Genomic DNA, 90336 nt, shown 5'->3' with positions numbered 1-90336 from the left:
ACTCGTTTGGTGCGTTTCGCTACGGTCATCGTTGCTCCTAGATGCTGGCAGTCTCCTGCCAAATGACCGTTTACACAAAACTAATTACACCCTCTGACGCCACGCACAGTGGCTAATAGTGATGAAGAGAAAATCCGACTCATGCAGACCGCTAACGCCGAAAGCAGCAACCCGGCACTGACTCCGACCACCAACCCCGGAACCTGGCACCCCGGGCCCACCCCCGACCACCAACCCCGGAACCGACCAACCCCCGCCCCCGAACAACCCCAAGTGCGAACGGCCGCTCCCCTGCCGTTTTATAATACCTGTCCCACCGGAAAACTCCCCCATGCCCGATCTGCTCGCCAATCTCAACCCTGAACAACTAGCCGCCGTTACGCTGCCGAACGAGCCGGCGCTTATCCTCGCGGGTGCGGGCAGCGGCAAGACGCGCGTACTCATCACACGTATCGCGTGGCTGATCCAACAGGGACTCGCGTCGCCCACGACCATTCTCGCCGTCACCTTCACGAACAAGGCAGCCAAGGAAATGATGGCGCGCCTGACCGCGATGATGCCTATTGACACCCGCGGCATGTGGATCGGTACGTTCCACGGCCTGTGCAACCGCATGCTGCGCGCGCATTTCCGCGACGCGGGCCTGCCGCAGACGTTCCAGATCCTCGACACATCTGACCAGTTGTCAGCCATCAAACGGCTGATGAAGGGCCTGAATATCGACGACGAGAAATATCCGGCTAAAAATCTCCAGTACTTCATCAACAACGCGAAGGAACAAGGGCTGCGCCCGAAAGACGTCGACGCGACCGATTCCTTCAACATGAAGTTCGTCGAGTTGTACGCGGCCTATGAGCAGCAATGCCAGCGCGAGGGTGTCGTCGATTTTCCCGAGCTGCTGCTGCGCTGCTACGAATTGCTCGCGCACAATCCACCGCTGCGCGCGCATTATCAGGCGCGCTTTCGCAACATCCTCGTCGACGAGTTCCAGGACACGAACAAGCTGCAGTACGCGTGGCTGAAGATGCTGGCGGGCGAGCACAACGCGATCTTCGCGGTCGGCGACGACGATCAGTCCATCTACGCCTTTCGCGGCGCGAACGTGGGCAACATGCACGACTTCGAGCGCGAGTACCACGTGCGCAACATGATCAAGCTCGAGCAGAACTATCGTTCGCACGGTCATATTCTCGATACCGCCAACTTCCTGATTGCCAAGAACTCGCGGCGGCTCGGCAAGAATCTCCGGACCGACGCCGGCCACGGCGAACCCGTGCGCGTCTATGAAGCCGCGACCGATACGCAGGAGGCGGGATGGATTGTCGAGGAGATCAAGACGATGATCCATGCGGGCGCCGCGCGCGGCGAGATCGCCATCCTGTACAGAAGCAACGCGCAGTCGCGAACCATCGAACACACGCTGGTGAACGCGGGCATTGCGTATCGCGTGTATGGCGGCTTGCGGTTCTTCGAACGCCAGGAAGTGAAGCACGCGCTGGCGTATCTGCGCCTGATCGACAACCCGAACGACGACACCGCATTTGCCCGCGTCGTGAATTTTCCGACGCGCGGGATAGGGGCAAGGTCGATCGAGCAACTGGCCGACGCCGCCCGCCTGTACAACTGCTCGATGGCCGCTGCCGTTCCCTATGTGACGGGCAAGGCGGGTTCGAGCATTGGCGCGTTTGCGCAACTGATCGCCAGGATGCGCGCTGAAACCCAGCACATGAGCCTGCCGGAAACCGTGGAATACGTGGTTCGCGCAAGCGGTCTCGCCACGCATTACGAGAACGAGCGCGAAGGTCAGGACCGGCTGGAGAACTTGCAGGAAGTGGTGAACGCCGCAGCGGCGTTCGTGCAGGAGGAGGGCTACGGGCTCGATACCCCCGCGCGTTCCATCCCACTTCGCCCGGGCGCGACGAACGCGCCGGAAATCGGCTTGGCGACCGACGATCCATCCGTCGACGTGCTCGACCGGCCAAGCCTCGCCGACCCCGCGCAAAATCCCGACACCATGACGCCGCTGGCCGGGTTCCTGTCTCACGCATCGCTTGAAGCAGGAGACAACCAGGCGCAAGCCGGTCAGGACGCGGTGCAACTGATGACGGTGCATGCGGCCAAGGGCCTTGAATTCATGGCGGTGTTCATCACGGGCCTGGAGGAAGGCCTGTTCCCGCACGAGAACAGCGCGCAGGAAAGCGATGGGCTCGAAGAGGAGCGGCGGCTGGCCTACGTGGCGATCACGCGGGCGAAGGAGCGGCTGTATCTTTCGTTCGCGCAGAGCCGGATGTTGCATGGCCAGACGCGCTACAACATTCGCTCCCGTTTCTTCGATGAACTCCCCGAAGGCTCGCTCAAGTGGCTCACGCCGAAGGTGGAGGCGGGCGCACGCTGGGGCGGCCGGTCGGATAACGCCGGCTGGGGCCGCGACTGGTTTGCCCGGCCCGACAAGGAACGCGCCGCGTACGCCGATCCCGATGCCGGCAAGCCACTGCCGGCGTTCGCCAACAATCAGCGCGCCGCCGACACCGGTTTCAAAGTCGGTCAGCCCGTATTTCACAACAAGTTTGGCGAAGGTACGGTAATTGGACTCGAAGGGGCGGGCGCGGATGCCCGCGCACAAGTTCGTTTCAAACGCCACGGCGAGAAGTGGCTGGCGCTGGCGGTGGCCAAGTTGCAGGCGGTGGAATGAACGCGGGCGTGAAGCGTCTCGGCATCATGGCCGCGTTGCCGCAGGAACTGGGCGATCTGATCGAATCGATGCACGCGGGCGGTGAGGTGCGCACCGAAACCATCGGCCGGCGTGAGTACCACGTCGGCATCGCGCACGGGGTGCCGTGCGTGGTGACGCTGGCCCGTGTCGGGAAGGTGGCTGCTGCTGCAACGGCGAGCGCGTTGATCCATCTGTTCGGTGTTGACGCCATCGTGTTCACAGGCGTGGCCGGCGGTGTTCGCCCGGATGTGCGTGTAGGCGATATCGTGATCGGTGAAACGCTGATGCAGCACGATCTCGACGCATCGCCGTTGTTTCCGCGCTTTGAAGTGCCGTTGTTGAACATCGCGCGTTTCCAAGGCGACACCACGTTGAATGCCGCGCTGGCGGATGCATGCAGCGCCTTTCTCGCCGATGAACATGCTGCGTTGGAAACGCGTTTCGGCGTGCATCCGCCGCAATTGCATCGCGGATTGATCGTGAGCGGTGACCGGTTTGTATCGAGTCATGACGAGGTCAATGCGCTGCGTGCAGCGTTGCCCGATGCGCTGGCGGTCGAGATGGAAGGCGCTGCGCTCGCGCAAGTGTGTTTCGAGCACGGTGTCCGGTGCGCGATCGTGCGCACGGTGTCGGATACCGCCGACGCCGATGCGCACGAATCCTTCCTCGAGTTCCTGCATGCGCTGGGCGGCACCTATTCGTCGGGCATCCTGCGGCGGTTTTTAGCTGCGTGGGCTTCTTCCGGCAACGACCCCCTGCCTTCCTGAACGCGTGACCGTTCGCCTCTGAGCACGGCGCGTCCTTACGCGTCTTGCTGCCGCAGCGGGGCAGACGAGCCCCATCCATCTTCTCCCTGCCACCGCCTTCAGCGCCGTGGCCCATCCCGTTATTCCCTTCGTTTTTCCCCTGACTTGCTCCCCAAAATTCTCTCTTGTAAGTGAGAATGATTCGCAATTACAATGCTCGGGACGACAGGAGGTCCACATGACCGAAACGACGCCCGACTCCAGCCGGGCACAGCGCGCAATCTCCGCGAATGCCGCACGGGTGATCGAGACGACGCGCCAGGCATGGCTCGCCGCAGCCGCGCAGCCCGTTAGCAATATCGCCACGCAGCCCCGGCCACCCCGGTTTTCACGTCGTCCGATAGTCGCAAATCTTGCGTTAGCCATGAATTTCTGGAGTACGAGACCGCTGTGATTGCCATCCAATCTTCCTTGGCGAAGTCCGTCAGCCCGTCGGTTGTCGTTATCGATGCGTCCGATGTACCCGATCAACGCATGCACGACGCCAGCCGTTTTCCGCTCGTGCGCTTGCGCCGGCGTGCAGTGCAGCCGGGCTATGCGTTCGGCTGGGGCGCCGAGATGCAGCGGTTGTTATCGCTGAAGACGCCGTTTGTCATTGTGTCCGACCATGACGCCGACGAAACCGCCGACGACACGCGCCTTCGCAACGCCTGGCTGAGGTCGCACCGGGAAACGCTTGCCCTCTTTTGCCGCGGGTTTATTGTGATCGAGCCGAGAATAGAAGCACGGGCGTCGACGCGCGAAGCCGTGCGTGCCGCAATGCACGGCAGCGGTGTGCGTCTGGTCGTCGTGTCCAGTATGCGGGTGGCAGGCGAACTTGCGCCCGTGCTGCTCAAGCATTCCGCCGGCGATCTCGAGAAACCCCGGCCGACGGGCAAGCCGCGTTTGCAAATGCCGTAACGGCGTATTGCGCCTGTCGCGGCGTGGTTTGAAACGATGTCCGGAGCCGGTTGTGCACTCGTCGACTCAGGGCCGTCCCTCTCTAGCAGCGCCCCACGGCCTGAACTATGCTCAGGAGCAATTCGCCCGCGCCCGAGCGTGATTCAGGCGTGGCGTTCCGCTACCAGACAGGGGTTCGAATGCCGACTTATCGTGAAGCTCATCGCCGTTCCATCGAAGATCCGGAATCGTTCTGGGGCGAACAGGCGAAGCGCATCCATTGGGAAACGCCGTTCGGGCAGGTGCTCGATCGCAGCAATCCACCGTTTGCCCGCTGGTTCGTCGGCGGCAAGACCAACCTCTGCTACAACGCCGTCGACCGGCATCTCGCAGCGCGTGCCCAGCAGAACGCGCTCGTGTATGTATCGACGGAAACGGGTATCGAGCGGCGCTACACCTATGCCGAGCTGCATGCCGAAGTGAACCGCATGGCTGCCGTGATGCGCTCGCTCGGCGTGGCGCAGGGCGAGCGCGTGCTGATCTATCTGCCGATGATCCCCGAAGCCCTGTTCGCGATGCTCGCCTGTGCGCGGCTCGGCGCGATCCATTCGGTCGTGTTCGGTGGCTTCGCGGCGCCGAGCCTGGCAGCGCGTATTGATGACGCCACGCCCGTGCTGATCGTCACCGCCGACGCCGGTGCGCGTGCGGGCAAGGTGATCGATTACACGCCGCTCGTGGACGAGGCGCTGGCGCGCGCCACGCACAAGGTGGCAAAGGTGTTGCTGATCGACCGCCAGCTTGCGCCGGAAAGGTTGCAGGCGCCGTATCTGGTTTCCTACGAGCCGTTGCGTGAACAGTTCTTCGATGCCCGCATTCCTTGCGTCTGGCTCGAATCGAATGAACCGTCGTACGTGCTTTATACGTCGGGGACGACCGGCAAGCCGAAGGGCGTGCAGCGCGACGTGGGGGGATACGCGGTCGCGCTGGCGGCATCGATGGAACACATCTTCCAGGGCAATCCCGGCGACACCATGTGGACCGCGTCGGACGTGGGCTGGGTGGTCGGGCACAGCTACATCATCTACGCACCGCTGATTGCCGGCCTGACGACGGTCATGTACGAAGGCACGCCGATCCGCCCCGATGGCGGCATCTGGTGGCGGATCATCGAGCAGCACAAGATCAACCTGATGTTCACCGCGCCAACCGCGTTACGCGTGCTCAAGAAGCAGGACCCGAAGCTGATGGAGCAGGCGAATCTATCGAGTTTGCGCACGCTGTTCCTGGCCGGCGAACCGCTGGATGAACCGACGGCGCAGTGGATTCAGGGCGCATTGAAAAAGCCCGTCGTCGATAACTACTGGCAGACCGAAACCGGCTGGCCGATGATCGCGATTCCGCGGGGGATTGAAGCGTTGCCGCCGAAGCTTGGCTCGCCCGGCATGCCTTCGATGGGTTTCGCGTTGACCGTACGCAACGAGGAGACTGGCGAGATCTGTGCGCCGGGCGAGAAGGGCGTGATCGCGCTCGACTATCCGTTGCCGCCGGGCTGCATGCAGACGGTGTGGGGCGACGATTCACGTTTCATCAAGACCTACTGGCAGAGTATTCCGGGGCGGCAGTTGTATTCGACCTTCGACTGGGGCGTGACCGATGAAGAGGGTTACGTCTCCATCCTGGGACGTACCGACGACGTGATCAACGTCGCAGGACATAGGCTCGGGACGCGTGAAATCGAGGAGGCGTTAAGCAGCCATCGGGCCGTGGCCGAAGTGGCGGTGGTAGGCGTGGCCGATTCGGTGAAAGGACAAGTTGCGCTGGCCTTCGTCGTGTTACGCGATGCCCAGGCGTTGGACGCAGCCGGCGCGCGTGAGGCGCTTGAAGCCGAACTTTCTCGCAGCGTGGATGCGCATTTGGGAGCGATCGCTCGTCCCGCCCGAGTCCATTTTCTGGCGATGTTGCCGAAGACCCGGTCGGGCAAGTTGTTGCGGCGGGCGATTGCTGCGTTGGCCGAAGGGCGTGATCCCGGCGATCTGCCTATGATCGAGGATGCCGGGGCGCTGGTGCAGGTGAAGGAAGCTTTGGCGCGGTAGTCGCTTCTTCTGCTTACTTCACCAGAGCGCGCGACTCACGCTCCGCTCGGGGCGTGAGTCGCTGCGCTTCTTTCGTGAGATTGACTTGCATGGTTGTCTCGGCAATGTCGTGAACCGCTTGCTCAAGCTGGTACGTGCCCTTCGCCTTAAGCCAGTCCATGACCTCCGCCAGATGCCAGATGGCGGTGCTGCCTTCGTGCACCGGCGATGGAAATGTATCCGGGTTCGTGAGCATTAACTTGCGCATGTTCTGACGCGTTACGCCGATTGCGTCGGCGACGTCGGTCAGGCCGACAAAATCCGGTGACGCTTCCACGAGTGCCGCTGACGGAATGGCTGACTTGACGTCTTTCAAGGCGCTCATTAATGCCGCGTGCGCGCTGTCCGCTTCCCGCGTAAATGCCAGCGCAACCCGGCCCGGCTGACCCACGCCGATCAACGCTTCGTGATCGAAGTCGCTGTCCGATAACCGGTACTTCAATGTGAACGTGTATTCCATGGTGTTGCCTTGATTGAGACCGTTGATTGTCCGGAAACCTTGTTTGCCTGAAACATGCAGTTGTTGATCACGCGCTTGATGGCCCGCGCATGATTCACCGCATTCTTCGGCGTACTCCACACACTGGTAATACAAAATTCGCGCAGCGGCACTCGGCCGCGTTGTATGGGCAATAGATCCGCCCCCACGCGTGACTTCCTCCTTGTTCGACGCGCCAGCCATGCGTTTCCGCGTGCCGCAATGCTTCTTCAATTTCCTTCTTCTGATGCTGTGATCGAGTCATCGTTAGCCCCATAGTAGAGGCGCCTCACAAGGTTGTCACTTGACAACCTTGTGAGGCGCCTGGAACGTCGAAACAAAAACTCGTTTTAGAGTTGTGCGTTCGTCGGTCGTTTGTGTCCTGCTCACATGACCGTGATCGTCACGCTTTTGCCGTTACCGTTTTTTCCTTGGCATCCCGTGTGTTGGGCAACAGGATCGTCAGGACTCCGATCAGCGGCAGGAACGAACAAACCTTATAGACATAGTCGATGCTCGTCGCGTCAGCCAGATGGCCGAGGACTGCTGCGCCAATGCCGCCCATGCCGAACGCAAACCCAAAGAAAAGTCCTGCCACCATGCCGACCTTGCCGGGAATCAGCTCGGTGGCATAAACCAGGATGGCCGAGAACGCCGACGCCAGGATCAGCCCGATCACCACTGACAGCACGCCAGTCCAGAACAGGTTCGCATACGGCAGCATCAGGGTGAATGGCGCAACGCCCAGGATGGATACCCAGATCACGACCTTGCGGCCGATCCTGTCGCCCACGGGACCGCCCACGATCGTGCCCACCGCCACTGCCGCGAGGAACCAGAACAAATGCACCTGCGCGGTTTCCACCGCCAGATGAAACTTGCTGATCAGGTAAAACGTGAAGTAACTGCTGATGCTCGCCAGATAGAAGTACTTCGAAAATACGAGCAGCATCAGGACGGTCATCGCGATCATGACTTTACTGCGCGGCAATGCCGACACCGCGACCGATGCACGCGCCTTCTTCACTGCCGGGTGGCGCTGGTACCAGCGGCCAATGTTTGCCAGCACGAAGATGGCGAGCAGCGCGGCAGCCGAGAACCACGCAATGCTGCGTTGTCCATGCGGCATCACGACCAGCGCTGCCAGCAAGGGCCCGAGGGAGCTGCCCGCATTGCCGCCGACCTGGAACACCGACTGCGCAAGACCGTGACGTCCGCCCGATGCCATGCGCGCCACCCGCGAGGATTCAGGATGAAATATCGACGATCCGCATCCAACCAGCGCTGCGGCGATCAGCAATACCGGGAAGCTCCCGGCCATCGACATCAGCAGCAAGCCGCACAACGTAAAGCCCATGCCGACCGGCAGTGAATACGGCTTCGGGTGTTTGTCGGTATACAAGCCGACCAGCGGCTGCAGCAGTGACGCCGTGATCTGGTAGGTCAGCGTGATCAAGCCAATCTGCCCGAACGACAGCGAAAACTCGCTTTTGAACATGGGGTAGATGGCGAGGATCAGCGACTGGATCATGTCGTTGAGCAAATGCGCAAAACTGATCGCGCCCAGTACGGAGAACGCCGTGCGCGGAACGACAGGGCTCAGGGCGGGTGCGGCGCCGAGCGCGCTTTTATCGATACTTGTCTGCATGGTGGTGGCTGGAAGTAGTGTCTCGTCGTGTTTCGTTATATGTCAGAAGCGCTCCGGACGCGCCGTTTGCTGACAATTTTAATGTGTCCTCTATGCATTGTCCGGCCAAAGTTTGTCGCGAAGCGGACAAGAGCTTGCCCATGCCTGGCGCGTGCACGCCCGCTTTTGGTGAAGCCGCTGCAACTTTGTAACATGTGAAGAAAACACCTATAAAGAACCGCCGTTTCCCGCCGTAGACCATTGATGTAGCCGTGTGTCCGGCCCAAGAAGCAGGTCTCGCGGCGCCAATCAAAATTGGGGAATTCAATAGATGAAACCGTTTTCGCTACGGGGTAATCCCGGCGCTGGATTTATTCCCGGAGGCGGTGCCAAGGCCGCTGCCCGGGCGGTGGCCAAGATCGCCGGCACAGGCGGCCGTTCGTTGTCAGTCAAGGCTTCGCTGCGGCTGGCGTTCGCGTTTTTGCTGGTGGGCGCGCTCGCGATCGGTGTGATCGCGCTGACGCAGATCAGCCGTCTCAACGGTTCAACGGAATCCATCTATCGTGAAGGGTATGTCGCCAGCCGTGCTGTTGAAGAACTGCGCAGCGCCGTGCTGCGCGGGAGCCGCTCGCAAAAGATGCTGCTGACGGCGACGACCGCCAAGGAGCGCGATGAACTCGGCGCTGACATCGAGCATGCGCTCGCGGATATCGGCAGTGCGCAACGTAACCTGCAAAACTACGTGGACCCGACCGGCGACCAGAAGCGCCTGGCGACGGCCGTTGGCGCGTGGAGCACCGACCTGCGCACTTTCGTCAAGCTGGTGAAGGAACAACCGCTCGATCTGTCGCAGATGAACTGGCAGGTCGGGATGCAGGACGTCTCGCTGCTGGTGGCAACGGGCAAGCTGGAAAAGCTCGTGAACGCACTCATTGAACAGCGCGGCGCGGCGGCCAAGGCGACTATCGAATCGGCGGCCACCATTTATCACGAGTCGTTCGTGATGGTGGCGCTGCTGACGCTCGTGCTGATCGTGCTGGCGTTCGTGGTGAGCGAATGGGTCGTGCGGCGCCTCGCAAAACAGCTCGGCGGCGAGCCGGTCTACGCCATGGAAATCGCCCGCCGGATCGCGGTGGGCGACTTGTCGAACCGCATCGCGATCTCCAAACGCGATAACGCCAGCATGCTCTACGCACTCTCAGGCATGCAAAAGGATTTGTCGACGACGGTCGGGGAAATTGCGGCCAGCGCGGAAGCAATCGCGTCGGCGTCCAGCGAAATCTCGCAGGGCAACGTGGACTTGTCGCAGCGCACGGAGCAACAGGCCGTCGCGCTGGAAAAGACGGCATCGAGCATGGAGGAGTTGACGTCCACGGTGCGCCAGAACGCGGAGAACGCGAAGCAGGCGAGTTCGCTCGCCTACAACGCATCGGAGATTGCGGAGAAGGGCGGCGTGGTGGTCGGCCGCGTGGTCTCGACCATGGAGCAGATCAATGCGAGCGCGAAGAGCATTGGCGACATCATCGGGGTGATCGAGGGCATTGCGTTCCAGACGAATATTCTCGCGCTCAATGCAGCCGTCGAAGCGGCGCGGGCGGGCGAAGAGGGGCGTGGGTTCGCGGTCGTCGCGGGGGAAGTGCGCAACCTCGCGCAGCGTTCGTCGGCAGCGGCGAAAGAGATCAAGGGTTTGATCCACACGTCGGTGGCGCGTGTGTCCGATGGTTCGACTTTCGCGCACGAAGCCGGTGCGACCATGGCCGAGGTCGTGAAGGCGGTCAAGCGCGTGACTGACATCATGGGCGAGATCTCGGCGGCGTCGGCGGAGCAGAGCAGCGGAATCGAGGAAATCAATCTCGCCGTGACGCAAATGGACGCGGGCACGCAGCAGAATGCGGCACTGGTCGAGCAGGCCGCCGCTGCTGCGCAGTCGTTGGACGATCAGGCACATGCATTGAAACAACTGGTCGGGAAGTTTCAACTCGCGTGATGTAACGCTGTGTGCACGCTGATCGACGAATGCAGGCTTGCCCAACCGCGAGCCTTTGTTCTAGAATTCGCGATGGGCGCGGCAGGGCGCCCGGTCTCGCGAAAGTGAAAACACCTGTCACGCGTTATCGCTTCATCTGGATAAACCGCAACGTTGAACCTTTAGCCGCAGCGAGAACGGCGCAACAAGGAGAAACGTCATGTGGTCAACATCCTGTCCCCGCACTGCCAATTCCGATCTCACCAACACCGAATTTCTTCGACGCCACGCGCGCCGGCTGCTTCGTCGCGCTCACGCGGACAGCACAAGCACGGCGATGCCTGTCGTGCGCCGCTTGCTCGCTGCGGGCGTAACCCGCGCCGAGACGCTCGCACAGCTTCACGAAACCCGCGCTGACGTTCAGCTCAAGCACATATTGAACATGCTGGCGGTCGAGCTGGGTCATTTCGGCTGGGACGCCTGCAAGCCGGTGCTCGATACGCGTGAGTCCGCCGTCATCGATCGATACCGCTTCGATTTGGGCGCTTTTGGCGACCATGAGAAGGTGTGGTTTGCCGGTGCCGACATTGCGCGTGAATGGCAGCGCGAGCACGGGGGGTACATCGTGGAGTACGGCGACCAGGCGGTGGCGATACTCTGGCGCGAGTAACAACGAAGTTGAGGACGAGGGTGAGGACGAGCGACTTACCCTCGCGCTGCCGGTGCGTGCTGATGAAGCGGCGCGGATGAAGCAGCGCGAGGCTGAAGTTCAAAAGCGTTAAAGCAACTCCATTTCCTTCCAGTCCGCGTTGGAGAAGAACCGGCTCAATTCACGCATCAACTCATTCATCGCGGCCATTTCCGGCTGCGTGATCTTGCGCACGTGCTCCGGTTGTATCCAGTCGCCGTAAAGCATGGCGACGGTCGAGCCGTGCGCCTTCACCGGCAGCAGGACGAACGCGTGGGCGTTGCCGAATGACGGTTTGAACCAGCGCGGCAAGCGGGCTTCAATCCGCGGATCGCGAGCATTCTCGATAAAAATTCCGACCGGATTCGAGATCGCGAGATGGAACACGTCAGGCTCGAACGCCGCGGGAAACGTCAGCGACGGCAGCAGCTTGTCCACGCCCGCGCCAAGTCCGAGCCGCGCCTGGAACTCATTGCTGGCCTGGCGTACGAACACCACCGTACGCGAAAATGCGAGCCCGGCCAGCACCGCTTCCGATGCCAGCGCAAGCACGGCGCCCAGCGCGTTCTTCGACGGCAGCGAGCGCAAGTCCTCAAGACCCTCGGCAATCCGCGCTTCCGCCGACAAACCCGCGCGCGCGATGGCATCGGCGTCTGCCCGCAGTTCCACGATCTCCCGCATCACGCCGTCGTTCGAGTCCTCGGTCGCGAGCGCGAGACTCATCGCGGCGAGCGTGGATGCGTCGGTCAGCAGCGCGCGGCTGTAGCGGTGCGCGATCTCCACCAGCGACGTTTCGCGATCGGTCTCGTCGACATGCTGCGCCGTGAGCGCATCGGCGACTTCGGTGGAATAGTTGGTGACCGCCTGCAGCCAGCGCACATGGCGCGGCGTTTTTTCATCGATCGGGGCAAGCGGGTCGCGGGTCAGCATGCCGGTGCGGATGGTCTCCGGCAGGCGCCAGCGGTCCGCGGCTTCCATGCCGATTTCCTCGAAGGTGACGCCGAGCAGCGTGCTGCACGCGAGGCTGTCGCTGATGTGCTCGGCCGTGGCCTTGCGGCGCAACTGGTCCCACTCGGTCTCCAGATAAAACGCCACCAGCAGCTTGCCGATCTGACGCATCAGCGTGCAGACCACCGCCTCTTCCGACGCCCGGAACTCGCTGCGCTCGGTGACTTGCCGCGCGACCGCACCGGAAAGCAGCGTGCGATTCAGTTCGAGCTTGGCGTCGATGCGCCGCGGCACGCTCTGATGGAAGTGATCGACCAGTTTCAGCCCGACCACGAGGTGGCCGACCGCATCCATGCCGAGCACCATCAACGCGCGCGTCACGGTGGTGATGTTGCCGCCGAACGAGATGTACATCGCGGAATTGGCGAGCCGCAACACCTTCTGCGTGAGGCCGAAGTCGGACAGCACGACCTGGACCAGAGCGGTGAAGTCCAGGTCGTCGTCGCTCATTGCGGACACGGTGGTGCGCAGGGCCTGCGAGAGCATTGGAAAGTCTCCGCGCTCGTTCATGCGGCCCCACAGCTTGTCCAGTAATTCGGCTTTGGAATTGCTTGCCATGCGTTTGGTGTCAATGCCTTACACGTTCCGGACCGGGCACCCGGAACGGCTTGAATCGTCGACCTGAGTCGAAGTGTAATGCGCGGAAAAAAGCCTGCATAAATTGTTTAACGGCGCTCTCACACGGAAGCTTTACCGCAGATCGTTAATGAAACGCTGCAATAGCACCCGTTTTGGGCCGTGCCGACGCAAAAATGTGACGGTATCTTATAAAGGCGCCCGGAGAAAGAGCGTTTTATCCTGAAAGCAACGCATCAGTTCGCCTGCGGGGAGGGCCTTGCTGATCAGCCAGCCCTGGATCTGGTCGCAGCCCATCTCGATCAGCAGCTCGCGCTGCGCCTCTGTCTCCACGCCTTCCGCCACGAGTTCGAGCCCCAGCGATTTAGCCAGGCCCACGACCGCCGCCACGATCGCCTGGTTATTGCGCGAGCTCAGGAGGTTTTCGATGAAGCTTCGATCGATCTTCAGCTTCGACAGCGGGAAGCGCTGCAGGTAGGCCAGGCTGGAATAGCCGGTGCCGAAGTCATCGACGGCGAACGCAATGCCAAGTGCCGTCAGTGTTTCGAGCAGCGGCGTGGCTTCTTTCGGATCGTGCATCAACAGGCTTTCCGTGATTTCGAACACGAGCCGGCGCGGATCGAGGCCCGTCAGCTGGAGTGCATCTTTCACGTTCTGCGTAAAACGCTTGTCGCGGAATTGCTGCGGCGAGACGTTCACCGAGACGTAGTCCAGCACGAAACCTTCGCTGTCCCACTGCGCCAATTGCATGCACGCAGCCTTGAGCACCCAGTTGCCAAGATAGTTGATCAGGCCAATCGACTCCGCGAGCGGAATGAAAGCGCCCGGGGGGACGAGGCCGTGGACCGGATGCTGCCAGCGGATCAATGCTTCCACGCCGATCACGCCGCCACTGCGGCTTTCGGTGATGGGCTGGAAGTGCAGCGAAAACTCGCCGTTGCGCACACCTTCGTAAAGGTCGGCTTCCAGGTTCAGGCGCTGGGCGTTGCGGGGGTCGTCGTCGGGAACATGGAATACGACGACATTGCCGCCCGACCTCTTTGCCTGCGCGAGGGCATGGTCGGCCATGCGCAGCAGGCTGCTGCTGGCCTGCTCGACTTCATCGGGGAAGATGGCGGCGCCAATGCTCGCCGACAAATGCGTGTGTTGCCCGCGATACCGGTAGGGCTGCGCAATCGCGCTCAGCACTCGCCGCGACACGTCTTCGGCCGTCGCGGCCGCTTCGGCCGAGGAGCCGGCCGAGAACAGCACGGCGAATTCGTCGCTGGCGACCCGCGCCACGCGTTCGCCGGCACGTGCGGCGTGCTGGATGCGGCGCCCCGTCTCGCGCAGCATGTCGTCGCCGGCGTCGTAGCCGAGTGCACGGTTGATGCGCTGGAAATCGTCGATATCCACCAGTAGCAGCGCCGCATGCGTGTGGGTTTGAACAGCGTCCGCCTGGGCGGCATCGAGCGCGCTTTTCAGCGCCGTCAGGTTGTCGAGGCCGGTCAGCCGATCGTGGTGCAGCTCATGCCGCAGGGCAGCTTCGCGGTCGCGCCAGTGCGAAACCTCGAACGCGGCGAGCGCAAAGCCGGGCAGGCCTTGCGTGTGCGTCGCGAGGACCCGCAGTTCGACGAAAATCGGCGTAGTCAGGGATTTCAGCAGATGCAGCGTGGCGCTCTCGAGCTTGCCGCTTTGCTGGGCGCGCGCGACGAGCGCATCGAGTTCATCGATTTCAGTCGAGGGCACCAGTTCGTGCAAGGTGAGCGAGCTCAGGTAATCGCGGTGGTAACCCAGGAAGTCGATGCTCCTCGGCGATACATAGCAAAACCGCAGCGACGCATCCACTTGCGCGAGGAAGTCGACGGCGGCGAGCGTTGCGTCAGAAGCGATGCTCGCGGACGCTTCAGCTTCATTCTCCGCGGCCGGGTGCAGCACGTGAAGCGTCGCAGGCGAAGCTTGCGCCCGTGACAAACCCGTAGCGGGGCGTCCCGTTTTTGTCTCCCGTGGGCCATGCGGCGTTGATCCAGGGAGCGTGAGCGGCAGAGGTTCGCGGCTGCCCGTGGCCAGCGCGGTGGCGGGTGTTGCTTCCGCCATGGCGAACCTGGCGATGCTGCCGGGCAACGTTGTCGCGGTCAGCGCCCGGGCGCTCGTGCGCAAGGCGATGCCGATTTGGCGGGCTAGGGCGAGCCATGCATTCAAGCGCTGGGCGGTGATCCGTTTTACTGGCATGTTTCGGTTATAGCCTGTCTGATTGCACGCCGGCCGGTAGGGGCGCGGCGCACGCTGTCCGGCCAAGCGCGCTGCATCGGCCACCGGCTATTGATGGGCCGGCGATGCGGGCGTGAGCCATCCGATGATCTGGTAACCGCGAGTCGGACGCGTTCTTTGCAAGTTAACGGTTGTGTCCCGAAATTCTTTAGAGGAATAGCGGCGCGCCCGCAAGCCATGGCCGCGGCGGGTTTGACGCAATTTGTCGACATTGCGATTTGGGGTAGAGTAAGGCTTGGTAGTGGTCAAGTCCTGAACCGGTCAGTTGCGCCTCGGAGGGTTGTTTCGAGCTATCGTCTGGCCGCTCTCCAACCGCTCCTTGCGCGTTTGCGTTGCTCTTTCGTATTTGTAAGTTAACTCCTTAAGCCAGCCCTCAAGCCAAGCTCTCAAGCTAACCGTTTGAGATAACCGCTGTGTGGTCGCCATTCAGTCAACACTGTTCCATTGCCGCACGCCATGATTGCGTCCCCAAGCCGATTGCCGGAGCCGGCCACCAAGCCAGGCGTATTGAACGCGCCGAGCGCACGCATCGTGCCGCCCGAGGTTGCGGCGAAGGCTGTCCATTGCATCGAGCACGCGGTATCGCCGGTATCGCATGAACGCAGCGGGTCCATTCATGCCGCCGGTTGACCGGGACCCCAATCACCGCGCGCCGCGCAACGCCGCGGCGAAGACCGCCGCGAAGCCTGAGCCGTCGGTTCTCCGTGAACCGGAAAGCGTTTATCTCGGCCGTCAGCCGATCATCGATCGCAAAGGCGCGCTGCATGCTTACGAACTGCTGTTTCGCGATAGTCCGGACAATCGCGCACGCATTTTCGACGACGTGCAGGCCACCGCCCATGTGGTCGCCCGAACGGTTGGCGAGATCGGGCTGTCGGCGGTGCTGGGGGATCATCGCGGCTACGTGAACATGAACCGCGACCTGCTGTTCGACGACATCGTCCATATCATGCCGCCCGAGCGTTTCGTGCTCGAGATCCTGGAAACCGTCACCTTCGACGCCAAGCTTTTCAAACGCTGCGCCCAGTTGCGTGCAGCGGGCTTCCAGTTCGCCCTTGACGACGTCGTGTCGCTCACCGAACCCCTGCACGAGGCGTTGCCTTACGTGGATTACGTAAAGGTCGACTTTCTTGCCACGCAGCGCGCCGATCTGCCTGGACTCGCGGCAACGCTCAAGCAACATGGCAAGACGCTGATCGCAGAAAAGATCGAAACGCATCAGGACTTCGAAGAAGCCAGCAAGCTCGGCTTCGACCTCTTCCAGGGTTACTTCTTTGCCCGTCCGCAAGTGCTGGTCACGCGCCGCTCGAATCCGTCGCGCACTGCATTGCTGCGTCTGCTCGGTGTACTGTCGGGTGAGCCCGATATCAGCGAACTCGAGGCCGAGCTGAAGCTCAATCCGAACGTGGTCGTGCAGTTGCTGCGGCTGGCCAATTCGAGCGCGTTCAAACTGAGCCGGCCGGTGTCGTCGTTGCGCGAGGCGATTGTCGCGACGGGCACCCGGCAGATCTCGCGCTGGACCCAGTTGCTGCTCTATGCCGATGGCCGCCACTTGCCGTGGCGCTCGGACCCGCTGGTGCAACTGGTCGGCACACGCGCCCGTTTCATGGAGCTGGCGGCGCGTATCATGCGGCCGTCGAGCGAGGAGTTCGCCGATGCCGCCTTCATGACCGGCATCTTTTCGCTTGTGCATGTGGTGGTGGACTTGCCCCCGGTCGAGATCATGGATTTGCTGAAGTTGTCGAAAGAAATGTGTGCTGCGATTGTCGATGGCGAAGGTCCGCTCGGTGCGCTCTTGCGACTCTCGCAGGCGGCCGAAAGGGGCGATGCACCGGAGCTCGATTCGAGCATCAGTTCAAGCGTGAATTTTGGAGTGTTGACGCCGGCTGTGCTTGCCGATCTTCAGGTCGAGGCGGCCGCGTGGTTCGGTGCGCATCGGGTGGAGTAGCCTTCGCGTTTGCTGTGTCAATGGGTTATGCCGTTGTTTGTCCGGTTGTTGTTCCGGTTGTTCGCCCGGACGTACGCGGGTCACGAAACTAGAGGAGTCTCATGAAGCGAAAGTTTGCTGGGAGAATGCTGGGAGTGTCGCTGGGCGCCGCGCTTGCGGCTTACGCGCTGGTGGCTTATGCAACCCTGAAACCGGGCGATCATGCGCCGATGTTCACGGCGCAGGCCTCGCTTGGAGGCAATGTCTATGACTACTCGCTCGCGAGCGAGTTGAAGAAGGGGCCTGTGGTCCTGTACTTCTATCCGGCCGCGTTCACGAAGGGCTGCACGATCGAGGCGCACGAATTTGCCGATGCGGTGGATGAATACAAGGCCCTGGGGGCGACGGTGATCGGCGTGTCACACGACAACATTGACACGCTGAAGAAGTTTTCAGTGAGCGAGTGCCGGAGTAAATTCCCGGTTGCCGCGGACGGTGATGCGACGATCATCAAGCAATACGATGCGACCATGCCGCTGGTCAGTACCATGGCCAACCGCGTGTCATACGTGATCGCACCGGACGGTACGGTGATCTATGAATATACGAGCCTGTCGCCGGACAAGCATGTGGCGAACACGCTGCAGGCGTTGAAAGACTGGAACGAGAAGCACAAGACCCAATAACGTAACCAGCCTTGCAAGGTGTTTGACCGATGCCGATTATTGTTGCACTTGTTGTCCTGGTTGCCGTGATCTACGGTGCGTTCTGGTCGTTTCACGCCATATCGGCGGCGTTCGGTTTGAGTGTTGCGATTGGCGCGGCGGTGATCGCGGGGTTGGCGCTGGTGAGCATTGCCGTGTACTTCTGGCTGCGGTGGAAGGAAGTCGCACCGAACGTTCACGATGGCGACTGGACCCACGAACTCAAGCGGGATTGGGGCGGCGTGCGGCTCGCCGCGGCCAAGCGGTTGTGCGAGGTGCGAGTGGGCGGTCAGGTCGGCATGTTTATTTTTGCCGATCTGCGCGGAGCGCGGATGGAGCCGGGCGCATCGGGAGCATCAGGCGCCTGGCAAGTTGCGCTTGATGTGAAGGATACGACGCAGTCGCGCTGGAATCTTCCGATGCGGGACCGGCGCGAGGCGCACAAGTGGTGCCGGATCCTGGAGAAGGCCGCCGCCCAGACGTTGTGACGGGTTTTTCGTTCGCGCGAGCCCGCAGCGAGAGCGGGGACAGAGCTACATGTGATAGCCCATGTCACCGCGCACCTTGCCTCGAAATACCCAATACGACCACACCACGTAAAGCACGATAACGGGTAGCAGGAACATCGTCCCGATCAGCAAGAACTGCTGCGAAAGAGGTTGAGTGGCCGCATCCCACAACGTCACCGACGGCGGCGCGATAAATGGCCAAAGGCTGATCACCAGACCGGTGAAGGCCAGGAAGAACAACCCGATCGAACACATGAACGGGACCACTTCCTTGCGTTTCTCGAGCGCCGACCATAACGTCCAGACCAGCAGCACCGTCAGTACCGGTACCGGCGCGAACACGAAGCTGTTCGGAAAGCTGAACCAGCGCTCCGAAATGCGCGCGTCCTTCAGCGGTGTCCAGATACTGATCAGCAAGATAAACGCGATCACGCCGAACAGCACTTTCTTCGCCATGCCGCGTGCCCATTCCTGCAGCTCGCCCTCCGTTTTGAGCACAAGCCATGTGGTGCCCTGCAGCGCGTAGCCAAAAATCAGCCCAACACCCGTCAGCAAAGGAAACGGCGCAAACCAGTCCCAGCTCGTGCCGGTAAACACGCGTCCGTGAATCGGAAAGCCCTGCATGAACATGCCGAGCACAACCCCCTGCGAGAACGTCGCGACCAGCGATCCATAACCGAATGCTCCGTCCCAAATCCACTTGCGGGCGCCCACCACTTCGCGGAATTCAAACGCCACGCCGCGAAAGATCAGGCCAAGCAGCATCAGCAGGATCGGAAAATAAACCGCGGGCACGATGATCGCGAACGCCAGCGGAAAGACCGCGAGCAAGCCGCCGCCGCCAAGGATCAGCCAGGTTTCATTGAAGTCCCAGACGGGGGCGACGGAGTTGATCATCAACTGGCGTTCGACGGGGTCGCGCCGCATCAGGAATACCATGCCCACGCCGAGATCGAAGCCGTCGAGCAGCACGTACATGAATACGGCGAGCGCCAGGATGGCGGCCCACAGCGGTACGAGGTCGAGCATCATGATCTCCTGGAAGGGGGAACGACGTCGTCCGGGCCAACGGGTTTGACCGCGCTTGCGCCGCCCGATGCACTGGCGGACGCCGCGGACAACGGCCGCGCCGCGCGCGTTTCCGGTTGCAGGAGGTCGTTGTCGGTATCCACATGTTCCTCGGCGGGGCCGATCCGCACGAGCCGTCGCAGCAGGATGAATCCCGAGCCGAAGATGACGATATACGCGAGCACATAGAGCAGCCACGAGAGCCCGACATCGCCGGCTGTCAGCGACGGCGTGACCGAGTCGCTGGTGCGCATCAGGCCATACACGGTCCACGGCTGGCGGCCGGCTTCGGTCGTCGTCCATCCCGCCAGCACGGCGATAAACCCGAGCGGCATGCCATACGTGGCGCAACGCAGCCAGCGTGGACTTGTCTCGAGCTTGCCGCGTGCGAACAGCACGATGCCGGAGAGCACCAGCGCAAACATCAGCAACGCGATGCCGACCATGATCCGGAACGCGAAGAACACTACGGACACGTTCGGCCGGTCTTCGCGCGGGAAGTCCTTCAGGCCGCGCACCGTGCCGTTCGGATCATGCGTGAGGTAGATGCTGCCGAGTACGGGTATCGAGATTTCGAAATCGTTGCGCTCGTTGGCCTGGTCGGGGATCGCGAAGAGATTGGCGGGCACGCGCGAACCGGTGTTCCACAGGCCTTCCATCGCGGCGATCTTGGCCGGCTGATGTTCGAGCGTGTTGAGACCGTGCATATCGCCGATAACCATCTGCACCGGCACCATGATCACGAGAAAGATCAGCGCCATCTTGGTCATCACGCGGCTTTCCTCGAGCGCGCGCCGCTGCCGTAAATAAAGCGCGCCGACGCCGAGAATCACGAACGCTGCGGTCACCAGGAACGCGCTGACTGTATGACCGAGGCGGTAGGGGAAGGAGGGCGTGAAGATGGCGTCGAAGAAACTCGTCACTTCGAAGCGGCCGTCGGGAAGGAGCTTGTAGCCCGCCGGCGTCTGCATCCAGCTATTCACCGCGAGAATCCAGAACGACGAAATCACCGTTCCTGACGCGACAAAAATCGCTGCCAGCACATGCGCCCATTGCGGCACGAGCTTGCGCCCGAACAGCAGCACGCCGAGGAACGCCGCTTCGAGAAAGAACGCAGTCAGCACCTCGTAACCCATCAGCGGGCCGATCACGGCGGAAGTGGCGTCGGTGAAACGGCTCCAGTTGGTGCCGAACTGGAACGGCATCACGATTCCCGACACCACGCCCATGCCGAATGAAACCGCGAATATTTTCAGCCAGAACGCAGAAAGCCGCCTGTACACATCCCGTGCACTGATCCACCAGAGTAATTCGAGCGTCGCGATGAAACACGATAATCCGACCGTGAAGGCCGGTAACAGGATATGAAACGCAATCACCCAGGCAAACTGGAAACGGGATAGCAAAACGGCATCGAACTCCATGAACACTCCGTGCGAGAAGTTTCAAATGGGTTGATTCACGGCGCGCCAGCCACGTCCAGACGCCCAATACGGCGTTGTGTTGTGTCCGTCACGACGGTGTTTCATGCATCGACCGCTGCGTACTGGTTTAGATTAACGCAGGTTTTCGTGAAAGGACGTTTTTATTTCGCGTCGTCATTCGAGGATACGTTCAATGCTCGAACGGATTAACGCAGCGTATAAAGGCGTTGTCAGCAACCCGGCTGCGGGTTATTTCAGCTTTTGGTATTTCTTGTAACCCGGCGCGAATTCCCCCTGAAGCGTCGTCGTCGGCGAGCGATCCAGATGCAGTATCGTTATAATTACGCCTCTATTACATGCCGCATGGACGACCTTGCGCGCTTCTAGTCACACAGGGGACGGCCCCGTTTTTCGACGGGAGTTCTCATGTCTTGGTTTCTATTGCTGATCGCCGGCCTGCTAGAAGTGGCGTGGGCTGCGGGTCTCAAAACCTCCGAAGGTTTCACACGGCTCTGGCCGTCGGTATTCACGCTGGTCACGGCCGTCGGCAGCTTCGTACTGTTGGCAATGGCAATGCGCCAGTTGCCCCTGGGTACCGCCTACGCCGTATGGACCGGTATCGGCGCGGTCGGGGCGTTTGTGTTCGGGATTGTCATGCTGGGTGAAGCGGTAACGGTTGCGCGGATCGCGAGTGCCGCGTTGATCGTGGTCGGGCTGATCGGACTGAAACTGTCGTCGGGACATTAAAAATGACGGTTTAGCGCATTGCAGCGGCCTTTTGTCGCGGACCGTCAAGGGATCGCTAAGGGACGCCTAAAGGGATCGTAAAAACGACCGTTAAAGGGTACAGGGTGGAGTTCCGGCCGCGTGCGCTGTGGTTTTTCGATTAAGGGCGGAATCAGGAACGTTGGATGCTGAACACGCTGACGTATGGCGCGATGCATCAACGGGCAACGCGTGGCTATAATGACTTTCAGCTGTCTTGAAAAATTCACCGGGTTCGGCAGCTGAATTTGCCATATGAATCCGGCACAGCGCCAGAATAAGGTGGGCCGGGCCAATCGAATACCGGGCCGCATCCATTTATCCCCAGCCCGTCGCCGGGCAGCTTGAGCGGCGGGTCAGGCATTCGCAGCCAGATGTGCCGGAATTTGCCCGGCGCTCGGGCGCGGGGCGAGCAGCGCGCAAGGAGACGGTCATGCTTGAAGCACTTTCGCTGGCAGCGGGTCTTTCGTGGGCCAGCGGGCTACGACTGTACCTGACGGTGTTCGTCGCGGGGCTGTTCGAGCGTTTGGGTCTGGTGCATCTACCCGACACCCTGGCGGTGCTGGGTTCGCCGTGGGTGATCGGCGTGGCGGCGGCGCTCGCCGTGGTCGAGTTTTTCGCCGATAAAATCCCCGCCTTCGACTCCCTCTGGGATGCCATCCACACCTTCATTCGCATTCCGGCCGGCGCGGTGCTGGCCGTGGGTGCGTTCGGCCACGCCGATCCGGCGCTGCTGACCGTGGCCGCGCTCGCCGGCGGTACGCTCGCGGGCGCCGCGCATCTGGCGAAAGCCGGTACGCGTGCGCTCATCAATTTATCGCCGGAACCGGTGTCGAACTGGGTGGCATCGGCGACCGAGGATTTCGGCGCGTTGCTGGGCATCACGCTCGCGTTGTTCGTGCCGCTGCTGTGCCTCGTCCTGATCATCGCGTTCCTGTTGTGTGCCGGCTGGCTGCTGCCACGGCTCGTGAGAGGCGTGCGCGGCGGCTTTGGGCGCATGGCCAAGCACATGGTGCCCAGCGTCAGCGCACGCGTGAATCCGGGTGTCGGCCGCTTCGGGAGCAAGCACGATTGAGTACTAGTGGCGTGGGCGGCGAGCAGAAGCAGACTTCGGAGCAGGTTTCGAAGCAGGATTCCAGGCAGGAGTCGAAGCAGCAAGGACTGGGTTTTGTGCAGATTGCGCGCCAGTCGCTGCGAATGACGGCGCGGGACTGGCGGGCAGGCGAATTGACCATGCTCATTCTTGCGCTCGTACTGGCGGTTGCGGCTCTCGCGAGCGTAGGGTTTCTCGGGGACCGCATGCGCCAGGGGCTGGAGCGTGATGCGCGCCAGATGATCGCCGCGGATTTTGTCGTGCGCGCCGACCATCCGGTCGATCCCGCGTTCGCCGCAGAAGCGTCGCAACTCAAACTCGAGACGGCCACCACCGCAATCTTCCCCAGCATGATCAGTGCGGGTGTTTCGGGCAACGCATCCACCCCGCCTGTTGCACGCCTCGCGGCGTTGAAAGCCGTTTCCCCCGGGTATCCGCTGCGCGGTGCGGTGCGCATCTCGACGGCCGTCGATCAACCGGGCACGCCCGCCACCTCCATTCCCGCGCCCGGCACCGTTTGGGTCGACCCCGCGTTACTCGATGCGCTGAAAGTGCCCGTCGGCGGCACCGTCCGCGTCGGTACGCGCGCGTTCAAGGTGGCGGCGGTCATTACTCGCGAACTCGACCGCGGTTTTTCGTTCGTCAGCTTTTCGCCGCGCCTGATGATGCGTGAGGACGAACTCGCGTCCACCGGCCTCGTCACGTTCGGCAGCCGCGTGACCTATCGGCTGCTGGTGGCCGGACCGGATGCTCAGGTCAAGCAGTTCGCCACCTTCGCCCGCGCGAAGGTGGACGACGGCAAGCTGCGCGGCGTCGCTCTGGAATCGCTGCAGGACGGCCAGCCGCAAGTGCGTCAGACCATCGACCGCGCCAGTCATTTCCTCACGCTCGTCTCGCTGCTGACCGCGCTGCTCGCGGCGGTTGCAATCGCCATGGCCTCGCACCGCTTCGCGCGCCGGCATCTGGACGGCTGTGCCGCGATGCGCTGCCTCGGCGTAAGCCAGGGGACGTTGCGGTCTTTGTTTATCGGTGAGTTCTTGCTGGTTGGGCTGCTTGGCAGTGCGGTGGGGGTCGTGCTCGGCTTCGGCGGACACCTGGTGCTGCTGGACTGGCTGGGAACACTCGTCGATGTCGAATTGCCGCCGCCCAGCGCCTGGCCGGCGTTGCAGGGCATTGCGACCGGACTGGTGTTGCTGCTGGGTTTTGCCGTGCCACCGTTGTTGCCGCTTACGCGCGTGCCGCCGGTTCACGTGATTCGCCGGGAGCTTGGCGATGCCGGCCGGGTAGCGTGGATCGCTTACGGCGTGGGCGTGCTGCTGTTCGCCGGTCTGCTTGTGCTCGCGGCGGGCGAGTGGAAACTAGGCGGGATTGTGGCGGGCGGATTCGCGGGCGGCCTGGTGGTGTTTGGCGGCATTGCGCGTGTGGCGCTCTGGGCCGCCGCGCGGTTTGTTCGCAGCGAACGCGTGGGCGCGGGCGTGGGCTGGCGGTACGCACTGGCGTCGCTTGAACGGCGCAGCGGCGCGAGCGCGCTGCAGATCACGGCGCTCGGCATCGGCCTCATGTGCCTGCTTCTTATCGCGATGACACGTAGCGACCTGATCGCGGGCTGGCGGCAATCCACGCCGCCGGATGCGCCGAACCAGTTTCTCATCGATATCCAGCCCGACCAGCGCGCCGGCGTAACCGATTACCTCAAGCAGCATGGCCAGGCCGACGCGGCGTTATCGCCCATGGTGCGCGGTCGCCTGATCGCCGTGAACGGCAAGCCGGTCAGCCCCGACAACTATAAGAAGGCCGACGCAAAGCGCCTGGTCGACCGCGAGTTCAATCTCTCGTACACCACCGAACTGCCCAGCGATAACCGCGTGGTCGGCGGCGACTGGTACGGCACGGACGCGAAGCCGCAGGTATCGATAGAAGAGGGGCTCGCGAAGACCATCCACGTGAAGCTTGGCGATACGATGCGTTTCGACGTAGCCGGCATGCAGGTGGAAGGACCCGTTACAAGCCTGCGCAAGGTCGACTGGAATTCGTTCAAGGTCAACTTCTTTGTGCTGATGCCACCGCCGTCCATCAGTGATTTACCCGCCACGTTCATTACGAGTTTCCATTTACCGCTGGGGCAGCAGAATTTGATCGACGGCTTGATCAACAAATATCCGAGTGTGACCGCCATTGATATCGCGCCGATTCTCGCGCAGATCCAGCGCGTGCTGGAGCAGGTAATCGGCGCGGTGCAGTTCCTCTTTGTCTTCACGCTCGCGGCGGGTGTGCTCGTGTTGTACGCGGCGCTGGCCGGTACGCGCGACGAGCGTGTACACGAGTCCGCGTTGCTTCGCGCGCTCGGGGCGTCGCACAAGCAGGTGCGCGCGGTCCAGACCGCGGAATTCGTGGCGGTGGGCGCATTGAGCGGGCTGATGGCGGCGCTTGGCGCGCAGGGAATCGGCTGGGTGCTGGCGTCGCGCGTGTTCGAATTTCACATCGATTTCAACCCGTGGCTCGTGCCTGCGGGCATCGTGGCGGGTGTCGTGTGTTCGGGCGTGGGCGGCTGGATGAGCCTGCGCCGCGTGCTCTCGCGGCCAGCGCTGCAATCGTTGCGGGATGCCTGATCGAGTGGCATAAGACGGGATAAAGCATGGCCGGGCGCTCCCGGCTACACTCAAGACGAACTTCGCAGCTTGCCGCAGCATTCATTGCTGCCTGTCCCGACAACCCTGAAGAAAACGCATGACCGAAGCAAATATTGAACAAGCGCCGCAACCTACGGCGTTTGAACTCGTTGGTGGCGAGGAGCGCGTGCGTGCACTCGTCGACCGGTTTTACGACCTGATGGATCTCGAGCCGGAATTCACGGCCTTACGCGCATTGCATCCCCCCACGCTCGAGAATTCCCGCGATAAATTCTTCTGGTTCCTGTGCGGCTGGATGGGCGGCCCGGATCATTACATCAGCCGCTTTGGGCATCCGCGTTTGCGGGCTCGTCACATGAACTTCGCGATTGCATCGCCGGAACGGGATCAATGGCTGCGTTGCATGGCGTGGGCCATGGAAGACATCGGCCTCGACGCCCCCTTGCGCGAGCGCCTCCTCACGTCCTTCTTCGATACCGCCGACTGGATGCGCAATCGCCCGGGCTAAGGAGGCTTGGCGGGCCGCCCGCATAATACGGGTTCATTTTCAGCCGGCGACAGACCAGGAGACTCACCATGAGCACACGCGCGCTATTTCGCGAAGACGCCTATTTGACGCGTTGCGAGGCGTCGATCACGGCTATTGACGAGCTCGGTATCCATCTCGATCAAACAGTGTTTTATCCGTTGGGCGGCGGTCAGGCCGGCGACGCCGGATCGCTGACGCTGGCGGACGGCACGCGTATTGAAATAGCCGATACCCGCAAGGCCCGGTTCGAAGGTGCGACACCCGACGACGCCGTCCACGTGCCCGCGCCGGATCAGGAAGCGCTGCTGGCAAAGCTGAACGTGGGCGATCGGGTGACAGCCGAGATCGATTGGGAACGGCGCTACCGGCACATGCGATTGCACACGGCAACGCATCTGCTGTGTGCGGCATTGCCCTATCCCGTCGATGGCTGCAGTATCACCAGCGCTTACGCCCGCATGGACTTCGCGACCGTCGAACCAATCGAGCGCGAGGAACTGGAAGCACGCTTGCGTGAGCTGATTGGCGGCGCGCACCCGGTGGCGACCCAATGGATCACCGATCAGGAAATGGAAGAGCGTCCCGAGCTTGTGCGCACAATGAGCGTGAAGCCGCCGGTCGGCATGGGGCGTGTGCGCTTGCTTCTTATCGAGGGTATCGACTTGCAGCCGTGCGGCGGTACGCATGTGCGCAATACGAGCGAGATCGGCGAGCTGCGCATAGCGAAGGTGGAGAAGAAAAGCGCGCGCACGCGGCGTCTTGTGATCGAGTTTGCGTGATGCTCGACGCACGCGCTCAAGCGGTGCTCGATGCATGGTTCGGCGCGCCGGATTCAGAGGAGTTCGACCACCCGCGCAAGGTCTGGTTCAAGAAGGACTCAAGCTTCGACGCCATGCTTCACGAGCGCTTCGGCACTGTGCTCGACGATGCATTGGAAGGCCGGTTTGCCGGGTGGTCCGCCACGCCGCTCAGCGCGCTGGCGTTGATCGTGTTGCTCGACCAGTTCACCCGCAACTGTTTTCGCAACACGCCGCGTGCCTTCGCCGGTGACGCCGAAGCGTTAAAGCTGGCTCGTATGCTGGTCGATACACGCGAAGAACTCACATTGCCGACGCTTCGTCATCGCGTGTTCGTGTACATGCCGTTCGAGCACGACGAGACGCTGGCAAGCCAGCATGAATCCGTGCGTCTGCACCAGGCGCTCTTCGATGAAACCGGCGACAAGGACATCGAAGACCGGCTGAACTATGCCCTGCGTCATGCTGAAGTGATCGAGCGGTTTGGCCGCTTTCCGCATCGCAACGTGATCCTCGGCCGCGAGACAACAGCCGAAGAACGCACGTGGCTCAAGCAGAAGGGCGGCTTCTGACGTCCTACCGTCCGCCCGCCACGTCGAGCAATGCGCCGGTCACATACGCCGACGCATCCGACAACAACCACACAATCGATTCCGCGACTTCTTCCGCCGTTCCGGGACGCCCCAGCGGCGCGAGCGCACCCAGCTGTGCCGCGCGATCGGGCTTGCCGCCGCTCGCGTGAATCTCGGTATCGATCAGGCCCGGGCGGACAGCATTCACGCGCACGCCTTCAGGGCCGAGTTCTTTTGCGAGTCCGATCGTCAGGGTATCGACGGCGCCTTTCGACCCCGCGTAATCCACGTATTCGTTCGGTGACCCGAGCCGCGCTGCCGCCGACGACACATTGACGATCGACCCGCCCCGTCCCCCGCGTTTCGTCGACATGCGTCGCGCCGCTTCACGCGCGCCGAGATACGCGCCAAGCACGTTGGTATCGAAGACGCGTTTCATGCGCGCGACGTCCATGTCGGCGAGTGCGGAACCGGGCGCGACAATGCCCGCGTTGTTCACGAAGCCATCGATAGGGCCGAACGCACGCACGGTTGCATCGAACAGGGCAATCACGTCGGCTTCTTCGCAGACATCGCCCTGGATCGCGATTGCGCGCCCACCGGCGGCCTCCACACGGGCAACGGTTTCATCGGCGGCGCCGCGGTTGGTCGCGTAATTCACGCCGATCGACCAGCCACGAGCCGCGCACAGCAAGGCGGCGGCACGGCCGATTCCGCGGCTGCCGCCCGTGATCAACACTACTTTCGACATCGCGAGATTCCCCGTTTAAACAGCGTCGCGTTTCTCTGGCCAGCGGTCGACCAGCGGCGGTTTATACGCGGTGAGCGCCTCGATCAGCTTCACGGGATCGGCGTTGACTTGCAGCATGTCGAGGAACGGCGCGCGCATGAAACCTTCTTCCACCGTATGGCGCAGCATCGCGAGCAGCGGATCGTAATACCCGTCCACGTTCAGCAGCGCGACCGGCTTCTCGTGATACCGGAGTTGCGCCCACGTGTAGGCCTCGAACAGCTCTTCGAACGTACCGACACCGCCGGGCATCGATACAAACGCATCGGAGAGATCGGCCATTTTCTTCTTGCGCTGATGCATGTCGGGCACGACGTACAGATCCGTCAGACCTTTATGGCCGACTTCCTTGGTCATCAGCAATTCGGGGATCACGCCGATGGCGCGGCCACCAAGCGAGAGCACTTCGTCGGCGATGGTGCCCATCAACCCCACGCTCCCGCCGCCGTAGACCAGCGCGAGATCCGCTTCCACCAAGGCGCGGCCGAACGCTTTTGCCGCTTCGGCATAGACCGGTCTGGCCCCATTGGCGGAGCCGCAATATACGCAGACAGCTTTCATTAAGTAGGTTCCTTAGGTGCGCCGTCTTCCTTCGGCGCGCGGTAATCGGCAAAGACGCGTTCCGGCATTTTCCCCGACACGAGGTCGTCGAAAATCTGCCGTGATCGCCCGCGTAGATACGGCGCCATCACCGAGATGATATGCAGGCTCGCTTGATGCAATTCCGCGCGGATCGTTGCCTGCTCGTTGTATTTGCGCGGGTTCATGACGAACTGGTACGACAGCCAGTACGTTGCGATCACCCCCATGTTGGTCGCGATCACCTGGATTTCCGCGGGTGTCGCGACCATTTCCTGATCGGCTACGAGTGCCTCGCACAGCTGCTGCGCGAAGTTGACCTTGTGCGTGATGATCTGTTTGAAATGCGTTTCCAGCGTGCGGTTGCGGGCAAGCAGATCGTTCAGGTCACGATACAGAAAGCGGTATTGCCACAGGAAATCCGCCATGTACTGCAGGTACGACCACATCTCGTCAATCGTCGGACGATGGTCTTCGGGAAAGCGCAGCCGCTTTTCGATCTGCTGTTCGAACTGCGCGAAGATGCTGTTGATGATGTCGTCTTTGTTGCGGAAATGGTAGTACAGGTTACCTGGACTGATCTCCATCTCTTCGGCAATGGTCGTCGTCGTGACGTTCGGTTCCCCGATATCGTTGAACAGCTTCAGCGATAGTTCGAGAATCCGTTCACGGGTGCGGCGGGGAGGTTTTGCTTCCATGTCGTCCGGACCTGGTTGACCGGTTCCGGGTGAGGGCGGCCGGGTGCGGCCTGCGTGACAATCTGGGCGACAGTGTCACGATCCCGGAAAACGGTGGGTATCTTGGATATCGGACGATTATAAACGGCTGAGTAGGGGCCGAGTCTGCGCGAGGGGTGTCGGCGGGGCGCCGCGGTGCGTTAAATCTCGCTCAGGCACGTTCAGGCGCGTTTAAAACAGCATCAGGGCCCAGCGCCACAGCAGCGGGCCGACAATCAGGCCCCATGTGAGCACGCACACCAGCAGGGCGACCATGACCGCCGCGCTGCCGAAATCCTTGGCTCGTTTGGAGAGTTCGTGCCGCTCCAGCGAAATCCGGTCAATGGCCGCTTCCACGCTCGAGTTCAGCAATTCCACCATTAGCACCAGCAGTACCGATGCCAGCAGCGCCGCGCGTTCAACCGGCGAGACCGGCACGAAGATGCCGCACGGCACCAGGATTGCCGCGAGCGTCAGCTCCTGGCGGAACGCGCTTTCTTCGCGGATCGCCACGCGAAAGCCGTTCAGCGAATTTTTCATCGCGTGCCAGGCACGGGTCAGACCGCGGTTGCCCTTGTAGGGATTGAACGGCAACGGAGCGAGCGGATCGTCGGCGCTCAAGGGTTCGCTGGGATGCGGCGTGGCCTCGATGTCGTCGTCTTCGTTGCTGAAGGGTTCCCGGTGGATCAAGAGCAGGGATTTCGCTTGCACTGAAGGTTTGGCTTTCACATTGCGCTTCTTTGAAACTTGCTGTGGTTGTGCTGACGCACGCTTCGAGTCACGCTCAAAGCCGCTCCGCGGGGCGGGGATGACTCGCGGATGACTTCTCGAGCGACCGCTGTGCAGAAGTACCAGGGACGAGTCCGCCGGCGGCTTGTTGCAGCTGCGGGCGGACACATCGCCTTGTTGCTTTCGGTGGCCGGCGGGTCTCGAACCGTACAGCGCGCTCCGACACCCGCCACATTGCGCCGGGAGCCACGCGGCATTCAATCATGCCGCTGTCCCGGCTAAAGCCAGATTAAAGCCAGATTACGCCGTTGCTTGCTTCTGCGTCGCACCGCGAGTCGCAAGCGGCTTGAGATTCGACGCGAATTGCTCCGATGCCGCCCGCCACGAGAATTTCTCCGCCCACGCACGGGCATCGGCGCGTTCAATCTTGAGTGCCCGCAAACACGCTTCGCGCAGGTCTTCGTCGAGCGCACCCGGGCCATCTGTACCGAGCACATCGATCGGACCCGTCACCGGGTACGCTGCCACCGGCGTGCCGCATGCCATTGCTTCGAGAAGCACGAGACCGAAAGTGTCCGTGCGGCTCGGGAACACGAATACGTCAGCCGCCGCGTAGACTTTCGCCAGCTCCGCCTGCGACAGCACGCCAAGATAATTCGCGTTCGGATAGCGCGATTTCAGTTCGGCCAACGCTGGACCTTCACCTGCCACCCACTTCGATCCCGGCAGATCGAGCTTCAGGAAAGCCTCGACGTTCTTCTCGACCGCAACACGCCCGACATACAGAAAAATGGGCCGCGTCGTGTTCAGGACCTTCGAGTCCATCGGTTGAAAGATATCCAGATCCACGCCGCGTGTCCACAGCACCACGTTCGTAAAACCGAACTTTTCCAGGTCGTTCTTGACCACGGGCGTGGGCGCCATCACCGCTTGCGAGGGCTTGTGGAACCAGTGCAGGAACTTGTAGGTCGCGGCTAGCGGAATGTGAAACCGCGCCTGAACGTATTCAGGAAAGCGTGTGTGATACGCGGTCGTAAATGGCAGTTTATTGCGCACCGCGAACGAGCGCGCCGCCATGCCGAGCGGACCTTCCGTCGCAATGTGCAGTGCGTCCGGCGCGAATTCCTCTATGCGCTGGGCGACGCGGCGGCGCGGCAGCAGCGACAGGCGAATCTCGGGATAAGTCGGGCACGCGATGGTCCTGAATTCAAGCGGCGTCAGCAATTCCACGCGATGTCCCAGCGCAGTCAGTTCGCGGCTGGTGCTTTTCAACGTGCGCACGACGCCATTGACTTGCGGCTCCCATGCGTCGGTAACGATCATGATTTTCATTCGATGGCCTCGATAAGTGAAAGCGCGCAGACGGTTGATCAGGCAGTTGCTCCGGCCTTTTGCGAATGGTGTTCGGGGGAGCGCAGGACGGTCCAGTAAATGATCTTCAGCTCGCCTTCGAACGTCTCGACAAGCGCTGACAGGCTCTCGACCCAGTCGCCGTCGTTGCAGTACAGAACACCGTCGATATCGCGGATTTCAGCTTTGTGGATGTGGCCGCAGACAACGCCGTCGCAGCCGCGGCGGCGCGCTTCGTCGGTCATCACGTGTTCGAACTTCGAGATGAAGTTCACCGCGTTCTTGACCTGATGCTTGAGGTACTGCGAGAGCGACCAGTAGTTCAGGCCGAAGCGGCTGCGCACCCGGTTGAACCAGCGGTTGAGCAGCAGGATCAGCGTGTAGAGCGTGTCGCCGAGATAAGCGAGCCACTTCGCATGCTGGATGACACCGTCGAAAAGATCGCCGTGCACGATCCACAGGCGCTTGCCTGCGAGCGTGGTGTGGAAGGCCTCGCTGCGCACGTGGATGTCGCCGAAAGCGAGGTCGCAGAACTGACGCGCGGCTTCGTCGTGATTGCCGGGAATGTAGACCACCTGCGTGCCTTTGCGGGCTTTGCGCAGCACTTTCTGGATCACGTCGTTGTGCGCTTGCGGCCAGAACCAGCCTTTGCGAAGCTGCCATCCGTCGATGATGTCGCCAACCAGGTACAGGTACTCGGAATCGTTGTGGCGGAGAAAATCGAGGAGATAGCGCGCCTGGCAGCCGCCGGAGCCGAGATGGATATCGGACAGCCAGATGGTGCGGTAGCGATGATCGGCGGGGCCGTCGTCGGAACGGGAGGGCGGCTCGGAAATCGTCTGGGGAGCGTGGCTGGCGCCGGTGGATCCAGGAGGAGGGGGTGGCGCGACGTCGGTGCGGAACGCGATGGCTTCGGCATCGCGGAGGGTAGTGCCTAGGAGGTGACTCGCAGACGATTTAGTGGCCATGGGCACGCGCAACGGGTTGCAGTGCGGCCATTGCGCCATGCGCACGTGACGGAGCCATGACAGTCACGAAAACTTCTTATTACTAAGTGTTGCGATACGGGTACAGCGGCTGCGAAGAACGAGAAAAACCGGGGGGTATGGCGGCACCTTTGATGCGCTTTTCGGAACGCATCCAAAGCCGATGCAATGAGTCTCTCCGACACTCGCGTGCCATGAGATCACGCGAGGCTGACAAGCCGCTATCTTGTGCGCGATCCGACGTGTTGCGTCTTGCATGTCGAGGTTGGCGTGGACAAAGGCACATGCACACAGCGAAGCCACGACCGAGGCGACCCGCGGTCATCTCCGAGGTAGATCGGTCATGCATGGATCGCTGTTACCCGGATGTGTTTCATCGCGGAAAAGGCACGTTGTCTGGTGAACGCGTACGGGCCGTTTGTCGTGTTGGCATCGCCTATACTCCGTATTTACGTTGGAATCCTATGCAAACAGATAGTGGAACAGTAGGGCCTGTCATTCGAATGTCGATGTGCAAAATATGCAACGAACCTGCGCCTCTCTACGGCGTCACCGACTTCAACAAGAGTTGCGAAGAGCGTCGTGGACGCTATCTGCCGCTCACCGGCGTGCCGGTCTATTACAACCGGTGCGATGCCTGCGGCCTCATCTTCACCCGCGCGTTCGACCACTGGAGCAAAGCCGAGTATCTGCAACACATTTATAACGATGACTACGTGCTGGTCGACCCGGACTACATTGATTCACGGCCTGCGGGCAATGCCGCTTTCATTCTCGATTTCATCAAGAAAGGTCACCGGTTGAGATGTCTCGACTATGGCGGCGGCAATGGCACGCTTACGTCGTTATTGCGCGAGGGCGGGGTGGACGGACATAGTTGGGACCCGATGGATGAAGAGGGCGTATCGCCGTCCGGCACATTCGATTTCATCAGCGCGTTCGAGGTTCTGGAGCACACGCCCGAACCGCTGGCGACGGTTCAGGAAGCGCTTGGACTGCTGAACGGGCGTGGGGTGTTGCTGTTCTCCACGTTGACGATCGATCATGTATCGCCACGGGGAATGGACAACTGGTACATCGCGCCTCGCAACGGTCATATCACGCTTTACACGCGACGCTCATTGCAGACCATGTTTGCGGGATTGGGTTATCGGATTCATCACTTCAATGACAACCTGCATATGGCGCTGAAGGAAGATCCGGAGTGGCTGCTTTAAGCCCCGGGAGGTCATGGCGAATGGTCCGGCGGACCTGCATGACGATTCGGATGCCTGAGGTATTCCTGCGCCGCTGCCATGAGCGGCGGCGTTGACCTGACGTAAGCCGGAGAACGCCGGCCTAAGCCGCCGGTGGTACCACACTCACGATGCGCGTTCCGGCCAGCCGGTCATGCAGAAACTGTCGCGCCGGGTCGAGCCAGACCGCAGCGGCCCAGAGCACGATCCATACGGTGGTCACCACAAGCGTGGTCGGAACGGAAAGCTTGAGCAGCGGGTGCAATGCCAGCGGCGGCAAGAACCACAACCACGCAAACACATAGCGCGCGATGGCGCGCGCAGTCGAAACCGGCGCTCCGTGCGCATCGACTACTTTCAGCCGCCAGGTTTTCATGGGCAGGGTTTGCCCGCCATGGGTCCAGAAGTAGACGAAATAAGCCGCGAGCACGAACCCGATCCACGCCATCAAAATATTATGGTGGGTGAGCCCGTTGCGTTGCTGGGTGAGCGTACTGAACAAATACCCGGCGATAAAAACGATCCCGAACAGGATCACGCCTTCGTAGAGCATCGTAGCCAGCCGGCGCCGTAGCCGGGGCGCGGTCAATCCGGAAGACTCGACAGATTCCAAAGAGGAGGCGCTCACGGTTTGGCTATGACCCGTTGAAAACGGATGGCGCCTGTTGCGGCGAAACGGGAATTGGCGTGGCCGGCACAAAGCTGGCGGCACTGGGAATAGCCGGCGCGGCAGGCGCTCCGGCGGAACCCGACGCCCCGATTTCACCCACCGCCTCGGAAGCGCGGGCATGTTCCCGGTCGGTCATCAGCCGGTCGATATCCTTGACTTCCGTTTTGCCGGAAGGCGGCGCGCTGACAACGGTCGGGCGGCGGGGGCGTTCGGTGGCGGCGAGCTTTTTCTTCTGATCTTCCGGGAGCTTTTGATACGCGTCCCAGGCGCGTTCCCGCTTCTCAACGGGGACGGACTTTGAGACCTGATAGTTTTCGCGGGCGACCTTACGCTGATCCGGGGTCATATGGATCCATTCGGTCATGCGTTCATGAAGGCGTTTTTGCGCATCGGGCGACATCTTCTTGTATCGCGACGCGATCTTGATCCAATTTCGCTTACGTTCCTCGCTGAATTGATCCCATTCCGAGGCAAACGGCGCCAGCGCGACCCGTTGAACGTCGGTGAGTCGCGCCCAGGCCATGGGGCTTGGCGGAGAGGCGAGCGAAGAAAGCGGAGACAGGACTTCTCCCGCGCTCGCCCCGAGTGGGGCGGCGGCAGCGGGTACCGCCGAAGCGGACGAGTAAAAACGCGGATAGGTGGCGGCAAACGCGACAAGTCCCGCAATTGCGCATCCAAAGACAATCGCGAGGCCGCGCTTGTAACTCACCCGATGACTCCTGCAGTCTTAATGATTGCGCGTCAGGTACGCGTTGAAACCGTGGTCGAGATAGGCGTCGAGCGGGAGATTGTCGCTGAGCATGGCCGCGTCGATATCGGCGAGTTCCGCGGTGCGCTGCTGGTCCTCCCAATAAGCGATGCCGGCCAATCCGATCACAAGTGCGAGCAGCGGCCACGCCAGCGCGAGGCGCGAGAAGCGGCCGCGTTTACCCGCGTGGCCCGGCCCGGCGGCGCCCAGGGAGCCGGCCGCACCCGCGCCGGCGAGCGAAGGCGCGAAAACCGGCGCCGCGACAGCGACTTTTTCCGGTTTCTTGCGTGCGATCGCCATCCGGCGAGCCGCCGCCAGCTTGTCGAGCGAGGCGGCGGGCAGCGAATTGATGTTTTCGTCGAGTGCGCGGCGTACCTTCAGCGCGAACTCGGTTTCCTTTTGATCGAGAGCGTTGCTCATAGCGTGATTCCTTTCGCCTTCAGCGCGTGTGCCAGCGCGTGCGTGGCCCGCGAGCAATGTGTTTTTACGCTGCCTTCGGAGCAGCCCATTGCAGCGGCGGTTTCGGCGACGTCCATATCCTCCCAGTAACGCATGAGAAACGCTTCCCGTTGACGTGCTGGTAGTTTCTGGATCTCCGCGTCGATCAGGTTGAGCACCTGTTCACGCTCGAGCCGGCTTTCGCTGCTTTCCGCCCCGACCGTGCCGTCCTGTGATTCGAAGGTCTCGAGAGGGTCGAATTCGTCGTCGTCAGCGTTGCCGAACGAGGAAAACAGGCTTACCCACGTATTTCGGACCTTCTGCCGGCGAAAGTAGTCGTGCGTTGCATTTTGCAGGATACGCTGAAACAAAAGGGGCAACTCGGGCTGAGGCCGGTCGCCGTATTTTTCGGCGAGCTTGATCATCGCATCCTGAACGATGTCGAGCGCCGCATCGTCGTCGCGTACGGTGTACACCGTCTGCTTAAACGCGCGTCTTTCGACGCCCGCCAGAAAATCGGCGAGTTCCTTGTCTGATGCCATCCGTGAGGCCCGGCGCAACGAGCGTGCGTCGATAAGGGTTGGTGAGAGGTTTAAAACCTGCGGATGCTAGCAAACTTTTGAGTGAACAGCGAGGAAATGCGCCGCTGTTACAGGCTGAAACACGGAGTTTTCTTCAGAATTTCGGATAAATCCGAGCCTTTAGAGCGCGATTTTGACGTGCTTCCGGGGAATATCGTGCAATTTTTCCTTGACGAGCTTTATGGCCTCGGGCTATCGTTTCCGACTCGCATCATAAAGTGAACTGTCTCTTTGAGGCGAGCCCAAGAAGCCCGCTTCCCATTTAGACGCGCCGCTTGAACCCGAGCCATAAGCCCGGCAGAGAGCACCCAATCAATTTTTTGCCGAAAATTCGAAAGGTGAATGTATGAATATGCCCAGCGCGGAATTCTCCACGTCGGATACGACTCCCCCCCTCGAAGCTGAATCCATTGGCGGCACCGTGCTCATGCGCGCGCTCGCTGACGAAAAAGTCGAGTTCATTTGGGGCTATCCCGGCGGCTCGGTACTCTATATCTACGACGAGTTGTACAAGCAGGACGAGATCCAGCACATTCTCGTGCGCCACGAACAGGCCGCGGTTCATGCCGCCGACGCCTACGCGCGCTCCACGGGTAATGTCGGCGTGTGCCTCGTGACCTCCGGCCCCGGCGTCACCAATGCGGTGACCGGTATTGCCACCGCCTACATGGATTCCATCCCGCTCGTCATTATCAGCGGTCAGGTTCCTACCGCGGCAATCGGCCAGGATGCGTTCCAGGAGTGCGACACGGTCGGCATCACGCGTCCCTGCGTCAAACACAATTTCCTCGTCAAAGACGTGCGCGACCTCGCCGCGACCGTCAAGAAAGCGTTTTATATCGCCCGTACGGGACGTCCTGGCCCGGTGCTGATTGACATTCCGAAAGACGTGTCGAAGACGCCTTGCAAGTACGAACCGCTCAAGACGGTGTCGCTGCGCTCGTACAATCCGGTGACCAAAGGCCATTCCGGCCAGATCCGCAAGGCCGTGCAGTTGCTGCTCTCGGCGAAGCGTCCGTACATTTATACGGGTGGCGGAATCATTTTGGCGAATGCGGCGCGTGAGTTGAACCAGTTCGCCGACCTGCTCGGTTATCCGGTGACGAACACACTGATGGGCCTGGGCGGTTATCGCGCGGACAACAAGAAATTCCTCGGCATGCTCGGCATGCACGGCACGTACGAAGCCAACATGGCCATGCAGCACTGCGACGTGCTGATCGCGATCGGCGCGCGTTTCGACGACCGCGTGATCGGTGATCCGGAGCATTTCGCGTCGCATGCGAAGAAGATCATTCACATCGACATCGATCCGTCGTCCATTTCCAAGCGCGTGAAGGTCGATATCCCCATTGTCGGCGACGTGAAGGAAGTGCTGAAGGAGTTGATCGAACAGCTGCAGACGGCCGAACACGGTCCGGACACCGTGGCGCTGGCCGACTGGTGGAAGGACATTGAAGCGTGGCGCTCGAAGGACTGCCTCAAGTTCGACCGCGAAAGCCAGATCATCAAGCCGCAATACGTGGTCGAAAAGGCGTGGGAGCTGACCGACGGCGAAGCGTTCGTCTGTTCGGACGTTGGCCAGCATCAAATGTGGGCGGCGCAGTTCTACCGCTTCAACAAGCCGCGCCGCTGGATCAATTCGGGTGGTCTCGGCACCATGGGCTTCGGCCTGCCGGCGGCCATGGGCGTGAAGATGGCGCACCCGGACGACGAGGTCTTGTGCATCACGGGCGAAGGCTCGATCCAGATGTGCATCCAGGAATTGTCGACGTGCAAGCAATACAACACGCCGATCAAGATCATCTCGCTCAACAACCGCTATCTCGGCATGGTTCGCCAATGGCAGCAGATCGAATACAAGAAGCGTTATTCCAGTTCGTATATGGACGCGCTGCCTGACTTCGTGAAGCTGGCTGAGGCTTATGGCCACGTGGGCATGCGTATCGAACATACGCGTGATGTTGAACCGGCACTGAAGGAAGCACTGCGCCTGAAAGATCGCACGGTGTTCCTCGACTTCCAGACAGATCCCACCGAAAACGTATTTCCGATGGTCCAGGCAGGCAAGGGCATCACGGAAATGCTGCTCGGATCGGAAGATCTATAACGGCTGTTTTCCCTAGCGCGGCTCACGCGCGCCCGTCTCCACAAAAGACGATCGTGGCGCGTGAGTTTTGCGGGAACACGCTTATTCACTGGATAAATCAGGAACGTGAATCATGAGACATATCATTTCCGTGCTGCTGGAAAACGAACCGGGCGCGTTATCGCGCGTCGTCGGCCTCTTTTCCGCACGTGGCTACAACATTGAAACCTTGACGGTGGCGCCGACCGAAGACAGTTCGCTGTCGCGGCTGACCATCGTTTCCATTGGCTCGGATGACGTGATCGAACAGATCACAAAGCACCTGAACCGCCTGATCGAGGTGGTGAAAGTGGTCGACCTGACAGAGGGCGCCCACATCGAGCGCGAGCTGATGCTGATCAAGGTGAGAGCGGTCGGTAAGGAACGGGAAGAGATGAAACGGATGGCGGACATCTTCCGCGGCCGCATTATCGACGTCACCGAAAAAAGCTACACGATGGAACTGACGGGCGCGAGCGACAAACTTGACGCATTTATTCAGGGGCTGGACGCAACGGCGATTCTCGAGACCGTGCGCACAGGCAGTTCCGGCATTGGCCGGGGCGAGCGAATCCTGAAGGTCTGAGAGCGGCTGAACAACGCGAACGTTGAACGTTATTTTCGCACCCAATTTCACAAATTAAATTCAAGTAAAGGAACCACCATGAAAGTTTTCTACGACAAAGACGCCGATCTCTCCCTCATCAAGGGCAAGCAAGTCACGATCATCGGCTATGGCTCGCAAGGCCATGCACACGCGCTGAACCTGAAGGACAGCGGTGTGAACGTGACGGTCGGCCTGCGCAAGAACGGCGCATCGTGGAGCAAGGCTGAAAAGGCCGGACTGAAGGTCAAGGAAGTGGCCGAAGCCGTAAAGGGCGCGGACGTGGTCATGATGCTGCTGCCGGACGAGCAGATCGCCGAAGTCTACAAGAACGAGGTGCACGACAACGCCAAGGAAGGCGCTGCGCTGGCATTCGCGCACGGTTTCAACGTGCACTACGGCCAGGTCATCCCGCGTGCCGACCTTGACGTGATCATGATCGCGCCGAAGGCGCCGGGTCACACGGTGCGTGGCACGTATGCCCAAGGCGGCGGCGTTCCCCACCTGATCGCAGTGGCGCAGGACAAGTCGGGCTCGGCACGCGACGTGGCGTTGTCGTACGCGGTCGCTAACGGCGGCGGCCGTGCCGGCATTATCGAAACGAACTTCCGTGAAGAAACGGAAACTGACTTGTTCGGCGAGCAAGCTGTGCTGTGCGGCGGTACGGTCGACCTGATCAAGGCCGGCTTCGAAACGCTGGTGGAAGCAGGCTACGCGCCGGAAATGGCTTACTTCGAATGCCTGCACGAACTGAAGCTGATCGTCGACCTGATCTATGAAGGCGGTATCGCCAACATGAACTACTCGATCTCGAACAACGCTGAATACGGCGAATATGTGACGGGTCCGAAGATCGTGACGTCGGAAACGAAGAAGGCAATGAAGCAAGTGCTGACGGACATCCAGACCGGCGAGTACGCAAAGAGCTTCATCATCGAAAACAAGGCTGGCGCGCCGACGCTGCAATCGCGTCGCCGCCTGACGGCTGAGCACCAGATCGAAACGGTCGGCGCCAAGCTGCGTGCGATGATGCCGTGGATTGCGGCAAACAAGCTGGTTGATCAGTCGAAGAACTAAGCAGCCTCAGAACTAAAAAAGCTGAACGACCGGCCATGCGCGCCGGTCCTAGTGAAGACCGCAAGCCGTCCGGTGTCGCTTGGCGCCGGACGGCTTTTGCTATCCTACGGTTTTACTAAAAATATAGAACTCGTTCATGAACTATCCACATCCGATCATCGCGCGTGAAGGCTGGCCGTTTATTGCCATTGCGGCTGTCATTGCCGTGTTGATCCAGGCCATCGGCGGCTTTGGTTTTGCCTGGCCGTTCTGGCTGTTGACGATCTTCGTCGTCCAGTTTTTCCGTGACCCGGCCCGGCCGATTCCCGTTCAGGCGAACGCCGTGTTGTGTCCCGCCGACGGCCGTATCGTCGCGGTGGAAACCGCTCACGATCCCTACGCGGGCCGCGAAGCGCTGAAGATCAGCGTGTTCATGAACGTGTTCAATGTCCATTCGCAGCGCTCGCCGGTAGATGGCGCCATCAGCAAGGTGGAGTACTTTCCGGGTTCGTATCTCAACGCTGCCGTCGACAAGGCTTCGACCGAGAACGAACGCAATGCGATCGTGATCCAGACCGCGGCGGGGCATACGGTGACCTCGGTGCAGATCGCCGGACTGATTGCGCGGCGCATCCTGTGCTATGTCCACGTGGGCGAGCCGCTTAACCGCGGCCAGCGTTATGGTTTCATCCGCTTCGGGTCGCGCGTCGATGTGTATTTGCCGGTGGGCAGCCATCCGCGGGTGGCGATTGGCGAGAAGGTGTCGGCCTCGTCTACCATCCTTGCCGAGTTTGCAGAGTAATCAGCACAAGTAAAGCGGTAAAACCAGGCTGCACAACGGAGGACTCGATGGCGGCACTCAAACCGCGCCGGACGCGAAGCACGACAACACCCCCGCGGGCTTTTCGCCGCAACAAGGCGGCGCAGGACATCGGCGTGCTGGAAACGCGGCGTGCGAAGCGGCAACAGTTTTTGAGGAAGCGCGGCATTTACCTGCTGCCCAACGCGTTCACCACGGCCGCGTTGTTCTGCGGCTTTTTCGCGGTCGTGCAGGCCATGAACGTGCGCTTCGAGATCGCGGCCATAGCAATCTTCGTGGCAATGGTGCTGGACGGCATGGATGGCCGTGTCGCGCGCATGACGCATACGCAGAGCGCGTTCGGCGAGCAGTTCGACAGCCTTTCCGACATGGTCTCTTTCGGCGTCGCGCCGGCGCTGGTGATGTACGAGTGGATCCTGAAAGACCTGGGTCGATGGGGCTGGCTCGCAGCGTTCGTCTATTGCTCGGGGGCGGCGTTGCGTCTTGCGCGCTTCAATACGAACGTAGGCGTAGTGGACAAACGCTATTTCCAGGGCCTGCCGAGTCCGGCAGCGGCGGCGTTGATCGCAGGTTTTGTATGGCTCGCCACGGATAACCGCGTGCCGCTGAAGCTGGTCTGGTTGCCGTGGGTGGCGTTTGCGCTGACCATCTATGCCGGTGTCACTATGGTGTCAAACGCGCCGTTCTACAGCGGCAAGGCGCTCGACGTGCGGTTCCGCGTCCCGTTCGCAGGCGTGTTGCTGGTGGTGGTGGCGTTCGTGCTGGTATCGTCGGATCCGCCTTTGATGTTGTTCGGCTTGTTCGTGTTGTACGGTTTCTCCGGTTACGCGTGGTGGGGGTACATGGCCATGCGCGGCCGGCCGAATCCGGCCAGGTCGTCTGAAAAACCGCATTGAAAGCACAGCGCGCATTGGCTTGAATCCGGTGCGCGCTGTTTGCTTTTGGGCGTCTTATGGCCCCAAACCCGGCGGATGACACCAATCGGATCGATCGGAAAGCCCAATTGCACGCTCTCAAAAATCTCGTTATAGTCTCCAAATGATTTTTTTCGCCCATCCCCTCTCGTCTTTCCTAGCTGGTGCGCCGCTACGCGCGCTACCGCTACTAGCGCGCCTGCCGCGCTAAGCTTCCCGCCTCCCGTCTGCTCGTTCGTGGTTTTCGACGCCAGCGGTGGCGCGAACACCCGGATTCCGTATTGTTTTTCCCCACCGTTTTCAAAACTCTAAAACTCCCCACTGGAGCCCGACATGGCAGACAAACTGATCATTTTCGACACGACCTTGCGCGATGGCGAGCAATCCCCCGGCGCGTCGATGACAAAGGAAGAGAAGATCCGGATCGCGAAGGCGCTCGAGCGGATGAAGGTCGATGTGATCGAAGCAGGTTTCGCTGCCAGCTCGAACGGCGACTTTGACGCGATCCACACCATTGCCGGCCTGGTCAAGGACAGCACGATCTGCTCGCTCGCCCGCGCCAACGATAAAGACATCCAGCGCGCTGCCGACGCCCTGAAGCCCGCCGATCACTTCCGCATCCATACGTTCATTGCCACGTCGGCGCTGCATATGGAAAAGAAGCTGCGCATGAGCGCGGATCAGGTCTACGAACAGGCGCGTCTCGCCGTGCGTTTCGCGCGCAAGTTCACCGATGACGTTGAATTCTCGCCGGAAGACGGCAGCCGTTCGGATCTCGATTTCCTGTGCAGGGTGCTGGAAGCGGTGATCGCGGAAGGCGCGACCATCATCAATATCCCCGATACCGTCGGCTACGCCGTGCCGGAAGGCTACGGCAACCTGATCAGGACGATCCGCGAACGCGTGCCGAATTCGGACAAGGCGGTCTGGTCCGTGCATTGCCACGATGACCTCGGCATGGCGGTGGCGAATTCGCTGGCCGGCGTGCACATCGGCGGCGCGCGTCAGATTGAATGCACTATCAACGGCCTGGGCGAGCGCGCCGGTAACACGGCGCTGGAAGAAGTCGTGATGGCGATGAAAACGCGCAAGGATTACTACGGGCTGGAACTGGGTATCGATACAACGCATATCGTGCCGACCTCGAAGCTCGTCTCGCAGATCACCGGTTTTGTCGTGCAGCCCAACAAGGCTGTTGTGGGTGCGAACGCGTTTGCGCATGCGTCCGGCATTCACCAGGATGGCGTGCTCAAAGCGCGCGATACCTACGAAATCATGCGCGCCGAAGACGTGGGCTGGTCGACCAACAAGATCGTGCTCGGCAAGCTGTCCGGCCGCAATGCGTTCAAGCAACGCCTGGAAGACCTGGGCGTGACGCTGGAATCGGAAACGGATGTGAACGCCGCGTTCGTGCGCTTCAAGGAACTCGCCGATCGTAAATCCGAGATCTTCGATGAAGACATCATGGCGATCGTCTCCGAAGAATCAGCGGAAATGCAGGCCAAGGAAACGTTCCGTTTCGTGTCGCTGGCCCAGCATTCGGAAACGGGCGAGCAGCCGCATGCACGCGTGGTATTTGCCGTCGACGGTATTGAAGTGCAGGGTGAATCGCGTGGCAATGGCCCGGTCGATGCCACGCTGCACGCGATCGAATCGAAGGTGACGAGCGGCGCCGAGCTGGTGCTGTATTCGGTGAACGCAATTACCACCGGTACGCAGGCTCAGGGCGAAGTGACCGTGCGTCTGTCGAAGAGCGGCCGGATTGTGAACGGCGTGGGCACGGACCCGGACATTGTGGCGGCGTCGGCGAAGGCTTATCTTGCGGCGCTCAACAAGCTGCATTCGAAGGTCGAGAAGCTGAATCCGCAGCTTTCCTGAATTGATTCGATTGATGAAGCGCGTACCTGGCGCTTCATCGGTTTAAAAACGGCTTTCGCCACAAGCGAGGGCCGTTTTTCATGGCACTCTCACTTGACAGATGCCCGTCTGAAGAACGCCAGGCGTTGCTGCAAACCCGGCCGTTCCCGCGCCACGCGCTCAAGCTGGCGGCATTCCACATGAATGCCGCGTTCGGGCGCATCGGCGACGAATTTATCGATTAGTTCGCGCACGTCCGGATCGACGAAATCGGCACGGCTTGCGTCCACGATTACCGTCGCGTTGTCCGGAATTTGTCTCAGGTGATGCTTGAGCGACACCTTGCCGAGAAACGAAACGTCCTTGCGAAACGACAGCAGGAAGTGGTCGCCATGCTGCGCGATGGTGATAGGCCGTTGCAGATTCGCGTGAATCGCGAGTCCGATACTGCACGCAATACCCAACAGGATGCCAATCAGCAGATCGGTCGTGAGTACGCCCACGATCGTCACGATGAACGGCGCAAAGCGCTCGAATCCCTGCTTCGCAACCGCCGCGAACAATGAAGGTTTCGCCAGCTTGAGTCCGGTAAAAATCAGGATGGCGGCGAGACAGGCCAGTGGAATCAGGTTGATCACGGCGGTCAGCGCGAACACACTCGCGAGCAGCAGGGCTCCATGCACGACAGCCGACCAGCGGCTCTGCGCACCCGCGTGGACATTGGCGGAGCTACGGACGATAACCGAGGTAATCGGCAACGCGCCGATCGCGCCCGCCATCATGTTGCCGATACCCTGCGCCTTGAGTTCCCGATCCGGGTGAGCAGAACGCTTCTTCGGGTCGATCTGCTCAACGGCTTCGAGGCTCAGCAAGGTCTCCAGGCTCGCGACGATGGCAAGCGTCATCGCGAGCCGCCAGACATCGGGATTGATGAGTTGCCCGAAGTCAGGCCAGTCGAACGCGGCGTTCAATGCAGCAAGCGAAGCGAGCGACGGCAGCAACACGCGATGCTCCGCTGGCGGCGCGAAGCCTGGCGCGGCGAAGTCCAGCGCCAGCGTAATTGCAATGCCGAGCAAGACCACCGCCAGCGGCGCGGGCAACGCGCGCACCAGTGTAAAGCGCCGCATCGCTTTCGTTTCCCAGGCCGCCAGTATCGCGAGGGAAAGCACGGCGACGGCGCACGCAGCGAGCGACATCGCGCCGAACGGCGTATCGAACGTGCCCGGGGTTTGCGCGGCAACATGAGCGCCGCCGTTGGCAAAACCGGCCGCAAGCGGTATCTGCTTGATGATCAGCAACAAGCCGATAGCCGCGAGCATGCCCTTGATGACCGATGAGGGTACATAAGCGGCGAAGCGCCCGGCCTTCAGCATGCCAAAGCCGAACTGGATCACGCCCGCGAGCATGACCGCCATCAGGAAGGTCGAAAAACTCCCGAGCTTGGCAATGCCGTCCACAACGATGACGACCAGCCCGGCCGCCGGCCCGCTTACGCTCAGGTGCGAGCCGCTCAGCAGCGCGACGACCAGCCCGCCGATGATGCCGGACAGCAAGCCGGCAAACGGCTCGACGCCGGACGCGTTGGCGATGCCGAGACACAGCGGCATGGCGACAAGGAAGACGACGGTGCCCGCGAACAGATCACGCGGGAAAGTTGCAAACGTTTCACGTAGGGTCATGGGCTTTTTCGGGCGTGAGTTAGTCCATGCGATGCCCGGGAGGCATCGCACGGTGAAGGGTTGAAACGTGGGATTGAACGGCTAGTTGCGGGAGCCTTCGATCACGCGCTGGACCGCGCTAGGCGCCGGCACGGGTTCTGCCGGTTTTGCGGGTTTTACTATTCCCGCCGCCACAATTGATGGGGTGGCAGGCTCGCCCCCGGTATCGGCATCGGTGGGATCTCCGGACGAAAGCACCTTGATGCGGCCATCGCGCAAACCGAAGACCCAGCCGTGAACGCGCGGCGGGCGTTCGGCGTCACGCACGATGGGTGTATCGCGTAGCGCACGCACTTGTTGCAGCACGCTCAGTTCCGCCAGCCGGTCGATGCGTGAATCCAACGTACCGATCGCGTCGAGTTCGCCGCTGTGCTCACGCGCCAGCGCGCACAGCGGGGCAATGCGCCGGTTCACGTGGGGCAGGGCGTCGGACAACGGCAGCAACGACGCTCGTACGCCGCCGCATCCGTAGTGTCCGCACACGATCACGTCGTCCACCTTCAGCACGCTCACCGCATATTCGAGGACGCTCATGGTGTTGTCGTCGTCGGGTGAAAAGAGGTTCGCGATGTTGCGATGGACGAATAAATCTCCGGGCTTCGAGTGTGTGATGGTTTCGGCTGGCACGCGGCTGTCCGAGCATCCCAGCCAGAGTACGGTCGGACTTTGGCCTTGGGCCAAGGTTCTGAAGAAATCCGGGTCACTGGCGGCAATTTCGGCCGCCCAGCCGACGTTTTCAACCAGCATGCGTTTGGGTCGATTCATAGGTATCAGCTCCAAAAGCGTAATGAGAGGCACAACACTGCAACGGCCAAATTATCGCCGGGAATGTATTTCTGGCGTCATCGCGGCGCCGCGATAAACCTTACGAATAACTTTCTATTAAAAGGTTCCGCCCGTCCAGGCATAAAAAAAGCCGCTTTTTCGAGCGGCATTTTTTTTCGTCGACAAAAAATTTCTTCGGTGCTTGATCAAGTGAAATCAGGCGAAAGGCGAAATCAGAAGAAATTCCGCTGATCGGGATCGTGAAGCGGGTCGGGCGTTTTTTGTGTCAGGCGCAGCGTGCCCTGATCGTCGAAGTAAAAGCTGTACATCATGTACCAGACGTTTGCCTCCATGTACCGGTAGGTCCACACCTCGCGTTTCATCAACGGGAAGTAGGACGTCTCCACCGGTCGCCCGAAGTTGATCAGCACGTCCTTGCGTGTCCAGGTGCCGATCTGCGCTTTGAAGAACTCGTTTTCATCGAGGACCTGGCGCACACTCACGATCTTTCCCGATGCATCGATATCCGCCGCCGTGGTCACTTCGCCCAGCGGCTGGGTCGGCCACATCAGGCGCTTGCCGCCGTTCGGCAAGTCATATACCTCTCTCGGCGGTCCCAGCTTTGCCGTGATGGTGGACGAGTCCGCGCCTGCCTGGTAGTTCTGCCACGGCTGTGCGCACGCCGTCAGCAGAAGGGCGAGTGCCATTGCCGCCGCGGGTTTTCGTATTGCCTTGCTCAACATCGAAGCCTCCTTCGTATTCGTATCCAGACCGTATCCACGATCGGCCGTGGGTTTTTATGCTGTCGTGCACCGCTTCGCTTATTTTGACATGCGGGGTAGGCGCGCGGTTTTGATCGCGGCCGTCAGGGCGCGCTTGTTGCATGTAGATGGAACGTGCGGGGCCGGGCGGCTATTCCATTTCCGTTCGCATTTCCGAGGCGGTTGCATGCGGCATGGCGAACGACCTATGATCCGCGATTCGCTTTGCTGTCATCTTCGCTGTCATTTATCCATGGATGGACTGTAATGGACTGTATGGGTCTCGGCCTCGGCCTCGGTTTGCGTCGCGTGGTTTCTCTCAGGGCCAGTGAGCGGCGCCTGCCGACACGGCGGTCCCGCCTTCTTGTCCGCGCATCGCATGCGGGCAAGCGCCTGAGCGGTTTGTTGCTGGCGGCGTCATGTGTTGTCAGCGCGCTCGCTGCTCCCGCGCGTGCGGCGGACGTCGCGCCCGGTTTGCCCCCCATTCGCATCGCGATGATCGAGGGCATGTCCGGTCCGTTCGCCAACGCGGGCGCGGCCGTCGAGCGGAATCTTCGCTTTGGTGTGGAGCGCGTGAACGCGAATGGCGGTGTCGCGTTGCCCGACGGCAAACATCCGCTCCAGTTGGTGGTCCTCGACGGCAAGGGCAGCAGCGAAGCCAGTCTCGTCCAGTTGCGTGCGGCTATCGACCAGAATATTGGCTTTGTCATGCAGGGCAACAGCTCGGCGGTCGCGGCTGCGCTTGTCGACGCGATCAATAAGCAAAATTCCCGCGATCCGGAACATCGCGTGGTTTTCCTCAATTATTCCGCCGACGACCCCGCGCTCACCAACGCCGATTGCAGTTTCTGGCATTTCCGCTTCGATGCCCACGCGGGCATGCGCATGAATGCGCTCGCCGATGTCATCCAGCACGATCAATCGGTGAAGAAGGTCTATTTGTTCAACCAGGACTACAGCTTTGGCCACGACGTCAGCCATGAAGCCCAGCGTGCGCTGAAAGAGCGTCGCCCGGACATCGCAATCGTCGCCGATGAATTCATCCCCGCCGGCCGGGTGAAGGACTTCGCGCCGTACGTGGCCAAGATCCGCGCGAGCGGCGCCGACGCGGTGATCACCGGCAACTGGGGCAACGACCTGACGCTGCTTGTCAAAGCTGCCCGCGAACAGGGGCTCGACACGCATTTCTATACGTTCTACGGCAACAGCCTGGGTGCGCCCGCCGCTCTGGGCGACGCGGGCGTAAAACATGTCGTGGCGGTGGCCGACTGGCATCCGAACGTAGGCGGCAGCGCGTCGGATGCTTACTACGCGGCTTTTCGCACCCGTTTTCCGGCTGCGGCCGACGATTACCTCTTCCTGCGCATGCCGCTCATGATCGAGATGCTGGCGCAGGCCATGGAGAAAGCGCACAGCGCCGACCCGACCGCGGTCGCCCGCGCATTGGAAGGCGTGACGCTGGACAAGGGATTCCAGACGACGGAAATGCGTGTCGCCGATCATCAATTGATCCAGCCCCTTTATGTGATGGAGATGGACAAGGTGGGCACGCCGGGCGTGAATTTTGACAACGAAGGCTCCGGTTTTGGCTTTCGAACGCTGCTCAAGATCCCGGCCGCGCAGACGGCCATGCCCACCACCTGCCAGATGAAGCGCCCCGCGCCGTAAAAACAACCCAACCTGGGCGCAGGACTATTGCATCATTTCGCCCGTCGTCCGTAACCGGGTCGACGGCAAAAACCGGTGTGCTATAATCCGCGACTTGCCGTACTTGGGGAGGGTTGTAGAGCCCCGTCCGGCAAGCGAATCAAAGGTTGATTCAAGTAACGTAGAAAACCCACGGCACGGCCTTTCTTCCGTGACCGCCTGTCCGTTTCAAAGGAAAATCAAATGTCTACCGTAGTTGCTGCTCATGCAAAGAAGTCCGACGTTGTCGCAGAATATGCGCGCGCCGCTAATGACACCGGATCGCCAGAAGTGCAAGTTGCACTGCTGACCACCCGTATCAACGAACTGACCGTTCACTTCAAGGCTCACACGAAGGATCACCACAGCCGCCGCGGCCTGCTGCGCATGGTGAGCCGCCGTCGCAAGCTGCTCGATTACCTCAAGGGCAAAGACGCTGACCGTTATCGCTCGCTGATCGAGAAGCTGGGTCTGCGCAAGTAAGCGGCTAGCGTTCACAACGAAATGCCTGTGTCAGTTTGCTGATACAGGCATTTTGTTTTTGAACGGCGCGCTCTTCATGGGCGTAGAAAGGAAAGTGGCGGGAAATATCGAAGGCTTGCATTAAGGCCAACCCCGGATCGGAAACCGATTCGACTACAGGCCGGGCCTCGCGGCGGAGCTTTGTGTCATTCCAGCGCGTCATGCGCATCGCGTGTCGTGTTGCGTTGGAATGACATACACCCCTCTTTCGTGCGGTTCCGGTCATCGCTTGGCTTCGCCGTTTCTTTACCGTGTGCACGGGCTCCGGATGCTCCGGAGTCCACGACAACACGTCAGGAACATGCGAGGCATAACGAAGAAGGAGTGAGAATGTTTAAAAAGATCGTCAAGGAATTCAAGTGGGGACAACACAACGTTCGCCTGGAAACAGGTGAAATCGCGCGCCAGGCAAGCGGCGCCGTGATCGTCGATGTGGAAGATACCGTGGTGCTCGCGACGGTTGTCGGCGCGAAGACGGCAAAGCCGGGCCAGGATTTCTTCCCGCTGACCGTCGACTATCTGGAAAAAACCTACGCAGCCGGCAAGATCCCGGGTGGTTTCTTCCGTCGCGAAGGCCGGCCGTCGGAAGGTGAAACGCTGATCTCGCGCCTGATCGACCGTCCGTTGCGTCCGCTGTTCCCGGAAGGTTTTTATAACGAAGTGCAGGTAGTAATCCATGTGCTGTCGTTGAACCCCGACGTACCCGCTGACATCCCCGCGCTGATCGGCGCCTCGGCAGCGCTGGCTATCTCCGGCCTGCCGTTCAACGGCCCGGTGGGTGCAGCGCGCGTGGCCTATATCAACAACGAATACGTGTTGAACCCGACCCGTCCGCAAATGAAGGAATCGGCGCTCGACCTGATCGTCGCCGGTACGGAACGCGCGGTGTTGATGGTGGAATCGGAAGCGCAGCAACTGACTGAAGAAGTCATGCTCGGCGCCGTGGTGTTTGGTCACGACCAGATGCAGGTCGCTATCGACGCGATCCACGAACTCGTCGCCGAAGGTGGCAAGCCTGAGTGGGATTGGGCGCCGGCACCGAAGAACGAACCGCTGATCGCACGCGTGTCGGAACTGGCGCAGGCCGACCTGAACGCCGTGTACCAGATCCGCGACAAATCGGCTCGCACTGCCAAGCTGAAGGAAGTCTACGCAGCAACGACCGCGAAGCTGACCGAAGACGCAGTTGCAGCGGGCGAAACGCCTGCTGACAAGGCGACCATCGGCAACGTGCTGTTCGACATCGAAGCGAAGATCGTCCGTACGCAGATCCTGAACGGCGAACCGCGTATTGACGGCCGCGACACCCGCACCGTCCGCCCCATCGAAATCCGTACCGGCGTGCTGCCGCGTACGCACGGTTCGGCTCTGTTCACGCGCGGCGAAACGCAAGCACTCGTGATCGCCACGCTGGGCACGAAGGGCGACGAACAGAACATCGACGCGCTCGAAGGCGAGTATCGCGAACGCTTCATGCTTCACTACAACATGCCTCCGTTCGCGACCGGCGAAACGGGTCGCGTCGGTTCGCCGAAACGCCGTGAAATCGGTCACGGCCGTCTGGCCAAGCGCGCGTTGGCGGCTTGCCTGCCGAGCGCCGACGAATTCGGTTACTCCATCCGCGTGGTGTCGGAAATCACGGAATCGAACGGTTCTTCGTCCATGGCTTCGGTCTGCGGCGGCTGTCTCGCGCTGATGGACGCTGGTGTGCCCATGAAGGCGCACGTCGCGGGTATTGCGATGGGCCTGATCCTCGAAGGCAACAAGTTCGCGGTGCTGACGGACATCCTGGGCGACGAAGATCACCTCGGCGACATGGACTTCAAGGTTGCGGGCACGGCGCAAGGCGTGACGGCACTGCAGATGGACATCAAGATCCAGGGCATCACGAAGGAAATCATGCAGGTCGCGCTCGCGCAGGCGAAGGAAGGCCGCATGCATATCCTGGGCAAGATGACGACCGCTGTTCCGGGTACGAACACGAACCTGTCGGACTACGCGCCGCGCATGATCACCATGAAGATCAATCCGGAGAAGATCCGCGACGTGATCGGCAAGGGCGGTTCGGTGATCCGTGCGTTGACCGAAGAAACCAACACGACCATCGACATTTCGGACGACGGCGTGGTGACCATCGCGAGCACGAGCAGCGAAGGCATGGCGGAAGCGAAGAAGCGCATCGAGAACATCACGGCCGAAGTGGAAGTGGGTCAGGTCTACGAAGGCCCGGTGCTCAAATTGCTGGACTTCGGCGCGATCGTGAATATTCTTCCGGGTAAGGATGGTCTGCTGCACATCTCGGAAATCGTGAACGAGCGCATCAAGGACATCAACGACTACCTGAAGGAAGGCCAGATCGTGAAGGTCAAGGTCATCCAGACAGACGAAAAGGGTCGTGTCCGTTTGTCGGCGAAGGCTTTGCTGAACGAAGGCGGCGCGCCTATCGAACCGATCCAGCCGACACAGCAGTAATGCGGTAAGTTCGGGATGGCCGGCGCGTGAGTCCCGCGCGCCGGCCGTTTTTGAATGTGACGGTTCAAACGTGATTCGATGTTATTGCGGGTTTCGGCTGAGTGAGCCTGCAATGCCATGGGGTTATGCATCGGTGTCAGGCGAGTGTGACTTGAAGGGAATAAGCAGATGAAAGCCATCGAAATCACCCAGTTCGGTTCGCCCGACGTATTGAAGCTGGGCGAGCGTCCAATGCCGGAGCCAAAGGCCGGCGAAGTGCTGATCAAGGTCGCGGCGTCGGGAGTGAATCGCCCGGACGTGTTCCAGCGCAAGGGCGGTTATGCGCCGCCGCCGGGCGCCTCGGATCTGCCGGGACTGGAAGTGGCAGGCGAGATCGTGCGCGGCGACTTCGATCCGAAGCACAATCCGTTCGGTTTGAAAGCAGGGGATCGCGTGTGTGCGCTGCTCGCGGGCGGCGGTTACGCTGAATACGCGTGCGCACCGCTTGACCAATGCCTGCCGGTGCCGAAGGGGTTGACGGATATCGAGGCGGCGTCGTTGCCGGAAACGTTCTTCACGGTCTGGAGCAACGTGTTCGAACGTGCGCACCTGGGCAAGGGCGAGAACGGTGCCGAAGAAACGCTGCTGATCCAGGGCGGGTCGAGCGGTATCGGCGTGACGGCTATCCAGATTGCGAAGGCGCTGGGGCATCGTGTGTTCGTGACGGCTGGGAGCGACGAAAAGTGCCAGGCGTGCGAAAAGCTGGGCGCGGAACGCGCGATCAACTACAACACGGAAGATTTCGTCGATGTCGTGAAGTCGCTGACGAACGACCGCGGCGTGGACGTGATCCTCGACATGGTCGCGGGCGACTATCTTCCGCGTGAGCTGAAGACGCTGGCCGACGGCGGCCGGGTGGTAGTGATCGCAACGCTGGGCGGCTCGAAAGCCGAGATCAACCTCAACGAAGTGCTGCGCCGCCGTCTGGTGATCACCGGATCCACACTGCGGCCGCGCTCGGTCGCGTTCAAGGGCAGGGTCGCGGTGCAACTGAAGACGCACGTATGGCCGGAGATCGAGGCCGGACGGATCAAACCTGTCATTCATCAGGTTTTCCCCGCCGATCAGGCCGCCGCCGCTCATGCATTGATGGAAGGCAGTACGCACATCGGCAAGATCATGCTGGACTGGGGTCAGGTCGCCTGATTGCCGGTCCGGGACTTGAACTGACCGGGCTCAGGGTTCGTTGTTTGACCGATTTCCGCCAGGCACAGTAAAATCGCATGTTGTGCTGGCGCGTTGCGTCCGAAAGTTCCATTTTTCTATTTCAATGATCGGCAGCCTCGCTGCTACGACGAGACAAATGCCGAAAGAACAAGCCAAGCGCGCAAAACTGGTAGTCGGAAACTGGAAGATGCATGGCCGTCTGGCTGAGAACGCGGTCTTGATGCAGGCGGTGGCCGCCGGTGCCGCGACGCTGCAGAAGGGCGTGCGCACCGCGGTTTGCGTGCCCACGCCGTATGTTGCGCAGGCGCAGGCGCTACTGGGCGGATCGGTGGTCGCGTGGGGTGTCCAGGACGTCTCGGCCCACACGCAGGGCGCTTATACCGGTGAAGTCGCCGCAGGCATGGCGGCGGATTTTGATGCAACATTCGCGATTGTTGGTCACTCGGAGCGGCGCGCCTATCATGGCGAGCATTCGGACCTGGTCGCGGTGAAGGCGCAGCGAGCGCTGGAAGCCGGGCTGACGCCCATCGTGTGCGTGGGCGAGACGCTGGAACAGCGTGACAACGGTTTGACAGAACAAGTGGTCGGCACGCAACTGGAAGCCGTGTTGCTGGTGCTGAGCGAGCACCAGGCGGCGCAGATTGTCGTGGCGTACGAGCCGGTCTGGGCGATCGGCACGGGAAAAAGTGCGACGACGGAGCAGGCGCAACAGGTTCATGCATTTCTGCGCGCGCAACTGGCGGGCAAGGGCACAGCAGTGGCGGACGTGCCGATCTTGTACGGCGGCAGTGTCAAGCCGGAGAACGCGGAAGAATTATTCGCCCAGCGAGACATTGATGGCGGATTGATTGGCGGCGCATCGCTGAAGTCGAACGATTTTCTTGCGATTTGCCAGGCGGCACAAAACGTTTCGGTTTAATAACCGAGTTTAAGCTTTCGAAAATGTAAGTATCAAAAGCGTGACGCAACAGTGTCACGTGAACATTAAAGAGTCGGGTGAACGGAATGCTGTATTTAAAGACTTTGATTATCGTCGTCCAGTTGTTGTCGGCGTTTGGTGTTATCGGGCTGGTATTGTTGCAGCACGGCAAGGGCGCCGACATGGGCGCAGCGTTCGGTAGTGGCGCGTCGGGAAGCCTGTTTGGCGCAACCGGCTCCGCCAACTTCCTGTCGCGTACAACTGCTGTCCTCGCCGCGGTGTTTTTCATCTCGACGCTGGCCCTGACGTACCTCGGCAGCTATAAGCCGGCGGCCTCCGCAGGCTTGCTGGGCGGGGCGGCAGTAACCGCACCTGCGGCACATCCGGCGGTTGCCGGGTCGGTTCCGGCCGCGGCTTCGGCGCCTGTCGCGTCGTCGGGTCCGGGCTCGGACGTGCCGAAATAATTTTTCGCCTGGAGCGCTTTTTGTGCGTTGAACAAACTGGTTAACCCGGTTATAATTTTGTTCTTGAAGCGATTCCCGGCAATTAGAAGTTGTTTTTCCGGATTGCAAGACAGTGCCGACGTGGTGAAATTGGTAGACACGCTATCTTGAGGGGGTAGTGGCGAAAGCTGTGCGAGTTCGAGTCTCGCCGTCGGCACCAAAAGTTATCCAATGCCAGCCGCATGCATTGCTTCGGCTGGCATTGTCACTTCTGGCGAGTGAATTTGCTCAAGATCTCTTGTGCATGTTTCTCGGCTTTAGTTGAAAATCGGTGGGGCAGTCGTCCCGGCCGGCACACCAGATCAAACCGATTTGAGGATAGTCGTGAATCTCTCAGCCTATTATCCCGTCTTGCTGTTCCTTGTCGTGGGCACCGGTTTAGGTATCGCGCTCGTCAGCATCGGTAAGATCCTCGGTCCCAATAAGCCTGACACTGAAAAGAACGCACCTTACGAGTGTGGCTTCGAAGCATTCGAAGACGCCCGTATGAAGTTCGATGTGCGTTACTATCTCGTCGCTATTCTGTTCATTATTTTCGACCTCGAAACCGCGTTCCTGTTTCCGTGGGGCGTTGCCCTGCGCGACATCGGCTGGCCCGGTTTCCTGTCAATGATGGTTTTTCTGCTCGAGTTTCTGCTTGGTTTCGCCTACATCTGGAGAAAGGGTGGGCTGGACTGGGAGTAAGGAAGTATCGGGCGGGTTGAAGATCACCGGATTGCTGGGCGGCTATGGCTGGCTGCTCATCTGGAGTGAAAGCAAATGAGTATCGAAGGGGTCTTGAAGGAAGGGTTTGTCACCACCACGGCTGACAAGCTGATCAACTGGACGCGCACGGGTTCACTGTGGCCCATGACGTTCGGTCTGGCGTGTTGTGCGGTCGAGATGATGCACGCGGGCGCTGCCCGCTACGATCTGGACCGTTTTGGCGTGGTGTTTCGTCCGAGTCCGCGGCAGTCGGACGTGATGATCGTCGCCGGCACGCTATGCAACAAGATGGCGCCGGCGCTGCGCAAGGTCTACGACCAGATGGCGGAGCCGCGCTGGGTCATCTCCATGGGTTCGTGCGCCAACGGCGGTGGCTACTACCACTATTCGTATTCGGTTGTGCGCGGATGCGACCGGATCGTACCGGTCGACGTCTACGTGCCCGGATGCCCGCCGACGGCTGAAGCGCTGGTGTATGGCGTGATCCAGTTGCAGGCGAAAATTCGCCGTACCAGCACGATCGCTCGTCAGTAATTGCCGTCAGCCAAGTGCGCCGGCAAGTCGTGGCGCACGTAAGCACGCCAGTAGCGCTGTTGAAGTCCCTGAAGTCCCATTAAGCGTCACCAAGGCCAGAGCCTCCCCAATATGGCAAGCAAACTCGAGACCCTGAAAGCGAACCTCGAGGCGGCGTTCGGCGACCGCCTGCAAAGCATCACCGAGTCGCTCGGGCAACTGACCATTGTTGTCAAGGCAGCGAACTACGCTGATGTGGTGCTCAAGCTGCGCGACGACCGTTCGCTCGGCTTCGAGCAACTCGTCGACCTGTGCGGCGTGGACTACTCCACGTACGGCGACGGCGCCTACGAAGGCCCGCGTTTCGCGGCCGTCCTCCATCTTCTTTCGATCGTGAACAACTGGCGCCTGCGCGTGCGCGTGTTCGCACCGGACGACGAAGTGCCGATCGTGCCTTCCGCTGTTGACGTCTGGTCGTCGGCGAACTGGTACGAACGGGAAGCATTCGACCTGTTCGGTATCGTCTTCGAAGGCCACCCCGACCTGCGCCGCATTCTCACCGACTACGGTTTTATCGGCCATCCGTTCCGCAAGGACTTCCCGGTGTCGGGTTATGTCGAAATGCGTTACGACCCGGAAGAGAAGCGCGTCGTGTACCAGCCAGTGACGATCGAGCCGCGCGAAATCACGCCGCGCGTGATCCGCGAGGACCGCTATGGCGGTCTGAAACACTAAGAGAACGCCATGGCAGAGATCAAGAACTACACGCTCAATTTCGGCCCGCAGCACCCGGCCGCGCACGGTGTGCTGCGCCTCGTGCTGGAACTGGACGGTGAAGTGATTCAGCGCGCCGATCCGCATATCGGGCTGCTGCACCGCGCGACTGAAAAGCTCGCGGAATCGAAGACCTTCATCCAGTCCGTACCGTACATGGACCGTCTCGACTACGTGTCGATGATGGTCAACGAGCACGGCTACGTGATGGCGATCGAGAAGCTGCTCGGTATCGACATTCCGGTTCGCGCGAAATACATCCGCGTGCTGTTCGACGAAATTACGCGCGTGCTGAACCACCTGATGTGGATCGGCTCGCACGCGCTCGACGTCGGCGCAATGGCGGTGTTTCTGTATGCGTTCCGTGAACGCGAAGACCTGATGGACGTGTACGAAGCGGTATCCGGCGCGCGCATGCACGCGGCGTACTACCGTCCGGGCGGTGTGTATCGCGATCTGCCTGACGCAATGCCGCAATACAAGGCGTCGAAAATCCGCAATGCGAAAGCGTTGTCGCGGATGAACGAAACGCGTCAAGGTTCGTTGCTCGATTTCATCGACGACTTCTTTACCCGCTTTCCGAAGTGCGTAGACGAGTACGAGACGCTGCTGACCGATAACCGCATCTGGAAGCAGCGGCTGGTGGGTATCGGCGTGGTCAGTCCTGAGCGCGCGTTGCAGCTCGGCATGACCGGCGCGATGCTGCGCGGCTCGGGCATTGAATGGGATTTGCGCAAGAAGCAGCCGTATGAAGTCTACGATCAGCTCGACTTTGACATTCCGGTCGGCGTGAACGGCGACTGCTACGACCGCTATCTCGTGCGCGTGGAAGAAATGCGTCAGTCCACCCGCATCGCGAAACAATGTATTGACTGGCTTCGTAAGAATCCAGGCCCGGTGATGGTCGACAATCACAAGATTGCACCGCCTTCGCGCATGGGTATGAAGACCAACATGGAAGAGCTGATTCACCACTTCAAGCTCTTCACGGAAGGTTTTCATGTTCCCGAAGGCGAGACGTATGCGGCGGTCGAGCACCCGAAGGGCGAGTTCGGCATCTATCTGATCTCGGATGGCGCGAACAAGCCATATCGCCTGAAGATTCGTGCGCCGGGTTATGCGCATCTTGCGTCACTCGACGAAATGGCTCGTGGTCACATGATTGCGGATGCGGTAACGATCATCGGCACGCAGGACATCGTGTTCGGTGAGATCGATCGCTGAGATGCAGTCGCGAGGAATCTGCGCCGCACCTCGCCGGCAAGCACGCGCAGTAGCGCTGAGCATGCCGGCGAACCAACAACAGCAGGACGCCAGGTCTGCCGCAAAAGAAAAACGCGGCGGGTGTTCGTTCGGTAGGAACTGAAAGAGTCGTGTCTGAAATGATCTCAGCTGAAGGCCTGAAAGAAATCGATCGCGCGATCGCGAAATATCCCGTGGACCAGAAACAGTCCGCGGTGATGTCGGCGTTGACCGTGGCTCAGGAAGAGCACGGCTGGCTATCGCCGGAACTGATGCAGTTCGTGGCCGACTACCTCAGCATGCCCGCCGTGGCCGTGCAGGAAGTGGCGACGTTCTACACCATGTACGAGACCTCGCCGGTCGGCAAACACAAGATCACGCTCTGTACGAACCTGCCGTGCCAGCTCGGGCCGGACGGCGGCTCGGAAAGCGCTGCTGAATACCTGAAGCAAAAGCTCGGCATCGGCTTTGGCGAAACCACCGCTGACGGCAAATTCACCTTGAAAGAAGGCGAATGTTTCGGCGCGTGCGGCGATGCCCCCGTGTTGCTCGTGAACAATCACCGTATGTGCAGTTTCATGAGTCGCGAGCGGATCGACACGCTCCTCGAGGAACTATCGAAATGACGTCTCTTCACGACCGCCACATCCAGCCCCTGATTCTCGCCGGTCTTAACGGCGACAACTGGCACCTTGAAGATTATGTGGCGCGCGGCGGTTACGCCCAGCTGCGCCGCATCCTCGAAGAAAAGATCCCGCAAGAGCAGGTCATTGCCGACGTCAAGGCGTCGGGCCTGCGCGGCCGCGGCGGTGCGGGTTTCCCGACCGGTCTCAAGTGGAGCTTCATGCCGCGTCAGTTCCCGGGGCAGAAGTACCTCGTCTGCAACTCGGACGAAGGCGAACCGGGCACGTTCAAGGACCGCGACATCCTGCGCTGGAATCCGCATGCCCTGATCGAAGGCATGGCCATCGGCGCGTATGCCATGGGCATCACGGTCGGCTACAACTATATTCACGGCGAGATTTTCGAGGTCTACCGGATCTTCGAACAGGCGCTTGAAGAAGCGCGTGCGGCTGGGTATCTCGGTGCGAACATCCTGGGTTCGGGCTTTTCGTTCGAACTGCATGCGCACCATGGTTACGGCGCGTATATCTGCGGCGAAGAAACCGCGCTGCTCGAGTCGCTGGAAGGCAAGAAAGGCCAGCCGCGCTTCAAGCCGCCGTTCCCGGCGAGCTTCGGCGTGTACGGCAAGCCGACCACGATCAACAACACCGAAACCTTCGCGGCCGTGCCGTTCCTGCTGGCTATCGGCCCGCAGAAATATCTCGAGATCGGCAAGCCGAACAACGGCGGCACGAAGATTTTCTCGGTGGCCGGCGACGTCAATTTCCCCGGCAACTTTGAAGTGCCGCTTGGTACGTCGTTCGAAACCTTGCTGGATCTGGCTGGCGGCGTACGCGGCAAGTCGGTGAAAGCAGTGATCCCGGGTGGATCGTCGGCTCCGGTGATTCCGGGCGACATCATGTTGAAGACCGACATGGACTACGACTCCATCGCGAAAGCCGGCTCCATGCTCGGTTCGGGCGCCGTGATCGTGATGAACGAAACGCGCTGCATGGTGCGCTCGCTGCTGCGCTTGTCCTATTTCTACTACGAAGAGTCGTGCGGTCAATGCACGCCTTGCCGTGAAGGTACGGGCTGGCTGTATCGCGTGGTCCATCGGATCGAACATGGACTCGGGCGCAAGGAAGACCTGGATCTGCTGAACTCGGTCGCAGAAAACATCATGGGTCGCACCATCTGTGCTCTCGGCGACGCAGCGGCCATGCCGGTGCGCGGCATGCTGAAGCACTTCTGGGACGAATTTGAATATCACGTCGAGCATAAACATTGTCTCGTCGACGGACACGCGCATCATGCGCACACGTCCGAAGCGCTTACCGCGTGATCAGTGATCAGGCCAAGGACCATTCCCCATCATGGTTGAACTAGAAATCGACGGCAAAAGTGTAGAAGTGCCTGAAGGCAGCATGGTGATCCAGGCTGCGCATAAGGTAGACACATACATTCCGCATTTTTGCTATCACAAGAAACTGTCGATCGCGGCGAACTGCCGGATGTGCCTGGTCGAAGTCGAAAAAATGCCGAAGGCGGTTCCCGCCTGCGCCACGCCGGTGTCGGCGGGCATGATCGTGCGCACGAAATCGGACAAGGCTGTCAAGGCGCAGCAATCCGTGATGGAATTCCTGCTGATCAATCACCCGCTCGATTGCCCGATTTGCGATCAGGGCGGCGAATGCCAGTTGCAAGACCTAGCGGTCGGTTACGGCAAGTCCCAATCGCGTTACAACGAAGAAAAGCGCGTCGTGTTCCACAAGAACGTCGGACCGCTGATCTCGATGGAAGAGATGACGCGCTGTATCCATTGCACGCGTTGTGTCCGTTTCGGTCAGGAAGTGGCCGGCGTGATGGAACTCGGCATGCTGGGCCGCGGCGAGCACTCGGAAATCACGTCGTTCGTCGGCAAGACGGTGGACTCGGAACTGTCGGGCAACATGATCGACCTGTGCCCGGTTGGCGCGTTGACGAGCAAGCCGTTCCGCTACAGCGCCCGTACGTGGGAGTTGTCGCGCCGCAAGTCGATCAGCCCGCACGATTCCGTCGGCGCGAACCTGGTCGTGCAAGTGAAGAACAACCGCGTGATGCGCGTTCTGCCGATGGAAAACGAAGCCATCAACGAATGCTGGATCTCGGACAAGGATCGCTTCTCGTATGAAGCGCTGAACAGCGACGAACGTCTCACGCAGCCTATGTTGAAGCAGGGCGGCAAGTGGATCGAGACTGACTGGCAGACGGCGCTGGAATACGTGGCGAAGGGTATCAAGGGCATTACGGCCGATCACGGCGCGAATCAGATCGCTGCCCTGGCTACGCCGCATAGCACCGTCGAAGAACTGTATCTGCTGAAGCAATTCGCTGAAGGTGTGGGCACGCCGAACGTCGACTTTCGTCTGCGTCAGAGTGACTTCTCGGCGCCGGTGTCGGACAGCGCGCCGTGGCTTGGCGTGAAGATCGCGGAGCTGACGAATATCGACACGGCGTTTGTGGTCGGTTCGTTCCTGCGTCGCGATCATCCGCTGTTCGCGGCACGCCTGCGTCAAGCCGCCAAGGGCGGTGCGAAGCTCACGTTCCTGAACGCGACGAATGACGACTCGCTGATCCCGGCTGCGCACCGCGTGGTCGCGGCGCCGTCGGAATGGCTCGACCGCCTCGGCAGTCTGGCTGCAGCGGTGGCCGAAGCACGGGGCGTCGCAGTGCCGGAAGCGTTCGCCGGACATGAAGTGTCGGCTGCTGCAAAAGACATCGCGGCGTCGTTGTCGGCGGGTGACCAGCGTCTGGTGCTGCTCGGCAACAGCGCGGTTCAGCATCCCCAGTTTGCGCAGATCCAGGCTGTATGCCAGTGGATCGCCGACAACACGGGCGCAACCCTCGGTTACCTGACGGAAGCGGCCAATACGGTTGGCGCCCATCTCGTCGACGCACTGCCGGGCGAGGGCGGACTGAACGCACGTGAAGTATTCGAGCAGCCGCGCAAGGGTTATGTGCTGTTCAACGTGGAACCCGCATTCGATACCGCCAACCCCGCCCAGGCGTTCGCCGCATTGAAGCAGGCAGAAATGGTTGTTGCGTTGTCCGCATTCAAGCATGGTGCCGATTACGCCGACGTTCTGCTGCCGATCGCGCCGTTCACGGAAACGGCGGGCACGTTCGTCAACGCCGAAGGTACCGCGCAGACGTTCAATGGCGTAGTGCGTCCGCTGGGCGAAACGCGTCCGGGCTGGAAGGTGCTGCGCGTGCTGGGCAGCATCCTCGGCCTGAAGGGTTTCGAATTCGATACCGCCGAAGAAGTCCGCGACGCCGCATTGGGCACGGGCGATCTGACGGCGCGTCTGTCGAACAAGACGACCGTGGCGATCAACGCTGTGGCGAAAGCGGCCACGCCCAAGGAAGGCAGCTACGAACGCCTCGCCGACACGCCGATCTATCACGCCGACGCATTGTCGCGCCGTGCTGAATCGCTGCATCTGACGGCTGCTGCGCGCGACGCGAACGTGGTCGGGTTGCCGACGTCGCTGTTCGAGAAACTCGGTCTGAAAAACGGTGACGCAGTGCGTGTCGCTCAAGGTGATCTCGCGGTGGTCCTGCCGGCAGTTCGCGACGCGAATCTGGCGGAAAGCGTGGTGCGTGTGTCGAGCGGAACGTCGGCCGGTGCAGCGCTCGGGGCTCTGTTCGGTGAACTGGTAGTGGAGAAGGCGTAAATGGGCTTGTTCGATACGATCAACGCAGGCGGGACGCAGCTTCTCGGCGTCGCCTGGCCGACGGTGTGGGCGTTAGTCCGCATTCTCGTGGTCTCGGTAGTGATCCTGCTGTGCGTGGCGTACCTGATTCTGTGGGAACGCAAGCTCATCGGCTGGATGCACGTTCGTCTCGGGCCGAATCGCGTCGGTCCGCTTGGGCTGTTGCAGCCGATCGCCGACGTGCTGAAGCTGTTGCTGAAAGAGGTGATTCAGCCGACGCAAGCCAGCCGCTGGATCTACCTGATCGCGCCGATCATGACCGTGGTGCCAGCATTCGCGGTGTGGGCGGTGATTCCGTTCCAGGCGAAAGCCGTGCTCGGCGACGTCAACGCGGGCCTGCTCTACGTGATGGCGATTTCGTCCGTCGGCGTGTACGGCGTGATTCTCGCCGGCTGGGCATCGAACTCGAAGTACGCGTTCCTTGGCGCGATGCGCGCGGCAGCCCAGATGGTGTCGTACGAAATCTCGATGGGTTTCGCGCTCGTGGTCGTGCTGATGGTGACCGGCAGCCTAAACATGTCGGCCATCGTGGTGTCGCAGGAACAGGGCATCTTCGCGAGCTGGGGCATCAACTTCCTCTCGTGGAACTGGCTGCCGCTGCTGCCCATGTTCGTTGTGTACTTCGTCTCGGGCATTGCTGAAACGAACCGTCACCCGTTCGACGTGGTGGAAGGCGAGTCGGAGATTGTCGCGGGCCACATGATCGATTATTCGGGCATGGCGTTCGCGCTGTTCTTCCTGGCTGAATACATCAACATGATCGTGATTTCGGCGATCGCAACCACGCTGTTCCTTGGCGGCTGGAGTGCACCGTTCGGTTTCCTGTCCTTCATCCCGGGCATTTTCTGGTTCGTGCTGAAGATCTTCTTCCTGCTGTCGGTGTTCATCTGGGCCCGTGCGACGTTCCCGCGTTATCGCTACGACCAGATCATGCGTCTCGGCTGGAAAATCTTTCTGCCGGTGTCGGTGGTGTGGGTGGTCGTGGTCGGGTTCTGGATCATGTCGCCGCTGAACATCTGGAAATAATGGGCGGATGAAATAACCATGAACGCATTACAGAATTTCTTCAAAACGTTTTTCCTGACCGAGTTGTTGAAGGGTCTGGCGCTGACAGGCGGTTATCTGTTCCAGCGCAAGGTGACCGTTCAGTTCCCGGAAGAGAAGACGCCTATTTCCCCGCGTTTCCGTGGCCTGCATGCTTTGCGCCGATACGAAAATGGCGAAGAGCGCTGCATCGCGTGCAAGCTGTGCGAGGCCGTGTGCCCCGCGCTCGCCATCACGATCGAATCGGAAACACGCGCTGACAACACACGTCGCACCACGCGCTACGACATCGACCTGACCAAGTGCATCTTCTGCGGTTTCTGCGAAGAAAGCTGCCCGGTGGATTCGATCGTCGAAACGCACATCCTCGAGTATCACGGCGAGAAGCGCGGCGACCTGTATTTCACGAAAGAGATGCTGCTCGCAGTGGGCGACCGTTATGAAACAGAGATTGCCGCTGCGAAGGCGGCTGATGCTCCTTATCGGTAAAACGCAGTAAACGCGGTAAAGCGAAGCGGGGCAGAGCAGGCAGAATATCGCCGCGCCCCTTGCTGTTCCTGCATTTGAATTGACCTGCTGTTCCGGCCCGCGCGCCAAGGTTGTAGGTTGCGTTCTTGAAAAAACGCGACGCGGCGCGCTTGTGTCAAAACACAAAGCCTAACGATGAACCGGTAATCATGGAATTCACGACCGTACTGTTTTACATCTTCGCGCTGCTGCTGGTTGTGTCGGCGCTGAAGGTGATCACTTCGCGCAATCCGGTGGCGTCCGCCTTGTTCCTCGTGCTCGCGTTCTTCAACGCGGCCGCGATCTGGATGCTGCTTGAAGCCGAATTCCTCGCCATTCTGCTGGTTCTCGTCTACGTCGGCGCGGTGATGGTGCTGTTCCTGTTCGTGGTGATGATGCTGGACATCAACCTCGACGTGCTGCATGGCGACTTCAAGAAGTTCGTGCCCATAGCCAGCATCGTGGGCGCGATCATCATCATTGAAACCGCGCTGATCCTGTGGCACGGCTACGGTGCGACCATCACGCCGGTGCGCGACCCGATGCTCGGCAACGTGGCGGCGGGCAGTGCGGTGATGTCGAATTCGCACCTGATCGGCAAGGTCATCTACACCGACTACATCTTCGCGTTTGAAATTGCCGGCCTGATCCTGCTGGTGGCAATCATTGCGGCCATCTCGCTGACGGTTCGCGAGAAGAAGGACAGCAAGCGCCAGCGCATCAGCGACCAGGTCAAGGTGCGTGCGCAAGATCGCGTGCGGATCGTCAAGATGAAGTCCGAGACAGAAGCCCCGGACGCCACGGCCAATCCGCCCGTGACCGGCAATGCCGGCGCCGGCACGGTCGACAACAAAGGCTGAGGAGATAAATAACCATGTTGAGTCTTGCCCATTACCTTGTGCTTGGCGCGATCCTGTTCGCGATCAGCATCGTCGGCATTTTTCTGAACCGACGTAACGTGATCATCATCCTGATGGCAATCGAACTGATGCTGTTGGCGGTCAACACGAACTTCGTCGCCTTCTCGCACTATCTCGGCGATATCCACGGACAGATCTTCGTGTTCTTCGTGCTGACGGTCGCGGCGGCTGAAGCAGCAATCGGCCTCGCCATCCTGGTCACGTTGTTCCGCAGTCTCGACACGATCAACGTCGAAGACCTCGATCAGCTCAAAGGTTAATTTCAGGCAAGACAGCTATGTCCACGACACTTAATGAAAACCTTCTGCTCGCGATTCCGCTGGCGCCGCTTGCCGGCTCGCTGATCGCGGGGCTGTTCGGCTGGAAGATCGGGCGCAAGAGCTCGCACCGCATCACGATCCTCGGCGTGATGATCTCGTTCGTGCTCTCCTGCATCGTCTTCCTCGACGTGGTGCAGGGCGCGAGCTTCAACGCGACCATCTACGAATGGCTGACGGTCGGTCCGCTCAAGATGGAGATCGGCTTCCTGGTCGACTCGCTCACCGCCATGATGATGGTGATCGTCACCTTCGTCTCGCTGATGGTGCATATCTATACGATCGGCTACATGGCCGACGAAGAGGTGGGCTACGAGCGTTTCTTCTCGTACATCTCGCTCTTTACGTTCTCCATGCTGATGCTCGTGATGAGCAACAACTTCCTGCAGTTGTTCTTCGGCTGGGAAGCGGTGGGCCTGGTGTCGTATCTGCTGATCGGCTTCTACTTCACGCGTCCGACGGCCATCTACGCGAACATGAAGGCGTTCATCGTGAACCGCGTGGGCGACTTCGGATTCCTGCTCGGCATTGGCTTGTTGCTGGCGTTTGCCGGTTCGCTCAATTACGGCGATGTGTTCGCTCACCGTACCGCGCTGGCCGCCATGACGTTTCCGGGCACCGACTGGGGCTTGCTGACCGTTGCCTGTATCTGCCTGTTCATCGGCGCGATGGGTAAGTCGGCGCAGTTCCCGCTGCACGTGTGGCTGCCGGACTCCATGGAAGGCCCGACACCAATCTCGGCGCTGATCCACGCGGCAACCATGGTGACGGCTGGTATTTTCATGGTCACGCGGATGTCGCCGCTGTTCGAATTGTCAGATTCCGCGTTGTCGTTCGTGACGGTGATCGGTGCGATCACGGCGCTGTTCATGGGCTTCCTTGGCGTAGTGCAGAACGACATCAAGCGCGTGGTGGCTTACTCCACGCTCTCGCAACTTGGTTACATGACGGTGGCGCTCGGCGTCTCCGCTTACCCGGTGGCAGTGTTCCACCTCGCGACGCACGCGTTCTTTAAAGCGCTGCTGTTCCTTGGCGCCGGTTCGGTGATCATTGGCATGCACCACGACCAGGACATGCGCAACATGGGCGGCCTGCGTAAATACATGCCGATCACGTGGATCACTTCGCTTATCGGTTCGCTCGCGCTGATTGGTACGCCGTTCTTCGCCGGTTTCTATTCGAAGGATTCGATCATCGACGCCGTGAAGCTGTCGCACCTTCCGGGTTCGGGCTTCGCGTACTTCGCGGTAGTCGCAAGCGTGTTCGTGACTGCGCTGTACTCATTCCGTATGTACTTCATGGTGTTCCACGGCAAGGAGCGCTTCCGTGGTCCGAAGCATCCGGAAAGCCCGATGGCGATCGAAGCCGCGGCGCACGCGCACGACTCGCATGGTCACGGCGGACACGATTCACACGGCCATGACGATCACGGGCATGGTCATGACCACGTGCATGTTCCGCACGAAACGCCATGGGTCATTACGCTTCCGCTGATCCTGCTGGCGATTCCGTCGGTGATCATTGGTGCGATTGCGATCGGCCCTATGCTGTTCGGCGACTTCTTCTCGCACGGCGTGGTGTTCGACCAGGTGATCGCTATTGGCGCGAACCATCCGGCGCTCCACGAGATGGGGGAGGAATTCCAGGGCTGGTTCGCGATGGGCCTGCATTCGGTCGCCGGTCTTCCGGTCTGGCTGGCGCTCGCGGGCGTGGTGGTGTCGTGGTTCCTGTACTGGAAACGTACGGATCTGCCGGGCGTGATCAAGCAACGCTTCCTGCCGATCTATAACTTGCTCGACAACAAGTACTACCTCGACAAGATCAACGACGTCGTATTTGCAAAGGGCGCGGTCGCCATTGGCCGCGGACTCTGGAAAGAGGGTGATGTTGCCGTTATCGACGGTATCGTCAACGGCCTCGCGAAGTTCGTCGGCTGGTTTGCCGGTGTGATTCGCTTCCTCCAATCCGGTTACATCTATCACTACGCGTTCGCCATGATCATTGGCATGTTGGGGCTCTTGACCCTGTTTGTAACGCTCGGCGGCAAATAAGGCGGGGACACCTATCTATGCACTCTTTACCCATTCTTAGTCTTGCAATCTGGTTGCCGATCATTGTCGGCATCCTTGTACTGGCAATAGGCAATGACAGCAATCCGGGCCCGTCGCGCTGGCTTGCGCTGATCGGCTCGATTCTTGGACTGATCGTCACCATTCCCCTGATCACCGGCTTCGACAACTCTTCGGCAGCGCTGCAGTTCGAAGAGAAGTCGGTCTGGATCGAACGCTTCAACATCTCGTATCACCTTGGCGTTGACGGTCTCTCCATGTGGTTCGTCGTGTTGACCGCGCTGATCACGGTGATCACGATCATCAGCGCGTGGGAAGTCATCACGGTGCGCGTGGCGCAATACCTGGCCGCGTTCCTGATTCTGTCGGGCCTCATGATCGGCGTGTTCTCGACCGCCGACGGCATGTTGTTCTACGTCTTCTTCGAAGCGACGCTGATCCCGATGTACATCATCATCGGCGTGTGGGGTGGCGCGAACCGTGTGTATGCCGCGTTCAAGTTCTTCCTGTACACGCTGATGGGCTCACTGCTGATGCTGATTGCGTTGCTGTATCTCTATACGCAGACGCACACGTTCGACATTGCGACTTGGCATGCGCTGAAGATCGGTTTCACGCCGCAGATCCTGCTGTTCATCGCATTCTTCCTGGCCTTCGCCGTGAAGGTGCCAATGTGGCCGGTCCACACGTGGTTGCCTGACGCCCACGTTGAAGCACCGACGGGCGGCTCGGTCGTGCTGGCAGCGATCATGCTGAAGCTGGGCGCGTATGGTTTCATCCGCTTCTCGCTGCCTATCGCGCCGGATGCCAGCCATTTCCTTGCGCCTGTGGTGATCACGTTGTCCCTGATCGCGGTGATCTACATTGGCTTCGTGGCGCTGGTGCAGGAGGACATGAAGAAGCTGGTGGCGTATTCGTCGATTGCGCACATGGGCTTCGTCACACTCGGCTTCTTTATCTTCAGCACACTTGGCATGGAAGGCGCGATCATCCAGATGATCTCGCACGGCTTTGTCTCGGGCGCCATGTTCCTGTGTATCGGCGTGCTGTATGACCGCATGCATTCGCGCCGGATCGCCGACTACGGCGGTGTGGTGAACGTCATGCCGAAGTTCGCCGCCTTCGCCATGTTGTTCGCGATGGCCAACTGCGGCTTGCCGGGTACCTCGGGTTTCGTTGGTGAATTCATGGTGATCCTGGCTGCCGTGAAGTTCAACTTCTGGATCGGTTTCCTGGCTACCTTCACGCTGATTCTCGGCGCGGCTTACACGCTGTGGATGTACAAGCGCGTGCACTTCGGCGCGGTAGCGAACGATCACGTGGCGAAGCTGAAAGACATCAACAAGCGCGAATTCTTCATGCTCGCCGTGCTTGCCGTATTCACGCTGTACATGGGCCTGTATCCGAAGCCGTTCACCGACGTGATGCACGCATCCGTAGAAAATCTCCTCTCCCACGTCGCGCAGTCCAAACTGCCGCTGGCCCAGTAACGCGTGCGGAGGAATTAAAAGATCATGCAAAACGCCCCCATGAGTGCCCTGTTACCCGATGGACTGTTGATGCTGATGGTCGTCGTGGCCTGGTTGAACGACACTATCTTCGGTGTGAAGAGCCGTCACTCGACCTACCTGATTTCGGTTGTGTCGGCCATTGTGGTCGGTGTGTGGTTCGCCTTCCAGGCGCTCGATCCCACGCCGCATTACTACTTCACGCGCATGTACGTGGTCGACCCGTTTGCGAGCGCGATGAAAGCGGTCGTGACGCTCGGCTTTGCGGTATCGATCATCTATTCGCGCAAGTATCTTGAAGATCGCGACCTGTTCCGCGGCGATTTCTTCCTGCTCGGCTTGTTCTCGCTGCTCGGCCAGTGCGTGATGATTTCGGGCAACAACTTCCTGACGCTGTACCTGGGCCTGGAACTGATGTCGCTGTCGCTGTACGCGGTGATCGCATTGCGCAAGGACTCGCCGCAGGCCAACGAATCCGCGATGAAGTACTACGTACTCGGTGCGCTGGCTTCAGGTTTTCTGCTCTACGGCATCTCGATGCTGTACGGCGCGACCGGCTCGCTCGAACTGAATGAAGTCGCGAAGGCGATCGCAACCGGCCGCATCAACGACGCAGTCCTGCTGTTCGGAGTGATCTTCGTGGTGGCGGGCGTGGCGTTCAAGATGGGCGCGGTGCCGTTCCATATGTGGGTGCCCGACGTGTACCAAGGCGCACCGACCGCGATGACGCTGCTCACCGGCGGTGGTCCGAAGGCCGCGGCGTTTGCGTGGGGTCTGCGTTTCCTGGTGATGGCGCTGCTGCCGCTGGCGGTGGACTGGCAAGAGATGCTGGTGATCCTGGCCGCGTTGTCGCTGATCGTGGGTAACGTGACCGGTATTGTGCAGAAGAACATCAAGCGGATGCTGGCTTACTCGGCTATCTCGAACATGGGCTTCGTGCTGCTGGGCATGCTGGCAGGGGTGGTCGACGGCAAGGCTGATGGCGCGGCGAACGCGTATAGCTCGGCCATGTTCTACAGCATCATCTATTTGCTGACCACGCTTGGCACCTTCGGTGTAGTCATGCTGCTGGCACGCAAGGACTTCGAAGCCGAAACGCTCGACGACTTCAAGGGCCTGAACCAGCGTAGCCCGGTGTTCGCGTTCGTGATGATGATCATGATGTTCTCGCTCGCCGGCATTCCGCCAATGGTCGGGTTCTATGCGAAGCTTGCCGTGCTCGAGGCCACCATGAACGCCGGCCTGACGTGGCTCGCTGTGCTGGCGGTGCTGTCGTCGCTGGTAGGTGCGTTCTACTACTTGCGTATCGTCAAGCTGATGTATTTCGATGCACCGACCGATGCGTCGCCGATCGTCGCGGACAACCTCAAGCGCGCGCTGCTCGCGTTCAACGGTCTGGCGGTGCTGGTGCTTGGCATTGTCCCCGGTCCGCTGATGAACGCCTGCCTGGCCGCGATCTCGCACACCTTGCCGTTCCAGTTGTAATGTCGGCAGCGGGTTGGTTTATTGTGTTGTTGGCGCTGGTCGGCGCCAACCTCCCGTTCGCGAATCAGCGTCTTTTCTCCGTTATCCCGCTCAAGGCGGCGAAGAAAAGCGCCTGGATTCGCATCGCGGAAATAATCGTGCTTTATTTTATTGTGGGCGCGCTCGGCTTTATGCTTGAGGCGCGTGCGGGCAACCGTTTCGAGCAGGGCTGGCAGTTTTATGCCGTGACCTTCAGCTTGTTCCTGGTGCTCGCTTTCCCCGGTTTCACGTTCCAATATCTCGTCAAGCGCCGCTGATGGCGACGGCCGTCGCGGCTTGATCCTCGCGCTAAACTTTCGCGCGTTTCCTTCAAGGTGCACGATGGCCGACTCACATATCGAGTTCCCTGATTCCGACGATGGCTTGATCGAGAAGACGGTCGAGAGCAAGTTGCTCCATCAAGGCAAGTTCCTCACGCTCAAGATCGATACGGTCGAACTGCCCGACGGCAAGCACGCCACGCGCGAGTTCGTCGAACATCCGGGCGCCGTGATGATCCTGCCAATGTTCGACGACGGCCGCGTGCTGCTGGAGAAGCAGTATCGCTATCCGATCCGTAAAGTCCTGCGCGAATTTCCCGCCGGCAAACTCGATCCGAACGAGAGCGAACTGGCGTGCGCAAAGCGCGAGCTGCATGAAGAGACCGGTTATACGGCGCGCGAATGGTTTTTCCTGACGCGGATCCATCCGGTTATTTCCTATTCGACCGAGTTCATCGATTTGTACCTGGCCCGTGGCTTGACGGCAGGCGAGAGCAAGCTCGACGAGGGCGAGTTCCTCGAAACGTTCATCGCGGACCGGTCCCAGGTTTTCGAGTGGATCAGGAGCGGCCATATCAGCGACGTCAAGACAATCATCGGCAGCTTCTGGCTGGAGAAGGTGATGTCGGGCGAGTGGACCTTGGGCGATCCGGTCAACGACTGAACCGCGACCGGGATGTCCGGCGTATTCGCATAAAAAGCGGCCTTGAAGGCCGCTTTTTATTTGTCTGTTCAATCAAGGCCGCGCGTCGTTCGGCACGCGTTCTTGCGGCGGGATAAAATCGAACGTGTGTTTCTACACACCCTCAAACCGTCGCATTGTCATATTTTTACGAACGATCGTTCACAAAACGCGTTTTTGCGACTAAACTTTCTGGCAAGCCCCGATCAGCATGAAGGTTCTCGACTTGAAGTGCTCACACGACCATCGTTTCGAAGGCTGGTTTGCTTCGACCGATGAGTTCGAATCCCAGTTGTCGCGCAAGCTCGTGGCTTGCCCGGTGTGCTCGACAACGGAGGTGAGCCGCATGCCGTCCGCGCCGCGCCTGAATTTGTCGACCAGCCGGTCGGAGCAAGGTGAAAAGGACGCTGCCGGATCGAGCGCTACGCAGGCCCAGCCGCCGCAAAACACCGATCAGGCGCTTCAGGCGCGTGCGCTGCAGTTCATGCGGGAAATTCTCGCGAACACGGAAAACGTGGGCGACCGTTTTGCTGAAGAGGCGCGGCGCATGCATTACGACGAAGCGCCGGCGCGAAATATTCGTGGCGTCGCAACGCCTGAAGATGCGCACGCATTGATGGAAGAAGGCATCGACGTGATGCCGTTGCCCGTGCCGGCCGCACTGAAAGAGCCGCTGCAATAAGCTGAATCCGTTCAGCTAACGCGCGTCTCCTCATGGCCGACCCGGGTCATGACAGGAGACACAGCGTATGGACCTGAATTATTCCCCCGCCGACGACGCATTCCGCGCCGACATCCGCGCCTGGCTCGACGCCAACCTCCCGCAGGCTCTGCGGACCAAGGTGCTCGAACACAAACGTCTGAATCGTGATGACTACGCGAGCTGGCACAAGCTGCTCGGCACGCGTGGCTGGTCGGTTGTCGCCTGGCCGAAAGAATATGGCGGCCCCGGCTGGAGCGCGACGCAGCGCCATATCTGGGACGAGGAATGCGCGCGTATTGGCGCGCCCGGCGTGTTGCCGTTCGGGGTATCCATGGTCGCGCCCGTCCTGATGAAATACGGCAGCGATGCGCAAAAAGCCCACTATCTGCCGCGAATTCTCGATGGCACGGACTGGTGGTGCCAGGGTTATTCGGAACCCGGTTCGGGTTCGGATCTGGCGTCGCTGAGAACGCGTGCTGAACGCCAGGGCGACCACTACGTGGTCAACGGCCAGAAAACCTGGACCACGCTCGGCCAGTTCGCCGACATGATGTTCTGCCTCGTGCGTACCGACACCGGCGCGAAGAAGCAGGAAGGCATCTCGTTTCTCCTCATCGACATGAAGACGCCCGGCATCACCGTGCGCCCGATCATCACGCTCGACGAAGACCACGAAGTCAACGAGGTGTTCCTGGAAGATGTGAAGGTGCCGGTTGAGAACCTCGTCGGTGAAGAGAACCGCGGCTGGACCTACGCGAAATATCTGCTTGGGCATGAGCGCACCGGCATTGCGCGTGTCGGGCAATCGAAGCGGGAACTGGTGTTCCTGAAACGGCTTGCCGCCAATCAAAAGAAGGGCGGTGTTTCGTTACTCAGCGATCCCGTGTTTTCCTCGAAAATCGCGGCGCTGGAGATCGAGATGATGGCGCTCGAGGTCACCGTGCAACGCGTGGTGGCCAGCGAAGCGAACGGGCGCGGGCCGGGGCCTGAGGCATCCATGCTCAAGATCAAGGGCACCGAGGTCCAGCAGGCGCTGACCGAGCTCATGGTCGAAGCCGTCGGCCCGCAAGCTGCTGCGTTCGATCCCGTTTTTCTCGAAGGCGAACGTGAACACAGCCTTGCCGGCGACGACGATGCTGCACCACTTGCCGCGTACTACTTCAACTTCCGCAAGACGTCGATCTACGGCGGCTCGAACGAAATTCAAAAAAACATCATCGCGCAGATGATTCTGGGCTTGTGAGGAGCTGCACATGGACTTCAATTTCACCGATGAGCAGCAACAGTTCAGGGACGCATTGCGCCGGTATCTCGACAACGAGTACACGTTCGATGCACGGCAGAAGATCGTGGCGTCGAAGGAGGGTGTCGATGCAAAACATTGGACGGCATTTACTGAACTAGGCTTGACCGCATTGCCGGCACCCGAAGCGCAGGGCGGTTTCGATGGCGGTCCGGACGACATGCTGGTCGTGATGCAGGAACTCGGACGTGCGCTCGTCGTGGAGCCGTATTGGGCGACGGTAGTGGGTATCGAAGCGTTGCGACTGGTGGGTGATGATCACGCGAAGGCGTTGCTCGAACGTGCGGCCGCTGGCGAGATCAAGCTCGCGGTGGCGTTTCACGAACCGCATGCCCGTTACGACCTGTTCTCGGTCGACACCACCGCGCAAGAGAAAGGCGATGGTTTCGTGCTGAGCGGCCAGAAGTCTTTGGTCCTGCACGGCGCACAGGCCGACTATTGGATCGTTCCGGCGCGGCTGAATGGCGAAATCGCATTGTTCGTTGTTGCGCGCGACGCGGCGAACGTGGAAGTCACCGAGTATCGGACGATCGATGGTCAGCGTGCCGCGACGCTCACGTTCAAGGGCGTGCCTGCCGATCGTCTCGGCAAGGCCAACACGGGTGCAGCCACGCTTGAGCGCATAGCAGACTACGCTACGTTCCTGCTGTGCGCCGAAGCCGTCGGCGTGCTCGACGCGCTGAATCACGCGACGGTCGAGTACACGAAGGAGCGTAAGCAATTCGGCACGCCCATCGCGCGTTTCCAGGCGTTGCAGCATCGTATGGTCGAAATGTTGATTCACGCGGAGCAGGCGCGTTCGATCACCTATCTTGCCGCCGCGCGATACACGAGCAATGACGTCGATGAACGCCGCCGGGCAATTTCCGCGGCCAAGGCGCGGGTCGGCCAAGCGGCGCGTTTCGTCGGTCAGCAGGCGGTGCAACTGCATGGCGGAATGGGTGTGACGAACGAAGTTGCAGCGGCACATTGGTTCAAGCGCCTGTCGATCATCGAGACAACGTTAGGCGATGTCGATCATCATCTTGCGCGGTTTGCGTCGTTGCCTGGATTCGCCGACACTGACGTTTGAACAATCAATGCATTGAGAAAAGGAGAGCGCGGATGACGTTCAGCTATGAGGATTTCGATGTTGGATCGGTGGCGCAATTGAGCAGTCACACGTTTCTGAAAGAAGAGATTATCGAATTTGCCGGGCGTTTTGATCCGCAGCCTTTTCATTTGAGCGAAGCGGGTGGCGAGGCATCGCCGTTCGGCGGATTGGTTGCGAGCGGCTGGCACACGTGTTCCGCCATGATGGGCATCCTGGTGCGCGACCTGCTCTCCGATTCCACGTCAATGGGGTCGCCAGGGCTCGACAACATCCGCTGGCTTAAACCCGTCCGGGTCAATGACACAGTGCGATTGACGAGCCGCGTATTGAGCAAGCGGGTATCGGCCAGCAAGCCTGATCGTGGAATTATCGCCACACGTTGGGAAGCTTATAACCAGCACGGCGAACTGGTGTTGACCGTGGATTCATCGGCTATATTCGGTCTTCGTCATCCAGGAGAGGCGCAATGACCTTGGCGAGCGCAGCCGAGTTCAAAGCTGCGGAGAACCAGGGCGAATATGTGAGCGAGTGGTTGGAAATCGATCAATCACGCGTCAACCAATTCGCCGATGCCACCAAAGATCACCAATGGATCCATGTCGACGTCGAGAGGGCGAAAAAAGAATCGCCATTTGGCGGGCCGATTGCGCATGGATTCCTGACCCTGTCGCTGATCCCCATGTGGCTGGAACAGTGCGTGCCGATGCAGCAGAAGATGGGTGTGAACTACGGCATGAACAAGGTGCGCTTCATGTCGCCGGTGCCGGTCGGAGCGAAGCTGAGAGCGAAGTTCGTAGTGGGAACGGTGACGGAGGTGGAAGCAGGTGGCGTCCAGGTCATCTGGCGCGTCACACTCGAAAAAGAAGGGAGTGACAAGCCGGTATGTATCGCGGAGTTCATCACCCGGCATTACTTTTGAGGATTCCTGGCTGTAGCTCCACTGTGCAGTAACCAGGCAGATTCCGCGAAAGAGGAATCTGCCGTTGCGCACTTAACGCCTCGCGTACTGCTGCGCACCGAATAAAACTTCGCGTTGTTTATCGCCGGTAAGGTCTTTGCGAGCCGAGGCCAGCACTTCAACGCCTCTCACAACAGCCGGCCGCGCGGCAATGGTCTCGAACCATCGCTTGACGTTCGGGAACTCGTCTAGCTCGATCCCCTGGTTTTTCCAGGATCGCGTCCACGGAAACGTCGCGATATCCGCGATGGAATAGTCATTTCCGGCGAGAAACCGCGTCACGCCCAATCGTTTATCCATTACGCCGTACAAACGCCTGGCTTCGTTCGAATATCGGTTAACCGCGTATTCGATCTTCTCGGGCGCATAAATCCGGAAATGATGTGCCTGACCGAGCATGGGACCGACGCCGCCCATCTGAAACATCAGCCACTGCATGGTCGTATATCGGCCGACAGGATCCTGAGGCAAGAACTTCCCCGTCTTCTCAGCGAGATAAAGCAGGATCGCACCCGATTCAAAAAGCGCTAGTGGCTTACCGTCCGGTCCATCGCTATCGATAATCGCGGGGATCTTGTTATTCGGGCTGATAGCCAGGAACTCAGGCGTGAACTGATCGCCGGCACCAATATCGATGGGGATCGCTTTGTACTCGAGTCCGACTTCTTCGAGCATGATATGAATCTTGTGGCCGTTTGGCGTGGCCCAACTATAGACGTCGATCATTTTCGCTCCTGGTGCTGAACACGGGAAAGCGGCGATCCGCGCAACCCGCGATCGCCACTCAAAAACGCTGCGGAAAATTAGACCATAGTTCGCAGAAGGACGCTGAACACCGGTTCACGCGTACCGTGAAAGCTCCAGCTTGGCGATCGCGTTCCGATGCACCTCATCCGGCCCATCGGCAAGCCGCAACGTCCTCGCATGCGCATAGGCATAAGCCAGCGGAAAATCATCGGACACACCGCCCGCGCCATGCGCCTGAATCGCCCAATCAATGATCTGGCACGCGATATTCGGCGCGACCACCTTGATCATCGCGATTTCGCCGCGTGCGCCTTTATTGCCGACGGTGTCCATCATGTAAGCCGCTTTCAGGGTGAGCAGACGCGCCTGTTCGATCATGATGCGCGCCTCGGCAATGCGCTCCTGCGTCACACCGTGCGCGGCGATCGGCTTGCCGAAAGCGACCCGTTGAAGTGTGCGTTTCGACATCAGTTCGAGCGCGCGTTCTGCCAGTCCGATCAGGCGCATGCAGTGATGAATCCGACCCGGTCCAAGGCGTCCCTGCGCGATTTCAAAGCCACGTCCTTCGCCGAGCAACATGTTCGATACCGGCACGCGCACGTTCTCGAGTGTGATATCCATGTGGCCGTGAGGCGCATCGTCATAGCCAAAAACCGGGAGCGGCCGACGCACGGTGATGCCGGTCGCGTCCGCAGGAACGAGGATCATCGACTGCTGCTGATGTTTCGGCGCGTCGGGATCAGTCTTGCCCATCACGATATACACCTTGCAGCGCGGGTCCCCCGCACCCGACGACCACCACTTGTGGCCGTTGATCACGTAGCTATCGCCATCGCGGACAATGCTGCACTGAATGTTCGTGGCATCCGACGAAGCCACGTCCGGCTCGGTCATCAGGAATGCAGAGCGAATCTCGCCTTGCAGCAGTGGTTCGAGCCATTGCAGCTTCTGCTGCTCGCTGCCATACCGTTCGATGGTCTCCATGTTGCCCGTGTCAGGCGCGCCGCAATTGAAGACTTCCGGCGCCCATGGCACCCGGCCCATGATCTCGCAGAGCGGCGCGTATTCCAGGTTGCTCAGTCCTGCGCCGCGTTCGGACTCCGGCAGGAACAGGTTCCAGAGACCGGCATCGCGGGCTTGTTCCTTCAGTTTTTCGATCAACTCCGTCGGAACCCAAGCGTTGCCGTTTGCACGATTGGCAGCGACTTCACTGTTGAACGCGCGCTCGTTCGGGTAGATGTGTTCATCGAAAAAATGGCCTAGCTTTTGGCGCAGTTCCTGCACTTTCGGCGTGTAATCGAAATTCATGTCGTCTCCTTACTCGGGTCCCATGCAAGATGTTGCCAATCTCTATTCACCGACTTTCTGCGCATACGACCACGCGAGTTCGGCCATGGGTTTCGCGCGCTTTCCGGCATCAAGAGCCTGCGTGCTCGCCGCCGTGCCTTCGCTCACCCGCTTCATGATCCCCTGCAGGATCGCGGCAATGCGGAACATGTTGTAGGCGAGGTAGAAATTCCAGTCGCCCTGAATCGCAAAGCCCGTGCGAGCGAGGTATGTCGCCACGTAGTCGTCCTCATCGGGAATGCCCAGCGCCGCCCAGTCCAGGCCGCCAATACCGCGAAATTGAGTAGGGTCGACGTGCCATGCCATGCAGTGGTAAGCGAAATCGGCGAGGGGGTCCCCAAGCGTGGACAGCTCCCAGTCGAGCACGGCGAGCACACGCGGTTCGGTCGGATGGAAGATCAGGTTGTCGAGGCGGAAATCGCCATGAACGATTGATACACGTTCCGCCGGTGCGCCTGCTTCGCTACGTGGAATATGTTTCGGCAGCCATTCGATCAGCTTGTTCATCGCAACAATGGACTCGGTTTCCGACGCAACGTATTGTTTGCTCCAGCGGCCGATCTGACGCTCGAAATAGTTGCCGGGCTTGCCGTAGGTGTCGAGTCCCGCCTGAGCGATGTCCACCGAATGGAGCGCCGCGATCACGCGGTTCATCTCGTTATAGATCGCGCCGCGTTCGGACGGTGTCATGCCCGGCAGCGCCTGATCCCACAACACGCGGCCTTCGATGAACTCCATCACATAGAACGCACGACCGATCACGCTTTCGTCCTCGCACAACGCGAACATTCTCGCGACGGGAACGTCGGTGCCGGCGAGTGCATCCATCACGCGATATTCACGCTCGATCGCATGCGCCGATGGCAATAATTTCGCCGCCGGCCCGGGCTTCGAACGCATCACGTAACTGCGCGCGGGCGTGATGAGCTTGAAGGTGGGATTCGATTGGCCGCCGGCGAACTGCTCGACGGTGAGTGGTCCGGCAAAGCCTTCAACATGCGTTTCCAGCCACGCGGACAATGCCGCTACATCGAACTGTTGCCGCTCGTTGACCGGGCGCGTTCCTTCGAACGCTGAAAAGTCCTGCGGTGCGGGGGTATCGTTTGCAGCCATCGTTGTCTCCTCCGGTCCTGCGTTTGTTGAGGTATCACGCGGCGTCGCGCCGTTCACGGCGCTATTGTTCGGCGTGCAGGCCGCGTGCCCGTCATGACTTCATGAGCGATTTAAAGCGCACGAACTGCGCGTACAGCAGCTCCATGGTGGTGTTCCGTACGGCGGCGTGAAGCGGCGAGGGAGGCGAATGGTTCAACGCACGGATGACCCAGTCGCTCGGTTTATCGCCGACATCGAGCGCATTGATGCAGCCGGTAGTCTGCGAAAGATGGCCGAAAAACGTACGGCCGCCGCTCGTGATTGCGTGCGACAACACCGCACGATTGACGCCGCCGTGAAGCACGAGCAGCACGGTGTCCCACGATGCATCGTCGCGCAGTCGTTGCAGCGGTGGCAACACGCGATCAAGCAACTCGCCGATAGTCTCGCCGCCCAGAAACGCCGTGCTTTCAGGCACGATGCCATCGAATACGCTGAGAAACGCGCGCTCGACGTCCTTGGGTGGAAGGTCCCCCAGCCGGCCGCCGCGAATCTCCTGCCACTCCGGCCAGATGTCGATGTCGATCTGCTGACCGGTTTCGGCCAGCACGCGTTGCGCCGTCTCGATGGTGCGCGGCAAACCGCTTGCGATGACTTTATCGAAGCGAATCTGCTGCGCTTTGAACTCGCGTCCCGCCGCGCTTGCTTCCTCGCGGCCACGTTCGTTCAACGGCACGCCTTCCGGATCGATGGCACGGCCGCTGGCATCGAAGTAAGTGACGTCGCCGTGGCGCATCAGAAAAATGCGGCGGCGCTTTGGCAGTTCGTATGAGGTCGTCATTTGTAATGCGGGGGCCGTTTTTCGAGGAACGCGTTGATGCCTTCGAGCGCGTTGCCGTTATGCAGGGCATCGACGAAACCATCGCGTTCGTCGTCCAGATGTTCCGCTAACGACTGCGTTTCGGCCGCCGCGATCAGCGTCTTGATCCGTGCGAGCGCTTTCGGCGCCATGCGGCCCAGTTCATCCGCCCAGGCAATGGCGGAATCGAGCGCTGCACCCGGTTTCGTCACGCGGTTCACGACACCAACTTCGTGCAAGCGCGTGGCGCCGATCGGCTTCGCTTCAAGGAGGATTTCGGTGGCGAGCGCACGCGGCAACGCGCGTGTGAGGAACCACGAGCCGCCGCCGTCAGGCGTGAGGCCCACGCGGGAATATGACATCACGAACTTGGCGTCTTCAGCCGCGACCAGCAGATCGCACGCCAGTGCAAGCGAAAAACCCGCGCCCGCTGCCGCGCCTTCCACGGCCGCGATCACCGGTTTCGTCGATGACCGCAATGCCACGATCCACTCGCCGAGCATGTCGATGCTCGCGGCCTGTACCGACGGATCCTTCGCGCGGTTTTCGAGCAAGCGGTTCAGATTGCCGCCGGCGCAAAAGAAGTTGTCGGCGCCGGTCAGCACGATCACGCGCACCGACGTATCTCGCTCGGCCGTATTCATGGCTTCGATGCCGGCCGTGTACATGTCCGGGTGCAGCGCGTTGCGGGCGCCCGGATTGGACAGCTTGAGAACCAGCGTGGTGTCGCTTTCGGCTGGCCGCGCGGAGAGCAGTTCGGCGCTCATGCTGCCGCCTCGTCGAAGGTGAGGGACAGGCCGAGTTGCGCACGGCGCGCGAGCCAGGGCGACGGACGATAACGCGGGTCGCCGAGCACCGCCTGCATGTTGCGCAGGATAGTGAGAATGGTGCTCGCGCCGAGCGCATCGCCAAGGGCAAGGGGACCGCGCGGGTAACCCAGGCCGAGCGTGACGGCGAGATCGATATCCGCGGGCGACGCAATGCGTTGCTGCGCGATATCGCAACCAATGTTGACGATGGTCGCCACCACGCGCTGGGCGACAAACCCGGTTGAATCGCGGATCACGGTGACGGGCACGCCATCGAATGTGAAGAGCGCGTGCGCGGCGTCGCGAAATTCGGCGGTCGTGGCGGGCGTGGTCATGATGGTGCGGCGGGCTGCATCGGCGAGCGGGAACAAGGTGTCGATAGCGACCGTGCGCGACGCGTCCAGTTTCTCCGCGACGGCTGCAGTGGTGGCATCGTGGCCGAGCGGCGTGACAATGATCAATGAATCCGGCGCCGGCGTGCCGCCGGTATCGATGGTGACAGCCGTTTCCATCTTCGCGATCAGCCGGAACACTTCTTCACGCGCATGCGCTGATGAGCGGCTCACCCACACGCGACGCGGCAGCGCCGTAGGCGCGGGCGCTTCCTCGGGAATCTGCTGCTTGCCGTCCACGTATTTATAAAAACCTTCACCCACCTTGCGTCCGATCAACCCACCGGCGAGCCGTGTGCCCGTAATAGGGGACGGCGTGAAGCGCGGTTCCTCGTAGAACTGGTGATAGATCGACTCCATCACCGGATGCGAGACGTCGAGCGCCGTCAGGTCGAGCAATTCGAACGGCCCGAGCCGGAAGCCGGCTTGCTCGCGCATGATCCGGTCGATATCCGCGAAACTCGCCACGCCTTCGCCCGCGATCCGCAGACCCTCGGTGTTCATGCCGCGCCCGGCGTGATTCACGATAAAACCGGGCATGTCCTTCGCGCGCACGGCCGTGTGGCCCATCTGGCGGCCGAGCGCCATCAGCGCGTCTCCGGCTGCGGGGTCTCCACGCAAGCCGTCGATCACTTCGACCACTTTCATCAGCGGCACGGGGTTGAAGAAATGCAGGCCGACCACGCGCTCCGGCTTGGCACAACCGGCGGCAATGGCGGTAATGGACAGCGACGACGTATTCGACGCCAGGATGCAATTCTCGCCGACCACGCCTTCGAGCTCGCGGAACAACTCCCGCTTGACGTCCAGCCTTTCCACGATTGCTTCCACCACCACATCGCAATCTGCCAGCTCGCCAATCGCACCGGCCGCATGAATGCGCGCCAACGCGTCGTGCGCATCGACCTCGTTCAGCTTGCCTTTTGCGGCGAGTTTGTTCAGGGTATCGGCGAGATACTCGCGTGCAGCCGCGATGGCTTGCTGGTTGGTGTCGTACAAACGCACGTTCAACCCGCCCAGCGCTGCGATCTGGGCGATGCCGCGGCCCATTGCACCGCTACCGACAATCCCTATGGTCCGAATCTCTGTATCGCGAAAACTCATGGCGCGTCTCACTCCTTATTTGCTAGATTAGCACGATCGTGCTGTTTGTGACGTGACCTCGAAGGCCGCCGATTGCCTGTATTGCTTAAAACGAAAGATGTCCAGGAGACTCAAGATGCTCAAGCTGTATGGTTTTCCGCTGTCCAACTACGTGAACAAGGTGAAGTTCGTGCTGCTCGAACACGGCATTCCGTTCGAGGAGGTGCGTGCGAATTTCGGCCAGGACGAAGCAACACTTGCGCTCTCGCCGCTTGGCAAGGTTCCGTACGTGGAGACCGAGGCCGGGGCGCTGTGCGAGTCGCAGGTAATCGTTGAATATCTGGCGAGCGCTTATCCGGAGAAACCCATTTTTTCCGCCGATCCGTTCACGGCCGCCAAGGAGCGCGAGATGATCGCGTTCATTGAGACACACCTGGAACTGGCTGCCCGCGAGCTCTACAAACAGGCGTTTTTCGGCGGCACAGTGACCGATTACACCAAGGTGCGTGCGGAAAAACGGCTCCGGCACGGTATTGCCGGATTCAAGCGGATTGCGAAGTTCGAACCGTACGCGCTCGGCACGACCTTCAGTATCGCCGATGTGAGTGCATTCGTGAATTTGCCGCTGATCGGGCTGACGACGAAAGCGATCTATGGATGGGATTTCCTGCTGGAAGCGGGAATTGACTGGAAGACGCACAACAAGCTGGTGGGCGAGCGGCCGGCCGCGCAGAAAGTCACGGCGGACCGGCTCGCCTTCATGGACGCGCAGAAAAAAACACTGCCGAAGATCTAGTCTTTAAAGACTGGCGAGACGCTCGAGCGCGGTGCGCAGCGTCTCTTCCTTTTTCGCGAAGCAAAAGCGCACGACGCCCGATTCGTGGCTCTCGTGATAAAACGCCGACACCGGAATGGCCGCGACGCCAATCTCGCTAGTGAGCCATTGCGAGAACTCGGCTTCAGGCAGGTCGCTGATGGCCGAATAGTCGACGCACTGGAAATACGTGCCGTCGCAAGGCAGCAGCTTGAAACGCGAATTGGCGAGGCCTTCGCGGAAAAAGTCGCGTTTTTGCTGATAAAAAGCGGGTAATTCCAGGTACGGAGCGGGGTCCTTCAGGTATTCCGCAATGCCGGCCTGCATCGGCGTATTCACGGTGAAGACGTTGAACTGGTGGACCTTGCGGAATTCCGCCGTCAGCGCGGCGGGCGCGGCGACGTAACCTACCTTCCAGCCCGTCACGTGGAAGGTCTTGCCGAAGCTCGACACCACGAAGCTGCGCGCAGCAAGGTCCGGATAACGGCACACGCTTTCGTGCGGGGCGCCGTCGAAGACCATGTGTTCGTAGACTTCGTCGGAGAGAATCAGCACGTCGGTGCCGCGCAGGATCTCGTCGATCTTCTGCATGTCGGCAGTCCGCCAGACACGGCCCGTCGGGTTGTGCGGCGAGTTGATGATCAACAGGCGCGTTTTCGGCGTGATCGCGGCGGCTATCTTGTCGAAGGGCAATGCGTAGTCGGGTGCTTCCAGCGATACAAACACGGGTTTGCCGCCCGCCAACTCGATGGCCGGCACGTAGCAGTCGTACATTGGCTCGATCACGACGACTTCGTCGCCCGGATGCACGCAGCACAGGATGGCGGTCAGGATGGCCTGGGTCGCGCCGGCCGTGACCGTGATCTCGCGCTCGGCGTCATATTGGCGGCCATACAAGCGCCCGATCTTCTCGCTGATCGCGCGGCGCAGCGGCGCGGCGCCGGCCATGGGCGGGTACTGGTTGTGGCCGTCGCGCATGGCGTTCGACACGGCGTCCACAATGCGCGGGTCGCATGCGAAATCCGGAAAACCCTGGCCTAGATTGACTGCGCCTTTTTGCGTCGCGAGCGCGCTCATGACCGTGAAAATGGTCGTGCCGACGTTCGGCAGGCGCGAGGTGATGGCAGGAACGGCGGGCGAGTACGGAAGGTCGTGCGAGGCGTTCATGGTGTGGGCGATCGGCTGCGCTAAAGGGAAATGTGTCCCATTTTAAACGTCGATGGCATTTGTTTCTCCTTTCGTTTCTTCACAAGCTTCCATGTGGGCTTGGAAACTGGCCACGAATGGCGCGGGCTGCGCGATTCGAAACCCGAAGTCGCGTGCTGTGCGTTTCGCGAGTTTAAGCACCGCGCGATCCTTCGATACCAGCCAGTCCGCCCGGCTCGCGTGCGTCAGTTCCAGAAACTTCTGGTCGTCGCGGTCGCGGCATTTGGGCAAGGGTGGCGCATCGGCGGGCGGCGGTTCGGGCGCAACGAGTTGCGAGAGCCGCGCGAGCGTTTCAAGCGCTTCGGACTTATTCACGGCGAAGCGCACGAATTGCGGATAGTCCAGCACATACGTCAGTTCTTTGAGGCAGCGGGAATCGATCAGCGCTTCCAGCGTACCGGCTTCGAGCGCGGCGCGGATTGGACGCGTGACGGGGTCATCGAACACCAGGATATCGATCCAGACATTCGAATCCAGCACGGCGCGCGGCACGGGGGATTTTTTCATTCGATACAATCGAGGGTTTCCGTCTTCATCGTTGGCAGCATGCCGGCGAGCCCCTATGATAATCGTTCTATCGCCGGCCAAATCGCTCGACTACGAGACCCCGCCTCACGTCACCAAGCACACGTTGCCTGAATTCGCCGCCGATTCCGCTGAATTGATCGATGGCTTGCGCAAGCTCTCGCCACAGGAAATCGGCAGCCTCATGCATATCTCCGATCCGCTCGCGCGACTCAATTTTCAACGCTACGCGGACTGGTCGCCGACCTTTGGCACGCATAATTCCAAGCAGGCCGTGCTGGCGTTCAACGGCGACGTTTACGAGGGTTTTGACGCAAAGTCACTACCCGCCACGGATCTCGACTACGCTCAGAATCATGTGCGCGTGTTGTCCGGGCTTTACGGATTGCTGCGGCCGCTGGATCTGTTGCAACCGTATCGGCTGGAAATGGGCACGAAGTTCGCCAACACGCGCGGCAAGGATTTGTATGCGTTTTGGGGCGATCGCATCACGGCTGCCCTGAACGCGCAGATGAAAAAGCAGAAGGGCGCACGCGTATTGGTCAACTGCGCGTCCAACGAGTATTTCAAGTCGGTGCGGCCGAAGCGCCTGGACGCACCGGTGATATCGCCGGTCTTCCAGGACTGGAAGAATGGCCAGTACAAGATCATCAGCTTTCACGCAAAACGCGCGCGCGGCTTGATGGCACGATTTGCGGTGCAGCATCGGATTGACGAGCCGGAAGGCCTGCAGGCTTTCGACAGCGAAGGTTATGCCTTCGATAAAAAGGCATCGACTGATACGAGTTATGTGTACCGCCGGCGGCTGGGTCTTTAAGCGCAGCGCATACGCATTGATCAAGGAAGCATCATGAGCATTTCAATCACGAGTCAATTCGATGCAGGCGCGATCGACGTGGTGTCCGCCGAGGACCCCGCAGCCATTCGCCTGCGTGTGCGTCCAGATACTCACGCCGACATCGCGCAGTGGTTTTATTTCCGTGTCTCGGGCGTGCGCGACGAGCCGCTCACCATGACCTTCGAGAACGCCGCTGACTGCGTGTTCGCCGACGGCTGGCGCGAGTATCGCGCGGTGGCGAGCTACGACCGGATCAATTGGTTCCGGGTGCCAACGCGGTATGACGGCCGCGTACTGACCATCGAGCACACGCCTGATTTCGACGCTGTGTATTACGCCTATTTCGAGCCATATAGCGAAGAGCGCCATGCGGGTTTCCTTGGCGCCGTGCAGCAGATGCCACACGCAACGTTGACCGAAATAGGCCGGACGGTGCAAGGCCGACCCGTGTCGCTGGTGTCGCTCGGGCTGACCGAAGAGACCGAGCGCCCGGTAAAGCCGAAGAAGAACGTGTGGATCATTGCGCGCCAGCATCCCGGCGAGGCCATGGCCGAGTGGTTTGTCGAAGGACTGATCAAACGGCTGGCGGGTTGGGGTGACTGGGCAGGTGACCCTGTCGCGCGACTGATCTTTGATCATGCAGTGTTCCATATCGTGCCCAACATGAATCCCGATGGCAGCGTGCTCGGCAACCTGCGCACGAACGCCGCGGGCGCGAACTTGAATCGCGAATGGATGGAACCTGACGCTGCGCGCAGTCCTGAAGTACTTGCCGTGCGCAACGCTATCCATGCGTTGGGTTGCGATCTTTTCTTCGATATCCACGGCGACGAAGCGCTGCCTTACGTGTTCGTGGCCGGCTCGGAGATGCTGCCTGGTTTCACTGAAAAGCAAGCGCAGGAACAGAAGGCGTTCATCGAATGCTTCAAGCAGGCAAGCCCGGATTTCCAGGACGTGCACGGCTATGAGGCGAGCAAGTACCAGACGGACGCATTGAAGCTGGCGTCGAAGTACGTGGGCAATGAGTTCGGCTGTTTGTCGCTGACGCTCGAGATGCCGTTCAAGGACAACGCGAATCTGCCGGACGAGCGGGTGGGCTGGAATGGCGAGCGCAGCGCGGCACTGGGCGCTTCAATGCTTCAGGCTATCCTGCGACACTTGCAGGCGTTCTGAGGCTGACGAGCGGAGTGAGGTGAGGGCCACTGAACGCACACAGATGCACGTGCATTCCGAAGGGCCTGCATCAAAAGGGCGTGATTGCTGATTGGCGATCACGCCCTTTTGTCTTGACCTTGACGTTCACGCTCGGTTCGTACGCGATACCGCGGCTCAGTGTTTCTTTTTACTCGCCGATTTTTTCGTCGTCTTGCCGCCGGCTGATTTCGAGCTCGTCTTGCCTTTGCCCTTGACCGCGCCATGCCGGCCTTTTGCGCCGTGGCCTGAGCGGGGTTCGGCGCGCGGCCTGGCTGACGGCACGGGATCATTCCAGCCGAATGCCAGCATCTGGCTGCCTACGTAGCCACAGCGGAACTTCAGCGTGGTAGGGCTGGAGTCCCCGTCCTTCGTGATCCCAAGGCCCTCGACCGTCACGACGTTATCGACCTTGATGCGTTGCTTGCGGTCGTCGAAAGCGTCGTTCCACGGCACGATGCTGCCATGAGCGGAATCGAAGGAACTGGCCGGAAACTCCACATGGTCGAACGCCGTCGAGGTACTTGCTACGAAACTCCCGTGTGCGGCACAGTCGGCCACGAGGGGATTGGCGTTGAAGTCGGTGACGAAGTGATTGACGAGCTCGTTACGTTCGTCGAGCGTATCGGCGAACGCGGTAGCGCTGCATGCGGCCGACGCAACGGTCGCCATTGATGCAATTGCCACCAGCCGGCCGACCAGCCGAAGCAGTCGACGCGGTACTTGAATACTATCCATCGGGTTCTGCACTAAAGAGACAACAGGCACGTAAGATGCCCGACAGTGAACGGGAGTTCCATCTTATATTAAATTCTTTGATCGACCGCCAATGATGGCCGGCCACAACATAGGTTCCGCGATGGATTGTGGATGGCTTGTGATGCGGGCAAGGGTTGGAATTGATGCGGCGTTCAGACCCGCGGCCCACGATCAAGCCGATAACGCCGCACGTCGAACGTGGTGATCCAGGTAGGCCGGTAGACGGTGATCAGGATGGTGAACACGCCGGTGAACAAGGCTTCGCCCGCGACCAGCAGGGCGGCCGCCAGCATGAATCCAGCCGGGATAATAAGCTCGCCATTGGCAAGCACGATTTCCAGGAGCAGTCCGGCAGAGCATGCAACTGCAACGGCGCATGCCGATGTCAGGAAACCGTGGCCGACGATGAAGACAAAGAGACTGCGCGGGATCCACGCTTGGATGGCCTTCTGCAGCAGCGACGATACCGCGACTGGTAATGCGCCGAACAGTATGAAGGTCACGGGAACGCCAGGCCATGAGGCATCCAGCACGACGGCCGCCAGCCCGCTTGTCACCGCCATGCCGACCAGCGCGAGTTGCCAGTCGAACAGGGTGACCATGAGTGTTGCGCCGAGCAGATGAATGGCGGGACCGTCTTCGAACCACGTGTTGCACGCCCACAGCACGGTCACCGCCACGACGATGCCGAACCAGACGTGCTGAAGTGTCCCGTCTTGCAACCGGCGAAACGGGTTCTTCCAGATCGCAAGCGCGAGCACACCCGCAGTGACAATCCAGCCACCTATTGCGAGCCAAAGCGGAAGAGGTGTGTAGAAGAAACCCATAAATCTTATATTACTCGTTTGCGCCCGAAAACGTGTGCATTGACTGTGCCAGCGGGGATTTTCCAACACGCAACGCGTCAATTCACGCGTTGCGCCCAGACTATGGAATAACCGTGCTCAGTCGCCGAAGCGGGGTTGGGGTTGAGCTGCCATTGGCAGCAAGTGTTCGTCTATTTCCGGCCGCGGCCCGTAGGTCAGCAAAGCGGTTGCGCGAAGCGGCACGGGGCCGGCATCGCCCAGCGCGGGTCGGGGCGACGCGTCAGCTTCGCGCTTCAAGACTTCGAGATAGCCGTTCTGCCAGCCGTTATAAATAGCAACGGCGGCGGCGCGATTCGGTGCACCGAGTTGCTGAAAGATACTGCCCAGGTGGATTTTCACCGTGCCTTCTCTGATCCCGAGTGTCTTCGCAATGATCTTGTTGGTGCTGCCCATATGCACGCACCGCATGATCTGTTGCTGGCGCAGTGACAGCGTGTTGAACCGTCTTGAGCCCTTTCGGAATTCTTTCGGTGCGGCGTCACGACGCGGCAGGAGCAGGGGTTCAAGCGCAGGATCGAGCGCGCACGCGGGGACGTAATGTCCACCCAGCAGAACCATTTCCAGCGCTGGGACAATCAGCGTGGGGTCGAGATTGCGCGGCACCACGCCGAGCACGCCGGCACTGAGAAGCAAGCGGACCTGCGCGGTTGATGCTTCGTCCACGATGATCGCCGCAGGGATCTTCGGGAAGGCGTTCAGCAGTGTGCGCAGATCGGTCATGCGCATGGCCTCGTGCCAGTCGATCACGATCATGTCCGGGTCGAGCCTCAGGACTGCGCTTGCGGCTTGCCGCCAGTCTTTCGCCTCGTTGAAGCGCGCGCGCCGGTCGATATGCCGTAAAAGCGCTTTCAAACCTTCGCGGCGTTCAGCTTCGGAGTTGACTATGGTGAATTTCATGCGTGCCTCATTGTTATATGGCTTCGGCGCGATGCCCGCTTCCGGGCGGACGATATGCGGCTGAACCAATAATGACCAATCGCGGCCGAAATTGCGCCCTGACCGAATGGCATAGGCATTACGCACAAAATCTGCGGTTGTGTTTCGCCTGAGGAGCGTTTTGGTGAATTAATTTCCACTCAGCGCAGTTTTTCGGGACGAGTCTCAACTGTCTGTGGTCATCGTTGAGATGTTTCTTAAGCACGAGCGGGAATACGAGACGGGATGAGACAAATCTGATGTGCGTTTCCGTGTCGTGGCGTCGCATTGCATCGGGATAATTTTTGTTGATCCCGCATGAATCTGCCGACGGCGTTGTTTTGACCTGACAACGAGGTGAGCGACCTTGAGCTTTTCTGCGTTTCGCGCATGGAGTTTGTTCGCTCAGTAGCGCTGAAGGAGTGGAAGGCAAGGCCTCTGGGAGCGCGGTCAGCGCGGAAGGCTTCGCTGACCAGGTTACGTCGGGAAGACGGCTGGGTGGTCAATCGTCGAAAACGCATTTCCGCGATAGTCATGGACTGGACGCTCGGGACTGCTTCGTGAAATGGATTGTGTTGCGGAGGCTAGTTCGAGCGCGTTTGTTCGTTGACGCAACGCCGATTCCGGAAGCGTCCTGTCGCCCGCTGCTCGGGTATGACGAGTGAGCCGTGTAAAAAAAGACCGTTCCAACGGGCGCCGGAACGGTCTTTGTATCGTCTCAAGAGCGGCGGTTAGACACGTCGCAACATGATTTTGGGTGTAGGCCAGTGCGCAAGTCGGGAAGCGTTAACGCCTCGATCGCTTGGGTTGGTTCAAACGAGTGAGTGGCCACGTTCAGCACAAAAGCCGCGCCCGGTTTCAACTTCTTGGGTCAGTGAAAATGCGGCTGGGCGGGCTCGGCGTCTTCCGGCATTTCCGCATGGACGATTTCCCCGAGTGGATCCGCATACAGCGGCACGCCGCAATCGTCGCAATATTCCGGCTCGAAACGGCCGGTGTGCCGGCGCACGTCGGTCACGCCCGAGCGCTTCAGCAACGCAACGATCTCTTCTACCGGACCATCCGCGCCTTCCAGTTCGGCCGCTTCTTCCGCCGCGCCAATTTCACCGTTTTCCCGTCCGTAAAGTGGCCAAACGACGCCGTAGATCACGTCGTTACTGCCACGGCGCGTAAAGCCGATCCGGTATTCGTCCACGCGTTGCTCACCGAACCCGGCAATCACGGCGCGCAATTCGTCTGGTGCCGTTCCGAGCGTGTCGAACAGGTACCGAACGGCGGTGCGGACCGAGTGAGGCCGAACCTGTTCGTCGGCGTCGCGGCATGCCGAATAGTATGCGTCGGGCAGCAGGCACTCGAATTCACAGCCGGGCAGGATGGCGGCAAAACTGGCGCCGCCTTGCGTTGCCCAATGTTCAAGGCACTGGCCGCGTTCGATCCGGGTGCCACCGACTGTTTCCTCTTGCCACCGGAACAGCGGGGCGCCCGAGGGCACAATGGCCATCGCAAGCAAAAAGCGCGGATCGGCGAGGATGGGTGAGGTTTCGGGCAAGTCACCGAGATTGAGACGCGCCGGGGCGTGGCCGAGCACAGTCTGTATGAGTTGCTGCGCAACACGTGCTGTTTCCACGTGGTGGCGCGGCAACTGGTCGATGCTATAGAGGTACGGCGCGACCGCCACCTTGGCACCTTCCGCGAGCACATGTGCTTGCAATTGAGTGCGCAACGCGTCGACAACGTCGGCTTTGAGCGGTCCGGAAGGGATGGAGTAACGCGTCCATGCCAGCACGGGCGCTGCGATCAGCAGCGCTTCGTGCGGCACGCCGTCGATCTCGATCGCGAACGATTCGCTTTGTGTTTCCGCCATATCGGCGAGCGCACCGTATGCGTCCGGGAACTTGAGTTGCAAATGGTCGAGTGCGGCATCGAGCGCAGTCTGATTGCCGTTGCGAACAATTTTCCCGAGAAGCGTGTCGAGGCGCGCTTCCCAGAACCGGTCTTCTATACGGCTGCCCGATGCGAACAGCGAGAGCGAAAGACCGACGAGCTTGTCGGCGTCCGGGGGAAGTCGTTTAGCGATTCGCGAGCGCATAGGAGGCAGTTATCAGGTGCAGAGAACCTTAGATTGTAGTCGCTATGAGTCCGCTTGGACCATTAGTGCACGGTGTCCCTGCGACGCCGGTTTGGCGCTCTCTGTTACTGGCGGAAATGGCACCGCTGAAAATCTTTTCGCGAACCCCTTGCGCGAGGGGGAAACGGGCACTAGAATTCCGTTCCTTCGCTTCACGAAGAGGCGAAGGGAAGTGAGAAAGTGCAGGTGGCGTGTCGTTTGAGAGGATGCTGCAGAGCCAAGCAGGACGGGCTTCGCAGCGAATCGGAAAGTCGGGGTTGAGTAAAAAACCTGTTGACGAAAAGCGAAACGCAGGACATAATCTCGTTTCTGTGCTGCAGATGCAGCGACGCGAAAGCGGCAGGGTTCTGGTGGTTGGGGCGCTGGTGTTTTGGTGAATGTTCTTTAAAAA

General features: G+C 60.5%; 86 protein-coding genes, 1 tRNA gene and 2 pseudogenes. 54 read left to right on the top strand and 35 right to left on the bottom strand.

Going from position 1 to position 90336, the window contains the following annotated elements; translation table 11 throughout:
* Positions 1 to 331 precede the first annotated feature (331 nt).
* From ABH944_RS38740 to ABH944_RS38720, 5 genes are all read left to right on the top strand, one after another.
* Positions 332 to 2692, top strand: coding sequence for a UvrD-helicase domain-containing protein (locus ABH944_RS38740; protein ID WP_404613534.1), 2361 nt, complete (start codon positions 332 to 334; stop codon positions 2690 to 2692).
* Positions 2689 to 3480 (top strand): 5'-methylthioadenosine/adenosylhomocysteine nucleosidase, encoded by a 792-nt coding sequence (locus ABH944_RS38735; RefSeq protein ID WP_404613532.1) that lies wholly within the window; start codon positions 2689 to 2691, stop codon positions 3478 to 3480. Before ABH944_RS38740 ends, ABH944_RS38735 begins: the two co-directional genes overlap by 4 nt.
* 217 nt (positions 3481 to 3697) lie before the next feature.
* Complete coding sequence (locus ABH944_RS38730; RefSeq protein ID WP_404613530.1) at positions 3698 to 3913, top strand: hypothetical protein; 216 nt, start codon at positions 3698 to 3700, stop codon at positions 3911 to 3913.
* Positions 3910 to 4419 (top strand): hypothetical protein, encoded by a 510-nt coding sequence (locus ABH944_RS38725; protein WP_404613528.1) that lies wholly within the window; start codon positions 3910 to 3912, stop codon positions 4417 to 4419. Before ABH944_RS38730 ends, ABH944_RS38725 begins: the two co-directional genes overlap by 4 nt.
* A gap of 107 nt (positions 4420 to 4526) precedes the next feature.
* Positions 4527 to 6491 (top strand): propionate--CoA ligase, encoded by a 1965-nt coding sequence (locus ABH944_RS38720; protein WP_404613526.1) that lies wholly within the window; start codon positions 4527 to 4529, stop codon positions 6489 to 6491.
* 13 nt (positions 6492 to 6504) lie between these two features.
* Here the strand turns inward: ABH944_RS38720 and ABH944_RS38715 are convergent, their stop codons facing one another.
* The 3 genes and pseudogenes from ABH944_RS38715 to ABH944_RS38705 all read right to left on the bottom strand — a co-directional run bounded on the left by ABH944_RS38715 (position 6505) and on the right by ABH944_RS38705 (position 8656).
* Positions 6505 to 6990, bottom strand: a complete 486-nt coding sequence (locus tag ABH944_RS38715) for a helix-turn-helix transcriptional regulator (RefSeq protein WP_404613524.1) — start codon at positions 6988 to 6990, stop codon at positions 6505 to 6507.
* A pseudogene (locus tag ABH944_RS38710) lies at positions 6969 to 7273 on the bottom strand (hypothetical protein). Before ABH944_RS38710 ends, ABH944_RS38715 begins: the two are co-directional and overlap by 22 nt.
* A 138-nt stretch (positions 7274 to 7411) precedes the next feature.
* Entirely contained in the window at positions 7412 to 8656 is a 1245-nt protein-coding gene (locus ABH944_RS38705) for an MFS transporter (RefSeq protein ID WP_404613522.1), read from the bottom strand.
* A 310-nt stretch (positions 8657 to 8966) separates the two neighbouring features.
* Between ABH944_RS38705 and ABH944_RS38700 the strand changes: the two genes are divergently transcribed.
* Both ABH944_RS38700 and ABH944_RS38695 read left to right on the top strand, forming a co-directional pair.
* Positions 8967 to 10622: a methyl-accepting chemotaxis protein gene (locus tag ABH944_RS38700; RefSeq protein ID WP_404613520.1), complete on the top strand. Its 1656-nt coding sequence runs from the start codon at positions 8967 to 8969 to the stop codon at positions 10620 to 10622.
* A gap of 199 nt (positions 10623 to 10821) precedes the next feature.
* Positions 10822 to 11271, top strand: coding sequence for a hypothetical protein (locus ABH944_RS38695; protein ID WP_404613518.1), 450 nt, complete (start codon positions 10822 to 10824; stop codon positions 11269 to 11271).
* A gap of 108 nt (positions 11272 to 11379) precedes the next feature.
* Here ABH944_RS38695 and ABH944_RS38690 read toward each other — a convergent pair whose 3' ends face one another.
* From ABH944_RS38690 to ABH944_RS38680, 3 genes are all read right to left on the bottom strand, one after another.
* Positions 11380 to 12855: an HDOD domain-containing protein gene (locus ABH944_RS38690; protein ID WP_404613516.1), complete on the bottom strand. Its 1476-nt coding sequence runs from the start codon at positions 12853 to 12855 to the stop codon at positions 11380 to 11382.
* Positions 12856 to 13062: 207 nt separating this feature from the next.
* The gene (locus tag ABH944_RS38685) at positions 13063 to 15084 is read right to left on the bottom strand and encodes a putative bifunctional diguanylate cyclase/phosphodiesterase (protein ID WP_404613512.1); all 2022 of its coding nucleotides are present in this window, start codon (positions 15082 to 15084) and stop codon (positions 13063 to 13065) included.
* Positions 15085 to 15509: 425 nt separating this feature from the next.
* Positions 15510 to 15737, bottom strand: a complete 228-nt coding sequence (locus tag ABH944_RS38680; RefSeq protein ID WP_404613510.1) for a hypothetical protein — start codon at positions 15735 to 15737, stop codon at positions 15510 to 15512.
* A gap of 2 nt (positions 15738 to 15739) precedes the next feature.
* Here ABH944_RS38680 and ABH944_RS38675 point away from each other — a divergent pair, with 2 nt between their 5' ends.
* The 3 genes from ABH944_RS38675 to ABH944_RS38665 all read left to right on the top strand — a co-directional run bounded on the left by ABH944_RS38675 (position 15740) and on the right by ABH944_RS38665 (position 18242).
* Positions 15740 to 17071 (top strand): EAL and HDOD domain-containing protein, encoded by a 1332-nt coding sequence (locus tag ABH944_RS38675; RefSeq protein ID WP_404613508.1) that lies wholly within the window; start codon positions 15740 to 15742, stop codon positions 17069 to 17071.
* A gap of 101 nt (positions 17072 to 17172) precedes the next feature.
* Positions 17173 to 17736 carry a peroxiredoxin gene (locus ABH944_RS38670; protein WP_404613506.1) on the top strand — a complete coding sequence of 188 codons (564 nt, stop codon included), beginning with the start codon at positions 17173 to 17175 and terminating at the stop codon, positions 17734 to 17736.
* 29 nt (positions 17737 to 17765) lie between these two features.
* Complete coding sequence (locus tag ABH944_RS38665) at positions 17766 to 18242, top strand: hypothetical protein (RefSeq protein ID WP_404613504.1); 477 nt, start codon at positions 17766 to 17768, stop codon at positions 18240 to 18242.
* A gap of 45 nt (positions 18243 to 18287) precedes the next feature.
* Here ABH944_RS38665 and cydB read toward each other — a convergent pair whose 3' ends face one another.
* Both cydB and ABH944_RS38655 read right to left on the bottom strand, forming a co-directional pair.
* The gene (gene cydB / locus ABH944_RS38660) at positions 18288 to 19295 is read right to left on the bottom strand and encodes a cytochrome d ubiquinol oxidase subunit II (protein WP_404613502.1); all 1008 of its coding nucleotides are present in this window, start codon (positions 19293 to 19295) and stop codon (positions 18288 to 18290) included.
* The gene (locus tag ABH944_RS38655; protein ID WP_404613500.1) at positions 19292 to 20755 is read right to left on the bottom strand and encodes a cytochrome ubiquinol oxidase subunit I; all 1464 of its coding nucleotides are present in this window, start codon (positions 20753 to 20755) and stop codon (positions 19292 to 19294) included. The genes cydB and ABH944_RS38655 overlap by 4 nt, the downstream gene beginning before the upstream one ends.
* Before the next feature lie 426 nt (positions 20756 to 21181).
* On the opposite strand from ABH944_RS38655, the gene sugE reads away from it, so the two are divergent.
* From sugE to ABH944_RS38625, 6 genes are all read left to right on the top strand, one after another.
* On the top strand, positions 21182 to 21502 hold the full coding sequence (gene sugE / locus ABH944_RS38650; RefSeq protein ID WP_120309665.1) for a quaternary ammonium compound efflux SMR transporter SugE: 321 nt from the start codon (positions 21182 to 21184) through the stop codon (positions 21500 to 21502).
* 451 nt (positions 21503 to 21953) lie between these two features.
* The gene (locus ABH944_RS38645) at positions 21954 to 22595 is read left to right on the top strand and encodes a DUF4126 domain-containing protein (protein WP_062084574.1); all 642 of its coding nucleotides are present in this window, start codon (positions 21954 to 21956) and stop codon (positions 22593 to 22595) included.
* A gap of 122 nt (positions 22596 to 22717) precedes the next feature.
* Complete coding sequence (locus ABH944_RS38640) at positions 22718 to 25222, top strand: ABC transporter permease (protein WP_404613537.1); 2505 nt, start codon at positions 22718 to 22720, stop codon at positions 25220 to 25222.
* Positions 25223 to 25340: 118 nt separating this feature from the next.
* Entirely contained in the window at positions 25341 to 25751 is a 411-nt protein-coding gene (locus ABH944_RS38635) for a group II truncated hemoglobin (protein WP_404613497.1), read from the top strand.
* 68 nt (positions 25752 to 25819) lie between these two features.
* Positions 25820 to 26551, top strand: a complete 732-nt coding sequence (locus ABH944_RS38630; protein ID WP_404613495.1) for an alanyl-tRNA editing protein — start codon at positions 25820 to 25822, stop codon at positions 26549 to 26551.
* A complete protein-coding gene (locus ABH944_RS38625) occupies positions 26551 to 27141 on the top strand; it encodes a DUF924 family protein (RefSeq protein WP_404613493.1) in 591 nt (196 codons plus the stop codon). The genes ABH944_RS38630 and ABH944_RS38625 overlap by 1 nt, the downstream gene beginning before the upstream one ends.
* 4 nt (positions 27142 to 27145) lie before the next feature.
* Here the strand turns inward: ABH944_RS38625 and ABH944_RS38620 are convergent, their stop codons facing one another.
* The 6 genes and pseudogenes from ABH944_RS38620 to ABH944_RS38595 form a co-directional block, all read right to left on the bottom strand.
* The gene (locus tag ABH944_RS38620; RefSeq protein ID WP_404613491.1) at positions 27146 to 27892 is read right to left on the bottom strand and encodes an SDR family oxidoreductase; all 747 of its coding nucleotides are present in this window, start codon (positions 27890 to 27892) and stop codon (positions 27146 to 27148) included.
* A gap of 15 nt (positions 27893 to 27907) precedes the next feature.
* Positions 27908 to 28492 carry an LOG family protein gene (locus ABH944_RS38615; RefSeq protein ID WP_404613489.1) on the bottom strand — a complete coding sequence of 195 codons (585 nt, stop codon included), beginning with the start codon at positions 28490 to 28492 and terminating at the stop codon, positions 27908 to 27910.
* Positions 28492 to 29208 carry a TetR/AcrR family transcriptional regulator gene (locus ABH944_RS38610; RefSeq protein WP_404613487.1) on the bottom strand — a complete coding sequence of 239 codons (717 nt, stop codon included), beginning with the start codon at positions 29206 to 29208 and terminating at the stop codon, positions 28492 to 28494. The genes ABH944_RS38615 and ABH944_RS38610 overlap by 1 nt, the downstream gene beginning before the upstream one ends.
* Positions 29209 to 29418: 210 nt before the next feature.
* Positions 29419 to 29916: a diacylglycerol kinase gene (locus ABH944_RS38605; protein ID WP_075583369.1), complete on the bottom strand. Its 498-nt coding sequence runs from the start codon at positions 29914 to 29916 to the stop codon at positions 29419 to 29421.
* Between the two features lie 339 nt (positions 29917 to 30255).
* Entirely contained in the window at positions 30256 to 31287 is a 1032-nt protein-coding gene (locus ABH944_RS38600) for a glycosyltransferase family 4 protein (protein ID WP_404613485.1), read from the bottom strand.
* 38 nt (positions 31288 to 31325) lie between these two features.
* Positions 31326 to 32117, bottom strand: a pseudogene (locus tag ABH944_RS38595) (UDP-2,3-diacylglucosamine diphosphatase); the annotation flags it as partial.
* 683 nt (positions 32118 to 32800) lie between these two features.
* Between ABH944_RS38595 and ABH944_RS38590 the strand changes: the two are divergent.
* The gene (locus ABH944_RS38590; protein ID WP_404613483.1) at positions 32801 to 33508 is read left to right on the top strand and encodes a class I SAM-dependent methyltransferase; all 708 of its coding nucleotides are present in this window, start codon (positions 32801 to 32803) and stop codon (positions 33506 to 33508) included.
* Positions 33509 to 33629: 121 nt separating this feature from the next.
* On the opposite strand, the gene ABH944_RS38585 is transcribed toward ABH944_RS38590, so the two are convergent.
* The 4 genes from ABH944_RS38585 to ABH944_RS38570 are packed head-to-tail and all read right to left on the bottom strand — an operon-like array spanning position 33630 to position 35924.
* Entirely contained in the window at positions 33630 to 34154 is a 525-nt protein-coding gene (locus ABH944_RS38585) for an RDD family protein (protein ID WP_404613482.1), read from the bottom strand.
* Between the two features lie 7 nt (positions 34155 to 34161).
* The gene (locus tag ABH944_RS38580) at positions 34162 to 34905 is read right to left on the bottom strand and encodes a DUF3106 domain-containing protein (RefSeq protein ID WP_404613480.1); all 744 of its coding nucleotides are present in this window, start codon (positions 34903 to 34905) and stop codon (positions 34162 to 34164) included.
* 18 nt (positions 34906 to 34923) lie between these two features.
* Entirely contained in the window at positions 34924 to 35364 is a 441-nt protein-coding gene (locus tag ABH944_RS38575) for a DUF3619 family protein (RefSeq protein WP_404613478.1), read from the bottom strand.
* Positions 35361 to 35924 (bottom strand): RNA polymerase sigma factor, encoded by a 564-nt coding sequence (locus tag ABH944_RS38570; protein WP_062084548.1) that lies wholly within the window; start codon positions 35922 to 35924, stop codon positions 35361 to 35363. Before ABH944_RS38570 ends, ABH944_RS38575 begins: the two co-directional genes overlap by 4 nt.
* A gap of 385 nt (positions 35925 to 36309) precedes the next feature.
* On the opposite strand from ABH944_RS38570, the gene ABH944_RS38565 reads away from it, so the two are divergent.
* The 6 genes from ABH944_RS38565 (at position 36310) to ABH944_RS38540 (ending at position 43363) form a co-directional block, all read left to right on the top strand.
* Positions 36310 to 38073, top strand: coding sequence for an acetolactate synthase 3 catalytic subunit (locus ABH944_RS38565; protein ID WP_404613476.1), 1764 nt, complete (start codon positions 36310 to 36312; stop codon positions 38071 to 38073).
* 112 nt (positions 38074 to 38185) lie between these two features.
* A complete protein-coding gene (gene ilvN / locus ABH944_RS38560; protein WP_047844600.1) occupies positions 38186 to 38677 on the top strand; it encodes an acetolactate synthase small subunit in 492 nt (163 codons plus the stop codon).
* 78 nt (positions 38678 to 38755) lie between these two features.
* Positions 38756 to 39772 carry a ketol-acid reductoisomerase gene (gene ilvC, locus ABH944_RS38555; protein ID WP_404613473.1) on the top strand — a complete coding sequence of 339 codons (1017 nt, stop codon included), beginning with the start codon at positions 38756 to 38758 and terminating at the stop codon, positions 39770 to 39772.
* A 136-nt stretch (positions 39773 to 39908) separates the two neighbouring features.
* The gene (locus ABH944_RS38550) at positions 39909 to 40553 is read left to right on the top strand and encodes a phosphatidylserine decarboxylase (protein ID WP_404613471.1); all 645 of its coding nucleotides are present in this window, start codon (positions 39909 to 39911) and stop codon (positions 40551 to 40553) included.
* 47 nt (positions 40554 to 40600) lie between these two features.
* Positions 40601 to 41467, top strand: a complete 867-nt coding sequence (gene pssA / locus ABH944_RS38545; RefSeq protein WP_062084540.1) for a CDP-diacylglycerol--serine O-phosphatidyltransferase — start codon at positions 40601 to 40603, stop codon at positions 41465 to 41467.
* A 351-nt stretch (positions 41468 to 41818) separates the two neighbouring features.
* On the top strand, positions 41819 to 43363 hold the full coding sequence (locus ABH944_RS38540) for a 2-isopropylmalate synthase (RefSeq protein ID WP_404613469.1): 1545 nt from the start codon (positions 41819 to 41821) through the stop codon (positions 43361 to 43363).
* 89 nt (positions 43364 to 43452) lie between these two features.
* On the opposite strand, the gene ABH944_RS38535 is transcribed toward ABH944_RS38540, so the two are convergent.
* The 3 genes from ABH944_RS38535 to ABH944_RS38525 form a co-directional block, all read right to left on the bottom strand.
* Positions 43453 to 45021: a SulP family inorganic anion transporter gene (locus ABH944_RS38535; protein ID WP_404613467.1), complete on the bottom strand. Its 1569-nt coding sequence runs from the start codon at positions 45019 to 45021 to the stop codon at positions 43453 to 43455.
* 81 nt (positions 45022 to 45102) lie between these two features.
* A complete protein-coding gene (locus ABH944_RS38530) occupies positions 45103 to 45825 on the bottom strand; it encodes a carbonic anhydrase (protein WP_404613465.1) in 723 nt (240 codons plus the stop codon).
* A 233-nt stretch (positions 45826 to 46058) separates the two neighbouring features.
* On the bottom strand, positions 46059 to 46568 hold the full coding sequence (locus ABH944_RS38525; RefSeq protein ID WP_404613463.1) for a hypothetical protein: 510 nt from the start codon (positions 46566 to 46568) through the stop codon (positions 46059 to 46061).
* A 285-nt stretch (positions 46569 to 46853) separates the two neighbouring features.
* On the opposite strand from ABH944_RS38525, the gene ABH944_RS38520 reads away from it, so the two are divergent.
* Together ABH944_RS38520 and rpsO are read left to right on the top strand one after the other, a co-directional pair.
* Positions 46854 to 48254, top strand: a complete 1401-nt coding sequence (locus ABH944_RS38520) for a branched-chain amino acid ABC transporter substrate-binding protein (RefSeq protein WP_404613461.1) — start codon at positions 46854 to 46856, stop codon at positions 48252 to 48254.
* A gap of 222 nt (positions 48255 to 48476) precedes the next feature.
* Positions 48477 to 48755, top strand: coding sequence for a 30S ribosomal protein S15 (gene rpsO, locus ABH944_RS38515; protein WP_062084529.1), 279 nt, complete (start codon positions 48477 to 48479; stop codon positions 48753 to 48755).
* A 4-nt stretch (positions 48756 to 48759) separates the two neighbouring features.
* Here rpsO and ABH944_RS38510 read toward each other — a convergent pair whose 3' ends face one another.
* On the bottom strand, positions 48760 to 48957 hold the full coding sequence (locus ABH944_RS38510) for a hypothetical protein (RefSeq protein WP_156528782.1): 198 nt from the start codon (positions 48955 to 48957) through the stop codon (positions 48760 to 48762).
* A gap of 161 nt (positions 48958 to 49118) precedes the next feature.
* On the opposite strand from ABH944_RS38510, the gene pnp reads away from it, so the two are divergent.
* The 26 genes from pnp to ABH944_RS38380 all read left to right on the top strand — a co-directional run bounded on the left by pnp (position 49119) and on the right by ABH944_RS38380 (position 74335).
* The gene (gene pnp / locus ABH944_RS38505; protein WP_404613458.1) at positions 49119 to 51266 is read left to right on the top strand and encodes a polyribonucleotide nucleotidyltransferase; all 2148 of its coding nucleotides are present in this window, start codon (positions 49119 to 49121) and stop codon (positions 51264 to 51266) included.
* A 168-nt stretch (positions 51267 to 51434) separates the two neighbouring features.
* Entirely contained in the window at positions 51435 to 52451 is a 1017-nt protein-coding gene (locus ABH944_RS38500) for an NAD(P)H-quinone oxidoreductase (protein WP_404613456.1), read from the top strand.
* A 157-nt stretch (positions 52452 to 52608) separates the two neighbouring features.
* Positions 52609 to 53391, top strand: a complete 783-nt coding sequence (gene tpiA, locus ABH944_RS38495) for a triose-phosphate isomerase (RefSeq protein WP_404613454.1) — start codon at positions 52609 to 52611, stop codon at positions 53389 to 53391.
* Between the two features lie 86 nt (positions 53392 to 53477).
* Entirely contained in the window at positions 53478 to 53855 is a 378-nt protein-coding gene (gene secG, locus ABH944_RS38490; protein WP_062084523.1) for a preprotein translocase subunit SecG, read from the top strand.
* A gap of 114 nt (positions 53856 to 53969) precedes the next feature.
* A tRNA-Leu gene (locus tag ABH944_RS38485) sits at positions 53970 to 54054 on the top strand.
* 164 nt (positions 54055 to 54218) lie between these two features.
* Positions 54219 to 54578: an NADH-quinone oxidoreductase subunit A gene (locus tag ABH944_RS38480; RefSeq protein ID WP_056353980.1), complete on the top strand. Its 360-nt coding sequence runs from the start codon at positions 54219 to 54221 to the stop codon at positions 54576 to 54578.
* A gap of 75 nt (positions 54579 to 54653) precedes the next feature.
* Complete coding sequence (locus ABH944_RS38475) at positions 54654 to 55133, top strand: NuoB/complex I 20 kDa subunit family protein (protein ID WP_027819582.1); 480 nt, start codon at positions 54654 to 54656, stop codon at positions 55131 to 55133.
* Positions 55134 to 55244: 111 nt separating this feature from the next.
* Positions 55245 to 55847 (top strand): NADH-quinone oxidoreductase subunit C, encoded by a 603-nt coding sequence (locus tag ABH944_RS38470; RefSeq protein WP_404613450.1) that lies wholly within the window; start codon positions 55245 to 55247, stop codon positions 55845 to 55847.
* A 9-nt stretch (positions 55848 to 55856) separates the two neighbouring features.
* Positions 55857 to 57110, top strand: coding sequence for an NADH-quinone oxidoreductase subunit D (locus tag ABH944_RS38465; RefSeq protein WP_404613448.1), 1254 nt, complete (start codon positions 55857 to 55859; stop codon positions 57108 to 57110).
* Positions 57111 to 57268: 158 nt separating this feature from the next.
* On the top strand, positions 57269 to 57754 hold the full coding sequence (gene nuoE, locus ABH944_RS38460) for an NADH-quinone oxidoreductase subunit NuoE (RefSeq protein ID WP_062084514.1): 486 nt from the start codon (positions 57269 to 57271) through the stop codon (positions 57752 to 57754).
* Complete coding sequence (nuoF, locus tag ABH944_RS38455) at positions 57751 to 59076, top strand: NADH-quinone oxidoreductase subunit NuoF (protein WP_404613446.1); 1326 nt, start codon at positions 57751 to 57753, stop codon at positions 59074 to 59076. Before nuoE ends, nuoF begins: the two co-directional genes overlap by 4 nt.
* A gap of 31 nt (positions 59077 to 59107) precedes the next feature.
* Positions 59108 to 61447 (top strand): NADH-quinone oxidoreductase subunit NuoG, encoded by a 2340-nt coding sequence (gene nuoG, locus ABH944_RS38450; protein WP_404613444.1) that lies wholly within the window; start codon positions 59108 to 59110, stop codon positions 61445 to 61447.
* On the top strand, positions 61448 to 62512 hold the full coding sequence (gene nuoH, locus ABH944_RS38445; protein ID WP_404613442.1) for an NADH-quinone oxidoreductase subunit NuoH: 1065 nt from the start codon (positions 61448 to 61450) through the stop codon (positions 62510 to 62512).
* Positions 62513 to 62530: 18 nt separating this feature from the next.
* Positions 62531 to 63019, top strand: coding sequence for an NADH-quinone oxidoreductase subunit NuoI (gene nuoI, locus ABH944_RS38440; RefSeq protein WP_404613440.1), 489 nt, complete (start codon positions 62531 to 62533; stop codon positions 63017 to 63019).
* Between the two features lie 188 nt (positions 63020 to 63207).
* Positions 63208 to 63897, top strand: coding sequence for an NADH-quinone oxidoreductase subunit J (locus ABH944_RS38435; RefSeq protein ID WP_404613439.1), 690 nt, complete (start codon positions 63208 to 63210; stop codon positions 63895 to 63897).
* 14 nt (positions 63898 to 63911) lie between these two features.
* Positions 63912 to 64217, top strand: coding sequence for an NADH-quinone oxidoreductase subunit NuoK (gene nuoK, locus ABH944_RS38430; protein ID WP_031360677.1), 306 nt, complete (start codon positions 63912 to 63914; stop codon positions 64215 to 64217).
* A gap of 17 nt (positions 64218 to 64234) precedes the next feature.
* The gene (gene nuoL / locus ABH944_RS38425; RefSeq protein ID WP_404613437.1) at positions 64235 to 66325 is read left to right on the top strand and encodes an NADH-quinone oxidoreductase subunit L; all 2091 of its coding nucleotides are present in this window, start codon (positions 64235 to 64237) and stop codon (positions 66323 to 66325) included.
* Positions 66326 to 66342: 17 nt separating this feature from the next.
* The gene (locus ABH944_RS38420; protein ID WP_404613435.1) at positions 66343 to 67833 is read left to right on the top strand and encodes an NADH-quinone oxidoreductase subunit M; all 1491 of its coding nucleotides are present in this window, start codon (positions 66343 to 66345) and stop codon (positions 67831 to 67833) included.
* A gap of 24 nt (positions 67834 to 67857) precedes the next feature.
* A complete protein-coding gene (nuoN, locus tag ABH944_RS38415) occupies positions 67858 to 69336 on the top strand; it encodes an NADH-quinone oxidoreductase subunit NuoN (protein WP_062084496.1) in 1479 nt (492 codons plus the stop codon).
* A complete protein-coding gene (locus ABH944_RS38410) occupies positions 69336 to 69632 on the top strand; it encodes a DUF2818 family protein (protein ID WP_404613433.1) in 297 nt (98 codons plus the stop codon). The genes nuoN and ABH944_RS38410 overlap by 1 nt, the downstream gene beginning before the upstream one ends.
* Positions 69633 to 69696: 64 nt before the next feature.
* Complete coding sequence (locus tag ABH944_RS38405) at positions 69697 to 70299, top strand: NUDIX domain-containing protein (protein WP_404613431.1); 603 nt, start codon at positions 69697 to 69699, stop codon at positions 70297 to 70299.
* A gap of 229 nt (positions 70300 to 70528) precedes the next feature.
* The gene (locus tag ABH944_RS38400) at positions 70529 to 70999 is read left to right on the top strand and encodes a DUF1178 family protein (RefSeq protein WP_404613429.1); all 471 of its coding nucleotides are present in this window, start codon (positions 70529 to 70531) and stop codon (positions 70997 to 70999) included.
* A gap of 67 nt (positions 71000 to 71066) precedes the next feature.
* Positions 71067 to 72263 (top strand): acyl-CoA dehydrogenase family protein, encoded by a 1197-nt coding sequence (locus tag ABH944_RS38395; RefSeq protein ID WP_404613427.1) that lies wholly within the window; start codon positions 71067 to 71069, stop codon positions 72261 to 72263.
* Positions 72264 to 72273: 10 nt separating this feature from the next.
* A complete protein-coding gene (locus ABH944_RS38390; RefSeq protein ID WP_404613425.1) occupies positions 72274 to 73395 on the top strand; it encodes an acyl-CoA dehydrogenase family protein in 1122 nt (373 codons plus the stop codon).
* A gap of 32 nt (positions 73396 to 73427) precedes the next feature.
* Complete coding sequence (locus ABH944_RS38385; protein ID WP_404613423.1) at positions 73428 to 73886, top strand: MaoC family dehydratase; 459 nt, start codon at positions 73428 to 73430, stop codon at positions 73884 to 73886.
* Complete coding sequence (locus ABH944_RS38380; protein WP_404613422.1) at positions 73883 to 74335, top strand: MaoC family dehydratase; 453 nt, start codon at positions 73883 to 73885, stop codon at positions 74333 to 74335. The genes ABH944_RS38385 and ABH944_RS38380 overlap by 4 nt, the downstream gene beginning before the upstream one ends.
* Before the next feature lie 72 nt (positions 74336 to 74407).
* Here the strand turns inward: ABH944_RS38380 and ABH944_RS38375 are convergent, their stop codons facing one another.
* From ABH944_RS38375 to ABH944_RS38350, 6 genes are all read right to left on the bottom strand, one after another.
* A complete protein-coding gene (locus ABH944_RS38375) occupies positions 74408 to 75100 on the bottom strand; it encodes a glutathione binding-like protein (protein WP_404613420.1) in 693 nt (230 codons plus the stop codon).
* A gap of 114 nt (positions 75101 to 75214) precedes the next feature.
* On the bottom strand, positions 75215 to 76429 hold the full coding sequence (locus tag ABH944_RS38370) for an acyl-CoA dehydrogenase (protein ID WP_404613418.1): 1215 nt from the start codon (positions 76427 to 76429) through the stop codon (positions 75215 to 75217).
* 42 nt (positions 76430 to 76471) lie between these two features.
* On the bottom strand, positions 76472 to 77581 hold the full coding sequence (locus ABH944_RS38365; RefSeq protein WP_404613416.1) for a phosphotransferase: 1110 nt from the start codon (positions 77579 to 77581) through the stop codon (positions 76472 to 76474).
* A gap of 91 nt (positions 77582 to 77672) precedes the next feature.
* Positions 77673 to 78401, bottom strand: a complete 729-nt coding sequence (locus tag ABH944_RS38360; RefSeq protein ID WP_404613414.1) for a histidine phosphatase family protein — start codon at positions 78399 to 78401, stop codon at positions 77673 to 77675.
* On the bottom strand, positions 78398 to 79186 hold the full coding sequence (locus ABH944_RS38355) for an oxepin-CoA hydrolase, alternative type (protein WP_404613412.1): 789 nt from the start codon (positions 79184 to 79186) through the stop codon (positions 78398 to 78400). The genes ABH944_RS38360 and ABH944_RS38355 overlap by 4 nt, the downstream gene beginning before the upstream one ends.
* Positions 79183 to 80724, bottom strand: coding sequence for a 3-hydroxyacyl-CoA dehydrogenase (locus ABH944_RS38350; RefSeq protein WP_404613410.1), 1542 nt, complete (start codon positions 80722 to 80724; stop codon positions 79183 to 79185). The genes ABH944_RS38355 and ABH944_RS38350 overlap by 4 nt, the downstream gene beginning before the upstream one ends.
* Positions 80725 to 80839: 115 nt before the next feature.
* Between ABH944_RS38350 and ABH944_RS38345 the strand changes: the two genes are divergently transcribed.
* Positions 80840 to 81499, top strand: coding sequence for a glutathione S-transferase family protein (locus tag ABH944_RS38345; protein ID WP_404613408.1), 660 nt, complete (start codon positions 80840 to 80842; stop codon positions 81497 to 81499).
* Positions 81500 to 81502: 3 nt separating this feature from the next.
* On the opposite strand, the gene ABH944_RS38340 is transcribed toward ABH944_RS38345, so the two are convergent.
* Together ABH944_RS38340 and ABH944_RS38335 are read right to left on the bottom strand one after the other, a co-directional pair.
* Positions 81503 to 82684 (bottom strand): pyridoxal phosphate-dependent aminotransferase, encoded by a 1182-nt coding sequence (locus tag ABH944_RS38340; protein ID WP_404613406.1) that lies wholly within the window; start codon positions 82682 to 82684, stop codon positions 81503 to 81505.
* A 42-nt stretch (positions 82685 to 82726) separates the two neighbouring features.
* Complete coding sequence (locus tag ABH944_RS38335; RefSeq protein ID WP_404613404.1) at positions 82727 to 83230, bottom strand: putative toxin-antitoxin system toxin component, PIN family; 504 nt, start codon at positions 83228 to 83230, stop codon at positions 82727 to 82729.
* Between the two features lie 55 nt (positions 83231 to 83285).
* Here ABH944_RS38335 and yaaA point away from each other — a divergent pair, with 55 nt between their 5' ends.
* Entirely contained in the window at positions 83286 to 84065 is a 780-nt protein-coding gene (gene yaaA / locus ABH944_RS38330; RefSeq protein ID WP_404613402.1) for a peroxide stress protein YaaA, read from the top strand.
* A gap of 33 nt (positions 84066 to 84098) precedes the next feature.
* Positions 84099 to 85259: a M14 family metallopeptidase gene (locus tag ABH944_RS38325; RefSeq protein ID WP_404613400.1), complete on the top strand. Its 1161-nt coding sequence runs from the start codon at positions 84099 to 84101 to the stop codon at positions 85257 to 85259.
* A 156-nt stretch (positions 85260 to 85415) separates the two neighbouring features.
* Here the strand turns inward: ABH944_RS38325 and ABH944_RS38320 are convergent, their stop codons facing one another.
* The 5 genes from ABH944_RS38320 to ABH944_RS38300 form a co-directional block, all read right to left on the bottom strand.
* Positions 85416 to 86015, bottom strand: coding sequence for a BspC domain-containing protein (locus ABH944_RS38320; RefSeq protein ID WP_404613399.1), 600 nt, complete (start codon positions 86013 to 86015; stop codon positions 85416 to 85418).
* Positions 86016 to 86188: 173 nt separating this feature from the next.
* Complete coding sequence (locus tag ABH944_RS38315) at positions 86189 to 86863, bottom strand: energy-coupling factor ABC transporter permease (RefSeq protein WP_097264106.1); 675 nt, start codon at positions 86861 to 86863, stop codon at positions 86189 to 86191.
* 117 nt (positions 86864 to 86980) lie between these two features.
* Positions 86981 to 87799, bottom strand: a complete 819-nt coding sequence (locus tag ABH944_RS38310) for a LuxR C-terminal-related transcriptional regulator (protein WP_404613396.1) — start codon at positions 87797 to 87799, stop codon at positions 86981 to 86983.
* Positions 87800 to 88688: 889 nt separating this feature from the next.
* Positions 88689 to 89906, bottom strand: a complete 1218-nt coding sequence (locus tag ABH944_RS38305; protein WP_404613394.1) for a DUF2863 family protein — start codon at positions 89904 to 89906, stop codon at positions 88689 to 88691.
* Positions 89907 to 90097: 191 nt separating this feature from the next.
* Positions 90098 to 90336 (bottom strand): hypothetical protein (locus ABH944_RS38300; protein ID WP_404613392.1); only part of this gene is annotated, 239 nt, incomplete at its 5' end.

Origin of the sequence: Caballeronia udeis (genome assembly GCF_044909315.1) — a bacterium.
Taxonomy (GTDB): domain Bacteria; phylum Pseudomonadota; class Gammaproteobacteria; order Burkholderiales; family Burkholderiaceae; genus Caballeronia; species Caballeronia udeis_A.
The sequence above is the reverse complement of the archived record's forward strand: the minus strand, read 5'-3'. Positions and strand labels throughout refer to the sequence as shown.

Excerpts from the sequence above, each read along its gene's own strand:
- ABH944_RS38740 (WP_404613534.1), top strand. The coding sequence starts at position 332 with ATGCCCGATCTGCTCGCCAATCTCAACCCTGAACAACTAGCCGCCGTT.
- ABH944_RS38735 (WP_404613532.1), top strand. The coding sequence starts at position 2,689 with ATGAACGCGGGCGTGAAGCGTCTCGGCATCATGGCCGCGTTGCCGCAG.
- ABH944_RS38730 (WP_404613530.1), top strand. The coding sequence starts at position 3,698 with ATGACCGAAACGACGCCCGACTCCAGCCGGGCACAGCGCGCAATCTCC.
- ABH944_RS38720 (WP_404613526.1), top strand. The coding sequence starts at position 4,527 with ATGCTCAGGAGCAATTCGCCCGCGCCCGAGCGTGATTCAGGCGTGGCG.
- ABH944_RS38715 (WP_404613524.1), bottom strand. The coding sequence starts at position 6,990 with ATGGAATACACGTTCACATTGAAGTACCGGTTATCGGACAGCGACTTC.
- ABH944_RS38705 (WP_404613522.1), bottom strand. The coding sequence starts at position 8,656 with ATGCAGACAAGTATCGATAAAAGCGCGCTCGGCGCCGCACCCGCCCTG.
- ABH944_RS38700 (WP_404613520.1), top strand. The coding sequence starts at position 8,967 with ATGAAACCGTTTTCGCTACGGGGTAATCCCGGCGCTGGATTTATTCCC.
- ABH944_RS38695 (WP_404613518.1), top strand. The coding sequence starts at position 10,822 with ATGTGGTCAACATCCTGTCCCCGCACTGCCAATTCCGATCTCACCAAC.
- ABH944_RS38690 (WP_404613516.1), bottom strand. The coding sequence starts at position 12,855 with ATGGCAAGCAATTCCAAAGCCGAATTACTGGACAAGCTGTGGGGCCGC.
- ABH944_RS38685 (WP_404613512.1), bottom strand. The coding sequence starts at position 15,084 with ATGCCAGTAAAACGGATCACCGCCCAGCGCTTGAATGCATGGCTCGCC.
- ABH944_RS38680 (WP_404613510.1), bottom strand. The coding sequence starts at position 15,737 with ATGGACCCGCTGCGTTCATGCGATACCGGCGATACCGCGTGCTCGATG.
- ABH944_RS38675 (WP_404613508.1), top strand. The coding sequence starts at position 15,740 with ATGCCGCCGGTTGACCGGGACCCCAATCACCGCGCGCCGCGCAACGCC.
- ABH944_RS38670 (WP_404613506.1), top strand. The coding sequence starts at position 17,173 with ATGAAGCGAAAGTTTGCTGGGAGAATGCTGGGAGTGTCGCTGGGCGCC.
- ABH944_RS38665 (WP_404613504.1), top strand. The coding sequence starts at position 17,766 with ATGCCGATTATTGTTGCACTTGTTGTCCTGGTTGCCGTGATCTACGGT.
- cydB (WP_404613502.1), bottom strand. The coding sequence starts at position 19,295 with ATGATGCTCGACCTCGTACCGCTGTGGGCCGCCATCCTGGCGCTCGCC.
- ABH944_RS38655 (WP_404613500.1), bottom strand. The coding sequence starts at position 20,755 with ATGGAGTTCGATGCCGTTTTGCTATCCCGTTTCCAGTTTGCCTGGGTG.
- sugE (WP_120309665.1), top strand. The coding sequence starts at position 21,182 with ATGTCTTGGTTTCTATTGCTGATCGCCGGCCTGCTAGAAGTGGCGTGG.
- ABH944_RS38645 (WP_062084574.1), top strand. The coding sequence starts at position 21,954 with ATGCTTGAAGCACTTTCGCTGGCAGCGGGTCTTTCGTGGGCCAGCGGG.
- ABH944_RS38640 (WP_404613537.1), top strand. The coding sequence starts at position 22,718 with ATGACGGCGCGGGACTGGCGGGCAGGCGAATTGACCATGCTCATTCTT.
- ABH944_RS38635 (WP_404613497.1), top strand. The coding sequence starts at position 25,341 with ATGACCGAAGCAAATATTGAACAAGCGCCGCAACCTACGGCGTTTGAA.
- ABH944_RS38630 (WP_404613495.1), top strand. The coding sequence starts at position 25,820 with ATGAGCACACGCGCGCTATTTCGCGAAGACGCCTATTTGACGCGTTGC.
- ABH944_RS38625 (WP_404613493.1), top strand. The coding sequence starts at position 26,551 with ATGCTCGACGCACGCGCTCAAGCGGTGCTCGATGCATGGTTCGGCGCG.
- ABH944_RS38620 (WP_404613491.1), bottom strand. The coding sequence starts at position 27,892 with ATGTCGAAAGTAGTGTTGATCACGGGCGGCAGCCGCGGAATCGGCCGT.
- ABH944_RS38615 (WP_404613489.1), bottom strand. The coding sequence starts at position 28,492 with ATGAAAGCTGTCTGCGTATATTGCGGCTCCGCCAATGGGGCCAGACCG.
- ABH944_RS38610 (WP_404613487.1), bottom strand. The coding sequence starts at position 29,208 with ATGGAAGCAAAACCTCCCCGCCGCACCCGTGAACGGATTCTCGAACTA.
- ABH944_RS38600 (WP_404613485.1), bottom strand. The coding sequence starts at position 31,287 with ATGAAAATCATGATCGTTACCGACGCATGGGAGCCGCAAGTCAATGGC.
- ABH944_RS38590 (WP_404613483.1), top strand. The coding sequence starts at position 32,801 with ATGTGCAAAATATGCAACGAACCTGCGCCTCTCTACGGCGTCACCGAC.
- ABH944_RS38575 (WP_404613478.1), bottom strand. The coding sequence starts at position 35,364 with ATGAGCAACGCTCTCGATCAAAAGGAAACCGAGTTCGCGCTGAAGGTA.
- ABH944_RS38570 (WP_062084548.1), bottom strand. The coding sequence starts at position 35,924 with ATGGCATCAGACAAGGAACTCGCCGATTTTCTGGCGGGCGTCGAAAGA.
- ABH944_RS38565 (WP_404613476.1), top strand. The coding sequence starts at position 36,310 with ATGAATATGCCCAGCGCGGAATTCTCCACGTCGGATACGACTCCCCCC.
- ilvN (WP_047844600.1), top strand. The coding sequence starts at position 38,186 with ATGAGACATATCATTTCCGTGCTGCTGGAAAACGAACCGGGCGCGTTA.
- ilvC (WP_404613473.1), top strand. The coding sequence starts at position 38,756 with ATGAAAGTTTTCTACGACAAAGACGCCGATCTCTCCCTCATCAAGGGC.
- ABH944_RS38550 (WP_404613471.1), top strand. The coding sequence starts at position 39,909 with ATGAACTATCCACATCCGATCATCGCGCGTGAAGGCTGGCCGTTTATT.
- pssA (WP_062084540.1), top strand. The coding sequence starts at position 40,601 with ATGGCGGCACTCAAACCGCGCCGGACGCGAAGCACGACAACACCCCCG.
- ABH944_RS38540 (WP_404613469.1), top strand. The coding sequence starts at position 41,819 with ATGGCAGACAAACTGATCATTTTCGACACGACCTTGCGCGATGGCGAG.
- ABH944_RS38535 (WP_404613467.1), bottom strand. The coding sequence starts at position 45,021 with ATGACCCTACGTGAAACGTTTGCAACTTTCCCGCGTGATCTGTTCGCG.
- ABH944_RS38530 (WP_404613465.1), bottom strand. The coding sequence starts at position 45,825 with ATGAATCGACCCAAACGCATGCTGGTTGAAAACGTCGGCTGGGCGGCC.
- ABH944_RS38525 (WP_404613463.1), bottom strand. The coding sequence starts at position 46,568 with ATGTTGAGCAAGGCAATACGAAAACCCGCGGCGGCAATGGCACTCGCC.
- ABH944_RS38520 (WP_404613461.1), top strand. The coding sequence starts at position 46,854 with ATGGACTGTATGGGTCTCGGCCTCGGCCTCGGTTTGCGTCGCGTGGTT.
- rpsO (WP_062084529.1), top strand. The coding sequence starts at position 48,477 with ATGTCTACCGTAGTTGCTGCTCATGCAAAGAAGTCCGACGTTGTCGCA.
- ABH944_RS38510 (WP_156528782.1), bottom strand. The coding sequence starts at position 48,957 with ATGACGCGCTGGAATGACACAAAGCTCCGCCGCGAGGCCCGGCCTGTA.
- ABH944_RS38500 (WP_404613456.1), top strand. The coding sequence starts at position 51,435 with ATGAAAGCCATCGAAATCACCCAGTTCGGTTCGCCCGACGTATTGAAG.
- tpiA (WP_404613454.1), top strand. The coding sequence starts at position 52,609 with ATGCCGAAAGAACAAGCCAAGCGCGCAAAACTGGTAGTCGGAAACTGG.
- secG (WP_062084523.1), top strand. The coding sequence starts at position 53,478 with ATGCTGTATTTAAAGACTTTGATTATCGTCGTCCAGTTGTTGTCGGCG.
- ABH944_RS38475 (WP_027819582.1), top strand. The coding sequence starts at position 54,654 with ATGAGTATCGAAGGGGTCTTGAAGGAAGGGTTTGTCACCACCACGGCT.
- ABH944_RS38470 (WP_404613450.1), top strand. The coding sequence starts at position 55,245 with ATGGCAAGCAAACTCGAGACCCTGAAAGCGAACCTCGAGGCGGCGTTC.
- ABH944_RS38465 (WP_404613448.1), top strand. The coding sequence starts at position 55,857 with ATGGCAGAGATCAAGAACTACACGCTCAATTTCGGCCCGCAGCACCCG.
- nuoE (WP_062084514.1), top strand. The coding sequence starts at position 57,269 with ATGATCTCAGCTGAAGGCCTGAAAGAAATCGATCGCGCGATCGCGAAA.
- nuoF (WP_404613446.1), top strand. The coding sequence starts at position 57,751 with ATGACGTCTCTTCACGACCGCCACATCCAGCCCCTGATTCTCGCCGGT.
- nuoG (WP_404613444.1), top strand. The coding sequence starts at position 59,108 with ATGGTTGAACTAGAAATCGACGGCAAAAGTGTAGAAGTGCCTGAAGGC.
- nuoH (WP_404613442.1), top strand. The coding sequence starts at position 61,448 with ATGGGCTTGTTCGATACGATCAACGCAGGCGGGACGCAGCTTCTCGGC.
- nuoI (WP_404613440.1), top strand. The coding sequence starts at position 62,531 with ATGAACGCATTACAGAATTTCTTCAAAACGTTTTTCCTGACCGAGTTG.
- ABH944_RS38435 (WP_404613439.1), top strand. The coding sequence starts at position 63,208 with ATGGAATTCACGACCGTACTGTTTTACATCTTCGCGCTGCTGCTGGTT.
- nuoK (WP_031360677.1), top strand. The coding sequence starts at position 63,912 with ATGTTGAGTCTTGCCCATTACCTTGTGCTTGGCGCGATCCTGTTCGCG.
- nuoL (WP_404613437.1), top strand. The coding sequence starts at position 64,235 with ATGTCCACGACACTTAATGAAAACCTTCTGCTCGCGATTCCGCTGGCG.
- ABH944_RS38420 (WP_404613435.1), top strand. The coding sequence starts at position 66,343 with ATGCACTCTTTACCCATTCTTAGTCTTGCAATCTGGTTGCCGATCATT.
- nuoN (WP_062084496.1), top strand. The coding sequence starts at position 67,858 with ATGCAAAACGCCCCCATGAGTGCCCTGTTACCCGATGGACTGTTGATG.
- ABH944_RS38410 (WP_404613433.1), top strand. The coding sequence starts at position 69,336 with ATGTCGGCAGCGGGTTGGTTTATTGTGTTGTTGGCGCTGGTCGGCGCC.
- ABH944_RS38405 (WP_404613431.1), top strand. The coding sequence starts at position 69,697 with ATGGCCGACTCACATATCGAGTTCCCTGATTCCGACGATGGCTTGATC.
- ABH944_RS38400 (WP_404613429.1), top strand. The coding sequence starts at position 70,529 with ATGAAGGTTCTCGACTTGAAGTGCTCACACGACCATCGTTTCGAAGGC.
- ABH944_RS38395 (WP_404613427.1), top strand. The coding sequence starts at position 71,067 with ATGGACCTGAATTATTCCCCCGCCGACGACGCATTCCGCGCCGACATC.
- ABH944_RS38390 (WP_404613425.1), top strand. The coding sequence starts at position 72,274 with ATGGACTTCAATTTCACCGATGAGCAGCAACAGTTCAGGGACGCATTG.
- ABH944_RS38385 (WP_404613423.1), top strand. The coding sequence starts at position 73,428 with ATGACGTTCAGCTATGAGGATTTCGATGTTGGATCGGTGGCGCAATTG.
- ABH944_RS38380 (WP_404613422.1), top strand. The coding sequence starts at position 73,883 with ATGACCTTGGCGAGCGCAGCCGAGTTCAAAGCTGCGGAGAACCAGGGC.
- ABH944_RS38375 (WP_404613420.1), bottom strand. The coding sequence starts at position 75,100 with ATGATCGACGTCTATAGTTGGGCCACGCCAAACGGCCACAAGATTCAT.
- ABH944_RS38370 (WP_404613418.1), bottom strand. The coding sequence starts at position 76,429 with ATGAATTTCGATTACACGCCGAAAGTGCAGGAACTGCGCCAAAAGCTA.
- ABH944_RS38365 (WP_404613416.1), bottom strand. The coding sequence starts at position 77,581 with ATGGCTGCAAACGATACCCCCGCACCGCAGGACTTTTCAGCGTTCGAA.
- ABH944_RS38360 (WP_404613414.1), bottom strand. The coding sequence starts at position 78,401 with ATGACGACCTCATACGAACTGCCAAAGCGCCGCCGCATTTTTCTGATG.
- ABH944_RS38355 (WP_404613412.1), bottom strand. The coding sequence starts at position 79,186 with ATGAGCGCCGAACTGCTCTCCGCGCGGCCAGCCGAAAGCGACACCACG.
- ABH944_RS38350 (WP_404613410.1), bottom strand. The coding sequence starts at position 80,724 with ATGAGTTTTCGCGATACAGAGATTCGGACCATAGGGATTGTCGGTAGC.
- ABH944_RS38345 (WP_404613408.1), top strand. The coding sequence starts at position 80,840 with ATGCTCAAGCTGTATGGTTTTCCGCTGTCCAACTACGTGAACAAGGTG.
- ABH944_RS38340 (WP_404613406.1), bottom strand. The coding sequence starts at position 82,684 with ATGAACGCCTCGCACGACCTTCCGTACTCGCCCGCCGTTCCTGCCATC.
- ABH944_RS38335 (WP_404613404.1), bottom strand. The coding sequence starts at position 83,230 with ATGAAAAAATCCCCCGTGCCGCGCGCCGTGCTGGATTCGAATGTCTGG.
- yaaA (WP_404613402.1), top strand. The coding sequence starts at position 83,286 with ATGATAATCGTTCTATCGCCGGCCAAATCGCTCGACTACGAGACCCCG.
- ABH944_RS38325 (WP_404613400.1), top strand. The coding sequence starts at position 84,099 with ATGAGCATTTCAATCACGAGTCAATTCGATGCAGGCGCGATCGACGTG.
- ABH944_RS38320 (WP_404613399.1), bottom strand. The coding sequence starts at position 86,015 with ATGGATAGTATTCAAGTACCGCGTCGACTGCTTCGGCTGGTCGGCCGG.
- ABH944_RS38315 (WP_097264106.1), bottom strand. The coding sequence starts at position 86,863 with ATGGGTTTCTTCTACACACCTCTTCCGCTTTGGCTCGCAATAGGTGGC.
- ABH944_RS38310 (WP_404613396.1), bottom strand. The coding sequence starts at position 87,799 with ATGAAATTCACCATAGTCAACTCCGAAGCTGAACGCCGCGAAGGTTTG.
- ABH944_RS38305 (WP_404613394.1), bottom strand. The coding sequence starts at position 89,906 with ATGCGCTCGCGAATCGCTAAACGACTTCCCCCGGACGCCGACAAGCTC.